The organism is Photorhabdus sp. CRCIA-P01 (assembly GCF_003545805.1).
GTDB classification, from domain to species: domain Bacteria; phylum Pseudomonadota; class Gammaproteobacteria; order Enterobacterales; family Enterobacteriaceae; genus Photorhabdus; species Photorhabdus antumapuensis.
Genome location: NZ_NMQR01000004.1, coordinates 1 through 115,343, shown reverse-complemented (window position 1 = coordinate 115,343; position 115,343 = coordinate 1). Strand labels below are relative to the sequence as shown.

The 115,343-nt window shown below is 42.9% G+C and carries 103 protein-coding genes and 1 riboswitch (1 of these 104 running past the window's edge); of the genes, 71 read left to right on the top strand and 32 right to left on the bottom strand.

All coding sequences use genetic code 11. The features are described from left to right. From sctW to D3222_RS04130, 19 genes are all read left to right on the top strand, one after another. A protein-coding gene (sctW, locus tag D3222_RS04220) for a type III secretion system gatekeeper subunit SctW (protein WP_118985020.1) crosses the window boundary here: on the top strand, positions 1 to 527 show its 3' portion. The gene continues 346 nt to the left of window position 1, outside the view; 527 of the gene's 873 nt are visible here — the last part of the coding sequence; its start codon lies beyond the left edge, outside the window; the stop codon is at positions 525 to 527. After that, complete coding sequence (locus tag D3222_RS04215) at positions 508 to 795, top strand: TyeA family type III secretion system gatekeeper subunit (protein WP_118985019.1); 288 nt, start codon at positions 508 to 510, stop codon at positions 793 to 795. Before sctW ends, D3222_RS04215 begins: the two co-directional genes overlap by 20 nt. Then, positions 792 to 1,163: a type III secretion chaperone SycN gene (gene sycN, locus D3222_RS04210; RefSeq protein WP_118985018.1), complete on the top strand. Its 372-nt coding sequence runs from the start codon at positions 792 to 794 to the stop codon at positions 1,161 to 1,163. Before D3222_RS04215 ends, sycN begins: the two co-directional genes overlap by 4 nt. After that, a complete protein-coding gene (gene sctX, locus D3222_RS04205; protein ID WP_112879040.1) occupies positions 1,160 to 1,525 on the top strand; it encodes a YscX family type III secretion system protein SctX in 366 nt (121 codons plus the stop codon). Before sycN ends, sctX begins: the two co-directional genes overlap by 4 nt. 2 nt (positions 1,526 to 1,527) lie before the next feature. Beyond that, complete coding sequence (gene sctY / locus D3222_RS04200) at positions 1,528 to 1,857, top strand: type III secretion system chaperone SctY (RefSeq protein WP_118985017.1); 330 nt, start codon at positions 1,528 to 1,530, stop codon at positions 1,855 to 1,857. Then, positions 1,854 to 3,971: a type III secretion system export apparatus subunit SctV gene (gene sctV / locus D3222_RS04195; protein WP_118985016.1), complete on the top strand. Its 2,118-nt coding sequence runs from the start codon at positions 1,854 to 1,856 to the stop codon at positions 3,969 to 3,971. Before sctY ends, sctV begins: the two co-directional genes overlap by 4 nt. After that, complete coding sequence (locus D3222_RS04190; protein WP_118985015.1) at positions 3,968 to 4,396, top strand: LcrR family type III secretion system chaperone; 429 nt, start codon at positions 3,968 to 3,970, stop codon at positions 4,394 to 4,396. Before sctV ends, D3222_RS04190 begins: the two co-directional genes overlap by 4 nt. A 46-nt stretch (positions 4,397 to 4,442) precedes the next feature. Further along, positions 4,443 to 4,721 carry an LcrG family type III secretion system chaperone gene (locus D3222_RS04185; RefSeq protein WP_118985014.1) on the top strand — a complete coding sequence of 93 codons (279 nt, stop codon included), beginning with the start codon at positions 4,443 to 4,445 and terminating at the stop codon, positions 4,719 to 4,721. A 10-nt stretch (positions 4,722 to 4,731) separates the two neighbouring features. After that, a complete protein-coding gene (locus D3222_RS04180; RefSeq protein ID WP_118985013.1) occupies positions 4,732 to 5,637 on the top strand; it encodes a virulence-associated V antigen in 906 nt (301 codons plus the stop codon). Between the two features lie 9 nt (positions 5,638 to 5,646). Beyond that, positions 5,647 to 6,153 carry a SycD/LcrH family type III secretion system chaperone gene (locus tag D3222_RS04175; protein WP_118985012.1) on the top strand — a complete coding sequence of 169 codons (507 nt, stop codon included), beginning with the start codon at positions 5,647 to 5,649 and terminating at the stop codon, positions 6,151 to 6,153. Further along, positions 6,137 to 7,342, top strand: a complete 1,206-nt coding sequence (gene sctE, locus D3222_RS04170) for a type III secretion system translocon subunit SctE (RefSeq protein ID WP_118985011.1) — start codon at positions 6,137 to 6,139, stop codon at positions 7,340 to 7,342. The genes D3222_RS04175 and sctE overlap by 17 nt, the downstream gene beginning before the upstream one ends. 11 nt (positions 7,343 to 7,353) lie before the next feature. After that, positions 7,354 to 8,244 (top strand): YopD family type III secretion system translocon subunit, encoded by an 891-nt coding sequence (locus D3222_RS04165; protein WP_118985010.1) that lies wholly within the window; start codon positions 7,354 to 7,356, stop codon positions 8,242 to 8,244. 385 nt (positions 8,245 to 8,629) lie between these two features. After that, the gene (locus D3222_RS04160; protein ID WP_118985009.1) at positions 8,630 to 9,073 is read left to right on the top strand and encodes a type III secretion system chaperone; all 444 of its coding nucleotides are present in this window, start codon (positions 8,630 to 8,632) and stop codon (positions 9,071 to 9,073) included. Then, positions 9,070 to 9,303: a T3SS regulon translocated regulator ExsE family protein gene (locus D3222_RS04155; RefSeq protein ID WP_118985008.1), complete on the top strand. Its 234-nt coding sequence runs from the start codon at positions 9,070 to 9,072 to the stop codon at positions 9,301 to 9,303. Before D3222_RS04160 ends, D3222_RS04155 begins: the two co-directional genes overlap by 4 nt. Then, positions 9,300 to 9,689 (top strand): YscW family type III secretion system pilotin, encoded by a 390-nt coding sequence (locus D3222_RS04150; RefSeq protein WP_118985007.1) that lies wholly within the window; start codon positions 9,300 to 9,302, stop codon positions 9,687 to 9,689. Before D3222_RS04155 ends, D3222_RS04150 begins: the two co-directional genes overlap by 4 nt. 519 nt (positions 9,690 to 10,208) lie before the next feature. Next, a complete protein-coding gene (locus D3222_RS04145; RefSeq protein ID WP_118985006.1) occupies positions 10,209 to 11,204 on the top strand; it encodes a glycosyltransferase in 996 nt (331 codons plus the stop codon). A gap of 927 nt (positions 11,205 to 12,131) precedes the next feature. Continuing rightward, positions 12,132 to 12,458, top strand: a complete 327-nt coding sequence (locus D3222_RS04140) for a phage holin, lambda family (RefSeq protein ID WP_118985005.1) — start codon at positions 12,132 to 12,134, stop codon at positions 12,456 to 12,458. A 9-nt stretch (positions 12,459 to 12,467) separates the two neighbouring features. Continuing rightward, positions 12,468 to 12,869, top strand: a complete 402-nt coding sequence (locus D3222_RS04135) for a structural protein (protein ID WP_118985004.1) — start codon at positions 12,468 to 12,470, stop codon at positions 12,867 to 12,869. Between the two features lie 9 nt (positions 12,870 to 12,878). After that, positions 12,879 to 13,328 carry a lysis protein gene (locus D3222_RS04130; RefSeq protein ID WP_118985003.1) on the top strand — a complete coding sequence of 150 codons (450 nt, stop codon included), beginning with the start codon at positions 12,879 to 12,881 and terminating at the stop codon, positions 13,326 to 13,328. A gap of 88 nt (positions 13,329 to 13,416) precedes the next feature. On the opposite strand, the gene D3222_RS04125 is transcribed toward D3222_RS04130, so the two are convergent. Continuing rightward, complete coding sequence (locus tag D3222_RS04125) at positions 13,417 to 13,812, bottom strand: VOC family protein (RefSeq protein ID WP_118985002.1); 396 nt, start codon at positions 13,810 to 13,812, stop codon at positions 13,417 to 13,419. Between the two features lie 672 nt (positions 13,813 to 14,484). On the opposite strand from D3222_RS04125, the gene D3222_RS04120 reads away from it, so the two are divergent. The 3 genes from D3222_RS04120 to D3222_RS04110 all read left to right on the top strand — a co-directional run bounded on the left by D3222_RS04120 (position 14,485) and on the right by D3222_RS04110 (position 18,277). After that, positions 14,485 to 15,630 carry a polysaccharide export protein gene (locus tag D3222_RS04120; RefSeq protein ID WP_118985001.1) on the top strand — a complete coding sequence of 382 codons (1,146 nt, stop codon included), beginning with the start codon at positions 14,485 to 14,487 and terminating at the stop codon, positions 15,628 to 15,630. Beyond that, a complete protein-coding gene (locus D3222_RS04115; RefSeq protein WP_118985131.1) occupies positions 15,630 to 16,058 on the top strand; it encodes an arsenate reductase/protein-tyrosine-phosphatase family protein in 429 nt (142 codons plus the stop codon). The genes D3222_RS04120 and D3222_RS04115 overlap by 1 nt, the downstream gene beginning before the upstream one ends. A 71-nt stretch (positions 16,059 to 16,129) precedes the next feature. Continuing rightward, a complete protein-coding gene (locus tag D3222_RS04110; RefSeq protein WP_118985000.1) occupies positions 16,130 to 18,277 on the top strand; it encodes a polysaccharide biosynthesis tyrosine autokinase in 2,148 nt (715 codons plus the stop codon). 376 nt (positions 18,278 to 18,653) lie between these two features. Here D3222_RS04110 and D3222_RS04105 read toward each other — a convergent pair whose 3' ends face one another. Next, entirely contained in the window at positions 18,654 to 20,243 is a 1,590-nt protein-coding gene (locus D3222_RS04105) for an FGGY-family carbohydrate kinase (protein ID WP_118985130.1), read from the bottom strand. A gap of 578 nt (positions 20,244 to 20,821) precedes the next feature. On the opposite strand from D3222_RS04105, the gene D3222_RS04100 reads away from it, so the two are divergent. Beyond that, the gene (locus D3222_RS04100) at positions 20,822 to 22,189 is read left to right on the top strand and encodes an alanine/glycine:cation symporter family protein (protein WP_118984999.1); all 1,368 of its coding nucleotides are present in this window, start codon (positions 20,822 to 20,824) and stop codon (positions 22,187 to 22,189) included. Between the two features lie 45 nt (positions 22,190 to 22,234). On the opposite strand, the gene D3222_RS04095 is transcribed toward D3222_RS04100, so the two are convergent. Next, positions 22,235 to 23,719: an aldehyde dehydrogenase family protein gene (locus D3222_RS04095; protein WP_118984998.1), complete on the bottom strand. Its 1,485-nt coding sequence runs from the start codon at positions 23,717 to 23,719 to the stop codon at positions 22,235 to 22,237. Between the two features lie 456 nt (positions 23,720 to 24,175). Beyond that, positions 24,176 to 25,312: an ABC transporter substrate-binding protein gene (locus D3222_RS04090; RefSeq protein WP_118984997.1), complete on the bottom strand. Its 1,137-nt coding sequence runs from the start codon at positions 25,310 to 25,312 to the stop codon at positions 24,176 to 24,178. Positions 25,313 to 25,699: 387 nt separating this feature from the next. Here D3222_RS04090 and D3222_RS04085 point away from each other — a divergent pair, with 387 nt between their 5' ends. Both D3222_RS04085 and D3222_RS04080 read left to right on the top strand, forming a co-directional pair. Further along, positions 25,700 to 26,164 (top strand): DUF6694 family lipoprotein, encoded by a 465-nt coding sequence (locus tag D3222_RS04085; RefSeq protein WP_232832392.1) that lies wholly within the window; start codon positions 25,700 to 25,702, stop codon positions 26,162 to 26,164. Positions 26,165 to 26,317: 153 nt separating this feature from the next. Continuing rightward, a riboswitch (M-box (ykoK) riboswitch) is annotated at positions 26,318 to 26,489 on the top strand. A gap of 74 nt (positions 26,490 to 26,563) precedes the next feature. Then, entirely contained in the window at positions 26,564 to 27,634 is a 1,071-nt protein-coding gene (locus D3222_RS04080) for a magnesium transporter (RefSeq protein ID WP_118984996.1), read from the top strand. Between the two features lie 245 nt (positions 27,635 to 27,879). Here the strand turns inward: D3222_RS04080 and D3222_RS04075 are convergent, their stop codons facing one another. Continuing rightward, positions 27,880 to 28,545 (bottom strand): PAS domain-containing protein, encoded by a 666-nt coding sequence (locus D3222_RS04075; protein WP_118984995.1) that lies wholly within the window; start codon positions 28,543 to 28,545, stop codon positions 27,880 to 27,882. Between the two features lie 591 nt (positions 28,546 to 29,136). Between D3222_RS04075 and D3222_RS04070 the strand changes: the two genes are divergently transcribed. From D3222_RS04070 to D3222_RS04055, 4 genes are all read left to right on the top strand, one after another. Next, the gene (locus D3222_RS04070) at positions 29,137 to 29,811 is read left to right on the top strand and encodes a helix-turn-helix transcriptional regulator (RefSeq protein ID WP_118984994.1); all 675 of its coding nucleotides are present in this window, start codon (positions 29,137 to 29,139) and stop codon (positions 29,809 to 29,811) included. A gap of 343 nt (positions 29,812 to 30,154) precedes the next feature. Next, positions 30,155 to 31,156: a LacI family DNA-binding transcriptional regulator gene (locus D3222_RS04065; RefSeq protein ID WP_118984993.1), complete on the top strand. Its 1,002-nt coding sequence runs from the start codon at positions 30,155 to 30,157 to the stop codon at positions 31,154 to 31,156. 145 nt (positions 31,157 to 31,301) lie between these two features. Beyond that, complete coding sequence (gene nhaC / locus D3222_RS04060) at positions 31,302 to 32,756, top strand: Na+/H+ antiporter NhaC (protein ID WP_118984992.1); 1,455 nt, start codon at positions 31,302 to 31,304, stop codon at positions 32,754 to 32,756. Then, positions 32,743 to 33,921, top strand: coding sequence for a MalY/PatB family protein (locus D3222_RS04055; RefSeq protein ID WP_118984991.1), 1,179 nt, complete (start codon positions 32,743 to 32,745; stop codon positions 33,919 to 33,921). The genes nhaC and D3222_RS04055 overlap by 14 nt, the downstream gene beginning before the upstream one ends. Positions 33,922 to 34,280: 359 nt before the next feature. Here the strand turns inward: D3222_RS04055 and D3222_RS04050 are convergent, their stop codons facing one another. Next, positions 34,281 to 34,493, bottom strand: a complete 213-nt coding sequence (locus D3222_RS04050) for a helix-turn-helix domain-containing protein (RefSeq protein ID WP_118984990.1) — start codon at positions 34,491 to 34,493, stop codon at positions 34,281 to 34,283. A 315-nt stretch (positions 34,494 to 34,808) separates the two neighbouring features. Here D3222_RS04050 and D3222_RS04045 point away from each other — a divergent pair, with 315 nt between their 5' ends. From D3222_RS04045 to D3222_RS04030, 4 genes are all read left to right on the top strand, one after another. Further along, on the top strand, positions 34,809 to 35,378 hold the full coding sequence (locus tag D3222_RS04045; protein WP_198672736.1) for a helix-turn-helix domain-containing protein: 570 nt from the start codon (positions 34,809 to 34,811) through the stop codon (positions 35,376 to 35,378). 485 nt (positions 35,379 to 35,863) lie between these two features. Further along, positions 35,864 to 36,556, top strand: a complete 693-nt coding sequence (locus D3222_RS04040; RefSeq protein ID WP_118984988.1) for a PAS domain-containing protein — start codon at positions 35,864 to 35,866, stop codon at positions 36,554 to 36,556. A 54-nt stretch (positions 36,557 to 36,610) separates the two neighbouring features. Beyond that, complete coding sequence (locus D3222_RS04035) at positions 36,611 to 37,291, top strand: helix-turn-helix transcriptional regulator (RefSeq protein WP_118984987.1); 681 nt, start codon at positions 36,611 to 36,613, stop codon at positions 37,289 to 37,291. 742 nt (positions 37,292 to 38,033) lie between these two features. After that, on the top strand, positions 38,034 to 38,873 hold the full coding sequence (locus D3222_RS04030) for a glycosyl hydrolase family 18 protein (RefSeq protein ID WP_118984986.1): 840 nt from the start codon (positions 38,034 to 38,036) through the stop codon (positions 38,871 to 38,873). 251 nt (positions 38,874 to 39,124) lie between these two features. On the opposite strand, the gene D3222_RS04025 is transcribed toward D3222_RS04030, so the two are convergent. Both D3222_RS04025 and metK read right to left on the bottom strand, forming a co-directional pair. Further along, positions 39,125 to 39,649 carry a SprT family zinc-dependent metalloprotease gene (locus D3222_RS04025; RefSeq protein ID WP_118984985.1) on the bottom strand — a complete coding sequence of 175 codons (525 nt, stop codon included), beginning with the start codon at positions 39,647 to 39,649 and terminating at the stop codon, positions 39,125 to 39,127. A 150-nt stretch (positions 39,650 to 39,799) separates the two neighbouring features. Continuing rightward, positions 39,800 to 40,972, bottom strand: coding sequence for a methionine adenosyltransferase (gene metK, locus D3222_RS04020; protein WP_118984984.1), 1,173 nt, complete (start codon positions 40,970 to 40,972; stop codon positions 39,800 to 39,802). A 631-nt stretch (positions 40,973 to 41,603) separates the two neighbouring features. On the opposite strand from metK, the gene speA reads away from it, so the two are divergent. Next, positions 41,604 to 43,508 (top strand): biosynthetic arginine decarboxylase, encoded by a 1,905-nt coding sequence (speA, locus tag D3222_RS04015; protein ID WP_118984983.1) that lies wholly within the window; start codon positions 41,604 to 41,606, stop codon positions 43,506 to 43,508. Positions 43,509 to 43,679: 171 nt separating this feature from the next. Then, the gene (gene speB / locus D3222_RS04010) at positions 43,680 to 44,603 is read left to right on the top strand and encodes an agmatinase (RefSeq protein ID WP_118984982.1); all 924 of its coding nucleotides are present in this window, start codon (positions 43,680 to 43,682) and stop codon (positions 44,601 to 44,603) included. A 13-nt stretch (positions 44,604 to 44,616) separates the two neighbouring features. On the opposite strand, the gene D3222_RS04005 is transcribed toward speB, so the two are convergent. The 8 genes from D3222_RS04005 to leuA all read right to left on the bottom strand — a co-directional run bounded on the left by D3222_RS04005 (position 44,617) and on the right by leuA (position 53,900). Beyond that, positions 44,617 to 44,859, bottom strand: a complete 243-nt coding sequence (locus D3222_RS04005; protein WP_118985128.1) for a type II toxin-antitoxin system Phd/YefM family antitoxin — start codon at positions 44,857 to 44,859, stop codon at positions 44,617 to 44,619. A gap of 164 nt (positions 44,860 to 45,023) precedes the next feature. Further along, complete coding sequence (locus D3222_RS04000) at positions 45,024 to 45,743, bottom strand: TerC family protein (protein ID WP_118984981.1); 720 nt, start codon at positions 45,741 to 45,743, stop codon at positions 45,024 to 45,026. A 92-nt stretch (positions 45,744 to 45,835) separates the two neighbouring features. After that, positions 45,836 to 46,522, bottom strand: coding sequence for a DNA mismatch repair endonuclease MutH (gene mutH, locus D3222_RS03995; protein ID WP_118984980.1), 687 nt, complete (start codon positions 46,520 to 46,522; stop codon positions 45,836 to 45,838). A gap of 585 nt (positions 46,523 to 47,107) precedes the next feature. Beyond that, positions 47,108 to 48,769: an HTH-type transcriptional regulator SgrR gene (gene sgrR, locus D3222_RS03990; protein WP_118984979.1), complete on the bottom strand. Its 1,662-nt coding sequence runs from the start codon at positions 48,767 to 48,769 to the stop codon at positions 47,108 to 47,110. 449 nt (positions 48,770 to 49,218) lie between these two features. Then, complete coding sequence (gene leuD / locus D3222_RS03985; RefSeq protein ID WP_118984978.1) at positions 49,219 to 49,824, bottom strand: 3-isopropylmalate dehydratase small subunit; 606 nt, start codon at positions 49,822 to 49,824, stop codon at positions 49,219 to 49,221. 8 nt (positions 49,825 to 49,832) lie between these two features. Then, positions 49,833 to 51,242, bottom strand: coding sequence for a 3-isopropylmalate dehydratase large subunit (gene leuC, locus D3222_RS03980; protein WP_118984977.1), 1,410 nt, complete (start codon positions 51,240 to 51,242; stop codon positions 49,833 to 49,835). A 1-nt stretch (position 51,243) separates the two neighbouring features. Beyond that, entirely contained in the window at positions 51,244 to 52,335 is a 1,092-nt protein-coding gene (gene leuB, locus D3222_RS03975; protein ID WP_118984976.1) for a 3-isopropylmalate dehydrogenase, read from the bottom strand. A 2-nt stretch (positions 52,336 to 52,337) separates the two neighbouring features. Then, a complete protein-coding gene (leuA, locus tag D3222_RS03970) occupies positions 52,338 to 53,900 on the bottom strand; it encodes a 2-isopropylmalate synthase (protein WP_118984975.1) in 1,563 nt (520 codons plus the stop codon). Positions 53,901 to 54,855: 955 nt separating this feature from the next. Here leuA and leuO point away from each other — a divergent pair. The 3 genes from leuO to D3222_RS03955 all read left to right on the top strand — a co-directional run bounded on the left by leuO (position 54,856) and on the right by D3222_RS03955 (position 58,772). Next, a complete protein-coding gene (gene leuO / locus D3222_RS03965; RefSeq protein WP_118984974.1) occupies positions 54,856 to 55,800 on the top strand; it encodes a transcriptional regulator LeuO in 945 nt (314 codons plus the stop codon). A 237-nt stretch (positions 55,801 to 56,037) separates the two neighbouring features. Further along, entirely contained in the window at positions 56,038 to 57,837 is a 1,800-nt protein-coding gene (locus D3222_RS03960; RefSeq protein ID WP_198672741.1) for an AMP-dependent synthetase/ligase, read from the top strand. Positions 57,838 to 58,205: 368 nt separating this feature from the next. Further along, positions 58,206 to 58,772 (top strand): RBBP9/YdeN family alpha/beta hydrolase, encoded by a 567-nt coding sequence (locus D3222_RS03955; RefSeq protein ID WP_118984972.1) that lies wholly within the window; start codon positions 58,206 to 58,208, stop codon positions 58,770 to 58,772. Positions 58,773 to 58,926: 154 nt separating this feature from the next. Here D3222_RS03955 and D3222_RS03950 read toward each other — a convergent pair whose 3' ends face one another. Then, a complete protein-coding gene (locus D3222_RS03950; protein WP_198672735.1) occupies positions 58,927 to 59,496 on the bottom strand; it encodes a tetratricopeptide repeat protein in 570 nt (189 codons plus the stop codon). 967 nt (positions 59,497 to 60,463) lie between these two features. On the opposite strand from D3222_RS03950, the gene ilvI reads away from it, so the two are divergent. The 19 genes from ilvI (at position 60,464) to lpxC (ending at position 82,368) form a co-directional block, all read left to right on the top strand. Beyond that, positions 60,464 to 62,191, top strand: a complete 1,728-nt coding sequence (gene ilvI / locus D3222_RS03945) for an acetolactate synthase 3 large subunit (RefSeq protein WP_118984970.1) — start codon at positions 60,464 to 60,466, stop codon at positions 62,189 to 62,191. A gap of 2 nt (positions 62,192 to 62,193) precedes the next feature. Further along, positions 62,194 to 62,685, top strand: coding sequence for an acetolactate synthase small subunit (ilvN, locus tag D3222_RS03940; protein ID WP_198672740.1), 492 nt, complete (start codon positions 62,194 to 62,196; stop codon positions 62,683 to 62,685). 211 nt (positions 62,686 to 62,896) lie between these two features. Then, a complete protein-coding gene (gene cra / locus D3222_RS03935; protein ID WP_118984969.1) occupies positions 62,897 to 63,904 on the top strand; it encodes a catabolite repressor/activator in 1,008 nt (335 codons plus the stop codon). A gap of 661 nt (positions 63,905 to 64,565) precedes the next feature. Beyond that, entirely contained in the window at positions 64,566 to 65,024 is a 459-nt protein-coding gene (mraZ, locus tag D3222_RS03930; protein ID WP_118984968.1) for a division/cell wall cluster transcriptional repressor MraZ, read from the top strand. A gap of 2 nt (positions 65,025 to 65,026) precedes the next feature. Then, entirely contained in the window at positions 65,027 to 65,971 is a 945-nt protein-coding gene (rsmH, locus tag D3222_RS03925) for a 16S rRNA (cytosine(1402)-N(4))-methyltransferase RsmH (protein WP_118984967.1), read from the top strand. Then, a complete protein-coding gene (gene ftsL, locus D3222_RS03920; RefSeq protein ID WP_118984966.1) occupies positions 65,968 to 66,288 on the top strand; it encodes a cell division protein FtsL in 321 nt (106 codons plus the stop codon). Before rsmH ends, ftsL begins: the two co-directional genes overlap by 4 nt. A gap of 28 nt (positions 66,289 to 66,316) precedes the next feature. After that, a complete protein-coding gene (locus D3222_RS03915; protein ID WP_118984965.1) occupies positions 66,317 to 68,083 on the top strand; it encodes a peptidoglycan glycosyltransferase FtsI in 1,767 nt (588 codons plus the stop codon). Next, entirely contained in the window at positions 68,070 to 69,557 is a 1,488-nt protein-coding gene (gene murE / locus D3222_RS03910; protein ID WP_118984964.1) for a UDP-N-acetylmuramoyl-L-alanyl-D-glutamate--2,6-diaminopimelate ligase, read from the top strand. The genes D3222_RS03915 and murE overlap by 14 nt, the downstream gene beginning before the upstream one ends. Then, complete coding sequence (murF, locus tag D3222_RS03905) at positions 69,554 to 70,933, top strand: UDP-N-acetylmuramoyl-tripeptide--D-alanyl-D-alanine ligase (RefSeq protein ID WP_118984963.1); 1,380 nt, start codon at positions 69,554 to 69,556, stop codon at positions 70,931 to 70,933. Before murE ends, murF begins: the two co-directional genes overlap by 4 nt. Next, the gene (gene mraY, locus D3222_RS03900) at positions 70,927 to 72,009 is read left to right on the top strand and encodes a phospho-N-acetylmuramoyl-pentapeptide-transferase (protein WP_118984962.1); all 1,083 of its coding nucleotides are present in this window, start codon (positions 70,927 to 70,929) and stop codon (positions 72,007 to 72,009) included. Before murF ends, mraY begins: the two co-directional genes overlap by 7 nt. 2 nt (positions 72,010 to 72,011) lie before the next feature. Further along, positions 72,012 to 73,322, top strand: a complete 1,311-nt coding sequence (gene murD / locus D3222_RS03895) for a UDP-N-acetylmuramoyl-L-alanine--D-glutamate ligase (protein WP_118984961.1) — start codon at positions 72,012 to 72,014, stop codon at positions 73,320 to 73,322. Beyond that, positions 73,322 to 74,515 carry a cell division protein FtsW gene (gene ftsW / locus D3222_RS03890; protein ID WP_118984960.1) on the top strand — a complete coding sequence of 398 codons (1,194 nt, stop codon included), beginning with the start codon at positions 73,322 to 73,324 and terminating at the stop codon, positions 74,513 to 74,515. The genes murD and ftsW overlap by 1 nt, the downstream gene beginning before the upstream one ends. Beyond that, positions 74,512 to 75,579 carry an undecaprenyldiphospho-muramoylpentapeptide beta-N-acetylglucosaminyltransferase gene (gene murG, locus D3222_RS03885; RefSeq protein WP_118984959.1) on the top strand — a complete coding sequence of 356 codons (1,068 nt, stop codon included), beginning with the start codon at positions 74,512 to 74,514 and terminating at the stop codon, positions 75,577 to 75,579. The genes ftsW and murG overlap by 4 nt, the downstream gene beginning before the upstream one ends. Positions 75,580 to 75,634: 55 nt before the next feature. Then, positions 75,635 to 77,110: a UDP-N-acetylmuramate--L-alanine ligase gene (gene murC, locus D3222_RS03880; RefSeq protein WP_118985126.1), complete on the top strand. Its 1,476-nt coding sequence runs from the start codon at positions 75,635 to 75,637 to the stop codon at positions 77,108 to 77,110. After that, on the top strand, positions 77,103 to 78,023 hold the full coding sequence (locus D3222_RS03875; RefSeq protein WP_118984958.1) for a D-alanine--D-alanine ligase: 921 nt from the start codon (positions 77,103 to 77,105) through the stop codon (positions 78,021 to 78,023). Before murC ends, D3222_RS03875 begins: the two co-directional genes overlap by 8 nt. 1 nt (position 78,024) lies before the next feature. After that, a complete protein-coding gene (gene ftsQ, locus D3222_RS03870; RefSeq protein WP_118984957.1) occupies positions 78,025 to 78,831 on the top strand; it encodes a cell division protein FtsQ in 807 nt (268 codons plus the stop codon). 41 nt (positions 78,832 to 78,872) lie between these two features. Next, positions 78,873 to 80,129 (top strand): cell division protein FtsA, encoded by a 1,257-nt coding sequence (gene ftsA / locus D3222_RS03865; RefSeq protein ID WP_118984956.1) that lies wholly within the window; start codon positions 78,873 to 78,875, stop codon positions 80,127 to 80,129. Between the two features lie 62 nt (positions 80,130 to 80,191). Beyond that, positions 80,192 to 81,352, top strand: coding sequence for a cell division protein FtsZ (gene ftsZ, locus D3222_RS03860; RefSeq protein ID WP_118984955.1), 1,161 nt, complete (start codon positions 80,192 to 80,194; stop codon positions 81,350 to 81,352). 98 nt (positions 81,353 to 81,450) lie between these two features. Beyond that, on the top strand, positions 81,451 to 82,368 hold the full coding sequence (lpxC, locus tag D3222_RS03855) for a UDP-3-O-acyl-N-acetylglucosamine deacetylase (RefSeq protein WP_118984954.1): 918 nt from the start codon (positions 81,451 to 81,453) through the stop codon (positions 82,366 to 82,368). Between the two features lie 91 nt (positions 82,369 to 82,459). Here the strand turns inward: lpxC and D3222_RS03850 are convergent, their stop codons facing one another. Beyond that, positions 82,460 to 82,984, bottom strand: coding sequence for a DUF721 domain-containing protein (locus tag D3222_RS03850; RefSeq protein ID WP_118984953.1), 525 nt, complete (start codon positions 82,982 to 82,984; stop codon positions 82,460 to 82,462). 32 nt (positions 82,985 to 83,016) lie between these two features. Here D3222_RS03850 and secM point away from each other — a divergent pair, with 32 nt between their 5' ends. The 3 genes from secM (at position 83,017) to mutT (ending at position 86,839) form a co-directional block, all read left to right on the top strand. Then, a complete protein-coding gene (secM, locus tag D3222_RS03845) occupies positions 83,017 to 83,541 on the top strand; it encodes a secA translation cis-regulator SecM (protein WP_118984952.1) in 525 nt (174 codons plus the stop codon). 81 nt (positions 83,542 to 83,622) lie between these two features. Further along, positions 83,623 to 86,334, top strand: a complete 2,712-nt coding sequence (gene secA / locus D3222_RS03840) for a preprotein translocase subunit SecA (RefSeq protein WP_118984951.1) — start codon at positions 83,623 to 83,625, stop codon at positions 86,332 to 86,334. A 112-nt stretch (positions 86,335 to 86,446) separates the two neighbouring features. Continuing rightward, complete coding sequence (mutT, locus tag D3222_RS03835; RefSeq protein WP_118984950.1) at positions 86,447 to 86,839, top strand: 8-oxo-dGTP diphosphatase MutT; 393 nt, start codon at positions 86,447 to 86,449, stop codon at positions 86,837 to 86,839. 38 nt (positions 86,840 to 86,877) lie between these two features. On the opposite strand, the gene yacG is transcribed toward mutT, so the two are convergent. From yacG to nadC, 7 genes are all read right to left on the bottom strand, one after another. Next, positions 86,878 to 87,075 (bottom strand): DNA gyrase inhibitor YacG, encoded by a 198-nt coding sequence (gene yacG / locus D3222_RS03830; protein WP_011147806.1) that lies wholly within the window; start codon positions 87,073 to 87,075, stop codon positions 86,878 to 86,880. Positions 87,076 to 87,105: 30 nt separating this feature from the next. Continuing rightward, the gene (zapD, locus tag D3222_RS03825; RefSeq protein ID WP_118984949.1) at positions 87,106 to 87,858 is read right to left on the bottom strand and encodes a cell division protein ZapD; all 753 of its coding nucleotides are present in this window, start codon (positions 87,856 to 87,858) and stop codon (positions 87,106 to 87,108) included. Then, a complete protein-coding gene (gene coaE / locus D3222_RS03820) occupies positions 87,851 to 88,474 on the bottom strand; it encodes a dephospho-CoA kinase (RefSeq protein WP_118984948.1) in 624 nt (207 codons plus the stop codon). The genes zapD and coaE overlap by 8 nt, the downstream gene beginning before the upstream one ends. Positions 88,475 to 88,565: 91 nt before the next feature. After that, positions 88,566 to 89,765, bottom strand: a complete 1,200-nt coding sequence (gene hofC, locus D3222_RS03815) for a protein transport protein HofC (RefSeq protein ID WP_118984947.1) — start codon at positions 89,763 to 89,765, stop codon at positions 88,566 to 88,568. A 2-nt stretch (positions 89,766 to 89,767) separates the two neighbouring features. Next, complete coding sequence (gene gspE, locus D3222_RS03810; protein WP_118984946.1) at positions 89,768 to 91,210, bottom strand: type II secretion system protein GspE; 1,443 nt, start codon at positions 91,208 to 91,210, stop codon at positions 89,768 to 89,770. 166 nt (positions 91,211 to 91,376) lie between these two features. Further along, positions 91,377 to 91,799 (bottom strand): prepilin peptidase-dependent pilin, encoded by a 423-nt coding sequence (gene ppdD, locus D3222_RS03805; protein WP_118984945.1) that lies wholly within the window; start codon positions 91,797 to 91,799, stop codon positions 91,377 to 91,379. Positions 91,800 to 92,000: 201 nt separating this feature from the next. After that, entirely contained in the window at positions 92,001 to 92,891 is an 891-nt protein-coding gene (gene nadC, locus D3222_RS03800) for a carboxylating nicotinate-nucleotide diphosphorylase (protein ID WP_118984944.1), read from the bottom strand. A 259-nt stretch (positions 92,892 to 93,150) separates the two neighbouring features. On the opposite strand from nadC, the gene ampE reads away from it, so the two are divergent. Continuing rightward, positions 93,151 to 94,005, top strand: coding sequence for a beta-lactamase regulator AmpE (ampE, locus tag D3222_RS03795; RefSeq protein WP_118984943.1), 855 nt, complete (start codon positions 93,151 to 93,153; stop codon positions 94,003 to 94,005). A gap of 178 nt (positions 94,006 to 94,183) precedes the next feature. Here the strand turns inward: ampE and D3222_RS03790 are convergent, their stop codons facing one another. The 7 genes from D3222_RS03790 to D3222_RS03760 form a co-directional block, all read right to left on the bottom strand. Continuing rightward, complete coding sequence (locus D3222_RS03790) at positions 94,184 to 95,341, bottom strand: hypothetical protein (protein WP_118984942.1); 1,158 nt, start codon at positions 95,339 to 95,341, stop codon at positions 94,184 to 94,186. A 147-nt stretch (positions 95,342 to 95,488) separates the two neighbouring features. Next, positions 95,489 to 98,131, bottom strand: a complete 2,643-nt coding sequence (locus tag D3222_RS03785) for a fimbria/pilus outer membrane usher protein (RefSeq protein ID WP_118984941.1) — start codon at positions 98,129 to 98,131, stop codon at positions 95,489 to 95,491. A gap of 82 nt (positions 98,132 to 98,213) precedes the next feature. Further along, the gene (locus tag D3222_RS03780) at positions 98,214 to 98,966 is read right to left on the bottom strand and encodes a fimbrial biogenesis chaperone (protein ID WP_232832391.1); all 753 of its coding nucleotides are present in this window, start codon (positions 98,964 to 98,966) and stop codon (positions 98,214 to 98,216) included. A 75-nt stretch (positions 98,967 to 99,041) separates the two neighbouring features. After that, the gene (locus tag D3222_RS03775; protein ID WP_118985125.1) at positions 99,042 to 99,707 is read right to left on the bottom strand and encodes a fimbrial biogenesis chaperone; all 666 of its coding nucleotides are present in this window, start codon (positions 99,705 to 99,707) and stop codon (positions 99,042 to 99,044) included. Positions 99,708 to 99,782: 75 nt separating this feature from the next. Beyond that, a complete protein-coding gene (locus D3222_RS03770) occupies positions 99,783 to 100,352 on the bottom strand; it encodes a fimbrial protein (protein WP_118984939.1) in 570 nt (189 codons plus the stop codon). Next, the gene (locus D3222_RS03765; RefSeq protein ID WP_118984938.1) at positions 100,352 to 101,077 is read right to left on the bottom strand and encodes a fimbrial biogenesis chaperone; all 726 of its coding nucleotides are present in this window, start codon (positions 101,075 to 101,077) and stop codon (positions 100,352 to 100,354) included. Before D3222_RS03765 ends, D3222_RS03770 begins: the two co-directional genes overlap by 1 nt. Positions 101,078 to 101,177: 100 nt before the next feature. Continuing rightward, positions 101,178 to 101,708: a fimbrial protein gene (locus D3222_RS03760; protein ID WP_157975287.1), complete on the bottom strand. Its 531-nt coding sequence runs from the start codon at positions 101,706 to 101,708 to the stop codon at positions 101,178 to 101,180. 847 nt (positions 101,709 to 102,555) lie between these two features. Here D3222_RS03760 and D3222_RS03750 point away from each other — a divergent pair. From D3222_RS03750 to D3222_RS03705, 10 genes are all read left to right on the top strand, one after another. Then, entirely contained in the window at positions 102,556 to 103,134 is a 579-nt protein-coding gene (locus tag D3222_RS03750; RefSeq protein WP_118984935.1) for a hypothetical protein, read from the top strand. Positions 103,135 to 103,142: 8 nt separating this feature from the next. Further along, a complete protein-coding gene (locus D3222_RS03745; RefSeq protein WP_049582365.1) occupies positions 103,143 to 103,364 on the top strand; it encodes a helix-turn-helix domain-containing protein in 222 nt (73 codons plus the stop codon). A gap of 345 nt (positions 103,365 to 103,709) precedes the next feature. Then, positions 103,710 to 103,982 (top strand): hypothetical protein, encoded by a 273-nt coding sequence (locus D3222_RS03740; RefSeq protein WP_118984934.1) that lies wholly within the window; start codon positions 103,710 to 103,712, stop codon positions 103,980 to 103,982. A 48-nt stretch (positions 103,983 to 104,030) separates the two neighbouring features. After that, entirely contained in the window at positions 104,031 to 104,399 is a 369-nt protein-coding gene (locus D3222_RS03735) for a hypothetical protein (protein ID WP_118984933.1), read from the top strand. Positions 104,400 to 105,013: 614 nt separating this feature from the next. Beyond that, entirely contained in the window at positions 105,014 to 105,778 is a 765-nt protein-coding gene (pdhR, locus tag D3222_RS03730; RefSeq protein WP_118984932.1) for a pyruvate dehydrogenase complex transcriptional repressor PdhR, read from the top strand. Between the two features lie 189 nt (positions 105,779 to 105,967). Continuing rightward, positions 105,968 to 108,631 (top strand): pyruvate dehydrogenase (acetyl-transferring), homodimeric type, encoded by a 2,664-nt coding sequence (aceE, locus tag D3222_RS03725; protein WP_118984931.1) that lies wholly within the window; start codon positions 105,968 to 105,970, stop codon positions 108,629 to 108,631. A gap of 13 nt (positions 108,632 to 108,644) precedes the next feature. After that, complete coding sequence (gene aceF, locus D3222_RS03720; RefSeq protein ID WP_118984930.1) at positions 108,645 to 110,240, top strand: pyruvate dehydrogenase complex dihydrolipoyllysine-residue acetyltransferase; 1,596 nt, start codon at positions 108,645 to 108,647, stop codon at positions 110,238 to 110,240. Between the two features lie 207 nt (positions 110,241 to 110,447). Next, the gene (gene lpdA / locus D3222_RS03715; protein WP_118984929.1) at positions 110,448 to 111,875 is read left to right on the top strand and encodes a dihydrolipoyl dehydrogenase; all 1,428 of its coding nucleotides are present in this window, start codon (positions 110,448 to 110,450) and stop codon (positions 111,873 to 111,875) included. A 445-nt stretch (positions 111,876 to 112,320) separates the two neighbouring features. After that, positions 112,321 to 114,918, top strand: a complete 2,598-nt coding sequence (gene acnB, locus D3222_RS03710; RefSeq protein ID WP_118984928.1) for a bifunctional aconitate hydratase 2/2-methylisocitrate dehydratase — start codon at positions 112,321 to 112,323, stop codon at positions 114,916 to 114,918. 190 nt (positions 114,919 to 115,108) lie between these two features. Further along, positions 115,109 to 115,343 (top strand): helix-turn-helix domain-containing protein (locus D3222_RS03705; protein ID WP_157975285.1); only part of this gene is annotated, 235 nt, incomplete at its 3' end.

Here is a 115,343-nt window from a genome sequence, read left to right as displayed (position 1 = left end):
CTCAACTACAGGCTTATCTGGAAAGTTTCTCTGGAGAGGTGAGTGAGCAATTCTATGCGCTAAGTCAGGCCCGCGATGCGCTGGCAGGCAGGCCAGAGGCACATGCCATATTGACATTGGTTGAACAGGAATTGTCTCGTTTAGCGCAAGAGCAGGGAATTGCTATCGAGTTGGGCGCTCGCATTACGCCTGATGCGACGGTAGCAGCTAGAAATGGGGTTGGTAATTTGCAAGCATTGCGCAACATCTATCGTGATGCGGTTATGGATTATCAAGGGTTGTCGGCTGCCTGGCGGGATATTCAATCCAATTTCAAGAGTAGTTCCCTGATGGAAGTAACAGGATTCATCATGAAAGCGTTGAGTGCTGATCTAGACAGCCAACAGCGGCAACTTGATCCTATTAAGTTGGAACGTGTGATGAGTGACATGCATAAACTCCGTTTGCTTAACAGTTTATCGGTTCAGGTCGAGCATTTATGGAAAAGCGTGGTAGAGGGGGAAAGTCATGGCATACGGGCCTTCTGACCTTATGGGGGATGTCGTTTCTCTGGTTGAGAAACGTTGGGCCAATGTGCGGGATGTTGAAATGCTCGGTCATGCTTTGGGATTGCAGGATAGCCAAGCTCAAATTCATTTCTACCGGGAGTTGAAACGATTGATTCGATTGATTCCGGTAGAAGTGTTCAGTGATGAAGAACAGCGCCAAAACCTGCTTAATGCTTGTCAACTGGCGCTAGATACAGCAATTGAGAGAGAAGAAGACGAATTGTGGTCGGGAGAGGGAGCATCATGAACTGGATAGAACCACAGTTACTCCAGTTTTGTCAGGATTTAGGTATGGAGATGTCTGATGCTTCTAGCCCCTTGATCCAAATCGATTTTGAATATTCTGGTACGTTACAAATTGAGCACTATGGTGGCGCGTTAACACTTTGGCTGGCTCGTGAGATTCCTTGGCATCAGGGAAAAGAGGTAATGGTTAAGGCGATGCTGCTCACTTTCAGTGGTCAGGGGCCTGAACTGCCCTTGCGCTGTGGCTGGCTGGGAGAAGATCGTCTGTTATTGTTCGTGACATTAGATGAACGACATATAACCTTGCCCTTGCTGCATCAGGCATTTCGCTCTTTGCTAAGAGTACAGCGTGAGGTGCTCGCTTCGTGAGCAAAATCGCTGCCGCCCATATAGGAATTGAGCAACTTACGGCGATCAGTCGGGAAGAGATAGAGGTTAGCTTACCTGATCGCTACGCATTGTTGCCCGATGGTCAATCCGTTGAGACTCACGCCGCACGTCTTTATCCGGCCAACAAGGCTGATCAGGCTTTGTTGGCTTTTGCTTGTCCGCAAGATGGGTTTCACTCTCTGTTGCGTCCACATGATTTTCGTCAGGCTGTTAGTGGTCTGCGTACAATTTTGCAACAAGGTAATGACATCAGGGTACAGCATGCTGTCTCCCTGTTGGAAAAGATGAATCAAGATGAACAGTTGTTGCAGATGGCTCTGCACCTGTTGCACAAGGTATGACCATGACTCTCAGTGCTAAACAGCAGAGCGCTCTGTTGCTACTCGGCTGGCTTCAACTTCAATACGGTCATCCTGACCGAGCTCGTATTTTATTGGATGCATTACTGGTTTTGCATCCTGAACATCAGGAAGGGCGTCGTGCCTTGGTGGTTTCATTACTTAAACTGCAAGAGGGGAGCATAGCAAAAGAACATTGCACTCTCTTACAAGAGCAGGGTGAACAAAGCGCCGCCCTCTGGCTTTGTGTTAGCCGTGCCTGTCAACAGGAAGGGAATCTGGAAGAAGCACGCAGTGCTTATCAGCGTTATCTCGCTCAAGAGGCTCTGTTATGAACCGTGGGTTTGAGTTATTGCGCCTGATTGGTGAGCGTAAAGACATCATGTTGGCAATGTTGTTGCTAGCTGTGGTCTTCATGATGGTGTTGCCGCTTCCGCCTATCCTACTTGACATTTTGATCGCCATTAATATGACCATCTCTGTTGTGCTCATGATGATGGCTGTCTATATAAATTCCCCTTTACAATTTTCCGCTTTTCCTGCGGTCTTGCTGGTGACAACGCTATTTCGTTTGGCGCTTTCCGTCAGTACCACCCGGATGATTCTCCTGCAAGCGGATGCCGGTAAGATAGTCTATACCTTCGGTAATTTCGTTGTCGGTGGTAACTTGATTGTCGGGATAGTAATCTTTTTGATCATCACAATTGTACAATTTATCGTCATAACCAAAGGTTCGGAGCGGGTGGCTGAGGTTAGTGCTCGCTTTTCTCTTGATGCTATGCCTGGCAAGCAGATGAGTATCGACGGAGATATGCGTGCTGGTGTTATTGACGTCCATGAAGCTAGGGAGAGGCGTAGCATTATCGAAAAAGAGAGCCAGATGTTTGGTTCGATGGATGGTGCGATGAAATTTGTTAAGGGTGATGCGATTGCGAGTCTCCTCATCATCTTTGTCAACATTTTGGGCGGGATAACCATAGGTGTCACCCAGAAAGGGATGTCAGCGTCCGATGCATTGCAGCTCTACGCCATTTTGACCGTTGGTGATGGTATGGTCTCTCAGGTTCCTGCCCTGTTGATTGCGATTACGGCAGGCATCATTGTTACCCGAGTTTCGTCGGAAGACTCCTCTGATCTGGGTAGTGAGATTGGTGATCAGGTCGTTGCTCAACCAAAGGCACTATTGATTGGCGGTGTTTTATTGGTGCTATTTGGCCTTATTCCTGGATTCCCTACATTAACTTTCTTAATACTTGCACTGGTGGTGGCGGGTGGCGGTTATTTTCTGTTTCAGCGCCAGCGACAAGCCAATGCCAGTCAGCAAGCTGATCTTCCTAGCCTGTTAGCTCAGGGGGCAGGTGCACCAGCGGCCAAACCTAAACCTAAGAGCGGCAGTAAGGCCAAAACTGGAAAACTGGGTGAGAAAGAGGAATTTGCTATGACGGTTCCTTTACTTATTGATGTGGATGCGGGATTACAGGCTGAGCTGGAAGCTATTTCACTGAATGATGAATTAATACGAGTACGACGTGCACTCTATTTAGATTTGGGCGTACCCTTTCCAGGTATTCACTTACGTTTTAATGAGGGAATGAAGGAGGGAGAATACCTGATCCAACTACAAGAGGTGCCTGTTGCCCGTGGTCGGCTGCGTTCAGCACATTTGCTGGTACAGGAACCGACTAATCAGTTGGAGTTACTGGCTATCCCTTATGAAGAAGGGGAACCGCTATTACCTAATCAGCCTACCCTGTGGGTAGCCGAAGCACATCAGGAACGTTTGGCTAAATCAAGGCTGGCGTTTTTATCCATGTCTCAAGTGATCACTTGGCATTTGTCACATGTGTTGCGGGAGTACGCTGAAGATTTTATTGGCGTGCAGGAAACCCGTTATCTTCTGGAACAGATGGAAGGTAGTTATGGGGAGTTGGTCAAGGAGGCTATGCGCATAATCCCATTGCAGCGGATGACGGAGATACTGCAACGATTGGTTGGAGAGGACATCTCTATTCGTAATACACGTACGATTCTCGAAGCTATGGTGGTGTGGGGTCAGAAGGAAAAAGATGTAGTGCAGTTGACGGAATATATTCGCAGTAGCCTTAAGCGTTACATTTGTTACAAGTATGCTAATGGCAACAACATTTTGCCCGCCTATCTGTTGGATCAGCAGGTAGAGGAGCAGATTCGGGGAGGTATTCGTCAAACGAGCGCGGGTAGTTATCTGGCACTAGATCCGGCGGTAACGCAAAGTTTCCTTGAACAGATGAAAAAAACGGTGGGCGATTTAACGCAAATGCAAAATAAGCCGGTGTTGATCGTATCAATGGATATTCGCCGTTATGTACGTAAGTTAATTGAAGGTGATCACCACGGCTTGCCAGTGCTCTCGTATCAAGAGTTGACTCAACAGATCAATATTCAACCGCTTGGTAGGGTGTGTTTATGAACCGTGATCCCCTTATACCTTGGTTTGAGGAGCAAGGTTATTCAGTGCAGCCTCATTGTATGGGGAGTAGCCCAATTCCTCTTGGCTGGCGTGTGTGGTGTGAAGGTTGTGAAATTGCCTGGCGTTGTGATGCACCGCGAGTTTGGATCGTGATGTTACGCCGTACCCGGCAGCGCCGAGGGCTTGCTAATCCGTTTGCGCCTCTTTATCTGTTGGCAACAGCAACGATGGCAGTGCTTGGGCCGGGCAGCCGTCTTTATGGTCAAGTTAATACTTTGGTTGATTCTCCCCTTAATGATGAACGTTTAGCCCGGTTTTATCACCGCTGGACAGGCGCGAGTGAGATTGCGCCTGGCTGGTTCGAGTTAGAAGCCAGTTGCGTTATATCGTTACATCAAATGAGAAAACAACAAAAAAAAGTCTAACTTTGACAGGAAGAATCAATATCTCTCTTTATTATAGGAGTCACTGATGCAAGAGGAACCCAACGCCAAAGTACTGCAAGCTGCCGAGGCAGCTATTAAGGACAGTGATCACAGACTGCAACTGTTGCAGGAGATGTGGCAGTCTCTTGGCATCAATCCAAATGTGGGTGCAGAACTGTTTGGTCACACTGACGTTACTTTGGTTCAGAGTGCTGAGCAAGAGTTGCTGACAGAAGTTAATCGCTTACGAAGCAACCATCCTCACTCTTTAGAAGAGGGAAAGCGTCTCCGTCGCCCACCTCGTATGCGCGGCATTATTGTATAAGGATTTGAAGGTGGAAATTAGGCCATATCAAAGTGACCCACAGCTTTTCTTGAAAGATTTGGAAGCAGTTCCGCTAGAGCAACTACAAGGCTCTAAATCTTCGAAGCTTGATGAACTGGTTAAACTTATTCTTGATAAGAATATTAAGATTGAAAACGATTCCAAGGATATTACTAAAGATGAAAAACTCCTGAAAAAACTTATTGCCTATTTTCTGCCAGCGGGTGCTGTTGCTGAGTGGGAGAGTGTAGGTAGGATCGAGAATCTTAAATCTTTCTTGAATAGCCCGACATTAAATACTGACTGGACATTAAAAGATTTTCTGGCTGCGGTTCATTTTAATTTAACGCCGGATCGTCTTGATAATGATGTAATCAATATATTTGTTTCTGTTATGTCAGGTCATGATAAAAAACGACGTGAGTTGCGTGATGAATTAGCAGCATTGACCGCGGAGCTAAAGATTTACAGTGTTATCCAGTCGGAGATTAATGCGAAGTTAGCAGCTAATGGGACACTTAATATTACCGATTCCGGTTCCTTCAATTTGTTGGACCATAAGAAATATGGTTTTAGTGATCAGGCCGCTTTTGAGAAAAGTGCTGAATATACACTGTTAAAGAAGATATCTTCTGACTCTAAAATTTCTATTAAGGCATTTTTAGAGAGTCCTAATAAGCAAAGTGGCGCTATGACAGGTTTGGCGAATTCTTACGAATATGATAAAGAAAATAATCGTTTAGCCAACTTTTCTACTTCGGTTAATGATCGTGTAAATCCACTAAACAATATTGTCCAGGAAAAAACAACGCGCTTAAATGAGGCTAGTTCCCGTTATAACGCGGCTATCGAGGCATTAAACCGTTTTATTCAAAAGTATGACAGCATTATGCGCAATATTCTCGGCGCAATTTAAGGAATGATTATGGAGCATCAAGAAACACCTACGACTTCTGACCAGTATACACAAGAATTGGAAGCCTTTTTTAATGATGGTGGCACCCTTTCCATGTTGAGGGATATTTCTAGTGATACGTTGGAGCAACTTTACTCATTAGCGTTCAACCAATACAAGTCAGGCAAATGGCAGGATGCGCATAAGATATTCCAGGCTTTGTGTATGTTGGATCACTACGACTCCCGGTTCTTCCTTGGATTAGGGGCATGCCGTCAGGCTATGGGGCAACTGGAGCAGGCAGTTCAAAGCTATAGCTACGGAGCGATGCTTGATATTAATGAGCCTCGTTTTCCATTTCATGCTGCCGAATGTCTCCTGCAATTAGGAGAACTTGATGGGGCTGAGAGTGGCTTCTACTCGGCCCAACAGCTTGCGGCGGCTTCGCTGGAACAGGCCGCTTTAGCTGCCAGTTCTAGTGCAATGTTAGAAGCCATCACAATAAAAAGGACTCAGGAAAATGGTTCAAGTAAGTGAATCTAAAGTTCCTCAACCGAGGGTCAATAGTTTTCAGGTTGATGGGATCCCTGCAAATACACCCCTTAAAAGCGAGGAGCTCGTTACGCCTAGTCAGGCCAGTAACTTACAGTCTTCTGATGCCGCTAAGTCACGAGGAGTATCATTGTCACAGCCATTGGCAGTGATGAATGCTCACCTTAAACCAGAAGACATGGCTAGGCTCGAATCAGTTATGCAAGAGGTGAAGCAAGAGGTTAAGCAGGCAAAAGAGCTGACAAAGGCGGTGATAATAAAGCTGACAGTAGGAGCTTCGTTGTTGGCCTCAGTGGGTAAGAGAGGAGATTTGCTCTCATCTGAAGCAATAGAGATTGAACTGGGCAAACTGACCAGTGAGATTGAGCGTAATCAGACGAATCTTAAAATTCAAGATATCCAGCGTGCACGTCAGCAAAGCTTGCAGAAAATGGATGAGAACCAGCAGAAGATCAAGGAAGCTGAAAACTCAGCCAAAGAGGCGCAGAAATCTGGATTGTTTTCCAAGATTTTTGGCTGGATCAGTGCAATTGCCTCAATTGTGGTTGGGGCGATCATGGTTGCTACCGGTGTTGGTGCGGTAGCAGGCGCTTTGCTGATTGCCGGTGGGGTAATGGGCGTGGTTTCTCAGGGACTACAACAAGCGGCTCAAGATGGTTTAATCAGCAAGGAAACCATGAAATGGCTAGGGCCAGTCATAACCGCGATTGAGGTTACGATGGCTGTGGCAGCGGCGGCGGTCAGTTTCGGTGGTTCAGCCGCTGGCTTGATAGCCAAAATGGGCGCTAAGATGGGCGTTAAAGTGGCTGAAATGACAGCTAAGATGGCAGTAAAGGCGGCAGAACTTTCTGCAAAAGTCGCTGGTACAGCAGCTAATACCGTGGCCAGAAGTGTGAAAGTAGCTGCACAGGTCGGTGACACGGCAGTTGATATTGCTAATGGTGCTGCTCAAACTGCCAATGCGGCTTTCCAGAGTAAAGCGGCTAACCGGCAAGCTGATGTGCAACTTTCTCGTAGTGAATTGACCACATTTCAGGCTGTTATGGACAGGCTTAAAGAGGAGTTGTCCCAACTGCTAGAGTCTTTCCAGCATGTGATGGAAATGATTTTCCAGATGCTTAATGCCAGGGGCGAAATGATAAATAACCTTACCAGCCGACCACAGGGAATTTAAGGAGTAAGAAGATGGAAATGATTAATAATGTCAGCAGTTCTCAGGTGAGCAATGTCAATAACAGCATTGATATTGTGACTGACAAAATCTCCATACCGACACCGACAGAACATGAAGCCGCTATTCAACAGCAGGGAAAAGTTAGGTTCACAAATGAGGTTCAATTGATTGCACCGAAACAGGGTCTTGATCTCAATCGTTTAGGAAATGTCGAACAAGAATTAAATAATACGCTGGATATGATGTCGCTGCTTTTTGAGATCGCTAAAAGGATGCGTGAACTAGGTATTTTACAGCGTGACATTGAGAATAAAGCGTCCATTGATGCTCAGAAATCACAAGTGGATGAGATGCGACATGGTGCTAAGCTGATGATTGCCATGGCTGTGGTTTCAGGTTTGATGACTATCGGTTCAGGGTTTGTCGGTGTCTCTTCTTCTGTTAAAAATAGTCAGGCGGTTAAGCAGCAGAAGACATTGGAAAGTAATATTGTTGGCCGTAACGAATTAATCGAGATCAAGATGCAACAGTTGGGTAAGAGTAGCGATGCGGATCGGGCAGCGATTGGTAAAGTATGGGATATAGCACAAGATGTTGACAAGAGTGCTCTGAAATCTCTTACTTTGGTTTTCGAAAATCGTAACAGCAAGCAGCAGTTCTTAACTTCAGTGATGAAATCTTTAGAGAGTATGTCCAATAATTCAGTGCAGGTAGAACAGGGGCTTTCTCAGGCTAAAGCTAAGGAACATGAAGTGGATTCATCTATTGCTCAACATGAAAAACAGAAGAGTGAAGATCAGATCTCATTGAATAACAATTTTATGAGAGAGGTTTTGCAATTGATACAGCAAATTTATCAGAGCCATGTCCAGGCATTTCGTGCGGCAACTGGCGTGGTGTAATGCTGGCAGAGTAGATCTGTGTTGGATAATAAATTTGAGCGTACCGAGAGGTGCGCTCTTATTGATGGATGCTGCTATTTGAGCTCGTTTTTAACATCCACTAATACCACCAAAGGTAAAAGTATAGAAAAGCGAAAATATCAAACCAAGATTTCAGCCCTTAACCGGCAAAATATATTAAGGAAAAAAGCACTCTCTTATGTTCCGGTGTTTGGTTTTTGATAACCACTGGAGTGACCTTTTTATTAAAAGAATTGCCTTTGAGTGACAGAGGCACAAAAGGCGAAGGTAGTAAACTGAGCCCCTTTTCTGCGGGAGTAACCCGTTTGTTTGATTACTCGGTAATTCAAGTTGGTCTGATTGCCTTCTCTAGCAGGAGTAACCCATGGATGTGATAGTCATCGTCAACCAAGTTTTGTCTGAATTTGCTGCTAAATTCGGCTTGCCGCACCTAGCTTTAAATCATGAAGGTGTGGCTGCTCTCTGTTTTGATGAGCACCTTCACCTCTCTTTGATCTTAATTCCTGAACGTGACCAGCTCGTTTTACAGATAGATGTCGCTGATATCACTGCGGTCGGAGAGGGGATTTTCCGTCAATTAGCCAGCTTTAATCGCCATTGGTATCAGTTTGATCTTCACTTTGGTTTTGATGAGTCAACGCTGATGGTACAGCTTTATCGGCAAATGTCAGCAAGTCGGCTGAACCAGGCTGTTTTTGAAGAGAGCCTTTCAAGTATGTTAGATCATGCTGAGTTTTGGCAGGAATTATTGCAAGCTCAGCTTCCAGTTGGCTCTCAACAGAACGAATCTTTGGGAATGCGAGTATGAAAATTGAGAATTCGTTACCCATTCATTTAACAAATGTGCCCCATGAAAATGATAGCCTTTGTTGTGGTCGTCAGGTTACATCAGGGTATATACCACAAAACGTTCATGAGCCGCTTTCTGCGGTGCTGAGTAGAGGTCTTGTCATGGGGCTTGAACATGAGACAACATTACAGCGTTTATTGGATGGGCAGCATACTCCGTTGTCACAACGCAAGATCAGCCTAACATGACCAAAATAGGGTTGGTCTTGTTGTGTTTGCTGATTACGGGTTGTGTTAGTGAGGCTATTGAGCATGAAGAATCACATCTGATTGAGGGCGATGTGACCATGCGGGCCTCTCTACCCAGAACGGCAAACGTTGAGGTGTCATTGTTGACTGTGGTTGAAGGAAAAGTGTTGACAGTAGGTGAGATGCATTATCGTTTGGACATGCTACCCGTCACTTTTTCTATGCGCTTAAGTCCGCAGTTTTCTCATAGTGAGCTATTCTTAAGAACTCGTCTACGTTGGGATGAGAAGCGGGCAGTGCAGGCGAAAAGCCAACAACGAATCGTTACAGGAAAAAGAATTGTAGTGCAATTGTCTCCCTTACCGTGTTATCCAGAATGTCTGTGAATTTTGAATATCTCTGTATTAATAAGGGAATAATATTGTTTTGTGAATTTTCAAATATTATTTAACTTACGTGGCCTTATATCTAATAATTTTATGGAATATTTTATCTCCCCCTCCTCTGTTATTTTCTTTTGTTTCTCATGTTTGATTATATCCGATTTTTATCCTCAAAGTATTTAACTATATTTTTAATATAGATTACATAAACTATTTTAAATTAATATCACTTTTAATTGTTTTAATTTTATCTGCTATATTTACCGATTTATTTTAACTTCTCCAATAGATTTTTATTACTGTTTCCATCTTTACAGGAGATAGTAATACCTAAATTCCTAATGTATTCTTCTATCATTATCACACTTAATGGTTTGCTGTTTTGGTGTAAGTTGTCAATTCCATCTATAACTGATACTGAAAATATTGTATGGTATGTGAATAGCAATGGGAAAAAGGCGCCTTTTTATTATGAAAATGGTATTTTTATCAAAAACAACTAACTCATTAAAAGGACGATAGATGTTTCAGTTTGATATTACTATCATTATCCCTGTTTTTAATGATAAAAATAATATAATCCATTTATTGGATTCAATTTTTGCGCAAGAAAATATTAATTTTGAGGTCATCATTATTAATGATGGTTCAACGGATAATAGCTTGGAAGTAATTAATGAATATAAAGAAAGAGATAATAGAATACGGATATTTAATCAAGAAAATAGTGGTGTTTCAATAGCTAGGAATTATGGAATAAAATATGCCAGAGGAGAGTGGATTTTATTTGTTGATAGTGACGATTGGCTAAAACCACAAATATTAAGAAAGTGGTTTGATCAGGCTATTGAACAGGGATTAGATGTGTTAATTGGTAATGGAGTTAGTTTTACAGAAGATCCATTCTCACAAGAGAATAGGAGAATAACACGCAGACAGCCTTATGGCAGGGTGTTAACGGGTAAAGAGTGGATAAAATATTGCGTTGAATGTAGAGAGTGGCCACATTTTGTTTGGTTACAACTCATTAAAAAAGAATTAATTATAAATAACCAACTGAGTTTTATGGAAAATACCCTTCATGAAGATATCTTATGGACAATTAAGTTGTCACTCATCGCGAATCGAATTGGTTTTTGTGAGGAATTATTGTATTGTTATCGACATAATTTGCAATCAATAACTCGATCAAGAGAAAGTAAAAAATTATATCATCGAGCTGATAGCTATATTACTGTAGTTGATTCAATTATTAAGATCTCAAAAGAGATTAAAGGTGAAAAGCCATTAAGAAGAGCACTTAGTCGTCATGCAATAAGAGAGGTTGGCAGTTTTTTTATTTTGTATAGAAAAAGAATACAAGATCCTTCCTTAAAAACATTACTTGCGAAACGTTTTGTTGATCAAATTGCTTTGAGAGATTTATTACCCGGAGTGCATAATTATCATGAGCTGTGGTTTATTATACGTTGTAATCTAATCTTAGTATTGAGGAGATTTATGGGCAAGCAGCTATGATACGTTATCCCCTTCATCTTTCAAGCTGCTGCTTTGTTGGCTGCTTTCACTCATCCCAGTCACATAGTTATCTATGCTCCCGGGGATTCGTTCACTTACCGCCGCGCTGCAACTCGAAATTTATCAGGTATATATGATTTTTTCTTAATTGTTTTCACCTGACTACTTTGTCCTTTTATAATCTATTGGGACAGGTAATCCAACATTTAATTTTGACGGTGAGGATTGAAATATTTCCGATATGATTATTTGCTTGTGTAGAAAAAATCTTCCTGCAAACATTTACTTTTTCAGATTAAATGATTGAAAATATCAGTATACATTTAGGGATGTTTGAGCAATTTGATAGGAAATAAAGATATTTATATTAGAAGGGTGGGAAAGTGATTTGGCCTTTATCTGGTGCTTATCTTTTTAAATGAATCAACATAAATAAGAGGTACTATGACAAGGCAACAATACATTTCAGAGTTTAAGGCGATTATGTTGCTACTCAAAATAAGTAATTACAAGGTAATAGCGACTTGTTTTTTAATTTAGGGATAGGGCGTTGGAATAGTTAATGCCTTAATAAATTATCTATCTATACCCAATGGATTTCAAGATGCATCGCGACGGCAAGGGAGCGAATCCCCGGGAGCATAGATAACTATGTGACCGGGGTGAGTGAGTGCAGCCAACAAAGAGGCAACTTGAAAGATAACAGGTATATTAATTCTTATCATTCCCTTACACATAATGATACACCAGCAGAGTTTGTTGGTGAGCTCGGTATTATATTAAATGTAAGTAATCACCTTATAAAATTTAAGGCTGCACTATGTGTGGCCTTTTCTTATTCTACTGATTTCGCAGTATTCCTATTAACTCAAATTTAAGGCTACACGGCAGCCTATGGATTCCCATTAATGTGAATGGGAGTAAAGGATAAAATACATGGATAAACAGCCTGACATCTGGATGCAGCTATGGTTATGGCTGCTGTCAGTCAAAGAACAAGGTATAGGTGCGGCGTTGGCTGCCGCAATGGCTTATCTCAGAGGTCGATATAACGGCGGTAAATTTTGGACGACAATTATGGATTCTATTATGTGTGCCATGATTGCCTGGTTTATCCGTGATGTGTTGAATTTTTTTGGTATGAGCACGGATTTGGCTTACATCGGCAGTGTCATTATTGGTTATTTGGGAACTGACTATTTTGGTCGGATCTTAAGAAAAGTTGTTAATAACAGAACAGGTAATAAACAATAGGAGTGAATTATGAGCAGAGGTATTCGAAATAATAACCCAGGTAATATTCGTTGGGGTGATGACTGGCAAGGATTGGTCCCTCAATCACAGCGTACTGACAAATCTTTCTGTCAGTTTGTCAGCCCTGAGTATGGTATTCGGGCAATAGTGAAGGTTATCAGAAATTATAACAGGAAGTACGGTATTAATACTGTCAACGGTATTATTTCACGATGGGCGCCCTCTAATGAAAATAATACTGATGCCTATATTAACCGGGTATGTAAAGACACGGGAACGACTGGCGCTCAGGTTGTTGATGTATTTAATCAGATATTCATGACAAAGCTCATCAAAGCCATTATTACCGTAGAAAATGGTGGTCAGCCCTATAACGATGAGGTCATTGATAAAGCCTTTTCACTTTTGTAGGGCGATATGATGAAGTTTAACTCTCATGGTTATACTGTTATTGCACTAGCGCTTGTCTCGCTTCTGGCTTATCACTATTACGGTAAGTATACCAAACAGCTCGATACGACAGTTAAGCTACAGAGTGAGTTGTTGGAGCAGCAGAATGAAATCGTTAATCAGCAGGAGCGGATAAAGCTCCTGTCTGAACTGGATAATCAGCATACAAAGGAACTTGCTCATGCCAAATCTGAAATTGATGTTCTTCGCAATGATGTTGCCGCTGGTCATCGCCGGTTGCGCATCGCGGCCACCTGTCATCAAGGCGAAACCGGCTCCTCCGGCAGCGTGGGCCATGCAGCCACCCCACGACTTAACCCGGCAACTGAACAAGATTATTTCGATCTCCGAAGAATGATTGTTGAGAACGAACAGCAAACGAAATACTTGCAAGAATATATCAAAACTCAGTGTCAATAGCTGAGTTTTGATAATGTTATTGCGTAATGTAAAACAACGTAGGTATGGATTGGTTATTAGGGTAAGTATGCTTAAGGTCGATTAATAATCAAACAGGGAATACTGTGTTTTGTAACACAACCCGATAACCATCAATATCTTCAAATGTTTTACCATCAATATCCCAATATGGGTTGTAAGAGGGGGCTGCAATAAAGCCAGCGTTTTTCATTAGTGATATCTGATCTAACCATTCTGGATGGTCTGGTATATAGAAGGCCAATAAATTGTCCTGTGTGGGAGATCTTCCTACTGTAGTGCCACGATGATGCGTAAATTCGAGATGCCAGAGATGATTTGGATGCCCTAGAATGATTCCATCAAAATTTTCATGATTTTCGAATTTCTCTAGGATAATAAATCCTAAACCTCGGCAATACATTTCAGCAATTTGAGTTAAATTGTCAGTTGGCCTGGCGATTCTTAGTATAGTTGATTTTTTCATGGTAATCCCAGTTGATAACGTTTTTGTGGAATATGTCCAATTCTTAGATCTTCTATTGCTATATAAAACAACCGGTAATGGTAGTTGATAAACGTGAAAAATACAAAGTGGTGATCTTCAAAATTAAAACAATCTAAAAATATCTGATACTACCGAGCTATTATTTATAATATGACTAAATTTAGGGTTTTATAATTGGAGTTGTTTGATAAATTGATTGTCTGTTTTTTTATTTTTTATCACCATTTTAAGCACCAAAGTTGATTATATGAACACTGATTTGATATAAGTATGTGTTTTTTTCACAATACCATTGAGAGTATGTATTCGGTTTCGATAAATTCTGATAAATATCCTCGCTATCTTTTATTTGAGGGGTAGCTCTTACTTTCTGTTTGTAATAATATCTTATAAGATATATTAAATGATAAAATAATTAATAAATTTATTACCTATTATTTAGTAGTTTGAATTTTTCAAAGCTATTAAGTTGATTTCTATTGTTTTTACCAAGTGATATGACCCGTAACCCAGTGGCTTTTAGCCCTTAAGCAAAATTTTTATATTATATTATATTTTATTATATTATAATCTGGTTTTGTTAGGGAGATTATAATTAATACTATTTTCTGTATTCTTTTTTGTTTATTATTTTTTAAGGATAAATTTCTGATGAATATTAAGGAATTAATTATAGTACTGGCATTGTCCTGTTCTATGCTATTAGGTGGTTGTACGGTTATACCTGGGAGTGGCCTTACTATTTATAATAAAGAAATAATCAATGATGATGATAGTAACTATGATATTAATAATTTGGTAAATGTTTATCTGGTAACACCACAGTTAATTGAAAAGTTACGAGTGAATTCTGCTATTGCACGTTCTAATCCTGAATTAGATAAAGAATTACAACAGTATGAATACCGTATTGGCGTGGGTGATGTCATTATGGTCACTGTTTGGGATCATCCTGAATTGACAATACCGGCAGGACAATATCGTAGTGCTAGTGATACGGGTAACTGGGTGCATTCTGATGGGACGATTTTTTATCCCTATGTTGGTAAACTTCATGTGAAAGGGAAAACGGTCACTCAGGTGCGTACGATGATTACTGACAAGTTATCGAAGTACATCGAGTCACCTCAAGTCGATGTCAATATTGCTGCTTTCCGTTCACAAAAAGCCTATGTAACAGGTGAAGTTGCCAGGTCTGCTCAACAACCTATCACTAACGTTCCTTTAACCATTATTGATGCGATTAACCATGCTGGCGGTTTAACTGAAAATGCTGACTGGAGGAGGATCATTTTGACTCATAAGGGAAAAGAAACGGTTATTTCTCTTCATGATTTGATGCAAAATGGTGATCTGAAGCAAAATCGTCTGCTTTATTCTGGCGATATCTTATACATTCCTCGTAATGATGATTTGAAAGTGTTTGTTATGGGGGAAGTTAAAAAACAAACCACCTTACGTATGGACCGCAGTGGGATGACTTTAACCGAAGCATTGGGTAATGCTGAGGGTATAGATCAATTATCAAGTGATGCTAATGGCATCTTTGTCATCCGCTCACTGCGCAATGTACCTGATAATAAGGGGAAAATAGCCAATATCTATCAGCTTAACGCGAAGGATGCGACGGCGTTAGTCCTAGGAACAGAGTTTAACTTGCAACCTTACGATATTGTCTATGTTACCAGTGCACCAGTCGTTCGCTGGAATCGAGTTATCAATCAGTTGGTGCCAACGATATCAAGCATTAATAGCCTGACTGAAACAACTAAGTGGATTCGTAAGTGGCCGAATTAATGTTCAATTCTATTCTGATTGTTTGTGTGGGTAATATCTGTCGATCGCCAACAGGAGAGCGTTTATTGCGACAACTATTTCCTCGGAAAGAGATTTATTCTGCGGGAATATCGGCTTTAATTGGTAAACCTGCAAATGAGTTCTCAAGTAGGATTGCGGCTAGACATGGATTATCTTTGGAAGGGCATATAGCTCGCCAACTAACCAGTGAATTATGCCAGCAGTCAAGTTTGATCTTGGTTATGGAAAAAAAACATATTGAGGCTGTAAATAGGATAAATCTAGGGGCAAGGGGGAAAACAATGCTTTTAGGTCATTGGTTAAATGAAATGGCAATCCCCGATCCTTATAAGTCTGATATCGAGGTTTATGAATATGTATATCAATTGTTATTTAAGAGTGCTAATAGTTGGTTAGGGAAATTATAACTTATAAGTATTTTTATATTCTGGGTTTGCTGTTCTTCATTACTTATCAATAAAGTAATTATAGGCTTTTTATGACTACATCAGATAAATCAAGTCACACTCATACGGATGGTGATGAAATTGATTTAGGCCGTCTTCTTAGTGCCTTATTCGATTATCGTTGGGTGATTGGTGGAATTACCCTATTGTTCACAGTTATTGGCCTTGGTTATTCCTTGATTGCGACTCCGATATACAAGGCAAATGCTTTATTGCAGGTTGAAAAGAGAAGTAGTGCATTACCTTTAATCGGCGATATGTCGGATATGCTTTCTGGAAGACTATCAGATACATCGGCAGAATTAGAGTTATTGACTTCCAGAATGATATTAAGAAAGACAGTAAAGGATCTAAATTTAGATGTTCAGGTTACAGCAGATTATTTTCCCGTGATAGGTAGGGGAATTGCCCGTCTTCGTGGTATGCCAAAGCCTGATATTGTTATTAAACATTTTACGGTATCACCTGAATATATTAATAGAGGGATAAAAATATATGTTGACGATGCAGAAAATTATCGGTTGTTGTTTGACGATCAGGTTTTCCACGGGCAAGTGAACAAAGTATTTGATATTGATGGCATAAATTTGCTTATCTCAAATATTTCAGCTTCTTCAGGGCAAAGTTTCACGTTGGTTAAACGGGAACAATTGGGTGTTATTCGCGGGCTGCAACAAGCTTTGCGGGTAAAAGAAAAAGGTAATAATACCGGTATTATCTTGCTTGAAATAGAAGGTGATGATCGTGCAAGAATAAAATCGACACTTGATAGTGTCGGTAAAAATTACTTGCAACAAAATGTGACAAGAAAGATGGAAGAAGCTGAAAGTAGTCTTAATTTCTTAAAAAATCATTTACCTAAAGTTAAAATTGAGCTCAATCGTTCTGAAGAATTACTTAACCAATATCGTCAAGCGAATGAATCTATTGATTTATCACTTGAAGCAAAATCGGCTCTGGAGACATTGGTCCAAATTGAGAAACAGATTAATGAATTGACTTTCAAAGAAGCTGAATTACAGCAATTGTATACCAAACAACATCCCGCTTATGTTGCGTTGCTTGATAAACGTAAAACTTTGGTTGATACCAAAAAGGAGCTGAATCAGTCAATCAAACGGTTACCTAAAACGCAGCAGGAAATTTTACGTTTGACCAGAGATGTTCAAGTTGACCAAGAAATTTATGTGCAGTTACTCAATAAACAGCAAGAGTTGAACATCGTGAAAGCGGGGACAGTTGGTAATGTGCGTATTATTGATGAGGCCATTGTAGAAAGTTCAGTGGTAAAACCGAAGAAGTCACTGATTATTGCATCGATGATGGCATTGGGATTTGTATTGTCTGCTGGGTTGATTTGTATACGAGTCATGTTTCGTAAAGGAATCGAAAGTCCTGAACAATTGGAAGAAATAGGTGTTTCTGTTTATGCCACTATTCCACTATCTGGGACCCAGATTAAACTTGAGCAACAACAGAAAAAGCGAACTCATCGTCAGAAATGTCGGTTATTAGCTATTCAAGATCCCACTGATTTAGCTGTTGAAGCATTACGCAGCCTTAGAACAACCTTGCATTTTTCAATGATGGAATCTGCAAACAAAATCATTCTTCTTTCAGGTTCTGCTCCTGAACTAGGAAAATCTTTTATTTCAGTAAATCTTGCCGCTGTATTGGCATTAAGTAATAAACGCGTGCTTTTAATCGATGCGGATATGAGAAGAGGTCGTTTACATAAAGTGTTGGAAAGTCCTCAATCTCTGGGGCTTTCTGAATATTTGGCTGGTCAGCATCAGCTAAAAGATATTATTACTAGAACTTATCTTACTGAGCTTGATTTTGTCAATCGAGGTGTTATTCCGCCTAATCCATCGGAATTGCTTATGCATAACAAGCTTAAAGAATTATTATCTTGGGCAGAAGAGCATTATGATTATGTCTTGGTAGATACTCCTCCTATTTTGGCTGTAACTGATGCTGCGATTATTGGGAGATATGCGGGAACTTCATTGTTAATTGCACGTTATCATAAAACAAGGGTTAAAGAAGTTAATGTTGCTATTCGCCGGTTTAGGCAAAATGGCATTCATATTAAAGGTGTGTTGCTAAACGCGGTAGAGAAGAAATCTGGTCTCTATTATGATTCTGGCGGATATTATCAATACAGTTATAAGGATTGATCGCCTTTTCTCCGGCTTATGAGGCCGGAGAAATTGTATTAATGAGCTCTTATTTTCTTTCATATATTTCTTACTTTCATATATTTCCTAATAGCGAGTCAGTTTGTTCAATTTAAGAGAAAATGGATCATTTTTCCTTTCATCTTTCTTCTATGAGCGAGCTCATTTGTTATATACCCTTCATCTTTCAAGCTATTGCTTTGTTGGCTGCTTTCACTCACCCCAGTCACATAGTGATCTATGCTCCTGGGGATTCGTTCACATTAACGTTAGGTTGATAGTAACAGCCGGTTCAACCGGCTATTGATTCATTTTTTGAGTTGCCACCTACAATGCGTATTTTATCTTGTCATATTCCAGTTTTGATTATTAAAGGCTAATTATCGGTTTGCATGATTTCGTTATATCGCTGTTGGTCTCGGTACATTTGTAGATAAACCTGATATTTGGCTTGATGAAATAAAAATGTCTCTTTTTCCGGTTTAATAATGTTGCCGTCACGTACCATCGATTTTGTTGCTTGAGCGAAGTTTGCAAAGGAACCGCAAGCAACGGCACCAAGCAAAGCAGAGCCAAGATTGACAGCATCCTTTTCCTGAGTGAGATGGATTTCGCGCCCAGTGGCATTGGCATATTCACGTAACCATAGTGGGTTTTTAGTTGCGCCACCACACATAACTAGCCTGTTTATCTGGTGTCCTGCTTCTACTAATGCATCAATAATATGGCGGGTACCATAAGCGATAGATTGCAGTGTCGCTAAGTAATGGCGGGCCAGATCATCACGACCATTTGCCAGCGTCAGCCCGCTTACCATTCCCTTGGCATTAGGGTTTGCCCTTGGTGAACGGTTGCCATGATGGTCACCTAAAATATGAAGCTGTGCGGTCGGATATATTTCTTGTTTTTCTAACTGTGCAACAGCTTCATTTAGTCGCTGATAGTAATGATGACCAGATTCCTCGGCTTCGGCTTCCAGCTCTAGCCAGCTATTGTGTTGACGAATTGACCACTCAACTAATGCACCGGCGGCGCTTTGTCCACCTTCGTTGAGCCAGTAACCGGGTAGCATTGCACCGAAATAGGGCCCCCAAACCCCTGGAACCATGACAGGATGAGGACTGACAATCATGTGGCAGTTTGAGGTGCCGCTAATAATGACCAGGCTGCCCCTTGGATAGGCGCCAGCCAGTGCCAATCCGCCGGCATGTGCGTCAATAATACCACCGGCGACGATGATTCCTGTGTGCAGCCCAAAATCTTTAGCCACTTTAGTCGTCAGGTAACCCGCTTTTTCGCCAAGTTCGAGGATAGTAGACGGAACTTTATGGGTTAAATCTTCTAACCCCACATCATAAAGTAGCTTTTCACTGAATTGTTTTTGATGAGCCAGATAGTTCCATTTGCAAGTGAGCGTGCAGATACTGGCTACATCAGCGGCAGTTGCTTTCCACACCAGAAAATCAGCTAAATCAAAGAAACGCCATATATCCTGATAACGTTGGGGAAAGTGGTTTTTTAGCCATAAGATTTTTGGTAGTTCCATTTCAGGGCTGATTTCACCACCTACATAGCAGAGTGCAGGGTCATTGGTTTGATTTATCGTGATGGCTTCCTTGATTGCACGATGATCCATCCACATGATGATATCGTGTTCAGGATTGCCATTTTCGGCCACAGAAAGGGGACGTCCTTCTGCTGCTACCGCGACTAGTGAACAGGTGGCATCGAAGCCGATTGATTTAACATCAATAGGATTAATATTTGCCAGTGCAACAGCTTCTCTTACTGTTGCACATACTTGTGCCCAGATATCAGTAGAAGATTGTTCAACAAAATCCGCTTTTGGATGAAATTGCTGGATAGGGCGAGCGGAGAATGCATGCCGTTTGCCGTGTTGGTCAAAAACCGCAGTACGGACACTGGCGGAGCCAACATCAACACCAATGAAATATTGTTGTTCCACCATAAAGTTCTCCCCTTATTCATTAACCCAGGCGGATAAAATGAGTTGGGTGGAACAATAACACAATGAGGTTCTTCAATTATTGTGAAGCGGCTCGAAAAAGATTCGGTGGTTTTATGATGATAGAAAAATATCACAGATATTTTCTATTGTTCTTTTGACTGATGTAATAAATATATTCCGGATAGTGGTTTGTTTAAAAGAAAAATATGATAGGTAGAGCGAACAAGATATTCTCATAAAAATCGCTGATAATTTCTACTCAATGATTTGTTTCTTAAAAAATCGATTTTAAAAATAATATTTTGTTGTTTTACTTTAATTAGTTGAAAAGGTTAAATATTCAAGTAAATTATTTTGATTAAGAGAGTGGTTTATACCTAAATATTTTTTAATGTATTGGGCGTGATAAACTTTTGAACATTCTAATTTTAAAATTCTATCGAGTGATATCACTCACAAGTATTAAATCTTTTTCCATTTTTACGAAATTTTTTCTCGCATATTTTCTATAAATATTCTTTATTAAGTTGCTGCGCATATGTTGTTATTTTGTTATGAAATGTCCGAGGGAATATATGGGATTAATCACAGAATGGCTGAGTGCTATTAACGGGGTAGTATTGGGAGTACCGATGATGGTCGGTCTTCTAGGAGTTGGGTTGTTCATGCAGTTCCGTCTCTCTTTTCTGCCTATACGTAAATTGGGAACGGGTTTTAAATTACTGTTTGAGCGTAATCATCAGCGGGGAGAAGGGCAGATATCGCCGTTTAACGCACTGATGACTGCGCTTTCCGCCACCATAGGAACAGGTAATATAGCTGGCGTGGCTACCGCGGTTGTATTGGGTGGGCCAGGTGCACTGTTTTGGATGTGGATAACGGCATTAGTGGGCATGGCAACCAAATATTCAGAAGCGGTACTGGCAGTCCGTTTCCGTGAGGTTGACAAAAACGGTCACTATGTTGGTGGCCCCATGTATTACATAAAAAACGGTTTAGGAAAAAAGTGGGCCTGGTTGGGGACGTTGTTTGCGGTATTTGGCAGTATTGCTTGTTTCGGTATCGGTAATACCGTACAGGCGAATTCTGTCGCTGATGTGCTGCAAAGTAACTTCGGCGTTTCTACCACGGTAACGGCCATCGTATTGGCAATTCTAGTTGGTGCAGTGCTTATCGGGGGTATTAAACGTATTGCTGATGTAGCAGGTAAATTAGTGCCATTTATGACGGTTGCCTATCTTGTTGCCGGGATTATTGTTCTGGGGATGAATGTCAGTGAAATTCCCGCTGCATTTGTTCTGATTGTTAAATCTGCATTTACACCTGTTGCGGCACAAGGTGGTTTTGCGGGCGCAGCAGTGTGGGCGGCAATTCGTTTTGGTGTAGCTCGTGGTATTTTCTCTAATGAAGCGGGATTGGGAAGCGCGCCGATTGCTCATGCAACAGCTAAAACCCAAAACCCGATTCGCCAGGGGTTAATCGCTATGCTAGGTACTTTCATCGATACCATTATTGTTTGTTCTATCACTGGCTTAACTATCGTCATCACGGGTGGTTGGTTGAACGGTCAGACAGGTGCGACACTGACAGCGACTTCTTTCGCTATGGCGATTCCTGGTGGCAACTATATTGTCGTGGGTGCTTTGGTAATATTTGCCTTTACCACAATTCTTGGCTGGAGTTTTTACGGTGAAAAATGTACTCAGTATCTATTTGGGCAAAAAGCCATTACACCTTTCCGTGTAGTATGGATTATTGCTTTGATGGTTGGTGCTACTCAGTCATTGGATTTTGTCTGGTTATTGGCGGATACATTGAATGCGATGATGGCAATACCGAACCTGATTGCATTAGCATTGTTAAGCCCAGTTGTTTATCGGTTGACGAAAGAACATATTAAAGATGTGAATGCGGATAGTATTGATATTAAAGCAAAAAATTGAATAAAAGCCTTCCATTTGGAAGGCTTTTCTCATCACTGATTGAGATTATTCTTCACTGGTTTTGATATAGATGTTTTTGACTTGGGTATAAGCATCCAACATCATTTTGTGTGTTTCTCTGCCAAGTCCTGATTTTTTGTAACCGCCAAATGGTGCGTGAGCTGGCAGTTCATGGTAAGTATTAATCCACATACGACCAGTTCTGACAGCTTTAGCTACGCGTAGTGCACGGTCAATATCCTGTGTCCAGACAGCACCGGCCAGGCCATAATCAGAATCATTTGCCATTCTGATCACGTCTTCTTCTTCGCTGAATGGAATCACGGCCAATACAGGGCCAAAAATCTCTTCACGCGCGACTCGCATGTCATTAGTAACATCGGTAATGATAGTTGGTTGGATAAAGAAACCATCATCATAACCTTCTCCAGTAATGCGTTTACCGCCGGTTAGAATGGTTGCACCCTCTTTTTTCGCAATCTCGACATATCCGAGAATTTTTTCCATTTGTTCCTGGCTGACCTGGCTCCCCATCTGAGTTTCTTTTTCCAGCGGATCACCAACCTGGACAGATTCGAATTCTGCTTTCAGGGATTTGAGGAATTCATCATGAATATCTTTATGCAGGAACAACCGGGAACCTGATTCACACGCTTGACCCTGATTCAGCAAAATAGCTCTGGCCGCATATTTTACTGCTTTTTTCATATTGGCGTCAGGGAAGATAATATTGGCTGATTTACCACCAAGCTCCAGTGTTGCAGGGATCAACTTTTTGGCAGCGGCTTCGGCTACGGTATAACCTACTCTGGTGGAACCAGTGAATGCCACTTTTTCGATATCCTTATGATCCAAAATGGCTTGACCAACGACTGAACCACGACCTGTAACAATGTTAACCACCCCGGCTGGCAGGACTTTATCCAATATTCTACCCAGTTCAAGCAGCGTGATTGGTGTCAGTGTTGCTGGGTTAATAACAATGGTATTGCCCGCTGCAAGAGCAGGAGCCAGTTTCCATGCCGCCATCAGTAGTGGGAAATTCCAGGGAATTACCTGTCCGACAACACCAATGGGTTCACGGATCACCAAGCTGAGTGTCTTGGTATCCAGAACTGAAGCTTCATCGGTATGGGAACGGATCACACCCGCAAAATAGCGGAACTGGTCAATGCAGGCGGGTAGATCCATATACCGGGATTCATTTAATGGTTTTCCGGTATCCAGTGATTCGAGGATAGCAAAACGTTCTTGTTCCGCTTCTAATAGGTCAGCAATTTTCAGCAAAACTGATTGTCTTTCGATTGGCGAGGTTTGGCTCCATGCGGAGAAGGCATTTTTTGCGGCGCTGACGGCAAGATCGACATCTTCAGCATTACCGGATGCATATTCAGTCAGTAGTTCTCCTGTCGCTGGGTTATAACTTTTGGTTGTTTCTTTGGATACACTATCTACCCATCGTCCACCAATAAGCATTTTGTAGGATTCAACGGGCAACATCTCTTTCTCAATATCATGTAATCGTTTCATTAACATACTCCGAGTACTTTGGTTTAAGAATAGTTACATCGAGAATCTATCTCATTAGGCTATTTTATTTTCCATTCTTGTTAGTAAAGAGCAAAAGATTCCTCGCATATCATGTGTATAGCCTGATTTTTGTACCTTGCCTGTGCACATGGTTTATTGATAATAATGGCTCTGAATTAATCGTTCCTGTTTGGGATAAATTCTTAATTAGCAAGTTTTATATAGTTTCATTATGTGAATATATTTGTACTTTATATTTATTACTTAACCGAATTTATCTTGTCATGTTTTATATTTTTTTAGCATCAACTATAGTAGATGACAAAATAATAGATGTCTATTAGCATGTTATATAAAATATTAGGTATATTAACGAACGGAAATTATAAATAAAAGGTGAGATTGAGTATCCGTTGGAATATGTCTTGGAATATGCCAATGGATTGAAAAGCAATATTATTTTGCTGTAACCCAGAATACCCCGTTACCATCAAGGGCGGTAAAGGTTTTATGCAGATATAGGCTGTCAGCTTGTGGATCGATATCTTCAAACAACTTCGGATGCAGGAATTTAGCAATGATTTCAACAGCAATGATGTTAAATGGCGTATCGTAATACTGGTGGTACAGTGCTATTACTTGTTTTTCGCGGAAGGCTCTTAATACGCTTAATTTGGGGCGTGTCAGTAATTTTTTCAGCCGTTCTTGTGATTGTTTCAAATTGCCGGTGTAACCTAATGGCACAGAGAAGCTTCCAGAGCGAACTTTATCCCAATCTGCGGCGGTCATCAGATAAAACTCAGGATTACTGACGATTAATTGTTCTTCGTTTACCTCACCATCTATACCTGAGAACCAGCGAGCACCGAGGTTATCACCTCCTGCGGCAGTAACAAATTCACCAAAATTGCCATTTCCGAAAGTCTTACAGCAATGTTCCGCACCTAACATGCCTGCATGGCGTTCGATAAACACCGGAGGGCGCTGCTCTTTACCTAGCGTGCCAACGCGTTGATTAATGATTTTCATCTTCTCTTGGTAAAACTCAATAAATTTTTGTGCATTTTCTTCTTCATTGAATATCTTTCCAAGTAGAATCATACTTGGAATCGTATTTATTAGCGGATATTGACGGAAGTCGATAAAGATAACCGGGATACCCGCTTTTTCCAGTAAAATGATGGTTCCACTATCATTGAGCTTGGTTTGAAGAGCGATATCAAAAATAACCAGATCGGGTTTATAAGTCAGCGCTTTTTCGACGTTAAAATCGCTTTGATAAGGGTTAGGGAATACCGGAATATCCCGCAATCGCGGGAAGTCTTTTTCATAAGCAGTTGCCAAATCTGGAGATTTAATTTCCAGTGCATTATCCCAGGCGACAATACCTTTAAGCGGATTATCAGGGTGAAGAATATTCAGTGCAATCAATACTCGGCTGTCAGCCAGCATAACCCGATTGACCGGTGCGTCAACTTTAACCTCCCGGCCAGCAACGTCTTTGACTGTAATTTCTTTTGCTTGCGCAAAGACAGGCAGTAATATCAATATGGCAGTCAGAATATATTTTGCAGTGCAGTGGATGATTGCCATTATTTCTCCTTTGTTTTCGGTGCTGGTTTTTCAATGGCTAAGCGAGGCGATAAACGCAAGTATGATCTCATCTAATTGTGATGGTTCCAACTACATATTGATCTGAATATCGGTAGTGACTGTGGTCGTATCTGGACCTGTCATGTTGTTGGTTAGTCGGGTGTTTTAATCATCTGGTCGATTTGGCTGAAAGTCGTTTTTATGCTGTTGAAGAAATAACAAATGATTGTATTTTGGCATCGTAGTTGCTAATCACAAGGATAATTATTCTGGAATAGCATGATGAGAAATTTCATCTTATTTGCTATTCTTTATCAATTTGGCTAATTATATACCTAATAGATTTCGAGTTGCGGCGCGGCGGCAAGTGAACGAATCCCCAGGAGCATGGATAACGATGTGATTGGGGTGAGTGAAAGTAGCCAACAAAGTAGCGGCTTGAAAGATGAAGGGTATAAACGGTTTATTGTTTCTGCTTCTGTTATTATTCCCTTGTTTAATATTCTGTGGGGGATGAATATGAAAAAATTGTTAGTAATTTGTTTGTCAGGATGTGTATTAGCGGGCTGTGATAGCCAACCTAAAATTGATGCTTCTAATGAAATCGCGTTGAAAGCATCCATTGAAAAAGTAAGAGATAGGCTACCTGATGATAAAAAAGTGAAGTTTGATGAGTCAATTCAATCGGCTATGTTTAATAGTATCGATTTTAATGATTTGGTTAAATCAGGTTCTAATGGTGACATGAAGGAATCGAAACAAAAGTTTTATAAATTGCTGGATGGTAAAACTGCTGACCACTTGATTGCTGAAGTTGAAAAAATTGAGTCTAAGAGATCAGAAAATGAATAATTCCTTCATAGGATTATTCTCATTAAACGGCAACAGGTGGAAATCTAAGCCGTTTTTTTATTATTATCAGAAACTTAAATGAAAATTAAACAGGTTAACTTTCAATTTTGAATTATTACGATTTTTGTTTACAATATGCGCCGCATTCTAAGTGCAGTATCTCGTTAGGCGAGGCTCCTATACAAACACAGGTTGCTGATCTGACGACGTCGAGAGACGCCCAAGATTAGGACAGGATATATCGAACCAAGGTATATCCCCATGTAACTTTCTGAGCATTCAGGATACGTTGTATAGTGCTAAAACCGAGACGTAGAGATAGTCGTTGCATTCTCTCATCTGGTTTCGCCCCTATGTGAGTGCTGTTTGAAGTTCACAACAGTAATAGGGTCCAACATCATGAAAATCACATCCCATGAAAACATGGATGCATTAGCGATTGCTAATCATTCTATTAATGAAATAAATGCTGATCAGCAGCGGAAACATCGATTGAAAAATGAAGAGGCAACTGTCAGCGCATATATGAGCCAATGTTTCATTTCTGTATCTGTTGCTGATTCTGTTTTGTCGGTAAAAAGTCATTTGATTGATCAGCTTGAAGGTGAGCAGATCCCAACCTACTTATATGTTATTGATGCTGAGGGCTATCTTAATGGCATATTACCGGTGAAAGTGTTATTAACTGTAGCCGATGATTTATTTGTGTCAGATATTATGAGGCAAAGTTATTTTTCCGTATCACCGGAACAGTCGCGTCATGATGTTTATAATTTGATAAATCACAGTGGCATGGATAGTGTCCCGGTTACTCATTTTGGCAAATTGGTTGGGGTGCTACGACCGCGGGATATTGCTGAATTGATTGAAGATGAAAATACGTTGGATGCTCATTTGCAGGGGGCAACTTTACCTCTGGACCAGCCTTATCTGAGTACTAGCCCAATAACATTATGGCGTAAGCGTGTCGGGTGGTTATTATTGCTATTTGTTGCGGAAGCTTATACTGGTGCTGTGCTTAAAGCATTTGAAGATCAATTGGAAGCGGCAATTTCTCTCGCATTTTTCATTCCGTTATTAATCGGGACGGGGGGCAACAGTGGGACGCAAATTACCTCGACCTTGGTCAGAGCAATGGCATTGGGGGAAGTGAGTTTGCGTAATCTATGGGCGGTGTTACGTAAAGAGGTTTCCACTTCATTTTTAGTTGCAATAACGATAGGTTTTACCGCGCTTATCCGTGCCTGGATATTAGGTGTCGGTATTCAAGTGACGATTGTTGTTAGTTTGACCATCATTGCAATCACCGTCTGGAGTGCCATTGTTTCTTCCATTATTCCGATGGTATTGAAAAGGCTATCTGTTGATCCGGCTGTTGTATCCGCTCCTTTTATTGCCACGTTTATTGATGGTACAGGTCTGATTATCTATTTCGAAATCGCTAAATTAGTGATGACAGAGCTCGTTTAAATTTATCAATAAGATACCCATATTCATTGGGTATCTTATTGAGTGAATAAGAGTTTATTCTATAATTTTATATTAATCAGATTAGCAGTCTTGTGAGGTGCCTGGGATTCTTATTCCACTACAGTCAATGAGAGGTGCACTAATTGCCTGAGGTTTTAACAAAAGAAAATTCTGTTCGTACCTCAGGCATGTCAGTGATGCGCGTTATAATGAAGTAAGGCCACTGCGTCAGTAGGAGAAAACCTTTAAGTTAATAAAAACTTATCAGGTATATAGTGATAAAGATTATTGACTCGACAATATTCTTCTAATTGAAGATCGGAGTTAATGTTTATTTTATGATATATCCTGGTCATATGGTTTTCAATTGCACTAGAATCAAGATTCAATATTATTCCAATCTGCTTTCTTGAGTATTTCTGTAAGAAAAGGAAAATAATATCCCATTCATGCTCAGTAAAAATATCTGTCGGTGGTTGGAGTAAAATGGATGAGGGAAGTTTATTATGATATTGATACAGACAGGTTAATGAATAATCTTTCGCCTTCCAACAATGATATATAATGCCTATACAACTTCCATCTTCATGATAAAAAGGCATCTTTTCACAGAAATAAGATGATGGAATTTGCTCTTTACCAAATAAATGTGTTTCAAGTGAACATATTCTTTGCTCTTTTTTCATTACTTTTTGATCATGATAAATATATTCCTTTGCAAATTCAGCGCCGTCCCAAGGGAGTTCATGATCATAAAGCCCATTGTAATCAAATGATGGTGAGAAATTTTTGATAGAACTTAACGCTTTATTACCATAAATAAAACATGAAGAACTATCTTTTACTGCCCAAGGTTCATTACTTATTTCCATTGTATTGATAATCTGAGGTGATATCGTGTAGTTCTTCATAAAAACTCCTTGATAATTTGAAAATTAAATAAACTTTCTATTTTTGGATTCCCTAGTGTTTTCTGGGATATAGCAATAAAATTTACTTTTTTCCCATATGTTAGTGAATTGTGGCGTGATATTTGACATAAAGTGCATTTTACGTTCTCAATGATGTTTGATATAATTAACAAAATAGCTCCGCTAAATAATCTTCTATATTGAATATCTAACTGTTTTAATATAATTTTTTATTATAGGAAAATTAAATATAATGTTTAAATAGGACTAGTTACTTAATCATGACCTTAAATTTCCGCTGTTTTAGATAAACCGGAATATTCCATACGAGTTTCACTTAATTGATCGTCAAAAATTTTTTGACACTTGGCAATGGATTATAAGCAAGATCAGAAATCGATACACAAATCACATTTTCACACTTCATGAAACCGGTTACATGAACAGCAAACTCATCTCACATTCCATTTGAAATAAATGCGTTACTCTATACTTCTGACTATGAGGGGATTCCCTATAGAACGAATAGCTGTTCTTGCTGATTGTTAAAATATTTTTCTATTTATATTCAATAATTATTGAAGGTCATATATGTGTCAAATCACCCCTCAGTTAATAAATATGTGGGATAAAAGCCATGAATCATGGTTTGTAAAAGATAAGAATCTTCGTTTTATATATGCAAATAAAGTATTTATCAAATTAAGTAAGTTACCTGAAGACTTTGATGTAATGGGATATACTGCTAAAGAATTACCCACACCGTTTAATTATCTTGCTCACCTTTTTGAAAAACATGACTGTAAAGTCTTACAGTCTATGCAACGAGTATCATCTATTGGAGCTCATCTTCAAAGTAATAACCAACAACTCAAGCCCTATTTTTGCGAAAAATACCCGTTAATGAATGAAAATGATCAATGTATTGGAATAATTTGTCGCATTAAAGAAATAAATCATTTTTCGGTACATAATTACATTAAAGAGGATGCAACTATGTCTGTTAAGCTTAGGCCCCCTAATAATATATTGACAGAAAAAGAATGGATAGTAATCTTTTTATTCTGCCGTGGCATCAGTAATCGAGGTATTGCTAATGAAATGAAAATTTCATGCCGTACTGTGGAAGGGTATTTTCAAAGTATCCATGAGAAATTATCAATCGGATCAATTATTGAATTGAAATTATTTTGCGAAAAAAATAATTATGATCTCTATATTCCACCAAAATACTTTAAATCTATGAACCACTTTTTGCTCTATTGAGGGCGATACTTGTGCTCTAGCTCTTCTATCACTTAATCAAGGGAGTTGATTTAAGTGATAGAGAGACATGGCTTTCAATAGATCAATGACATGAATCAGCTTCGTAGCTTATTTTCGGAGCCAGATCAAGGATTTCATTGTCGGCATATTGAAAGTCCAATCATGTTCATACTCCTAACCGTTCTTATTCTATTGTTAAACCGTTCATTCAATATTATTAAGACAAGCCCAATTCGCATTATTCACTTGAAATTAAGGTATGCAAATCCTTTCATGATAATCTGAATAAATTGAGATATGATTCTTTTTCACATTTATCTTACATAACTGCTGAGGAAAGATTATGGCCACAATGAAAGACGTAGCCCATCAAGCTGGAGTATCCGTGGCCACTGTAAGCCGCGTCATTAATAATACCGCTTATGTCGAACCGGTCACTCGTGAGCGTGTGGAGAAAGCCATGCGTGAATTCAACTACCATCGTAATTCTGCCGCGCTTGCATTAGCGAAACGATGCGGGAATATGTTGGGTTTACTCACTGGCAATCTGGCTGATCCTTTTTTTTCCCTTTTAGCTCGCGGGGTTGAAAAAATTGCCAGGCAGGAAGAGGTAAAGTTGATGGTTTGTAGTGGAGGGTATCAAGCTGAACTTGAGAAATCCGCCTTGGATTTTTTAATTAATCAGGGATGCGAAGCAATAGTAGCGCATGTTAGTAGGATGAGTGATATAGATGTATTACGCTATGCAGCTCATACACCAGGATTAGTGATTATCAATCGATATTTCCCTGCTATCGCCAACCGGTGCATTTGGTTAGATAATGTCAGTGCTTCTCAGATTGCTACTAACTATCTTATTCAAAACGGTCATCGAAAAATTGCTTGTGTAACAGCAGATCTACCGATTGATAATAGAAGGCTCCGCCTGGAGGGGTATCAGGCTGCAATGGCTAATGCGGGCATCACCGTACCTGGAAATTGGGTTATTAGTGTTCCATTTAACGAAAAAGGTGGGGAATTGGCAGCAGAAAAGCTGTTAAAGAGCGGTATCGACTTTACCGCGGTAGTAACATTTAATGATGTTATGGCTGCCGGGATGATGCGATCCCTACATCAATGGAAAATCAAATTACCGGAACAACTGTCGATTGTTGGGTTTGATGATATTGTCCCGGCCCGATATCTTTATCCCCCTTTAACTACCGTACATAATCCAATAGAACGAATGGCTCAGCGGGCGGCTAATTTGGCATTGCAGCTCAGTGCCAAAAAAGAAGTAGCTCCGCAAATGAATATGTTCTCAGCCGAACTGGTCATCAGAGATTCCGTTTTTTTAATCGAGTAATAAAAAGCGTCGCGTATAAGCGATATGTAGATCACATTTCATATCTCATGAAACCAATTACATGAACAAGTAATATCTGTCACATCTCATTCGAAATAAATTCATTATTCTGTTTTAACAACTCACCTGAAATTGGAATTTTAATATGGATGATAAGAAAAAGCTTAATTTGGGACTCGCTATACTGCCAATTGCAGCAATGCTTTTACTGTTGGTTATTGGGTATGGTCAATTGAATTTACGCATCGAATCCCTATTACTGATATCAGCAGGAATAGCAGCGACCTTGGCGTATTGGCAAGGCTATCGCTGGAATGACATTATCGATGCTATTGTGGCAAAGCTGGCTAAAGCGATGCCGGTGATCATGATCCTGATTTGCGTAGGCGGGTTAATTGGGACCTGGATGTTCAGCGGAACCATACCTTACATGATGTATTGGGGGTTAAAACTGATTAGCCCTCAATACATACTTATTGCTGCTTTCTTTATCACGAGCGTTATCTCAGTTTGTACCGGTACGTCATGGGGATCAGCAGGAACAGTGGGGGTTGCCCTTATGGGAGTCGCCGCTGGCCTTGATGTGTCTTTGGCTGCGGCAGCCGGGGCGGTTGTTTCAGGCGCGTATTTCGGCGATAAAATTTCACCGCTATCTGACTCAACTAACTTCGCCGCCATCGTTGCCGATACTGATCTTTACAGTCATGTTCAACATTTGATGTATACCACTATTCCCGGCTTTGTTTTAGCCGCTACTGTTTATTTTATTGCGGGCCATACAAGCTTAACCGGTAACGTGGCGACACCGGAAAAGGTCACAGAAATCGTGCAATCCCTTGAAAGCCTGTATCACTTCAATTTATTGCTGATTTTGCCACCGATACTGGTTTTGTGGGGAGCAATAACCAAACGTCCGGTGATACCCGTCATGCTTGCTGCATGTGCATTAGCTATTGTACTTGGCATAGGTTTCCAGGGGCTCACCCTTAAACAGGGCCTTAATGCGTTGATAGATGGTTTCAATCTCTCGATGTTCTCTGACCAGGGACACAACATCACCGGCGTCGTTAGTGATGTCTCCCGCCTGCTCAATCGTGGGGGCATGTTCTCAATGATGAGTACTATCCTGCTTGCATTTTGTGCATTTGCGTTCGCCGGCGCTTTAGCACTCACTGGCGCCTTGACCATCATCATTAACCGGCTTCTACAAGTTGTTCACACAACCGGGCAACTTATCGCTGCAACCTTGGTAACAACTATTCTGGTAACGGGCGCAACCTGCAACGGAAAACTGGCTCTCCTCATCCCGGCGGAGCTGTTCAAAGACGCTTATCGCCGCATGGGACTGGATAATAAAAATCTGTCACGGACCATAGAAGATGGCTGTACCGTCATAGAACCGTTGATCCCCTGGACTGCTGCCGGCATTTATATGGCGACGACATTGGGTGTCAGTACGCTTGAACTACTGCCCTGGGCGATCCAGTGCTATGCTGCCATTTTCTTTGCTCTTATTTATGGCTTTACTGGTTTTGGTATCGCAAAAATCACTGCGGAAAACGCCTTGAATAAAAAGGAAACCCAACGTGAAATTGCCTGATTTCAACCAGATAATCGATCGCCACAATACAAGCTCTATTAAATGGGATTTTTTAAATCGTTACTTGCACTTAAATAAGACTGATCTGCTGCCAATGTGGGTATCTGATGTCGATTTTCAATGCCCGGAAGAAGTCTTGCAAACACTCTACTCCCGCATTGATCACGGTATTTTCGGTTATAGCGAACGCGACGATCACTATTACCAGACGGCAATAGACTGGTTTTCACGGCGCCATAAATTGACCTTGTATCGCGACTGGTTTACGTCGATAGAAGGCGTCATACCCGGATTGGCTTTACTGATACAGATGCTCAGTAAACCGGGGGAAGGTGTCGTTGTGCAAGGGCCCTATTATGCTTCATTCGCCAAAATTATTACTATGAACAGCAGGATGGTGATTGAAAACCCGCTTCTTGAAAGTCTGGAAGGTTATAAAATTGATTATGGTCATCTGGAACAGATGTTGGAGCAACACAGACCGCCTCTACTATTGTTATGTAACCCACATAACCCTACTGGTAGATGTTGGAATAGTGACGAACTACGCCAAATATTGATACTCTGTAAAAGATACGGTACGACGGTAATTTCCGATGAAATTTGGGCTGATTTAATTTTGCCTTGGGGAAAATTCACCTCAATACTGCATCTGGGGAGTGAATGGCATAGCAATGTCATTGCCGCCACCTCAACAAGTAAGGCGTTTGGGCTTGCATCACTCCGTATATCAAATTTTCTCATTCCCAATCCTGAACTTCGACGTTCCTTTAAAGATCGGTTGGATGCGCATGGACTCGATGTATTCAATGCGCTATCCATGACTGCGGCTACCGCAGCATATCAATATGGGGATGTATGGCTTGATGAACTACAGCATTACCTGGCGGAAAACCGTCGTTGGTTCGAGCAGGCTTTAACGTCTGCCGTTCCTTGGTGCCGAATGACTAAAGCGGAAGGTACATATCTGGCTTGGCTGGATTGTCGCGATTTAGGCTTGGATGATGACACTTTGCAACGGGCCTTATTACAAAAAGCCAAACTAGTCGTTTCAATGGGATGGAGTTTTGGCGCTAAGGGGAAAGGGTTTATCAGAATAAATTTAGGTTGTCCTCGTGAATACCTTGAAAAGGCAATCGGCGGTTTAATTCAGTTGACATCATAAAATAAAAAGATATCTACGAAATTAGTAGAAATATGGGAAGAAATGTTAACACAATCCAAAAAATTAACGGTGACAAACATCCTAAATTGGCCTGATTATATATTTTAACTAAATAAGGTTTCATAATTCCGCTACACGCGGTTTTCTTCAACTCATTGTTATACATAGGGTTGTTGGTAGATAAGATGTAGCACCATTTTGGAAAGTTATTTAGAGCACGATAACAAAGCAGGGTGTTAATAGCCCTGTTTTCACTCTATTATCATACCTGAAACTTTCCACAAGAAAAGTTTCAGGTCATGAGTTTCATCTCATTGATTTTTATATGAGAAGTTCATGTTAATTTTGAAAATAGCAATTCATTTAAAATATCTGCTCGGCCATATTTCACATGGCTCACAATTTAAAGCGGCAGCAATAAGCCGTTCACCTTTGGGCCACGGACGGTGCAGCGCATTACTTAACGTGGATGATGCAAGCCCCGCTTCTCTTGAAATAGCAGATAACGACGTTCCCCGTTTTCTAAGTCCCGCGATAATATCAGCCGGGTGCCAGTCGATTTTTACAATCATTCCTTTCCTCTCTCCTCAGTTTGGTTATTCAAGGTGCTATATTCATACTCTCTTTAGATGGATATTTTTATGTTGTTACAGCTTTTTCCCTGAGTCCGCGCTGGGGCGGAATGCTAAAAAATAGCTGTACTAAGACATTAAACCCCGCTAAGTACAGCCAAATATTCTCCAAATGGAAAATGTTATGTCTAACGACAAAAAGGTCATAAATGAACTTCAATTGTTCAAAAATAAACATTAAATGTTCAGAAATGTTCTTTTATGAATACTAGAATGTTCAAAAATTTTAGTTACTTTTGGGGATTCTGGAACCGTATGAAATACTTTAACGAACGTCTTAAAGAAGCTCTTCAGTTACGAGGAATAACATCAACACAGTTGGCTCATCAAATCGGCGTGCAAGGGGGTTATATTTCGAAACTGCTTTCAGGACAAATCAATAAAACTAAGTACATAGACGCAATCAGTGAATCTCTCAATGTCAATGTTACGTGGCTTAAAAGTGGAGATGGGCTACCTGTCGTAGGAACTGAGACACATTATGTCGATATCCCACTTTACACGTCAGTTAATGAATATAGTAAAAACAGTTATATGAAAATGGCTCGCATTCCGTATTTACGTTCAGATAAAGATGATGATCTATTTGCAATATCAATATCTCAAAATGACTTATTCGAGGAAGGAGCAACTCTGGTTGTTAACAAGCATGGAAAAGGAAACGGTTTTTTTCTTATTGAAGAGAATAAAGAATTATTCATCTCATCTCGATTTGACAATATGAATAGCCTCCATTGGGTACATAACACAAATAAAAAAATTATATACCCTTCATCTTTCAAGCTGCTGCTTTGTTGGCTGCTTTCACTCACCCCAGTCACATAGTTATCTATGCTCCTGGGGATTCGTTCATTTGCCGCCGCGCTGCAACTCGAAATCTATTAGGTATAGCAATCAATACAGCCAAAATTTTAGGAAAAATTGTGGCATTTTACGAACAACCTTATTCAATTCATGTGTAGAAGAGAAGCGTATAAATGAACACGCCAGGTTCCGATTTGATGCCAAATTTAAATTTTTTTATGTAACCTATAGCAACATAATATCTTTATAAGGCAATCAGTTTTAATGGATTGCGATGTTATATGTGTGCAATTTTTAATGGGTAAAATAAACTACTTAAATTATTTTCAATAAAAATAATATTTTTTCTTATATTATTTTGTATTTATAATGCCATTATAAAATTAATAAACATACAGTCTTTGGCTGGATAATTGTTATACTATATTATATAGTTAAATTATTTTGTGTATCACCAAAAAACAGTTCATTCAGATAATGACTTAAATATAAATTTAGGAGTTGCTATGTCAAATATAAGAAACAAACCCGGTCATATTACGCCACAATTAACGCTGATGTGGGATAAAAGTAATGAACCCTGGGGAGCCAGAGATCGCGAGTCAAGGTTTATTTATGCTAACCCTGCTTTTTATCAGCTGCTCAACCTTCCTGAAGATTTCGATATTATAGGGCTATCTATGGGTGAATTACCCTCACCTATTGCCGAATATGCAGAAGAATTTCATCGTCAGGATCAAAAAGCCATTCAAACTATGCAACGCGTCACTTCACTGGAAACACATCAGTTTGGGAAACATAACGTTAAACAAACTTATATTTGTGATAAATTTCCCCTTTATGATGAGAATAATGATTGCATTGGGATCTTCTTTCATATGTATAAAACTCAGGACTTTTCTATTTCGTACTACTATGAAAAAACCCCTCCAGCAACACTGGAATTTACCCCCCCTAATGACACACTGACGCAACCTGAATGGGAGGTTCTTTTTTTAACTCTGCGCTCATTAGATGAAGAGAAGATCAGTGAAGAATTAATGATAAGTCCCGAAGATGTGGCTAATCACATTCAATCAATTTACCAAAAATTCAATTTGCCCTTACATGCAGAATTAAAAGATTTCTGTAAAGAAAATAAACTTGATCTTTATATTCCAGAAAGATTTGTCACTATCGGTAGTAGAGAGTTAAGTTGATTGTAAAATATCAAGCATCTAACTTTAAGACTAGAGAAAAAAAAGGGTAATAACATGGATAATAAACTAATTATCTCACCTCAAATCATTAACACAATAAAGCAGAGTAATGAGCCTTGGGGGATAAAAGATAAAAATTCATGCTTTATTTATGGTAATAAGGCATTGAACTCGATTAAAGGATTTTCTGATTCATTTAATTTTGATGGGCTTTATGATGATGAACTTCCTTGGGATGGCGCTGAGTTTGCTAAGGAATATATTCAGCATGACCAAAAGGTAATGAAAGAAGAAAAATCATATGTTTCACTCGAAACACATATTTGGGGAGAGATAAAGACATTATCATCTTATTTCTGTGAGAAATCACCCATTTATCATGAAAATGGCGATTGTATGGGGATTATCTATCACTTATGGAAAGCTCAAGATTATTCATTAACACGTTTGTATCATGGAAAACTCCCCGCTTCTATTATATTCCAACCACCGACTGATTTATTTACTCCACGTGAATGGGATGTCATTTTCCTCTCTTTACATAAATATACCAGTAAACAAATTGGTCGAATGTTAAATATTTCCTACCGTACTGTTGAACACTATATGGCACAAATATACAGAAAGGTTAGTGTTAGGTCTGCTCAGCAATTGGAAGAATACTGTCGCTTCAATGATTATGATCTTTATGTACCAGAAAGATTTTTACATCCTGAAAGCAGCATTTTGGTTTGAATCTCAAATCTTGGTGATGTTCACGACCGGAAGTGGCCGAACAGCGTTATCGTTATATGCTCCATTTATCGGGAAAAGCGGGTATGACTTATTACACGATGATCCCTTTACTGCCCGTTTTAAGGAAGAAACGGGGGTAAGTATCCTTAACGTCATTTTATGACATCAGGCGACAGCTACCTTGAAAAACACCGGCGCTGGTATTGCCGTTGTTGTCGCAAGCAGCGGTAACAACCAGTTTAATTAGTGAGGGAGACAACACCGGTATTTAATATTTTGCTAATAGCAGTGTTGATCTCAATGATGCCATTTTTGTGCACTGGACTGGAGCATTAACGGCCAATTCCGGTATGTGGACACAATATTCTGGAATGCAGCCAGTGGGACTGGCTCAAACTCTGTAAAATGTGAGGTTCAAAGAATGATCGAGTAAAGTTTTTCTTTATTAAAAACATCATATGGATATTAGTTATATTTTTATGAATCTAATTATTTCTTTATTATCAGATGGTTGCCTTAATTTTTTATAGATGGAATATTTATTTTTTCACTTGAAGAATTTCACGTTGAGTCAGATAAATGCAGTCAGATAAATGCAGTCTGATAATAAGTCAAGCTTATCCGACTTACGGATCATTTAATCCTTTTTGATATTTACTATCCTGGATAAAAATGGGTAAATATTCGCGATTTTTAAGGTTAGGAATAAATAATATTAAATTTTAATCGGAGGAATATTCGTATGTTAAGTGAAAATCAGTCGTATATTGCATTTCTTAATAACCCATCCATTCAGGATTTAATTGATATTGGCAATTTTATCGTTGAGTCATCCGGGAAGCCTTTCTTTACTAGCGTTGTTTTGTTTGCAGCAAATATTAATGGTCATTCCCCGGATAATCCTGAATTGTTTTACAATAGTTCAATAAGTACAATACTTAATGAGAATATTGATCTTGTACAAAGTCTGCAAAAGAAAGGGATGAAAATTCAATTATCATACTTGGGAAATCATCAAAATTCAGGATGGTCATGTAACATGAGCGAATCAACGGCAAAAGCTCTTGCTAATAATATGGTTGAAGATATTGTTAAGTATGGCCTTGATGGTATCAACATCGATGATGAATATTCAGCATGTTCTGGTAATAATCAATCTTTTTATTGGGTAACCGGTGCGCTAAAAAATCACCCCAAATTTCAACAGAAAGTACTGATAAAGGCTCTTTGGAGCGATTTAATTTACTTCCAGAATCCATTAAGTGTGGCAGATTTCTTGGATGAAGGTTATGAGATGACTTATGCTGGTAATGTCAATAATTTGGATCAATATGTTCGTTATGGCATGAAAAAAGAAAATTTGTTTCTGGGCATCTCTCCAGAATTCACTCCTTTATCTAAAGTAAAGGGAATTTGTAGTTCAGTTATTAATAGTGGCTATAATGGTGTAATGATTTGGGCGCCTAATTCTTTCTTTACAACCGAACAAGCATCTCAATATTATACCGAGATTATCAAGGCCGGGGAAGGGGATAATTCAAAGGTTGTATATACTCCGGGAGATAATTTCATCATTAAATAAATGTTAATATATTGTAAGGTGTAAAAGTGGTTAATTGATTCCTTATCAGATAGATATTTACTCAATAGAATAATGATACAGGAGAGCAAGGGAAACTGATTTTTATTTTACTGAAGAAGATCCCTTGCTTTGTTTAAAAATAGGAGCTTTGGAAGAGTTTGTTGGTAAAATAGGATGCTTGTTCATATACTATCGTTATTATAATTCATATTTAGATAGTGGAATCCGCCAATTTTTATTATTATAAATCTTTATAAATTAGGATTGAAAGAATCAATTGATTTAGCAATAAGCTTTTCTCCGCATTTTTGACAGATATAATGACTTTCTCCTCGCAGAGTTTTATTATGACGTCGTAGGGTTAGTTCATGTTGCTGGCAGCGACAGTAATAAGTAAAAGTTTCACTACGTACTGAATCGATTTTAAATTTGTGTGTACGGTTAGCCGGAACGTTCAGTACTTCTTCCATCATCCAACGCCATTGTTTCCCATGTGGAGGCACTTTCCCAAAATAGCGATAAACCAATAGATGAGCTAATTCGTGAGGTACAACTTCATCAATAAAAGCTTGTTGGTTTTCAATCAATAACACTGGATTAAGGCGGATTTCCCAATTTTTTATATAGGCACTGCCTGCGGTAGTTCCCCGCTGGTAGTAATTTATTGTCGGTTCAGGAAAGTCACGGTTGAGATATAAGTTTGCCTGTTGCAGTTTTTGCTGCAAAGTATTCATAACGGCGTGTTGTAGGGAAATTGGAACGTTAGCTGATTTCATGTGTTGAAAATAAATAGGTAAGGATGAGTGAATTTTATTATAAATCCTGAAAAAAGCTGATAATAATATTTTTAGGGATTCTTCAATCGTCAGCTAATGTTAAAAAAGCTGGGTTCAGTTATCCAAACTCAGCTTTTTGCTTTTATATTTTTACATATTCATCGCTGATAGCTTTAGACCCGCAGTATCACGCAGCGCTTCTGCTTTATCAGTGGCTTCCCACGGGAACTGTGGTCGACCAAAATGACCATAAGCGGCAGTATCACGATAGATTGGGTGCAATAGATCCAGCATCTGAATCAAACCGTGAGGACGTAGGTCAAAGAATTCACGTACCAGCAGAGTTAGGGTTGCTGTTGACACTTTTTCAGTACCGAATGTTTCCACCATGATGGAAGTGGGTTCTGCAACACCGATAGCATAAGAAACTTGGATTTCACAACGATCAGCCAGACCAGCAGCAACAATATTTTTTGCCACATAACGTGCGGCATAAGCCGCTGAACGGTCGACTTTAGAGGGATCTTTACCGGAGAATGCTCCGCCACCATGACGAGCCATGCCACCGTAAGTATCTACGATAATTTTACGGCCAGTCAGACCACAGTCTCCCATTGGGCCACCAATAACAAAACGACCAGTTGGGTTAATGAAATATTTGGTTGTTGGATTTAACCATTCAACGGGCAGAACCGGTTTGATGATCTCTTCCATAACCGCTTCTTGCAGATCTTTCTGACTAATATTTTCAGCATGCTGTGTGGAAAGTACAACTGCGTCAACGCCGACAATTTTGTTGTTATTGTATTGGAAAGTGATTTGGCTTTTAGCATCAGGACGCAGCCACGGCAGTACACCATTTTTGCGAACTTCAGCTTGACGTTGAACCAGGCGGTGCGCATAGGTGATTGGCGCAGGCATGAGTACGTCAGTTTCGTTGGTTGCATAACCGAACATTAGCCCTTGGTCACCAGCACCTTGTTGCAGGGGATCTTCGCGGTCAACACCTTGATTAATATCCGGTGACTGTTTACCAATCGCACTTAATACTGCGCATGAGTTTGCATCAAAACCCATCTCAGAATTAACATAACCAATCTCTCGAACTGTTTGCCGCGTAATTTCTTCAATATCAACCCAAGCGCTGGTAGTAATTTCACCACCAACCATAACCATGCCGGTTTTAACATAGGTTTCGCATGCAACGCGGGCTTTTGGATCTTGTTCCAAAATAGCGTCAAGAACAGCATCAGAAATTTGGTCTGCGATTTTATCAGGATGCCCTTCGGAAACAGATTCAGAAGTGAAAAGGTATGTGGTCATTATATAACGTCACCTTAAAATATAATTTCAGTTGGGAAATGGACGGATTAACATCTAGATGGCTATTTTAGGGTAATTCTTATCCATGTGCTAGATTTTTTTAGTTCAGCGAGTAATTTTCATCGGGGGAATGAATAATTTCTTGGTTTATATGTCAGTTTTGTTCAATTTCATTTTGCAATTTTATGTGATTGCGAGTATAAACAGCGGCCGTAGTTAAACTATTTGTGCTACAGACTCGCAGAAGCTAAACAGCTTCTGTTTCTCAATCGAGAAAATGGCTCCTTGAATATGAGTCATGTGTGGGGGTGAATGGGGTAATGAACCATTATCTGCTGATTGCTAATGGCCAACAGCCACACTTGTCGTCGGATGTATCCGCGTCTTTTTCCTTTCTTTTCAATATGTCTTTAATTCGATGTTATCTGTTGTCAGCAAACAGGCCGGATATGTCGGACAGGCGTATTGTCACTTGGTAATTTTGTCGTTGTTTAGTAGTAACTAAACGCTTTTTACAACCTGAGAGCATGCTGTTCCCTGATATTTCTCAACTCGCGAAATTATAGCGTTTTGGGTTATTTATTAATTACAGGCGAAGGCGAAAAACTCTAACTCCCTTAAGGAGACTGCCATGAATGATAATATCGCTCGTAAAATGCAACAGACTTACAATATTGCATATTGGGGAGGGAGTTACTACTACGTCAATGATCTTGGCAATGTTAGTGTGTGTCCAAATCCTGATTTGCCGGGGGCAAAAATTGATCTTGCGGAATTGGTGAAAAGAGTTCAACAGGAGCAGAAACATTTGCGCTTACCGGCGCTATTTTGTTTTCCTCAGATCCTGCAACATCGTTTGCGTTCAATCAATGCCGCATTTAAACGTGCTAGAGAGTCATATGGTTATAAAGGCGATTACTTTTTAGTTTATCCCATTAAAGTTAACCAACAACGCCGCGTTATTGAATCACTGGCCAGTTCCGGTGAACCTTTAGGGCTTGAGGCTGGCTCCAAAGCGGAATTAATGGCAGTGCTAGCCCATGCGGGTATGACTCGTACCGTCATCGTCTGTAATGGATATAAAGATCGTGAATATATTCGTCTGGCGCTAATAGGTGAGAAGTTAGGTCACAAGGTTTATTTGGTGATCGAAAAAATGTCTGAGATTGCCCAGGTATTGGAAGAGGCTGAACGATTGAATGTGATCCCTCGCTTGGGAGTCCGTGCACGTTTGGCATCTCAGGGGTCAGGTAAATGGCAGGCCAGTGGCGGTGAAAAATCGAAGTTTGGGTTGGCTGCGACTCAGGTATTGCAATTGGTTGAGACCCTGCGTGAAGTAGGCCGGCTTGATAGCTTGCAATTACTGCATTTTCATCTTGGTTCACAATTGGCGAATATTCGTGATATCGCAACAGGTGTTCGTGAATCAGCGCGTTTTTATGTCGAGTTACATAAACTCGGGGTAAATATTCAATGTTTTGATGTTGGTGGTGGACTGGGTGTCGATTATGAAGGGACCCGTTCTCAATCTGATTGTTCTGTGAACTATGGGTTGAATGAATATGCCAACAATGTCATCTGGGGTATTGGTGATGCTTGTGATGAACATGGTTTACCCCATCCGACTGTTATCACAGAATCCGGTCGTGCCCTGACGGCTCACCATACTGTGTTGGTCTCCAATGTTATCGGGGTTGAACGTAATGAATTTACCCAGACGACGCCACCGGCAGAGGATGCTTCCCGCCCGATCGCTAGCCTGTGGGAAACCTGGCAGGAGATGCATTCTGAAGGGAATAGACGTTCTTTACGTGAATCGTTGCATGACAGCCAGCTTGATCTGCATGATGTTCACACACAATATGCGCATGGCATGCTGGATCTGACTGAGCGGGCTTGGGCGGAAGAGCTGTATCTGAATATCTGTCGTCGTATTCAGCAGGATCTTGATCCAAGCAACCGTGCTCACCGGCCGATTATTGATGAGCTGCAAGAGCGTATGGCAGATAAATTCTATGTGAATTTCTCTCTGTTCCAGTCTCTGCCTGATGCATGGGGTATCGACCAGTTGTTCCCGGTTTTACCGATTGAGGGGTTGGATAAGCCGTTGGAACGCCGTGCTGTGTTGTTAGATATCACCTGTGACTCCGATGGCATCATTGATCATTATGTGGATGGTGATGGTGTAGCAACGACTATGCCTATGCCCGATTATGATCCTGATTACCCGCCAATGATTGGTTTCTTTATGGTGGGAGCGTATCAGGAAATTCTTGGCAATATGCATAATCTATTTGGCGATACCGCGGCTATTGATGTTTATGTATTTGATAATGGCGAAGTGACTTATAACCAAAGTGAAGAAGGGGATTCAGTTGCTGATATGCTGCAATATGTGAAACTGGACCCTAATGTACTGATGGCTCGTTTCCGTGATCAAGTAAAAGGCACGGATTTGGATGCGGGTTTGCAAGAGCAATTCTTGCTGGAATTTGAAAGTGGTCTTTATGGCTACACATATCTGGAAGATGAATAATCTTCTGGTGTTAATTAAGCCTCCTGTATACAGATGACGTTATTTATATAAACCAGACTGCGGAGATGCAGAGAAATGGGGTTATCTCAGAAATACCCCATTTCGTCACGGCATGGGTATTCTGGAATTAAATAGCCTTGTTCTGTCGGGAAACTTTTGAGGATATATCTCATGACAATAAGTACCTTGGGCAACCAACAAGATGACTCTCTGGTTTCTAATGCCTTCGGTTTCCTGCGCTTTCCGCTGAATTTCCAGCCATATTCCAGCGATGCAGAGTGGGTAATTACCGGGGTGCCATTTGATATGGCAACATCAGGCCGTGCAGGTAGTCGCCACGGGCCTGCGGCTATTCGTCAGGTTTCTACTAACCTGGCATGGGAAAGCCGCCGTTGGCCGTGGGATTTTAAATTACGTAATTGTCTTAACGTTGTGGATTGTGGTGATGTGGTCTTCAACTTTGGTGATGCTCAGGATATGAGTGATAAGTTGCAAGCTCATGCTGAAAAAGTGCTGGCTTCCGGTAAGCGTATGCTCTCTTTTGGTGGAGACCACTTTATTACTTTGCCTTTGTTGCGCGCTCATGCCAAACATTTCGGCAAAATGGCTCTGGTTCATTTTGATGCTCATGCTGACACCTATCCAAACGGTAGCCAATTTGATCACGGTACCATGTTCTATCATGCGCCAAATGAGGGGTTGATCGACCCTCATCATTCAGTACAAATTGGTATCCGTACTGAACATGGACGGGACGATGGTTTTACGGTGCTGGATGCTGATCAGGTTAATGACCGAGGTGTGGATGATTTGGTTGCTCAGATAAAAGAGACGGTTGGTGATATGCCGGTTTATCTGACTTTCGATATCGATTGTCTTGATCCTGCTTTTGCGCCAGGTACGGGTACCCCCGTTATTGGTGGTTTGACAACCGATCGGGCACTGAAATTACTGCGTGGTTTGCAACCGCTAAATATTGTCGGTATGGATGTGGTTGAAGTGGCTCCAGCTTATGATCAGTCTGAAATTACCGCTCTGGCAGGTGCGACTATTGCACTAGAGATGCTTTATTTACAGGCATCTAAGAAGCGCTAAATAGCACGTAGTCTTAATATAGTCTTAGGGGATAGTGAAATAAGCTCGTATTGCGTTGTGGAGCTATCCCCTTGAAATTTGGCTTGTAACTAAAATCTTCGAATCCTCCGGGAACTCTATCTTGTTGGTTTATTGGTACAAGTTGGACATAAGGTTTGCCAGCTTTGGCTATGATGATAATTTCACCACTGACAGCTTTGTCAGCTAATTGGCTTAGGTTACTTTTAGCTTCATGCATATTTGCTTGGATAGTCATAATAAAGCTCTCATACTTGGCTAGGTTAGCTAAGTATAATAAAAATTGCCGGAATAACCGGCAATTTTTTTGCTGCATGGAATTGCGATGCCGCAGTGTTGAACTGGGCATCCATGGCAGACTTTTTAAATCAAAGAATGGTATTTTTTAGCGTTATTGTAGCACTACTTCTCATTTCTTTTCTTTTTCCCACGCATCAGATTCAGTGTTTCTACTGCCATTGAGAAGAACATAGCAAAATAGATGTAACCTTTAGGTATATGCACTTGTACGCTTTCCAGAATAAGGGTAAAGCCTACAAGGATTAAGAACGACAGTGCTAGCATTTTGACGGAAGGGTGACGGTCAACGAATTCGCCGATAGGGCGAGCGGCGAGCATCATAACCCCGACGGCTATGATAACGGCTGCCATCATAATGAATAGATGATCGGATAGACCAACTGCGGTAATGACTGAATCCAGGCTGAAAATAATATCCAGCAACATAATCTGAGTGATAGCCCCCAGGAAGGAGTGAACAGGACGTTTTAGCTCTCCTTCATTGTCACCTTCGATCGCTTCGTGGATTTCTTTGCTGGCTTTCCATATCAGAAACAGGCCACCGAAGAATAGGATTAAATCACGGGCAGAAATGTCATGTTCAAAAACTGTCAATATCGGGTAGGTTAGCTGAATAACCCAGGCAATAGATGCTAACAGCGCCAGGCGCATTAGCATTGCTCCCATTAGTCCGATCTTGCGTGCTTTATTTTGTTGATGGTTAGGGAGTTTTGCCACAACAAGTGACAAAAAGATAATGTTATCAATCCCTAAAACGATTTCTAGAATTGTCAGGGTGGCAAGTGCCATCCAAGCGTGGGGATCAACAATCCATTCTAACATTGCTTATTAAAACCTTAAGGTAAAAATCTAATTATACGCGTGATTGGATGTAAGGTAAGTATGTCGATGTAAAAATCAGTCAGAGCTCAACGTTAAATCAAAAAATGACGGGCTAGTAGAGGAGCAGTGAAATTTTTCCTCAGATAGAACCCGCGAGGCAGAGTCATAATAGGTTGGCCGTGTACTCCGATTGCTTCGGTTAATGCTTTGCTGTTAGCCGCTTTTGGGCGCAACTGTAATACTTCGCCATGACGGGCGGTAATGTTCTCTACTTTGCCAAGCACGATGAAATCCATCAATTCTTCCCAGTCGCGACGCAGTAACTCTTCTTCTTCTTGATTGGGACTCCACAATAAAGGAGAGCCAACCCGGCGTTTGGCTAAAGGAATTTCCCGTTCACCTTCAACAGGTATCCACAGCACCCGCGATAATTTGTGTCTAACATGACAGCTTCCCCAGGTAATACCACTGTTCCCTGTTAATGGCGCAACGCAGACAAATGTTGTTTCCAGTGGACAACCTCTTCTGTCTACGGGGATGGTTTTAAGCTCAATACCGATATGTTCGAAATCTTGCTCTGCCTTACTGCCGGCACTCGCACCGAGATAATATTCCAGCAACATGCCTACCCAACCTTTATCTCGTTTCAGATTGGGTGGGATAGGCAAATTTGCTTTTGCTGCGAGTTCTCCCATTGATAGGCCAGCCAGAAGTCGGGCACGTTCAAGCAATTGTTGCTCGTTGTCTGGTGGTAGTGGAGGGGAAAAAAGTGTGTTCATTTGGGATATCCGTTTTTTAGGTCAAAAAACAGCCTTGGTTTCTGTGAATAATAAATCTGAGGTTCACGCAATAGCTAACAGGGTGATAATAGCATGATATACAACCATTTTTTATTGCTGTTTCAAATACTGTAAAATTGACTGCTGTTCTTGTTCACCTATTGCCGGTAATAATGAACAGGATCTTACACCATGTTATCCACAGTTTTATGGGATAAGTAGACAAAAATGAGATCACTGGTTTGATTTACAGGTTTGACTAACACTTTTTTCTACAAAAACCCCTGTTTTTTGCTTAACTAAAAAGCATAACCTGTGGATAACATCATATTCGGTTGTTTTTTATTCTCTTCAACTAACGCAGTCTATTGTAGCCGTGATTGACGCTAGAAATAGCGAGGTAAATAGCTGCTATTTCAATGAAAAATAAATACTATTTCATTTTTTGTCTATAGACTGATAATTCATAATATAAAGCTATACCTGAATTACCCCTGCCTTTTTCACATAGATATCCACAGAAAAAGTGAATAAAAGCGAGTTTGCACACCTGTGTGTGTTCATAACTCTGGCTTTTTCTGTGAATTATCCTTCATGTGGGTTAAACCAGGCGGATTTGAAATCAAACCAACCAAAGGTGTTCATTTTGACTCCCCGCATACTTCTCTGCCCCTGTAACTCAAGCCAGTGGTGGAACAGTGGATGCAGCCAATGCTCATCAACTATTTTTTCGCACCACTCTTCAAGCGATAGTTCTTGTCGCCGCCATTGTGATGCTTCTTTATTCAAGTTATTACCAAGACACTTTTTCAATAATGGCATCTCGTACAGCGTAGCGAACAGCGAAAACTCCAGAGGATTATAAAAGTTGGCGGTAGCAAGCCAGAGGTCACTTTCAGTGTTACCGTTGAACCATGTGTCATAATCCACGATGTTGATTTTCAATTCGACGCCGCACTTGGTCAGTATGGCTTGGAGGATCTGGCTGATTGTGTGGTATTCGTGATGTTGATGACAAAGCGTGACAGTCAGATGGGTAATATCCTCTGGTTTGTTCAATTCTGGCGTGAGCTTACTATGATGCCAGCGTAGTAATAAACCATAAGCGGGTGACCAGTGGCGTTGATAAAAGGTGTCACAGTGAGCTAGCAGATTTATCGGTGTTAGCAGGCTGCATAGCCATTGGCGAACGTCTTCTCTCTTACATTTAGTTGAACGGTGGTCGTGTAGTAGGAAATAACAGCCCTCTTCTATCCTGCTATCTAACGAGTTATTACCTGTGCTGTCACTTTCCAGATGCAGAGTTGTACAAACCAGTTTCTCGGCTAATTCTGGTAGAAACCATATATTCACCTGATCAATCAGCGCCCGAAAGCCAAAGTAATTATCAAAAGCACGAATTTGTAGTTTCTGTGCGCTGTTTTTTATTACCTGGTAAGGGCCGGTTCCCACAGGCATACGAGAGAAGTTCGGTAACTTTGACCACTCTTGAGGCAAGATCATGGCGTGTGGGCTGCCGATTAAGAAAGGCAGCCAGAGATCGGGCTCTGAAAGAAAAATATCAATCACATATGGGGTGGGCGTTGTGACTTTTTCAATATGAGAAAAAAGGGGCAGGTTGCGTAATCTTTGTAGTGAAGCAATGACATCCGCCATCTGTAATTCTCTGCCGTGGTGAAAATGGATAGCCGGCCGTAGATAAAAGCGCCAATGATTTGAGGATAATTGTTGCCAATGATGAGCTAAGTCAGCTTCTGGTTCCCCATTTTCCTCATTTATGCGGGTTAGGCTATTAAATATCTGCCTGACCAGATGAATTTCAGAACGGCGTAAAGGTGAGCCGGGCAGAAGATTAGGGAAGGGGCGATAATAGAGTATCCGCAGTAGGTTTTTTCCCTGACGGAAACGGCGTTCAATCTGGGATAGTACCATATGGCGGACTGTATCTTTATCACCAACCAGTTGGACCAACTTCTCAACGTTATGTTGCTCAAGCAACTCTTCAGCCCGTTGTTGTTGAAGTTCCCATCCATCACGTAAGAAATTCAGTTGAGAACGTTTCCCTCGACCGGACTCAGCCTGCCACTGTAACCAGCCAGCTTTCTGCATATTGTTGAGCAGTGAACGGATATGGCGTTTTGAGCAATGCAGTACATTTGCCAGCTCTTGTAACGTTGTTTCAGCCTCTTTTCCTTGATGGTGTTGCCATAATCGAATGAATTGTTGTTGTAAACGTGAACTGGGCATAAAAGAGGAACTCCAGAGTATTATTCATCAATTTTTATTTCCTTATATTGCGACGATAATTATCCATATTGAAAGTAGCTCAATAGGCCAGACGAAATCTGGCTTCTCCCCCAATTTTCTTGAGTAATGGTGATTTGCCAGCCAGTAAGAAAGCTTACTGGCTTTTTTTATTGTTGTACATTGTGTATTCTCCATTTCTTTTTACATATCAGCTTAAAGCGAGTCATAATCTGGTATTGGAGGCGTTTTGTCCAGCTACTATCGCTATTTCTATCTGTTAATTTATTTTAAATGTGATGGAGAATGGTAGGGTATTAGTTAAAGCTCTTTATGTAGCTGAAAATGTGACTGTCCGCATGAGTATAGACGTGGTGGTATTGTTCTTGCCTTTGACACCGATAGAAAGATCCCGTAGTAGAAAACTACGGGATAAATCAATAAAGGCAAAATTAACGTAGGAAAACCGGTTGTTCTTGCTCGTAGGTTATGATGGCATCCAGATGTTGTAATGTTAGGCCAATACTATCCAGACCATTCATCATACAGTGGCGCCGGAAACTATCGATTTCAAAATCATAATTTTTATCGCCAGCATGGACTTTCTGTTGTTCTAGATCGACAGTAAAACGACAAACTTTGTTTTGCTGAACCAACTCAAATAGCTCATTGACATCTTTATCGTTCAGTTTTACTGGCAGTAACTGGTTGTTGAACGCGTTACCGTAGAAAATATCCGCAAAACTTGGGGCGATAACAACTTTAAAACCATAATCCGTTAGTGCCCACGGTGCATGTTCACGGGAGGAACCGCAACCAAAGTTTTCACGAGCCAGAAGGATACTGGCATCCTGATAACAAGGCTGATTTAATACGAATTCAGGATTAGGTTTTTGTCCTGCATCATCAAGAAAACGCCAGTCATGAAACAGATGCTGACCAAATCCAGTACGGGTGACTTTCTGCAAGAATTGTTTGGGAATAATGGCATCAGTATCAACGTTTGCCGCATCTAAAGGAGCAACCAAACCGGTATGTTGAATAAGCTTTTCCATCATTTTCTCCTTTATGATTTCCGTGCTGGATGGCGTATATCGATAAAATGACCATTAATCGCCGCTGCCGCCGCCATCGCTGGACTAACCAAATGGGTGCGTCCACCACGTCCCTGGCGCCCTTCAAAGTTGCGGTTACTGGTAGAAGCGCAGCGTTCACCGGGTTGCAGGCGGTCATTATTCATTGCCAGACACATGGAACATCCGGGTAAGCGCCATTCAAAACCAGCCGCTATGAAAATTTTATCTAAACCTTCTGCTTCTGCTTGTGCTTGAACGGGGCCTGAGCCGGGAACAACGATTGCCTGAACACCAGGAGCAACTTTATGGCCTTGTGCGATAGCTGCGGCAGCCCTTAAATCTTCAATCCGGGAGTTGGTGCAAGAGCCGATAAAGACTTTATCGATCTTTACATCTGTTAGCTTAATACCGGGTTTCAAATCCATATAAGCCAGTGCTTTTTCAGCAGATGCTCGTTCAACAGGATCACTAAAAGATTCCGGTGCTGGAATGGTTTGATCAATAGCAATGACTTGTCCAGGGTTTGTTCCCCATGTAACTTGCGGGGAGATCTCTTCCGCGTTAATAGTAACAACCGTGTCATATTGTGCGGCAGGATCGGATTTCAGTGTCTTCCAGTAAGCAACAGCTTGTTCCCACAGCTCTCCTTTGGGTGAGAATTGGCGACCTTTCATATAAGTAAAAGTAGTTTCATCCGGTGCGACTAAACCCGCTTTAGCGCCCATTTCAATTGCCATGTTACATAAGGTCATACGGCCTTCCATGCTAAGTGCTTCAATCGCCTTACCACAGAATTCCACCACATATCCTGTACCACCCGCGCTGCCTGTTTTGCCAATGATTGCCAGAACGATATCTTTGGCGGTAATCGCATCACCGACATCACCCATCACTTCGATTTTCATCGTTTTGGCACGGGCTTGCTTCAGGGTTTGGGTGGCGAGTACATGTTCAACTTCAGAAGTACCAATACCGAAAGCCAGTGAGCCGAATGCGCCATGCGTGGCAGTGTGGGAATCACCACAAACGATCGTCATTCCTGGCAGGGTCATGCCTTGTTCCGGTCCGATAACATGAACGATTCCCTGATAGGGATGGTTGAGGTCATATAATGTGATACCGAATTCGGCACAGTTTTTCATCAGCTCCTGCATTTGAATACGTGCCATGTCACCACAGGCGTTAATATCTTTTGTCTGCGTGGATACGTTATGATCCATTGTTGCGAACGTTTTACCTGGCTGGTGCACTGGGCGGCCTTTAGTACGCAAACCATCAAAAGCTTGCGGGGAGGTTACTTCATGAACCAGATGACGATCAATATAGAGTAACGGGGTTTCATTCGGGACTTCCCGGACAATATGAGCGTCATATAATTTTTGATATAAAGTCTTAGCCATGTTAAACACCCTCGGCTATATAACGGGCGATAGCGCTGCCCATTTCATCAGTGCTAATTGCTTTACCGTTTCCGGCTAAATCTGTTGTGCGATAGCCTTGTTCCAGCGCGTAGTTAACCGCTTGTTCAATCTCATTAGCGGCGTCATTGTGACCTAAGCTATAGCGCAGCAGTAAAGCGGCGGACAGGATCTGGGCTATCGGGTTAGCAATGCCTTTTCCGGCAATATCTGGTGCGGAACCCCCAGCAGGTTCATACAAGCCAAAACCTTTTTCATTCAAGCTGGCAGAAGGTAACATGCCCATTGAACCGGTAATCATGGCGCACTCATCAGATAAGATATCGCCGAAAATATTGGAGCACAGCATTACATCAAACTGAGACGGATCTTTAATCAACTGCATGGTGGCGTTATCAATATACATGTGATTGATTTCTACATCTGGATACGCTTTTGCAATCTCAGTAACAACTTCTCGCCACAATACGGAACTCTGCAACACATTTGCTTTATCAATAGATGTAACTTTATGACTGCGTTTGCGAGCGGATTCGAAGGCGATACGGGCAATGCGCTCGATTTCAAAACGGTGATAAACCTCAGTATCAAAGGCACGTTCATATTTACCTTGGCCTTCACGTCCTTTGGGTTGACCAAAATAGATACCGCCGGTTAATTCTCGGACACATAAAATATCAAAGCCTTTGGCGGCAATATCACTGCGTAAAGGACAAAATACCTCTAATCCGGCATATAAGCGGGCAGGACGTAAGTTGCTGAATAGTTTGAAATGCTTGCGTAATGGCAACAGTGCGCCACGTTCAGGTTGTTCTGCTGGTGGCAAATGTTCCCACTTAGGCCCTCCCACTGAGCCGAACAATATGGCATCAGCCTGTTCACAACCTGCTACGGTTTTTGCCGGTAGTGAACAGCCGTGGCGATCGATAGCAATCCCACCCACATCATATTCGCTGGTGGTGATACGGACATTGAAACGCTTACGGATCGCGTCCAATATCTTATAGGCTTGTGCCATAACTTCGGGGCCAATACCATCACCGGGTAAAACTGCAATATGATAATTGTTCGACATGTTTACACCATTTCCTTTGTATTTTGCTGTATGCGTTGTTTCTCTTTCTTAACTTGCTCTGTACGCCAAATGCAGTTCAGAGCATGAATCATTGCTTTGGCAGAAGATTCAACAATATCTGTTTCCAATCCCACGCCGTGGAAGCGACGCCCAAAGCATTCAACAACGATATTTACCTGACCCAGTGCATTTTTTCCTTGGCCTTTACCTGATAACTGATAAGAAACCAGTTCAATTGGGTATTCAGTTATTCGACTGATTGCCTGATAGACAGCATCTACCGGGCCATTACCGGTGGCAGCTTCTGATTTCACCTCTTTACCACACACTAAACGTACAGCGGCTGTTGCCATCACGTTGGAGCCAGATTGGATATTAAAGTTGTCCAGATGGAAAAATTCTGGTTCTTGTTGTTGCAAATTGATGAAAGCCAAGGCTTCCAAATCATAGTCAAACACTTGGCCTTTTTTATCTGCCAGACGTAAAAAGGCTTCGTATAAGCTATCCAGATCGTAATCTTTATCCTGATATCCCATCTCTTCCATACGGTGTTTCACTGCGGAGCGACCGGAACGGGAAGTCAGGTTCAATTGAATTTCTTTCAGGCCGATGGACTCTGGTGTCATAATTTCGTAAGTTTCACGATTTTTCAGTACCCCGTCCTGATGAATCCCGGATGAGTGGGAAAATGCATTGCTACCAACAATGGCTTTATTCGCGGGGATCGGCATATTGCATAATTGACTGACCAACTGGCTGGTGCGGTAAATTTCCTGATGGTTGATACTAGTATAAACACCTAACATTTGCTGACGGACTTTAATCGCCATAATGACTTCTTCCAGTGAACAGTTACCGGCACGTTCACCCAGACCGTTTATCGTCCCTTCTATCTGACGGGCTCCGGATTGTACTGCTGTGATCGAGTTGGCGACAGACATCCCCAAATCGTCGTGGCAATGGACGGATATTATCGCTTTATCGATATTAGGAACACGTTCGATCAAGTTAGTGATGATGCCGCCAAATTGATATGGCGTGGTGTAACCGACAGTATCTGGGATATTGATAGTCGTTGCGCCTGCTTTGATAGCGTTTTCAACGATCCGACACAGATTATCAATAGGTGTACGGCCCGCGTCTTCACAGGAAAATTCGACATCATCAGTGTAACGACGTGCTCGTTTGATTGATTGAGCTGCCATTTCCATGACATTTTCGAATGTTTTTTTCAGTTTGGATTCAATATGTAAATTGGAAGTGGCTAAAAAAACGTGGATTCGAAAAGCTTCCGCGACTTTTAACGCTTCTGCGGCCACGTCAATGTCTTTTTCCACACAACGGGCTAAGGCGCAAACACGGCTGTTTTTTATCTGCTTGGCGATCGTCTGTACAGATTCAAAATCACCAGGAGAGGAAACTGGAAAACCGACTTCCATGATATCAACACCCATTCTCTCCAAGGCCAGGGCAATCTGGAGTTTTTCGTTCACACATAAGCTGGCCTGTAATGCTTGTTCTCCATCACGTAACGTGGTGTCGAAGATAATAACTTGCTGGTTCATAGTACGTTCCTCTCATGGTTATTTTTTGCGCCCAGCAGGTAAAAAAAACCCGCGCATGGCGCGGGTTCTTGTTAATGTCTGGTTTGGACCAACTCTGTTTTGAATCAACTCTGTTTTCTGTCCACCAGCATACCGCGCATATCAGATACGATGAGTAGTAGGCTTAGTAGACAAGTTGAGTGAATCATATCGATCCAACCTTTCAGTAGTATTAATGAGTGTTTGTGATTCGTATGCTTTTATTGATACGTTATCTTAAAAGTGATGTCAAGAATTCATTTAGGCATATGATTCTTGGTTTTACTTTTATCATGGTAGTAAATTGAAGTGTTGATCTGTTTATATTTAAAAAGATTTTATTTTATCCTTTTTTGTTCGGGTTTGACTTTAGTGATAAGCTCAGATTTATATAAAAATAGCGCATTATACTGATTAATTAAAATTAAGTATTTTTCGTGTGATGAGCTGGAAGTCGATTTGTATTTTTCCGAAAAACATCGTTTGTCATTGGAAAAATAGATACAAATAGGAAGTTATGTTATATATCTTTGAAAAAATAATCCTATAATATAATAACTCTGATAAAATTGTTTAATAATAATAAGTCAATAATTTTATTGTGAATTGTGTCATTCTTTGATTTATCATCATATACAGAATATCAGGGTGAATAAATTGTTAACGTAATTGTACTTTTTTGTGAATGAATAATGAGTGCTACATTGTCGACTAATTGAAATGATCTATTTTTAACATTAATAAGGGGATGCGCTGGTTAGCTATGCGTATTCAGATTTGTACAAGGACGAGTCTTAATTATTTGTTATCGAAATGATTAAGACAATTGATCTCGTTAATAGTTAGAGTCATCGAAATATCTGAGTAATAAATGAAGGTATTTCCGATGTTTTGTTATTAGCCGGGATCATCTGCATGAGTTTAGTGGAGTTAAACAATGGCTGAATACACCTCAGTAACTGCAACCAAAAAAGATCCAAATGAAATTCATTTACGTAATGTGGATCTCAATCTGCTGACTGTTTTTGATGCAGTTATGCAAATGCAGAATGTAACACGTGCGGCACAGATATTAGGAATGTCACAACCGGCTGTCAGTAATGCGGTTTCTCGTTTGAAGCTCATGTTCAATGATGAATTATTTGTGCGTTATGGGCGAGGAATACAACCGACGGCAAGAGCTCATCAATTATTTGGTCCAGTCCGCCAGGCATTACAATTGGTATATAATGAGTTACCTGGGGTTGGTTTTGAACCTGATAATAGTGATAGGGTTTTTAGTCTTTCAATTTGTAGCCCTTTAGATATTAGACTGGCTGCAAAAATAGTTGAACAGGTAAAACAAAATACACCCAATCTGGGTGTGACGATTAGATCATATTTGCATGATAATATTGAACATCAGCTCAGATATCAGGAAACTGAGTTTGTCATTAGCTATACCCAGCTAGAACGTATGGATTTTCATCATTACCCGTTATTCAATGATGAGTTGGTTTTGGCTGTTTCTAATCATCATTCAAGAATTGAAAATAGTATTAGTGAGCAGCAATTGTATCAGGAGCATCATGCAGTTGTATCATTGGATAATATATGTTCATTTAGCGTTCCTTATTATGATGGTGGGGAACGTCTGCGCTCGGTTGTTTATCAGGGTACCGACTTGAATAGTGTGTTGCATATTGTCTCTCAAACCTATTTGGTTGCGATTGCGCCAAAATGGTTGGTTGAGCACTATAGTGAACAATTAGCAATAAAAGCTGTTTCATTACCATGGGATAAGGTAAGCCGTCCGTGCTATTTGATTTGGCACGAATCCACAACGAAAGATAAGGGGCATCAGTGGATGAAATCGCTGTTGAGCCAACTTAGCGGAAGTTAATTAACTTGAAACTCACTATTGGATAAACAGGTAGTGAGTTTTTCATTTTATCACAAATTTATCAACTTTTGATAAATATTCTTTTCCTGTTGTGCAGGAATAGGTAGACTGCAAGGAAAATAGCTAACATCTGTAAGCTGAAAAGCGAATTATTGATGCAAAAAAGCATTATTAGAGAACAAAGTCACTGTTTTTCTCTAATGAGAAGAAAATTTTTCTAACAGGAAAAGAATTGTGATAACTGAAAATTTACATCCTTATCACTTGATAAACCGGTTGCAGCAACAAATTAAACAAAACCCAGAGAGAATTGCTTTTCGCCAATGGTCTTCAGATGAACAACTCGAATTAAGCTGGAATAATATTGACAAAAAGACAAAAGCCATTAGCCGGGCATTGCTGGAGATTGGGGTTGATGTACAGGAAAAAATTGGCCTTTTTGCACATAACAGCATGGCGTGGTCACTGACGGATATCGCGGTATTACAACTCAAGGCAGTGACTGTTCCTTTGTATGCAACCAGTAGTCAGGAACAGGCTGGTTTCATTCTTAATGATGCCGGTGTGCGTATTCTGTTTGTTGGTGGGCAGGTGCAGTATGATGTCGCTGTCACTTTGCCAGAACGATGTCCTCGGCTAAGTCACATTATAGTATTAGATGAATCAGTCGATTTACGCGATTGTTCATTAGCACAGCATTTATCCGACTTTATGACTGATAATAAATTACAACATCAGTCTGAGTTGGAAACCCGTATTGCTAACCATAATTTGGACGATCTTTTTACGGTTATATATACATCCGGTACAACCGGTGAGCCTAAAGGTGTCATGCTTGATTACCGTAATTTAGCTTATCAGTTGTATTCACATGATCATCGCCTGACATTAACTGATCAGGATGTTTCTTTGAGTTTCCTGCCGTTATCCCATGTTTTCGAACGTGCATGGAGCTTTTATGTGATGCATACAGGCGCACAAAATGTTTATCTGACTGATACTAATTTTGTTCGTCAGGCTATGGCGGATATTCGCCCGACAGTGATGTGTGCAGTGCCGAGATTTTACGAAAAAATTTACAGTGTGATTTTTGAAAAGGTTTCTCAGGCACCTTGGCATCGGAGAAAATTATTTAACTGGGCGATTAAATGTGGTGAGCGTCAGTTTTTACGTCAGTTGCAAGGTAAAAAAAGCTGTCCCTGGTCAACGGCAATGCATCGACTGGCGGATAAATTGGTGTTGAGTAAATTGAGGAATGTGTTGGGGGGCAGAGTTCGGTTTTTACCTGCTGCTGGCGCACGTTTGGACGAAACGATTATCTTGTTCTTTCTCGCTGTTGGGATAAATATCAAATATGGCTATGGTATGACCGAGACTTGTGCCACGGTTTCCTGTTGGGAAAAGCAAGGTTATGTGCTTGGTTCTATTGGTAAATCATTGCCTGGTATTGACGTCCGTATCGGTGAGGAAGATGAGATACAGGTGCGTGGCCCAATTGTGATGAAAGGCTATTTCAATAATCAGCAAGAAACCACCAAGGCATTTACTCAAGACGGTTGGTTGCGTACAGGTGATGCCGGTAAGTTGGATGAAAATGGTAATTTGTTTATTACTGAACGTCTGAAAGATTTGATGAAAACATCGAATGGTAAATATATTGCTCCTCAAATGATTGAAAGTACGCTAGGGCAAGATCGTTTTATTGAGCATGTTGCTGTTATTGCTGATGCCCGTAAATTTGTATCCGCTCTTATCGTGCCTTGTTATGAAGCATTGGAAGAATATGCAAGATCAATTAATCTCAAATATCATGATCGGGTTGAATTACTGAGCCATAGTCAGATTATCGATATGTTTGGGCAACGCTTGAAAGAGATGCAGAAAAACTTTGCTCATTTCGATCAAGTAAAGCGTTTCATATTACTGCCAAAACCATTTTCAATGGAAACGGGTGAATTAACTCCAACACTGAAATTGCGGAGAAAAATTATTATGCAGCGTTACCATAAAGAAATTGAATCTATGTATCAGGATTGATTTTTAGAATTTAATACAAAGAGTTAGTGTTACCGGTTATTCAGGGGAAATCTAGGGGATATTGTAGTGATATCCCACTTTTGGTTTATTCCATGAATACCCAATTTTAAAGAATTCAATATTGGACTAATAAACTTTTTTCCGCCTTAAAATCACAGATAAATTATATTATCTAAGATTATTCTGTAATTATTAAATATTGCAGATTGAATGAATATAATTTTATTAAATTAACATTGTTTTCTTGGTTAATTATAGAGAATATATTGGTTGACAATATTATGCTATTCCTGTAATAAATATATTAGTAAGATAATGGTAAAGTTTGTATGATAAATAAAATATAATTTGTATAATTAGGTGAATTGATGAATTTTGATAATGTAGTTATTGTTCATGGTCTTATGGCGACTCCTGATCATCATTGGTTTCCTTGGCTTAAAGGTCAATATGAACGGTTAAATGCCCATGTGATTGTGCCGGAGATGCCTGAATCTCATGCTCCTTCACCTCATTTATGGCAAGAAAAGTTGCAGGAAAGTGTGTCTAATCCTGATGAAAAAACGCTTTTTATCGGGCATAGTCTGGGTTGTATTGCCACACTCCGTTATATCTCATCTTTACCTGATAATGTAAATATTGGGGGGATTGTATTGATTTCAGGATTTTATGAAAAGCTATCAACTTTACCTGAATTAAGTATATTTACTCAGGAGAACTTGGATTTTTGTCCCCTCATGCAAAAAATAAATCAGCGAATAGTGATATTATCGCTTAATGATGAGATTGTATCGCCACAGTTTACATTAAATTTAAGTCAGCAGCTCCGGGCTGAATTATATGGTTTCCCTGATGGCGGCCATTTCTTAGATCGCGACGGTTTTACTGTTTTTCCTAAGCTAGAAAAGGTATTAAAAGATAATTCAATGTTGTGAATCAGAATTTCTTTATATAAATTAATGTGATAGGTTTTTTCATGTTTTATGTAATTATGATGGACTTTGTGTGTTTTAAATAAGTTGTCAAAATATTATTTACCTACTGTAAAATAACCCGCTCTGAATACAGAGCGGGATTATAAGTATATTTTTAGTTACTTTTTTCTACTAATGGTATGGATTGATATCCCATGAGAATTAAGAATTCATCCCAATGATTTATTATTTCTTGAGATATTCCTTTTTCCACAGTGCCCTTTTCAGCATTTATTTTAATATAATGATATGCCTTTTCTAAATCTTGCGGGCTATTCCCTGAACCATGTAAATAATTTACCCCTATTATCTGATATCCATTGATTATTCCAGAATCTCCAGCTCTCTTAAGTAGATCATTGGCTTTTATTTGATCTTCTTGTACTCCATAACCAAAACTATAAATTATACCGAGATTATATAAAGATTCCGCATGGTGTTTATCTAATTCTAATGCCTTACCATAATACGCTATGGCTTTTTGGTAATCCTTTTCTGATTCCTTTAATGAATTGTCAGTATAAAGTTTTCCTAATAAAAAATAGGCATCCGTGCTACCATTCTGAGCTTGTTTTTCCAGTTCCTGAAACTCTTCAACTGTTCTCGGTACTTTCAGTGGAAGTTCCTTAACCATACCTATATATTTAATTCCACCAAATACAGTTCTAGGAACATTTGTTTCCATCGGTTCTGCGCATGCATTGGTAAATAATACGATTATCAGTAAAAGTATATATTTCATTCTACTAGTCTATCCTATCAGGTTGACGGTAAGAAGCTGAATCGGTGTTATTAGAAGTTAAAATTGAACTATCTATATCATAACTCATTATTGCCTTTGATAAATAATTTTAATGATATGGTTTGGTTGTATTGTAACCAAATGGTCTGGTTAATTTAAATTACCATTTGATTGTCAGCCTTAAATCATCTCCTGGGGAGATGATGATTTTTTACTTATTATTTAATTTGTGTATCTGAGTATAAAAATCACACATTAAAATCTTTGGGTAAATATTGAATAGTTGAGACTGAGATGGCAGGAAAAATAATAGCTTCTATACCCGTTATCTTTCAAACTGCCTCTTTGTTGGCTGCGCTCACTCACCTCGGTCACATAGTTCGCTATGCTCCCGAGGATTCGCTCCCTTGCCGTCGCGATGCAACTTGAAATCCATAGGGTATATCATATTATATAATTAAAATGAGGTAGATAGATTTTACCTAAATTAATTATTCGTAACGATCATCCAAAAACGAGGAAATGATGGTCGAATTATCTGAGGCATTTGTCTGTATTCCCTTTATCAAATTCATACTTCGATGACTTAAATGATTTTGAAAACTGTTTTTTAGTTTTTTATCGTATATATACTGGATAATACCTATACGTTGTCATTCTTTTTAGGCATCGCCACTCATATTCCACTTACCTTTAGCTTCTTGATAGTAAGATAACGCTTGCAAGAGACATCTTGAATTGTCAGAAAGTGGTTATTCTGCCTTGTACTCACATTGCTAACACCCGTTTCTAGCGTTATGTTAATTGGTCTAGCAGCAGCAATAGCTGAGAAGCTGTCAGGTCTTACCAAAATAAAAGTGGAAGTCACTTCCGATTTATCAACTTGCAAACAGAGCCTGGAGGAAAACCTATGGAGATGTTATCAGGAGCTGAAATGGTCGTCCGATCGTTAATTGATCAGGGCGTTGAGCATATATTCGGTTATCCGGGAGGGGCAGTACTGGATATTTACGATGCCCTGCATACGGTTGGGGGCATTGAGCATATCCTGGTACGTCATGAGCAGGGGGCGGTTCATATGGCCGATGGTTATGCTCGTTCTACCGGGAAGGTTGGTGTGGTATTGATCACCTCCGGTCCAGGAGCAACTAATGCTATTACAGGTATTGCCACCGCTTATATGGATTCAATTCCGATGGTTGTATTGTCCGGTCAAGTCGCCAGTTCCCTGATTGGTAATGATGCATTCCAGGAATGTGACATGGTAGGGATATCCCGCCCGATCGTGAAACACAGTTTTTTAGTGAAAAAAACAGAGGATATTCCGAAGGTACTGAAAAAAGCCTTCTATCTAGCTTCCAGTGGTCGTCCGGGACCCGTAGTTATTGATTTACCGAAAGACACGGTAAATCCGGCAGTAAAATTACCCTATATTTATCCTGATCAGATAAGTATGCGTTCTTATAATCCAACAATTCAAGGACATAAAGGGCAGATTAAACGGGCATTAAGAAAACTATTGAGTGCGAAAAAACCGGTCATATATGTAGGCGGGGGGGTGATTAACGCAGATTGTTCAGCAGAATTACTGACATTGGCGGAAAAATTCAATATCCCTGTTGTGAGCTCCCTGATGGGATTAGGCAGTTTCCCTGCAACTCATCCGCAAAGCCTGGGAATGCTCGGTATGCATGGTACATTCGAAGCTAACAAAGCAATCCATAATTCAGATGTCATTTTTGCTGTCGGTGTACGTTTTGATGATCGTACAACCAATAATCTGGAAAAATATTGCCCGGAAGCAACGGTATTACATATTGATATTGATCCAACATCAATTTCGAAAACGGTTTCCGCAGATGTACCTATTGTTGGTGATGCTAAACAGGTGCTTAGGCAAATGCTGGCGTTGTTGGAGACGGTGGAAGACACACAGGATCCCGATGCGCTAAAAGATTGGTGGTTATCTATTCAGCAATGGCGTAGCCGTAAATGTCTCAATTTTGATCGCAGCGGTGAAAAAATTAAGCCACAAGCTGCTATCGAGGTTCTCTATCGTCTGACGAAAGGGGAAGCTTATGTCACTTCAGATGTTGGACAGCATCAGATGTTTGTTGCATTGCATTACCCATTTGATAAGCCAAGGCGTTGGATCAGTTCCGGTGGTTTGGGAACGATGGGATTTGGCTTACCGGCTGCTTTGGGCGTTAAATTGGTGAACCCGGAAGCGACGGTAGTCTGTGTTACGGGGGACGGCAGTATTCAGATGAATATTCAGGAATTGTCTACAGCATTGCAATATAGGTTGCCGGTACTGGTTCTAAACTTGAATAACCGTTTCCTAGGGATGATAAAACAGTGGCAAGACATGATTTATGCTGGCCGTCACTCTCAGTCTTATATGGAGTCCCTACCTGATTTTGTCAAACTGGCCGAGGCTTATGGTCATGTTGGCATTTCTATCCAACGTTATGATGAATTGGAAAGTAAATTGGCGGAAGCCTTGAAAGAGGTGACTGAAAATCAGCGGCTGGTGTTTGTTGATGTCACAGTGGATGAAACTGAACATGTATATCCTATGCAAATCCGTGGAGGAGCAATGGATGAGATGTGGTTAAGCAAAACGGAGAGAACCTGATTATGCGCCGGATTTTATCTGTATTACTTGAAAACGAATCAGGGGCTTTGTCCCGTGTTGTTGGTCTGTTTTCCCAACGTGGCTACAATATTGAAAGTTTAACTGTCGCCCCAACTGATGATCCGACATTATCGCGGATGACAATTCAGACTAAAGGCGATGCAAGGGTACTTGAACAGATTGAAAAACAGTTGCACAAGCTGGTGGATGTGTTACGAGTCAGCGAGTTGGAATCAGGTTCTCATGTAGCGCGTGAGATTATGCTAGTTAAATTGCAGGCCAGTGGCTATGGACGTGAAGAGATCAAGCGTAGTACTGACATCTTCCGTGGGCAGATCGTTGATGTGACTTCGACCTTATATACTGTGCAATTGGTAGGAGCCAGCGATAAATTGGATGCCTTTCTCGATGCTGTTCGAGATGTTGCTGAAATTGTTGAAGTTGCTCGTTCGGGTATTGTCGGCGTCTCTCGCGGGGATAAAATCATGCGATGAAAAATCGCAAACTGCGGGGCTATATACCCTATGGATTTTAAGATGCATCGCGACGGCAAAGGAGCGAATCCCCGGGAGCATAGATAACTATGTGACCGGGGTGAGTGAGTGCAGCCAACAAAGAGGCAACTTAAAAGATGACGGGTATATGCATACATTTATCAGGCTCTGCGATAAAGTAGGGCCTTTTCGGGGTCTATAAGGAGTTAATGTGAAACTGGATGAAATCGCCCGCCTTGCAGGTGTTTCACGCACAACGGCCAGTTATGTAATTAATGGTAAAGCCAAGCAATACCGTGTCAGTGATAAAACGGTAGAAAAAGTGATGGCGGTAGTCAGAGAGCATAATTACCATCCTAATGCTGTGGCAGCCGGTCTCCGTGCAGGACGTACCCGTTCTATTGGCTTGGTTATCCCAGATTTAGAAAATACCAGCTATACCCGTATTGCTAATTATTTGGAACGTCAGGCTCGTCAGCGTGGCTATCAGTTATTGATAGCTTGCTCGGAAGACCAACCTGATAATGAAATACGCTGTGTTGAACATCTGTTGCAACGTCAGGTGGATGCAATGATTGTTTCTACCGCATTACCGCCGGAGCATCCTTTTTATCAACGCTGGGCAAATCGTTCTTTGCCTATTATTGCTCTCGATCGGGCACTCGAAAATGAACACTTTATCAGCGTCGTGGGTGATGATTTTGAAGATGCAAAGATGTTGGCACAAGAATTTCGTCAATTCCCGGCTGAATCTGTGCTTTATCTCGGTGCATTACCTGAATTATCAGTCAGTTTTCTGCGTGAACAGGGGTTCCGTGAAGCATGGAAAGATGACCCTCGTAAAGTGATGTATCTTTACTCAAACAGTTATGAGCGTGATGCGGCTGCTGAAGTGTTCACTAAATGGTTAGAAATTCATCCAATGCCACAAGCGTTGTTCACCACCTCTTTTGCCCTGTTACAGGGAGTCATGGATGTTACGCTAAAACACAGCGGCCGTTTACCAAATAAATTGGTTATTGCAACTTTTGGTGATCATGAATTATTGGATTTCCTTGAATGTCCAGTGCTTTCTGTAGCGCAGCGTCATCGGGAAATTGCTGAACGGGTATTGGAACTGGTGTTAGCAAGTCTAGATGAAAAGCAGAAGCCAGGGCCAGGTATCACACGGATACATCGTGACTTATGTCGGCGAGGAAGCTTGAGCCGAAAAATATGATAAAAACCCCTCATTAATTTTCTGATGAGGGGTTTTGGTTGTCGGATTTGTCTTAAAAGAAGTGTGTAAGGGCAACTTTAAAGCAGCTCTTACGTTGCGTGTTTTAGCAAAAACCACCGTAAACCCTTGCCCAGTGCGATCAAATAGCAATTTCATTCATACATAAATTATTCAGTAGAAAGAAGAGCATGGAACAGCGTTTATTTGAGTTTGAGATTTGTCTATTTACTTTTGTATTTTACTGTTTTTTATATATTAAATTGATTTTAATAATATTTATCTTGAGGTTTTTTTGTTGCTAGCTTAGTTTTAATGTTGAATGCATCAAATGAAATGATAAATATTGCTATATAATGGTTAAATAGTAATGAAATGTAAATTATGTAAATAAATTAATCACACAACTATTTTTTCATTATTTTGCCGTAAACATTTATTCTCCCTGTGCTTGTTAAATTATTCAGAATTATCATGGTGTTAATTATTTTTGATATTGCTAAATTTAATCATTATGCCTCCCAACAGCTAAAATCCTGCCGTCAAATATAGCTAAAGCGCATCGGCTCTGGCTTGACAAGGTTTTCGTCCCATCCGTAAACTCCTTATTGTGGGGATTAGTGGGATAAAGTGGTAATTTTTGATCACCAGGGGTGGCCTGAGGATGTTTCGTGGAGCAACGCAGATTAATCTCGATAGCAAGGGGCGGCTCACCGTACCTACCCGATACCGGGCTATGCTAAATGAGGAATCACAAGGGCAAATGGTTTGTACCATTGACCTTCATCAACCGTGCTTGTTGCTTTATACATTATCTGAATGGGAAATTATTGAAGAAAAACTTTCTCGCTTATCCAGCATGAATCCGGCGGAGCGTCGGGTGCAACGTTTGCTTTTAGGTCATGCCAGTGAATGCCAGATGGATAGTGCAGGACGTCTCTTATTAGCTAATACATTGCGTCAGCATGCAGGGCTAGTCAAAGAGGTTATGCTGGTTGGTCAGTTCAACAAATTTGAACTGTGGGATGAACAGACTTGGTATCAACAGGTTAAAGATGATATTGCGGCTGAGCAATCCACACAGGAACCTTTATCAGTACGGCTACAGGAATTATCTCTATAAATATGGCAAATAGTCATTTTAAACATACCAGCGTATTGTTGGATGAAGCAGTCAACGGACTGAATATTCGTGAAAATGGAATCTATATTGATGGCACATTTGGCCGTGGTGGGCATTCACGTCTGATTTTGTCGCAATTGGGGACGGTAGGTCGTTTAATTGCCATTGATCGCGATCCTCAGGCGATTGAAGTGGCTAAAGCGATCACGGATCCCCGTTTTTCAATAGTACATGGGCCATTTTCTAAATTGGCTCACTATGCAGAAAAAGCTGGGCTAATCGGCAAAATTGATGGTGTATTACTGGATTTAGGTGTTTCTTCGCCTCAGTTGGATGATCCGGAACGCGGTTTTTCTTTTATGCGTGATGGGCCGCTAGATATGCGGATGGACCCGACTCGCGGACAGTCAGCAGCAGAATGGCTGATGAACGCAACAGCAGATGATATTGCCTGGGTATTGAAAACATTTGGTGAAGAGCGTTTCGCCAAACGCATTGCCAGAGCAATTGTGGCACGCAATCAGGAAGAGCCAATTACCCGCACAAAAGCGCTAGCCGATTTGATTGCTCAGGCCAGCCCGGTAAAAGAAAAACACAAGCATCCAGCAACCAGGAGCTTCCAGGCTATTAGGATTTATATCAACAGTGAGTTGGAAGAGATTGAGCAGGCGCTGGATGGCGCGTTGCAAGTGCTTGCACCGCAGGGGAGACTTTCAGTGATTAGTTTCCATTCGCTGGAAGATCGTATTGTTAAACGGTTTATTCGTCAGAATAGTCGAGGGCCACAAGTACCGGCAGGATTGCCACTAACAGAAGAGCAACTGAAAGCACGAGGTGGGCGTAGCTTGAAATCGATTGGCAAGATGAAACCTTCAGAGGAAGAAGTGGCGGATAACCCACGGGCTCGTAGTTCTGTTTTGCGTTTTGCTGAAAAAGTTAGTGAATAATGGCAGGTGAACGTCACGGATTAACCGGTATTATCGGCAGCGATTTGTTCAAGAATGCCAAAATACCGTTAATTCTTCTAGTCGCTGTACTGGTTTCGGCCATGGTTGTTGTAACCACTGCACATGAAACCCGCTTGTTGACGGCTGAAAGAGAGCATCTGGTGGTGGAACGTGATGCACTAGATATCGAGTGGCGCAATTTGATCCTCGAAGAAAATGCCTTGGGTGATCACAGCCGGGTTGAGCGGATAGCCGTTGAAAAAATGCATATGCAGCATGTTAACCCTGCTCAGGAAAATATTGTTGTTTCACAGTGAGTTAATTTAATTATTAAAAAGGTAAGCGATGAAAGCAACACGCCCCGTGAAGTTAAAAAGGCAAGAAGATAAAGCCAGTTTTGTTAGCTGGCGTTTTGCTTTGTTGTGCGGGGGGATTGCCGTGGCTTTAATTGGCTTATTGCTGAGAGTGACTTATTTGCAAGTCATTAATCCGGATCAACTGGTTAAAGAAGGTGATTTACGTTCCCTGCGCGTGCAATCAATCCCTACAGCTCGCGGTATGATTAGTGACCGTATGGGGCGGCCTTTGGCTGTCAGCGTTCCAGTCAACGCTGTTTGGGCAGATCCGAAAGAGGTGTTTGAAAAAGGAGGGATTACAGATGATACCCGCTGGAAAGCTTTATCTGAGGCCATTAATTTGCCTGTTGAGCAACTTACCGACAAAATTAGTGCTAATCCGAAAGGTCGTTTTGTTTATTTAGCACGTCAGGTTAACCCATCGGTTGGCGATTACATTCATAAATTGAAATTGCCGGGAATTTATCTGCGTCAAGAATCTCGGCGTTATTACCCGTCAGGACAGGTAACTGCACATATTATTGGCGTGACCAACGTTGATGGTCAGGGTATTGAAGGCGTAGAAAAAAGTTTTGATCGTTGGCTGACGGGTCAACCAGGTGAGCGGACTGTACGTAAAGACCGCTTTGGGCGTGTCATCGAAGATATTTCATCTGTTGATAGTCTGGCGGCCCACAATCTGGTTTTGAGCATTGATGAACGTTTGCAGGCGCTGGTTTACCGCGAATTGACCAACGCGGTGGCCTTTAACAAAGCGGAATCCGGTACAGCGGTATTGGTGGATGTTAATACCGGAGAAGTGTTGGCAATGGCAAATAGCCCATCTTATAACCCAAATAATCGTATCAATACGCCAAAAGAAGTGATGCGTAACCGTGCTATCACTGATATTTTCGAGCCAGGTTCCACTGTTAAGCCGATGGTGGTCATGGCTGCGCTTAATGAAGGTATCATCAAAGAAAATACTGTTATTAACACAATACCTTATAGGGTAAGCGGTAAGGAAATTAAAGATGTATCCCGTTATCCAGAATTATCCATCACCGGTATTTTACAAAAATCGAGTAACGTCGGTGTTTCCAGGCTAGCGTTAGCGATGCCCGCGACAGAATTAGTGGATGTTTATTCACGCTTTGGACTAGGAAAAGCGACCAATCTGGGGTTGGTCGGAGAAAGTAGTGGCTTATATCCAATAAGAAAACAGCGGTGGTCAGATCTTGATAGGGCTACCTTTTCTTATGGTTATGGGCTGATGGTAACGCCGTTACAGCTAGCGCGGGTCTATGCAACGATTGGTAGTTTGGGTATTTATCGTCCTCTGTCAATTACTAAAGTTGATCCACCTGTGCCTGGCACAAGAGTATTTCCCGAGCCAATCATGCGAACGGTGGTTCATATGATGGAAAGTGTGGCTTTGCCTGGCGGCGGTGGAGTACGGGCCGCGATAAAAGGTTATCGGATTGCAATCAAAACCGGTACTGCGAAGAAAGTCGGGCCGGATGGCAAATATGTTAATCGATATATCTCTTATGCCGCAGGTATCGCTCCGGCAAGTAACCCAAGATTTGCACTGGTTGTGATCATTAACGATCCACAGACAGGTAAGTATTACGGTGGTGCGGTTTCTGCGCCGATATTTGGTGCCATTATGGGCGGTGTTCTGCGCATCATGAATGTGGAGCCGGATGCTTTGGCGGCAGATGATAAAAATGAATTTGTGATTAATAAGAAAGAGGATACAGGTGGCAGATCGTAATCTACGCGGTTTACTTGCGCCATTGGGTATTGATGCCCCAGAGTGTGCATTACGCGAAATGACATTGGATAGCCGTAAATCGGCTGCCGGAGATCTGTTTGTTGCCGTTAAAGGGCATCAAGCAGATGGTCGACACTACATTCCTCAGGCCATCGCACAAGGGGTTGCGGCGGTTATTGCAGAAGCCCAGGGCGAGGTTGATAACGGAACTATACAGATTATGCATGGTGTTCCGGTTGTTTATATGAACGATTTGTATAATAAGTTGTCACAGTTAGCTGGTGGGTTTTACTGTCACCCTGGTGATAAATTGCACTTGATTGGTGTAACCGGAACCAATGGTAAAACAACCACTACTCAATTACTTGCTCAGTGGAGTCACGGATTGGGGGAAACCAGTGCCGTGATGGGAACTGTCGGTAATGGTTTACTGGGGCGTGTGACGCCAAGTGAAAATACCACTGGCTCTGCTGTTGATATCCAACTGGATTTGCAACAACTTGTTCGGCAAGGGGCGACTTTTGCAGCAATGGAAGTCTCTTCTCATGGACTGGTTCAAGGGCGTGTAGCTGCGTTGCCGTTTGAGGCGGCAGTGTTTACCAATTTGAGCCGTGATCATCTTGATTATCACGGTGATATGGAACACTACGAAGCAGCTAAATGGCTGCTATTCTCCACTCATAATGTGAAACAACAAATCATTAATGTTGATGATGAGATTGGATTGAAATGGTTATCTCGTTTACCGCAAGCGGTTGCTGTAACAATGGAAAACCGTCTGCCAGAAAACTGGCAGGGGCGTTGGTTGGCGGCGCGTGAAATAAAATATCACGATAAAGGTGTCTCTATTACCTTCGAGTCCAGTTGGGGTGGCGGTACGATTGATAGTGCCCTGATGGGGGCATTTAATGTCAGCAACCTATTGCTGGCACTTTCCACCCTATTAGCTCTGGGTTATTCGCTGGAAAAACTGCTTGAAACAGCTTCCTGCCTAGAACCTGTCTGTGGGCGAATGGAAGTATTCACTGCACCGGGCAAACCAGCTGTCGTTGTTGATTATGCTCACACACCTGATGCACTGGAGAAAGCTTTGGTGGCTGCACGTTTGCATTGTCGAGGTAAGCTCTGGTGTGTTTTTGGTTGTGGTGGTGATCGTGATAAAGGTAAACGTCCATTGATGGGAGGTATTGCAGAGCAGTGGGCCGATTATGTGATTGTTACTGATGATAATCCGCGCAATGAAGAACCACAGGCAATTGCTGCTGATATTCTGATGGGTTTTCTTGATCCGGGGAGTGCGATAGTGATTCATGGCCGTGTTGAAGCGGTAACCAGCGCTATTATGCAGGCAAAAGTAGATGATGTTGTATTAATAGCAGGTAAAGGCCATGAAGATTATCAATTGGTAGGCCATCGTCGCCTGGATTACTCAGACCGGTTGACTGTTGCTCGGTTACTGGGGGTAATTGCATGATTTCCCTCAATTTGCAACAACTGGCACAAGTAACGGACGGCGTATTGAATCAGGTGACTGAACAGCAGGCGGCAGATATTTGTATCAGTGATGTGACTACTGACAGCCGTCAGGTTGGCAATGGCAATCTGTTTATTGCCTTGAAAGGCGAGCGCTTTGATGCTCATGATTTTTTTGCTGACGCAGTAAACGCGGGTGCCGGTGCTTTGCTTGTCAGCCGCGTATTGGACGTTAATTTTCCACAGGTCGTGGTTAAAGATACTCGTTTAGCAATGGGTAAATTAGCGAGTTGGGTCCGCCAGCAAAGTAATGCTCGTGTTGTTGCGTTGACGGGTTCGTCCGGCAAAACATCGGTAAAAGAGATGACCGCGGCGATTTTGCGCCAATGTGGTAACACGCTCTATACCGCGGGTAACCTGAATAATGATATCGGTGTGCCGCTGACATTATTCAGACTAACAGAACAACATGAGTTTGCTGTGGTTGAACTAGGTGCCAGCCATATTGGTGAAATTGCCTATACCGTAGAAATGACCCAGCCAGAAACAGCATTAGTCAATAACCTGTTTGCTGCGCACTTAGCGGATTTTGGTTCTCTCGCGAGTATTGCAAAAGCTAAAGGCGAGATTTTTACCGGTCTTCCAGAAAGAGGGACGGCCATTATCAATATGGAAAGCAATGATTGGGCTCACTGGCGGCAGGTTATTGGCGATAACACAGTACAGTGTTTTTCCATGCAACAAGCATCAGGTGCTGATTTTTACGCTACAGATATTCAGGTTAAACAACTGACTACGGATTTTTGTTTGCACACGCCTATTGGTAGCACAGAAATCAACTTGCCGTTGCCTGGGAAACACAATGTCGCTAATGCGTTAGCGGCCAGTGCGTTGGCAATTTCTGTTGGTGCAACCCTACGAGATATTCGTCTGGGCTTGTCTGAGTTGAAAGCGGTACCAGGGCGGTTGTTTCCAATCAATCTGGCAGAAGGAAAATTGCTGCTTGATGACACGTATAACGCCAATGTTGGCTCAATGACCGTCGCGGTCGAGGTGTTATCACAGATGCCGGGTTACCGAGTGTTGGTTGTTGGCGATATAGGGGCATTGGGTGAGCAGTCAGCAGATTACCATCGTCAGATTGGGGAAACCGCAGCTTTTAACGGTATCGATAGCGTGTTCAGTGTGGGTAAATTAAGTATTCATGTTAGTGAAGCGAGCGGTTGTGGTCAGCATTTTGCGGATAAAGCCGCATTGATCGCAACATTGGTTCCACTATTACAACAACACAAAGTCTTTTCAGTGTTAGTTAAAGGTTCGCGTAATACCACAATGGAAGATGTCGTCCACGCATTACAGGAGAGCTTCACATGTTAGTTTGGCTGGCCGAATATTTGGTCAAATATCACTCCGGCTTTAACGTCTTTTCTTACTTGACGTTTAGGGCTATCGTCAGCCTGCTGACTGCTTTGGCTATCGCATTGTGGATGGGGCCGCGTATGATCGCCTTTCTGCAAAAATTACAAATTGGGCAGGTTGTTCGCAACGATGGGCCGGAATCTCACTTTAGCAAACGTGGTACGCCGACGATGGGTGGTTTGCTGATCTTACTTTCAATTACGATTTCTACACTGTTATGGGTACGCTTGAATAACCCCTATGTTTGGTGCGTGCTGATTGTGCTGATTGGTTACGGTATTGTTGGTTTCGTGGATGATTACCGCAAAGTTGTGCGCAAAGATACTAAGGGGTTGATTGCCCGTTGGAAGTATTTCTGGCAGTCCATCCTGGCATTGGGTGTGGCATTCGCCATGTACAGTGTCGGTAAAGATACTCCGGCAACACAATTGGTCGTGCCATTCTTTAAAGATGTGATGCCGCAACTGGGTGTGCTTTATATTCTGTTGACCTACTTTGTGATTGTCGGAACCAGTAATGCAGTGAATTTGACTGACGGATTGGATGGTTTGGCAATTATGCCAACCGTTTTTGTAGCGGCTGGTTTTGCTTTGGTGGCATGGGCGACAGGTAATGTCAATTTTGCTAACTATCTGCATATCCCTTACCTGAGCCATGCTGGTGAGCTGGTTATCGTCTGTACTGCGATTGTTGGCGCGGGGTTAGGTTTCTTGTGGTTCAACACTTACCCGGCTCAGGTTTTCATGGGTGATGTGGGCTCTTTGGCATTAGGTGGTGCACTGGGGACGATTGCTGTGTTGCTACGCCAAGAGTTTCTACTGGTGATTATGGGCGGTGTATTTGTGGTGGAAACCCTGTCAGTTATTTTACAGGTGGGTTCTTTTAAACTGCGCGGGCAGCGTATTTTCCGTATGGCACCTATTCACCATCATTATGAATTGAAAGGCTGGCCAGAACCGCGTGTTATTGTGCGTTTTTGGATTATTTCTCTGATGCTAGTGCTGATTGGCCTGGCAACATTGAAGGTACGTTAATCATGGCGGATTATTTAGGTAAAAAAGTCGTCATTATCGGGTTGGGGCTGACAGGTCTCTCCTGTGTTGACTTTTTTATGACACGAGGTGTGATCCCTCGTGTGATGGATACTCGTGCGGCACCACCCGGCAAGGATAAACTGCCCGATGGGGTTGAGTGTCACAGTGGAAGCCTGAATGCTGGCTGGTTGATGGATGCTGACTTGATTGTTGTAAGCCCAGGCGTTGCCTTGGCAACGGCGGAATTGCAGGCGGCGGCTAATGTGGGTATTGAAATTGTTGGTGATATCGAGTTGTTTTGCCGTGAAGCAACAGCCCCGATAGTCGCTATTACGGGCTCTAATGGTAAAAGTACCGTTACCAGTCTTGTTGGTGAAATGGCGAAAGCAGCTAATTGGCAGGTGGGTGTTGGCGGTAATATTGGCCTACCGGCATTAGAATTGTTGAAGAAATCTTGTCGGCTTTATGTCTTGGAGCTCTCCAGTTTCCAGTTGGAAACCACATATAGCCTGAATGCAACAGCCGCCGCTGTGCTTAATGTGACTGAGGACCATATGGATCGTTATCCTCAGGGGGTATCTCAGTACCGGGCGGCTAAACTGAGGATTTATCGTCAGGCGAAAAGATGCATTGTGAATGCTCAAGATCGCTTGACACTGCCTGAAACGGGTATGGATAGCCGCTGTGTCAGCTTTGGTGTTGATTGTGGTGACTACCGGCTTGATAGTGAAAATGCCTTTTTGAAAGTTCACAACCAATCACTATTGGCGACAAATGAAATTAAGCTGACGGGACGCCATAACTACGTCAATGGGTTGGTTGCATTGGCCTTAGCTGATGTGGTTGGCATTCCTCGTGAGGCCAGTTTGGCGACATTGACGGTTTATCCGGGGCTTGACCATCGTTTCCAGCTTGTTCGTCTAAACAACGGGGTGCGTTGGATTAACGATTCTAAGGCGACCAATGTTGGCAGTACGGTGGCGGCGCTTAATGGTCTGAACCTGGAGGGCACGCTTTATTTGCTGTTAGGTGGTGATGGCAAGTCGGCAGACTTTTCTCCGCTTAAACCTTTCCTGAGTGGGAATAAAGTTCGGCTTTACTGCTTTGGCCGGGATGGAAAACAACTGGCGCAACTGCGCCCGGAAATAGCGACATTGACTGAAACTATGGAACAGGCGATACGTGATATCGCACCGCGGCTGGTGGCTGGTGACATGGTGCTGTTATCTCCTGCTTGTGCAAGCCTTGATCAGTTCCGTAATTTTGAACAGCGTGGTCATGAGTTTGCCCGTTTGGCAGAGGAGTTGGGCTGATGTCTATTCCGGGATTCAGTAGATTAAAAGACTGGGTTATTGGTGGCCGTGAAACTGATGCTACCAATATGGTGTTGTATGATCGCACACTGGTTTGGCTGACACTCGGATTGGGAATTATCGGCTTTGTTATGGTGACATCAGCATCAATGCCGGTTGGGCAGCGTCTTGCAGAAGATCCATTTCTGTTTGCGAAGCGTGATGCGATTTATCTCTTGCTGGCTTTCGGGGTGTCATTGATCACATTGCGTATCTCGATGGATTTCTGGCAACGCTATAGCAATCTGATGCTGCTTATTTCCGTTATTTTGTTGCTGGTTGTCCTGGTGGTGGGAAATTCAGTAAATGGTGCATCGCGTTGGATTGCCATTGGGCCTTTGAGAATTCAACCTGCTGAGTTATCGAAACTTTCTCTATTTTGCTATCTCGCCAGTTATTTGGTGCGCAAAGTAGAAGAAGTGCGGAATAACTTTTGGGGATTCTGTAAGCCAATGGGCGTGATGGTCGTGTTAGCGGTGTTACTTCTGGCTCAACCTGACTTGGGAACAGTGGTTGTACTGTTTGTAACAACGTTGGCAATGTTATTTCTGGCCGGGGCAAAGTTATGGCAGTTTCTAGCAATTATTGGTTCAGGGGTATTCGCGGTGGTTTTGTTAATCATTGCTGAACCTTACCGTATACGCCGTGTAACGTCCTTTCTGGATCCTTGGGAAGATCCATATGGCAAAGGTTATCAATTAACGCAATCTTTGATGGCTTTTGGTCGTGGGGAATTTTTAGGGCAAGGACTAGGAAATTCAGTCCAGAAACTGGAATACCTGCCGGAAGCACATACTGACTTTATTTTCTCTGTTTTGGCGGAAGAATTAGGTTACGTAGGTGTGGTTTTTGTGTTGTTAATGATATTCTTCGTCGCTTTTCGCGCAATGACGATAGGTCGTCGCGCATTGCAGATGGATCAGCGTTTTTCGGGTTTTCTGGCTTGTTCGGTGGGTATCTGGTTCAGTTTCCAGACTCTGGTTAACGTTGGGGCCGCCGCAGGTATGTTACCAACTAAAGGTTTGACTTTACCTTTGATTAGTTACGGTGGTTCAAGTTTGCTGATGATGTCGACAGCTATCGTATTGCTATTAAGAATTGATTTTGAAACACGCTTGGCAAAAGCCCAAGCGTTTGTAAGGAGCCCCCGATGAGTGGCAAAACCCGGCGTTTGATGGTGATGGCAGGTGGGACTGGAGGACATGTCTTCCCTGGACTGGCTGTGGCTCATCATTTAAAAGACCAGGGCTGGGACGTTCTCTGGCTGGGAACAGCGGATCGTATGGAAGCTGATCTAGTGCCAAAACATGGCATTGATATTGAATTTATTCAGATTTCTGGTCTGCGAGGTAAAGGGATCAAAGCACTGTTAGCTGCCCCGGCCCGAATATTCAAAGCAATTCGTCAGGCAAAGGCGATTATGCGTCGCTATCGGCCAGATGTCGTGCTTGGCATGGGGGGATATGTTTCTGGTCCCGGCGGCATTGCTGCGTGGATGTGTGGTATTCCGGTTGTGCTGCATGAACAGAATGGTATTGCCGGGCTGACAAACCGGTGGCTGGCTAAAATTGCTACGACTGTTTTACAAGCATTTCCCGGCGCATTTCCCAAAGCGCCCGTTGTTGGCAACCCTGTCCGCGAAGATGTGTTGGCACTACCCATACCTAAACAACGTTTGATAGGGCGTGAAGGTCCGATTCGGGTTTTGGTTGTTGGTGGCAGTCAGGGGGCGAGAATTCTTAACCAGACAATACCGGAAGTGGTAGCCCGTATGGGTAATAAAATTACTGTTTGGCATCAGACAGGTAAAGGGGTTAAAGAAAGTGTCCGGAGTGCCTATAACAATTCAGTTAAATGCGAACATAAGATTACTGAATTTATTGATGATATGGCACAAGCTTATGCCTGGGCTGATGTGGTGATTTGTCGTTCTGGCGCGTTGACGGTTAGTGAAGTGTCAGCGGCGGGATTACCTGGGATTTTTGTGCCATTTCAGCATAAAGATCGTCAGCAATACTGGAATGCGTTACCTCTAGAAAAAGTTGGCGCAGCAAAAATACTGGAGCAACCACAATTTACGGTTGATGCAGTCATCGAATTATTAACTCAGTGGCAACGGCCACAATTGCTGGAAATGGCGGAAAAAGCCCGTTCAGCAGCCATTGTTGATGCAACTGAGCGAGTATCGGCGGCATTAATCGATGCGGCAAAAAAATGATTTAGACCGCCTTAAAAGGGGCGGTGAAGCAAACATATATAGTGAAGAAGAAAACGTGAATACACAACAATTGGCGAAATTAAGAGCTTTCGTGCCTGAGATGAGAAAAGTCAGGCACATCCACTTTGTTGGCATTGGTGGTGCTGGCATGGGGGGGATCGCCGAAGTGTTGGCTAATGAAGGTTATCAGATTAGTGGATCTGATTTGGCGCCAAACCCGGTAACTCGGCAACTGACTAAGTTGGGCGCTCAGATTTATTTTAATCATCGTCCCGAAAATATACTGGATGCCAGCGTTGTTGTGGCTTCAACCGCAATCTTGGCGGATAACCCGGAAATTGTTGCTGCTCGTGAGGCCCGAATTCCAGTTATTCGCAGAGCAGAGATGTTGGCAGAACTGATGCGCTACCGTCATGGTATTGCTATTGCCGGGACTCACGGTAAAACGACAACAACAGCGATGATTTCTAGCATCTATGCACAGGCTGGTTTAGATCCCACTTTTGTTAATGGTGGTTTAGTTAAAGCAGCAGGAACACATGCTCGTCTTGGCAGTAGCCGTTATTTAATTGCAGAAGCTGACGAAAGTGATGCTTCTTTCTTGCATTTGCAGCCAATGGTGGCGGTCATTACGAATATCGAAGCAGACCATATGGATACCTATCATGGTGACTTCGAAAACCTGAAACAGACATTTATCAACTTTTTGCACAATTTACCTTTCTACGGGCGTGCAGTCATGTGCATTGATGATCCGGTTGTCAAAGAGTTAATTCCTCGTGTTGGGCGCTATATCACGACGTATGGTTTTAGTGAAGAGGCAGATGTCCGTATTACCCATTATCAGCAAAAGGGTGCTCAGGGATATTTTACTGTCAGTCGTCAAGATATGGCGGATTTGAAAGTCGTATTGAATGCACCAGGTCGCCATAATGCGCTGAATGCGGCGGCAGCAGTGGCCGTTGCGACTGAGGAGGGGATTTCTGGCAGTGATATTTTGGCAGCGCTGGCAGGGTTTCAGGGAACCGGACGCCGTTTTGATTTTCTAGGGAATTTTTCTCTGGAGCATGTTAACGGCAAAGAAGGCAGTGCAATGTTGGTTGATGATTATGGTCATCATCCAACGGAAGTGGATGCAACCATTAAGGCCGCCCGTGCTGGCTGGCCGGATAAACGTATTGTGATGATATTTCAACCTCATCGTTATACCCGAACCCGTGATTTGTATGATGATTTTGCCAATGTATTGAATCAGGTAGATGTATTGCTGATGTTGGATGTTTACTCTGCGGGTGAAGCGGTTATTCCGGGGGCGGATAGTCGTTCGTTGTGCCGTACTATCCGCAGCCGCGGTAAGTTAGATCCGATTTTGGTTTCTGATCCGGCAAAGGTGACCGCTGTATTGGCACAAGTGCTGGATAGTAATGATTTAATTCTGGTTCAAGGGGCCGGCAATATAGGCAAAATAGCGCGTAATCTGGCTGAAACAAAATTACAGCCATCTTTGAATGAGGAAAAACACAATGGCTGAAAAAGTCGCGGTATTGTTGGGGGGAACTTCCGCTGAACGTGAAGTTTCGCTGTTATCGGGACAAGCCGTGTTGGCTGGATTGAGAGAAGCAGGTATTGATGCACATCCAGTTGATACAACAGATTTTCCTGTGACCCAATTGAAAGAGGCCGGATTTGAGAAAGTCTTCATCGCGCTTCATGGGCGTGGTGGGGAAGACGGTACTTTGCAAGGGGTATTAGAATTTTTGCAGTTGCCTTATACCGGTAGTGGCGTGATGGCCTCTGCATTGTCAATGGACAAATTGCGTACAAAACAGTTATGGCAGGGGATTGGATTGACTGTTTCGCCATATGTTTCAATTAATTCTCAACAATTTGAACGATTGACGGATTCACAACTCCAAGAATATGTAGCAGATTTAGGTCTGCCATTAATTGTTAAGCCAAGCTTGGAGGGCTCCAGTGTTGGTATGACTAAGGTTAATGAGATTTCGGAGTTGCGTGGCGCATTAGAGGCAGCGTTTCGTTATGACGTTGACTTGCTGGTGGAAAAATGGCTATACGGCCCGGAATACACAGTAGCCATCCTTGGTGATACGGCTTTACCTTCTATTCGTATTCAACCCGCTGCTGTTTTTTATGACTATGATGCAAAATATTGGTCTGAAGAAACACAATATTTTTGTCCAAGTGGCTTAAGTGATGAAAAAGAGCAGCAATTGACAGAACTGGCGTTGAAAGCTTATCAGTCAGTTGGATGCCGTGGTTGGGGGCGAGTCGATGTCATGATGGATACTGATGGTGATTTCTACCTGTTGGAAGTGAATACCTCTCCGGGGATGACCAGCCACAGCTTAGTGCCGATGGCTGCGCGTCAGGCTGGGTTAAGTTTTTCACAGTTGGTGGTAAAGATTCTGGAGTTGGCTGATTGATATGTCTCAAGCGGCCCTGAAAGTAAGGGGACGGGATAATGAAAATAACAGTTCCCGTCCTAGTAACGGCTCTTACCTGGCAGGGCTTATCTTCTTCCTGATGGTGCTTGGGACCATTATTTGGGGAGGTTGGGCCGTCCTTAATTGGATGAAAGACGCTAACAGATTGCCCATTTCAAAATTGGTGGTAACGGGGGAGCGTCACTACACTACCAACGATGATATCCGGCAGGCAATTTTGTCATTAGGGCAACCGGGAACTTTCATGACGCAGGATGTGAATATCATTCAGCAACAAATTGAACGGATGCCGTGGATAAGGCAAGTCACTGTTCGTAAACAGTGGCCTGATGAACTGAGAATTCATCTGGTAGAATATATCCCTTATGTACGCTGGAATGACACACAGATGCTGGACGTCGAAGGTCAGGTATTTAGCACCCCGGTTGAATGGGAAGTTAAAGGGTATTTCCCGATGCTTTATGGCCCACAAGGCAGTGAAAAAGAAGTACTTGATGGTTATCTAACCATGGCTAAACTTCTCGCTGCCAATAAACTGAAATTAAAAGCGGTGGCAATGACTGCGCGTCGTTCTTGGCAACTGACGCTGGATAATGGTATCCAGCTAAAGTTGGGAAGAATGGATACAACAGGCCGTATTAAACGTTTTATCGAGCTTTATCCGCTGTTACAGCAGAACACGGAGAAAAGGGCAGATTATGTGGATTTGCGTTATGACAGTGGTGCCGCAGTAGGTTGGGCATCTTTACCCATTGGTGATCCTAATGCTCCGGTCAAAGGGCAATAAACAGTTACTGGCAATAATTATATGAGGCAGGCAGAACAATAATGATCAAATCGACGGACAGAAAATTAGTAGTTGGCCTAGAGATTGGCACAGCAAAGGTATCTGCCCTTGTTGGTGAAATTCTGCCCGATGGTATGGTTAATATTATCGGGGTGGGAAGCTGTCCATCCCGCGGTATGGATAAAGGCGGTGTAAACGACCTGGAATCGGTTGTTAAATGTGTCCAGCGGGCTATCGATCAGGCTGAATTGATGGCAGATTGTCAAATTTCCTCTGTTTATCTGGCGTTATCTGGAAAACATATCAGTTGTCAGAATGAAATTGGGATGGTTCCTATTTCCGAAGAGGAAGTGACTCAGGAAGATGTAGACAATGTTGTTCATACTGCCAAATCAGTTCGTGTACGTGATGAATACCGAATACTGCATGTTATTCCGCAAGAATATGCTATCGATTATCAGGAAGGCATTAAAAATCCGGTGGGGCTTTCCGGTGTGCGTATGCAGGCGAAAGTTCACTTGATTACTTGTCATAATGATATGGCGAAAAATATTGCAAAAGCCGTTGAACGCTGTGGTTTGAAAGTCGACCAGCTTATCTTTTCCGGGTTGGCTGCCAGCTATGCTGTTTTGACCGAAGACGAGCGTGAATTGGGCGTTTGCGTGGTAGATATTGGCGGCGGGACGATGGATATTGCGGTGTATACCGGCGGAGCGCTGCGTCATACCAAAGTTATCCCTTATGCCGGTAACGTTGTCACCAGTGATATTGCTTATGCCTTTGGTACGCCACCAAGTGATGCGGAAACGATAAAAGTACGCCACGGTTGTGCACTAGGTTCGTTGGTCAGCAAAGATGAAAGTGTGGAGGTGCCTAGTGTCGGTGGACGTCCACCACGTAGCTTACAGCGTCAGACGTTGGCTGAGGTCATTGAGCCGCGTTACATCGAATTACTGAATTTAGTGAATGATGAAATCCTGCGATTGCAGGAACAGTTACGCCAGCAGGGGGTTAAACACCATCTGGCGGCGGGTATTGTCTTGACTGGTGGTGGTGCTCAGATTGATGGTTTAGCTGAATGTGCTCAGCGAGTGTTCCATGCTCAGGTGCGTATCGGCCAACCTCTTAATATTACTGGTCTGACGGACTATGCACAGCAACCCTATTATTCAACAGCCGTAGGGTTACTGCATTACGGAAAAGCCTCTCATCTTAATGGTGATGCGGATATTGAAAAACATGCTTCAGTGAGTCGCTGGTTTAAGAAAGTCAGTAGCTGGCTGAAAAAAGAGTTTTAATTTTATACAGAGACGACATCTTTTTAGTCTCGATATAAAGGTACAAAGCGGAGAGAAACTATATGTTTGAACCAATAGAATTAACCAATGACGCGGTGATTAAGGTCATCGGCGTCGGCGGTGGCGGCGGTAATGCTGTTGAGCACATGGTGCGTGAACGCATCGAAGGTGTTGAATTCTTTGCAGTAAACACGGATGCTCAGGCATTGCGTAAAACTGCTGTCGGCCAGACTATCCAGATTGGTAATGGTATTACTAAAGGTTTGGGGGCGGGTGCAAACCCAGAAGTTGGTCGTACTGCTGCTCAAGAAGATCGGGAGGCATTGCGTACCGCGCTTGATGGTGCGGATATGGTATTTATCGCTGCCGGTATGGGCGGTGGTACCGGTACTGGCGCAGCACCTGTGGTAGCTGAAATTGCAAAAGAGCTTGGGATTCTGACAGTTGCCGTGGTGACTAAGCCTTTCAATTTCGAAGGTAAGAAGCGCATGGCGTTTGCTGAACAAGGGATCACTGAATTGTCTAAGCATGTAGATTCATTGATTACTATCCCTAACGACAAACTGTTGAAAGTGCTTGGTCGCGGCATTTCACTACTGGATGCTTTCGGCGCGGCTAATGACGTTTTGAAAGGCGCGGTTCAGGGTATCGCTGAATTGATCACTCGTCCAGGTCTGATGAATGTTGACTTTGCTGACGTGCGTACCGTGATGTCCGAAATGGGCTACGCTATGATGGGCTCCGGTATTGCGCAGGGTGAAGATCGTGCGGAAGAAGCTGCTGAGATGGCGATTTCCAGTCCACTGCTGGAAGATATCGATTTGTCAGGTGCTCGTGGTGTTCTGGTTAACATTACTGCTGGCTTTGATCTGCGTTTGGATGAGTTCGAAACAGTGGGTAACACGATCCGTGCATTTGCCTCTGATAATGCAACCGTCGTGATCGGTACCTCTCTGGACCCAGACATGAACGATGAGTTGCGTGTGACTGTGGTTGCCACGGGTATTGGTATGGATAAACGTCCTGAAATTACGTTGGTTACCAATAAGTCTTCTCAGTCAAGTGTAATGGAACACCGTCATCAGCAAATATCTGGTGGTATGTCCTCATTGTCTGAAGAAAATAAACCAGCAGCAAAAGTGGTGAATGACCAAAGCGTACAAACTAGCAAGGAGCCTGATTATTTGGATATTCCTGCATTTTTGCGTAAACAGGCCGATTAATAGCACAAAAATTGGATTCTCCGCTTTTTGTGCTAAACTTGCCCGCCAACCATAGTGTATAGTGGTTGGCAGGATGGATAACATTGCGAGATAAAACGATGATCAAACAAAGGACACTTAAACGTATTGTTCAGGCGACTGGCGTCGGTTTACACACCGGTAAAAAAGTCACGCTAACAATGCGCCCAGCACCGGCTAACACCGGGGTCATCTATCGCCGCACTGACTTGAATCCACCGGTTGATTTTCCGGCAGATGCAAAATCCGTGCGTGATACTATGCTCTGTACTTGCCTGGTAAATGAGCATGACGTGCGAATCTCAACGGTTGAGCACCTGAATGCAGCGCTTGCGGGGTTAGGTATCGATAATATTATTATCGAAGTTGATGCGCCAGAAATTCCTATTATGGATGGTAGTGCCAGCCCGTTTGTTTTCCTGCTGTTGGATGCGGGTATTGAAGAGCTGAACACATCTAAAAAATTCCTGCGCATTAAGGAAGCTGTGCGTGTGGTGGAGGGTGATAAGTGGGCAGAGATGACACCTTATAATGGTTTCAGTCTGGATTTCACTATTGATTTCAATCACCCTGCGATTGATTCAAGCTCTCAACGTTACTGTCTGGATTTCTCGGCAGAAGCGTTTGTTCGTCAAATCAGTCGTGCACGTACATTTGGCTTTATGCGTGATATTGAATACTTACAATCTAAAGGGTTGTGTTTAGGCGGCAGCTTTGATTGTGCGATTGTTGTTGATGATTATCGCGTACTTAATGAAGATGGCTTGCGTTTTGAAGACGAATTTGTCCGTCATAAAATGCTAGATGCAATCGGTGATCTGTTTATGTGTGGCTATAACATCATTGGCGCATTTACTGCGTTCAAATCTGGTCACGCGCTGAACAATAAATTGCTGCAAGCAGTTCTGGTTCAAGAAAGTGCATGGGAACTTATCACTTTCGAAGATGAAGCTGAAATGCCGCTGGCTTTTCGTGCTCCATCGACTGTAATGGCATAACGCTTTAGTGTGCCAGAGAATAACTCAATGATGCATCTCAGTGGGTTATGCTATCAGTGATTTGGTTCTCGCTGATATTCTTTACTCAGCGTTAGCATTTCTTCTTAGCTGTGCTGGCACTCTCTCCGGCCAGTGCAGCTAATCGTTCTAATCTTTCCTTCAGCTTCTTAGGACTACGATTCGCTAATATAATTAGTTCCTTGGCACTTTCCTGACTTAACTGACGTATCGGTAAGGTTTTGTGATTGTCACTCGTTGTTTTTGCGAAGCTCTGCGCACTATTGTTATGCTTAATCATTAGTGATGGATTAATCCTGATGTCGATGGAAGACAATGATGGTAGAATTTCGCTTCTTAACGCAGAGAGTAACGTTGGCAGCTCGTAACGTAATCTGGTCATCCAACTGGCGTTTCCTGCTTCCAGTACTAGAATTTGTTTGCGATAATTGGCGACCCGGCACCACGGATGTAACTGTGCGGGAAGTAGGCTGGTAACGGCACGGTTAAGTTTTAACAAAGCGACGGCACGTTGCTGGATAACATGTAGCGGGTTTTTCTCAACGGCAGCGGCGTCTTCAAAAAGAACATCTAATGATTGTGGGCGGCTATCGCGCATAGTAAAAATAGCTCCGATATGATGAAGGATTAATGGGTATTCTAAATCTTTGGCGACAATTTGGCAGACGTTATTTCTGGTCACATCTGTTATTAGGGGTGGTTGCGGCAAGTATTGGCGTTCCTACCGTTTTTGCTGGTGTTACGGATAATATTCCACAAGCTAATACGTCATCCAGCCAGAGTTGGCAAAATCAGGCTTTATCGGTTTTTGATAACTTATTTTCATTGCAAAATGTTCAACGTCAGCCTGCCAATGGTGTTAATTACTGGCAACAACATGCTGTGCGCAATGTTATCCGGCAGCTTTCTTTTGCTTTTTCTGTTTCCCAGCCTACGAGTAATGAAACAGCAAAACAAAGTACCCGGTTAAGCTCTTCCAGTATTCAGCAGCTTGTGTTGGAAACACTGAATGCATTGTTAATTAGAGAGCCTGAGCCACCTGAGCCGGTTTCAGATATACAGTTTCTGACTGTTGCACCACAATCTTCTCATTCCCAAGTGTTTTGGATTGCCAAAGCTCAAGGTATTCGTGCAGGCCCTGCCGCTTACCTCTGAATCTTCTTTTTTTACAAATTCCGAAATAAATAACTATTTGCTGGCTGCGAGATAACGGCCTTATCTGAGATGTAATTAACTATGCTGATTAAATTATTAACTAAGGTTTTTGGTAGTCGTAATGATCGTACACTGCGTCGCATGCGTAAAGTTGTTGATGTCATCAACCGCATGGAACCCGAATTTGAAAAATTGTCTGATGAAGAATTGAAGGGTAAAACAGTCGAATTCCGTGCTCGTTTGGAAAAAGGTGAATCGCTGGAGAATTTGTTGCCAGAAGCATTTGCAACAGTACGTGAAGCGAGTAAGCGTGTGTTTGCTATGCGTCATTTTGACGTTCAGTTACTGGGTGGTATGGTTCTGAATGAGCGTTGTATTGCTGAGATGCGTACCGGTGAAGGTAAAACGCTCACAGCGACTTTGCCTGCTTATTTGAATGCGCTAACTGGGCGCGGTGTTCACGTAGTCACAGTGAATGATTATCTGGCACAGCGTGACGCTGAAAATAACCGTCCATTATTTGAATTTCTGGGGTTGAGTGTGGGCATCAACCTGCCAGGTATGCCTGCACCCGCTAAACGCGAAGCATATGCGGCGGATATTACCTACGGCACTAACAACGAATATGGCTTTGACTATCTTCGTGACAACATGGCATTTAGCCCGGAAGAGCGTGTTCAGCGTAAACTGCATTATGCGCTGGTGGATGAGGTTGACTCCATTCTGATTGACGAAGCGCGGACGCCATTGATTATTTCTGGCCCCGCTGAAGATAGCTCTGAACTTTATATCAAAGTCAATAAGTTGATCCCTAAATTGATTCGTCAGGAAAAAGAGGATTCAGAGACTTTCCAGGGAGAAGGCCACTTTTCTGTCGATGAAAAGTCCCGCCAGGTTAACTTGACGGAACGCGGTTTGGTTTTGATTGAACAATTACTGGCGGAAACCAAATTGATGGAAGAAGGTGAATCCCTATATTCACCAACCAATATCATGTTAATGCACCATGTTACTGCTGCCCTGCGTGCCCATGCGCTGTTTACCCGTGATGTTGACTATATCGTGAAAGAGGGTGAAGTCATTATTGTCGACGAACATACTGGCCGTACTATGCAGGGGCGTCGCTGGTCTGATGGGTTGCATCAGGCTGTCGAAGCTAAAGAAGGTGTGGAAATTCAGAATGAAAACCAAACTCTGGCTTCGATTACTTTCCAAAACTACTTCCGGTTGTATGAAAAACTGGCTGGTATGACCGGTACGGCTGATACAGAAGCATTTGAGTTCAGCTCCATTTATAAACTCGATACCATTGTGGTGCCGACAAACCGCCCAATGATCCGCAGTGATTTGCCGGATCTGGTTTATATGACCGAAGCTGAAAAAATTGAAGCTATCATTGAGGATATCCGCGAACGTACCAGTAAGGGACAGCCAGTATTGGTGGGAACGATTTCTATTGAAAAATCTGAACTGATTTCCCGTGAGCTGACTAAAGCAAGTATTGAGCACAGCGTGCTTAACGCTAAATTCCATGCAATGGAAGCGGATATCATTGCTCAGGCGGGTCAGGCGAGTGCGGTAACTATTGCGACTAACATGGCTGGTCGTGGTACAGATATTGTGCTGGGTGGTAGCTGGCAGGCTGAAATTGCTAAATTGCCGGAACCAACAGATGCTCAGATTGAAGAGATTAAAATTGCATGGCAGGAGCGCCATGATATCGTTCTAGCGGCGGGTGGTTTGCACATCATTGGTACCGAGCGTCATGAGTCCCGTCGTATCGATAATCAGTTACGTGGGCGTTCTGGTCGTCAGGGGGATGCCGGCTCATCTCGTTTCTATTTGTCAATGGAAGATTCACTGATGCGTATTTTTGCCTCTGATCGTGTCACGGGCATGATGCGTAAACTGGGTATGAAACCGGGTGAGGCGATTGAACATCCGTGGGTAACCAAAGCCATTGCCAATGCTCAACGTAAAGTAGAAAGCCGTAACTTCGATATACGTAAGCAATTGCTGGAATACGATGATGTTGCTAACGATCAGCGCCGTGCTATTTATGCTCAGCGTAACGACTTGCTGGATGTCAGTGATGTTAGTGAAACTATTAGCAGTATTCGTGAAGATGTATTTAAAGCAACTATTGATGCTTATATTCCGCCTCAATCTTTGGAAGAGATGTGGGATGTAGAAGGCTTGCAGCAGCGTTTAATGGCTGATTTTGATTTGGAGCTACCGATCAAAGAGTGGTTGGACAAAGAGCCTGAACTACATGAAGAGACGTTGCGTGAGCGTATCCTTGAACAGGCTGTTGAAGTCTATAAACGTAAAGAAGAGATTGTTGGCATTGAAATGATGCGTAATTTCGAAAAAGGTATCATGTTGCAGACTCTGGATATGTTGTGGAAAGAGCATCTGGCAGCAATGGATTACTTACGTCAGGGTATCCATCTACGTGGTTATGCTCAGAAAGATCCGAAACAGGAATATAAACGTGAATCTTTTGCTATGTTTGCAACCATGCTGGAATCGCTGAAATATGAAGTGATTAGTACATTGAGCAAAGTTCAAGTGAGATTGCCGGAAGAAGTAGAGGCATTGGAGCAACAGCGCCGGGCGGAAGCTGAACGTTTGGCAAGGCAGCAGCAATTAAGCCATGAGGTTGAAAAGGGCGCATTGATGTCTACAACAGAAGCTCAGATTGCCAGTGGAGCTCGTAAAGTAGGCCGTAATGATCCTTGTCCTTGTGGATCGGGTAAAAAATATAAACATTGCCACGGGCGTTTGCAGTAACGATGAAAAGGCGGGAAACCGCCTTTTTACTGTTAGTTTTAAGTGAGCAACGTTGGGTATAACATTTGGTTGTTGAGCAATCAAAAAGAATAGATGAAGAAGTAAGAGTAATATGGAAAAGAAACACCTGCATATAGCCGCTGGGATTATCAGAAATACGCAACATGAAATTTTTATTACTCAGCGTCATGCTGATGCCCATATGGGTGGTTTCTGGGAATTCCCTGGCGGGAAAGTTGAGAAAGAAGAAACGCCTGAACAGGCTTTAATACGTGAGTTACAGGAAGAAATTGGTATTACAGTTACTCATTATGAGCTGGTAAAAACGGTTGAACATGATTTTCCTGACAGGTTGATTACCCTGTATTTCTTCTTGGTGGATGAATGGGAAAATGAACCTTTCGGTAAAGAAGGGCAACTTTCTCGGTGGGTATTACAGAAAGATTTAATTGCTGATGAATTCCCTCCTGCTAATCACAGCATTGTTGCATTACTTACCGTTTGAATTGTCAATAGCCGCATTATTAATAACGCGGCTATTTATTATTGCTCAGGTTGTCCACTCCAGTCATCACTATCGGAGTTTTCACTTTGGCTTGGTATCCGTTTCTCTTCATTTGCCCATTGGCCTAAATCAATTAATTGACAGCGTTTACTGCAAAATGGGCGATATGGGCTTATTTCTCCCCAAACCACAGTCTTACCACATGTTGGACATTCAATCGTGAGTAATTCAGACATAATAATTTTCCTGATAATTAGTTCGTAATATTAGCAGCATGCCAATTCAAAGGGTAAATGAGCAGGCACGGAGCCTTTTTCACTATCCAATGGTAAAAAACGGATAGCAAAGCGGGTCTTATGACCGGAAATTTGAGGAAACAATAAAGGTGTTAATGGCAAACGTAATCTCAGTAAATCTGCGCCTTCTGCTGTATTCTGATGGAAACCGTTTTTACTGATTTCTGAACGAAAAATAGCAGATTGGCGGATGAGTTCTAAAATACTTTCCAGGGCTTGTTGGAGAGGTAGCAAACTATCAATCCAGAATGCGACCATTTTATCTCTTTCTGATTGTGGTAAGTGAAGCCATAGGTGTAGGGTGGGTAGATCAAAACCACAACAACCACTGGGAATACTAAGACGCTGGCGTACCAGGCTGATAATTTTATCTTCTTTAAGGGATTGCCCCAGTCGTGGTGCTTTACTTAATGCAATAGTTCGCTCTTTTAATTTTAATCTGAAACTATTGACGATATTAATATCAACATCGGGTATTTTAGCCCATTGTTTTAATTTTGCCTGTTGACGTTCTAATTCTTTTAGCAATTCTGAACGTACTTCCCCTCGTTCTAGCACCTCAAGTAGCTCAGTAATTGTGCGGAAGAAGGCGAGGCTGCTTGCCAGTGAGTCTAAATGGCGTTGACTGGTGAGTTGTTGCAGAGAAGATTCAATTCTCAACCATGCTCGCATTTTTTCATTCAGTGGGTGTTCAAAAATGATTGTAGAAGTTGTTTCACTCATCATGATTATCCTGTCTGGCTGATCCAGCTAATCTTAAATATTGTTGATGTAGTTCGGCAACACGAGGAGCAATTGCCTGTACGTTATCATGATTTGAGATAATGTCATCGGCATAAGCCAGCTTCTCGCTACGGGATGCCTGTGCAGTCAAAATATTTTCAACCTGTTGGTAGCTAATACCATCACGAGCGGCGACCCGGCTGATTTGTAATTCAGGTGAAACGTCAACAACTAGAATCCGATCTGCCAGATGCCTTAAATTATTTTCGACTAATAATGGAATAACCCAAATAACATAAGGTGCGGTTATCTGTTTCAATTGCCGTTGGGTTTCTTGATGTATTAGAGGGTGAAGAAGTTGGTTAATCCACTGTTTTTCTTGTTTATTTGTGAATATTTTCTGGCGTAACAGTGCTCGGTTAAGGCTGCCATCGGGTATCAATATGTCATGACCAAAGTGTTCTATGATGGCTTGTAGAGCAGGCGTTCCAGGAGCAACGACTTCTCTGGCAATAATATCTGCATCAACAAGAGGAACACCAAGCGCTGTAAAAGCATTAGCGATAGTGGTTTTACCGCTGCCAATCCCACCTGTGAGTGCAATAATATAAGTCATCCTATCCCTTAATATTACTTGAGAATATTTCGGGATTGTAACCGAAAGGAGGCAGATGACCTAGAGACAAAGCTATGGAATCATTTTTACTTTAGGTGAGTATCGTACCTAGCTGAAAAATGGGTAAATACATTGCGAGCAATAGCGTACCGACAATAATCGCTATTATGACTATAAGTATTGGTTCTAGTAACTGGGTCATATTATCAGAAATCTCCAATGCTTGTTGTTGGTACCAATTAGCGAGATTTCCTAATAACAGTTCCAGATTGCCAGATTCTTCACCAACACTGACAAACTGTTGACACAGAGCAGGAAAACAAGATTGTTGTTTCAGTGTTTCGCTCATTGGCACCCCTTGATTAATTTGAGCTCGTAAGAATTTAGTTGCTTGCAGAAATACCGGATGATTTATTGATGCAATAGCACTGTCTAACCCGGCGGTGAGTGTCAGGCCGGCTTTTTGTGTCATAAACAGAATATGGAAAAGTTGCCCTAATTGCTGACAACTAATTAATTTTGCAATAACGGGTAAACGTAACATTAGATTTTTTTCACGAGTAATCCATATTGTATGGCGCTGACGTAATTGTAGATAAAATAGAAACAGTATAATTAATCCAATAACACCATAGCTACCATATTGAATCAGCCAATTGGAAGTGATTAATAAACTGCGGGTGAGCAGAGGAAGTTGTGCGTCAAATGAATGATAAATATGTTCAAATTCAGGTAAAACAAAAATAAGCATCAATAAAATAATGATGCTGGCAACAACGATAATAATCAGAGGATAACGCAGTGCTTTTGCTATTTTCTTCTGTAGTTTATCTTGTTGCTCCTGTTGTTTAACCAATAATTGACAGCAGACTTCTAATTGCCCGGTTAATTCACCAACAGCAATAAGTTGACAAAATAAAGGTGGGAATAGAAATGGATAATTTTTTAATGAGGAGGAAAATGATTCTCCACGGGTAATTTTCTTGCTAATATCTAATAATACACAGTGCCATAATGGATGACTACATTCGCGAATAAGAATGTTGAGGCAATTTAGTAATGGCATTCCTGATGATAATAGTGTTGCCAATTGACGAATGAAATTCAGACGGTAGGCAATTTGTTGTTGGTGATAAAATATCAATTTTTCACATTTTATATTATAAGGTTGCAATCCAGAATGAATAAGCTGCTGATATAGAACTTTCCGGTTATCACATAGTGATTTCCCTTTTGATATTTCGCCTTTATTGTTCACTGCTTGCCAATTATAAAGATAATGAATTTTCATTACTATTCCTGACCTGTGACTTGATAAATTTCTTCTAATGTAGTGATGCCTTGTTCTACTAATAAAATACCGGATGAAAGTAAAGTATCTTTTCTTTGAGTCATAATGATTTTTTGCACATTTTTAGGATTCTGTTCTGATAATATTTGTTGAATATCATAAGTTATTTCTAAAAATTCATAAATAGCTGTTCGGCCATAATAACCGGAGAAACAATACTCACAACCAACTGCCAGCCATTGCTTAATAAATAGAGAATTATTTTCAATATTAATAATGGTTTCTTCTGTTTGTTGCTTACGGCAATGAAGACATAATTTTCTGACAAGTCGTTGGGCGATAATTAATTTGATACAAGAAGCAGCCATATAACCTGAAATACCCAGATTTTGTAGGCGGGATAATGTATCTATGGTTGAATTAGTATGCAATGTAGAAAGAACCAGATGACCTGTTTGTGCTGCTTTTACTGAAATCTCGGCTGTTTCGCTATCACGTATTTCTCCCACCATAATGACATCAGGATCTTGTCGTAACAGTGCCCGTAATACTTTGGCAAAATTGAGCTCGATTTTGCTATTAGTTTGTGTCTGATTAATGCCATTCAGTGGGATCTCGACGGGATCTTCTACACTGCAAATATTCTTTTTATTCTGATTCAGATATTGTAAGCAGCTATATAAAGTTACGGTTTTCCCACTACCTGTTGGACCCGTCACTAAAATCATTCCTTGTGGTAATGCGAGTTTTTGTCGGAGCTGATTTAACAATGGGTCAGGAATACCTAATTGATCTAGCGACAGTTGCTGCATTGTATTTAATATTCTAAGCACAACTTTTTCTCCGTGTATGATTGGCAAAGTCGCCATACGGATAGCATAGTTGTGTCGGGTGTCAGACCAATCAAATTGCCCATCTTGAGGTAACCGTTTTTCAGCAATATTCAATTTCGCCATTATTTTAAGGCGTGCGGCAATGCTTGCATTCATTTGATGAGATGGCGAAGACAAGAGGTGTAATGCGCCATCAACCCGGATACGGATACGATAACCCTGTTGGAATGGTTCAAAATGAATATCGGATGCACGCCGTTGAATTGCAGTTAATAAAGTTTGATTAATAAGTTGAATGACAGGGGCATCATTTTCATCTGTATTGATATCAGCTGTAAGTGGTAATAGAGAGGATTCTTCCTCTGGTATATGACTCAGTGAAATATTTTGATGTAATACTGATTCGATCCTTGCCAGTGGCCAAATTTCTACATTAACAATACGTCCGGAAATAAAGCGTAATGCTGATAATAAATCATCATTAGGTAATTCGCTGCTGGCAATTGTTATCGTATTATCATCTTCTTTTATTACAACAGATTGGTGGCGTTGACAAATATCATAAATTTCTCTTTCCATCAATGTGTTTTCTTCTGTTGAAAGTGAGTTCATTGTTACTTCCTGTATAAATATATATTGATATACCCGTTATCTTTCAAGTTGCTTCTTTGTTGGCTGCACTCTTTCACCCCGATCACATAGTTATCTATGCTCCCGGGGATTCGTTCCCTTGCCGTCGCGATGCATCTTGAAATCCATAGGGTATAAGAGTAATGAATTAAAATTCAAATATTTCCTGACAACGGCTCTTTAATGAACTGTTTGTTGATTCACATTTAATATTCCATTTAATTACACCTGTTTGTGTATTTAGTGTCGGCTTTAATATAACACTGAGATTTTTAAGACTCTGTTTCCCGTTAATGGTAACTTCCCCATTTTTAACTGAAATGTTTTCGATATATCTGCTGTTATGTTCTTTGGGAATTGACATTGCTCCTGCATTGCAACCATTGAAATCTTCAATTTCAAAACTGCAAAGTTCTATACCTGATTTATAAGGTACAATATTTTGTAGTATATCTGTTAAAGCGGCTTTCTGGATATATCCTTGATAACTAGGAATACCAATAGCACTTAAGATGGAAATGATAGCAATGGCAACCATAATCTCCATTAAAGTAAATCCTTGTTGTCGCATATTTTTTCTCCGTGTTGTGGTATTGCGATATAGATAATGAAGGAAAAAGAAAAAAATGAAACAGGATGTATGAAGGTTATGGAATTGACTCGAAAAAAGATTTATTAGTTGCAAGGTTTGCAAAAATATTTACGGTGGTGTTCGCAAATTTGCTAGCTATCAATTGCTGATTTACACCACCATCAATATCATTATTGCTAATTACTGAAAGCGCATGGAGAGATCTAATGCTCTAATATGTTTAGTGAGTGCTCCAACAGAAATAAAGTCGATGCCTGTTTCAGCATAGCTGCGCAGAGTATCCAGAGTGATATTACCAGATACTTCTAAAGTGACTTTACCTGATGCGATAGCGACGGCTTCTTTCATCATTGGAATAGTAAAATTATCTAGCATAATAATATCAACATTAGCTTTTAGTGCCAGGATGAGTTCATCTAGAGTTTCTACTTCGATTTCAACAAGGACATCAGGGTGAGAATAACGAGCTTTATCTACTACCTGTTTAATAGAGCCATTGGCAATAATATGGTTTTCTTTGATAAGGAAAGCGTCGAATAATCCAAGGCGGTGATTATTACCTCCGCCGCAAAGTACGGCATATTTTAGGGCTGTGCGTAATCCGGGTAGCGTTTTGCGCGTGTCAAGTAATTGGGTTTTTAGACCGGCAAGATGGTGGACATAACGACTGACTTCCGTTGCAACGCCAGAGAGAGTTTGAATAAAGTTAAGGGCGGTGCGTTCACCGGTCAGTAATATCTGAGCTGGGCCTCGTAATATGCAAAGTTTTTGGTTGGCTGTAATCGCATCACTATCTTTGACTAACCATTCAATGGAGATTTGGTTGCCTAATTGAGTAAAAACTTCATTCAGCCATTGCTGTCCACAGAAAATGCCATCTTCCCGAGTGATAATTACTGCGGTGGCTTGTTTATCTGCTGGAATTAATTGGCCGGTAATATCAGAGGTGAAACTTGTGTTTCCGCCCAAATCTTCTTTTAGTGCGAGGGTTACATTGGCAGGAATATCGTTCTGTAAGTGCGCCATCAGAACAGTACAGCGCTGCTCTGGATTATAATTTTGTTTTGTCATTAAAAAGCTCCAGGGGTGATAACAATATTGATGGTCTGAACATGCTACTCTGTTGTGTAGTGAACAACTACTATCTTGGTTTTGTCGTCTAGATTTAATATGAAGGCTTTGTTGTACTACACATTGTCTTTTTATAGGCAGACTCAGATATAAAAGAGCATATCACTGGCTATAATGATGTTGTTCCGGGAAGAAAAATTGATCTGGGACTTTATTTCGATTGGACACATTATCAGCAATTGTTGCAGGAGCAGAAAGAATGACTCTCTTTATACTGTTGTTAGTGTTAGCGTGGGAACGAGTTTTTAAAATGGGTGACTATTGGCAATTGGAGCACCGTCTTGGGCCACTGTTTGCCGATATAAAATCCTTTTCGTTATGGAAAAGTCTTTTAATGACGTTAGCCGTCATGGTGATTACATGGCTAATGATTAAAATATTAAATGATTTTATGTTCGGGATTCTTGAGCTGATTTTATGGGTGCTGATTTGTTTGTTGTGCATTGGAGCAGGGCACTTGCGGAATGATTATCGTGAATATTTTTGTACTGTTCATCAGGATGACAGGGAACAACAGAGAAAATATCTTACGCGTCTCGCAATTATTCATGGCTTACCTTCTGATGCCAACAAAGAGAATATGTTGCGAGAGATGCAAAATGCGCTGCTATGGATAAATTTTCGCTATTATCTGGCGCCGATTTTTTGGTTGATTGTAGCGGGTAAATTAGGTCCGGTTGCTTTGATGGGATATGGTTTTTTGAGGGCTTATCAGGGATGGTTAGCGCAGTATGGTACACCGGTTCAGCGAGCGCAATCTGGCGTTGATAGCTTGTTGCATTGGTTGGATTGGATTCCTGCTCGTCTGGCTGGCGTTGCCTATGCTTTATTAGGGCATGGCGAACGGGCTTTACCGGCGTGGGTTGCTTCTCTTAGTGATTTAAGAACTTCACAATATAAAGTGCTTTGTCAGCTTGCTCAGTTTTCATTAAGTCGCGAACCTCATCTTGATTCAATTCAAACGCCTGTTGCAGCGGTGATATTGGCGAAAAAGGTGACTTTTTCTATCATTGTCGTCGTTGCTTTACTGACGATTTATGGGGCATTGGTTTGATTCGTTGGCTTAATGACTCTAACTAGTTCGGGTTTTATGAACTTAATCATCCTATTTACATGGAATTGTTTGATTTTCCCTTCGCGATCAGGGCGGGTTTGTGCAGCGCCTATTGGCGCTGCAACAATAGCAATAACACAATATCAATAACACAATATCAACAACACATTAGCAACAATTAAGCCGACGGTGCGACGAAATTAACATCCGACCACACGGAAATAACCGCGACGGCTCTGGCTTGCCCGCCGGCACCGTCAGTCTTCAACAGAATCGGTACCACAGACAGTTGCGTTGAGGCGGTATAGCTATCGTCCCCGAACTTAACGTATCTCGCGTTCTCCCCTGACCCTCGGTGCCCGGTACTGAGTGATAAGGGGTTATTGGCAGAATCGAAGAACGCGAAGGCGACCTGATCTATTGACGAGGCCAGCGCATTCGGTTTGCCCGCCACGAAGGGTCCATCGATTCGGTAGAGCAGACGTGAATTTTGGAATACTCCGTCATCACCGGAACAGGTGCTGTTTATCCCGATCTGTCTGGCCGGTGCCAGTGGGTCTCCCGCCTGTTTACCGGCTCTTTTCACCGTTCCCCAGTCCACCGATGAAGGCGTCAGGACAACCGCACAGGTGGATGGCTTGCTGACCGATGAGAGGGTAACCGTGGTCCACAGGGGTTTCAGCAGGCCGTTAAAACCTGATGTGGCTGCGGGAGTCCAGCCGATGGCGCCCACGGACAGGGAACTGCTTCCCTTCGCATTGAAATTGCCGTCACTGTCCGGGTAAATCGCCCCGGTCACCGTACGAACACTGATATCAACCAGGCCGTTAGCATCCGGGACGCAAGGAATGTTAACGCCCGCATTCCCCTCTGCCAGATTGACTGAGCGATAGGTACCGGATGAGCCGTGTGTCTGGCAAGAGAAGGCAGATTGCCTGATATCAACCATAAAGTCGCCAACCCGTCCTACCCGGACGCTACCCGGTGACGACGAAGAGATTAATGGGCTCGTTCCCGATGCTACTGTGTAGGCCATAAACTGTGTTCCAGTCGGAACACGACAGGTTGTCGACCAGTCAAGGGGACCACTGGTGGTATAGCCCACTATCTCATCCCGTGAATAATTACGCTTATTTTTGTTGTTCGGCATCATGGCATAGCCAGTGACGGTGACATTGCTCACCCGACTCACCAGTTCAGCTTCGCAGTCCTGATAAGTCTCTGCCGCCTGGAGCGGCAACGCGGTCAGTAAAAAAAACAGTGATACCCCCAGACCCATGAGGGCTGGAACGGGGTTTTCTATATGACCATTCCACAAACGTTCAGTGTTTAACATTCTTCTTCTCTCCAAATGACTCATCTGTTCAAATCGCGTGTTTAACTTCCGGGGATAACCTCACGTTAGCGGTCCCCCGGAGGCAAAAGTGCTACCGGTGATGTCTCATCGGGCCCTCGTATCATGGCGCTCATATGACGGTAACGCTTACAGACACGCGGCATCGGCCTGCACCAATTGTCCGGGGGTCTCGGACGGCACCTGATAACGGGTGGTGCATTGCTGTGTGGCCCCGTTTCCCCATTTGACTTTCACGCGACCGGCAGAAGGCATGCCGCTCAGATAAACCCGGCCGTTATCGCCGACAATGCCGCCGCCGGCCTGAGGGGCATTCCCTGCCAGCGTTGCGGTGGCGCCAAAGGGCACGGGTTTGCCATGATGTGTCAGCGTCAGCAGCAACTGGCTGCCTAAGCGAACCTGATAATTGGCCAGTGTCACGGCCCCTTTGGTCGGATAAACGTTCTTGCTGGTCTGGTCAATATCAACCCCGTCCGGCAGGGTGGACGGATCCAGATTGATGGTGTTTTTGTGGTAGACCGATCCGCCCGGTAGTACGGCGTAGCCACGCCAGTCGGTCTGCACATTGCCGTTACTGACCGTCACCCCTTTTGCGCCGGGCGCGCGGACCAACACCGCTTCATCACCCAGTGAGCGTGATAGCGTCATGCCGTAAGGATGGATCAGCAGGGCGCCGGAAGTTCCGTAGGTGAAATGATGGCTATTGGCGCTGTCGTTGTAGCCCAGATTAACGCTGCCCTGGCTGCCCTGATAACCCAGAGACAAAGACCGGCTGTTTTGCTGGCCGCTGTGTCCCCAGCCTTGCTGGAGGTTATAATTCAGGCGGTTATCCCATAACATACCGCTGATCCCGGTCTGTTGAGTGGTGTGACCCTGTGAGTCGCGCGAGGCCGTATAGCGGGTGTAAACGCCCTGTAACGCCGACGATGACCCAAAAAGACTGAGCGGGATCTGCATATTAAATGACAGCTGGCGGTTCTCCGGCCAGTGGCCCTCGCCTTTTATACGAGAAACGTTATAACTCAGGTTATAGCTGATCCCCATCAGCATGGCGTTGTAACCCAGACTCAGGTTGTTGTCGGTACGGCCATTCCAGTAATCGTTGCGCGTCCCGGAGGCATAAAGACTGCCCCAGCGTCCGAGTGTCTGACGCAGGTTCACCTGCCAGGTGCTTTGACGTCGGTCAAGCGCCCACGGCACCTGATATTCATTCAGGCTGTATCCCATGCTGTTAACATCACTGAAACTGTAGTAATGCTGAGTGGAATAGCGGTAGGCGGCCAGATCAATGCTGGTGCCGGTACTGATCAGGTTCTTGGAGTATTTCACCCGATAAGATTGGCCCTGTTGCGGGTTATCTGCCTGACCCTTAACCCCTTGTAACCGGGCGCGGGCAAACGTCACATCGGCAGACAGGGCACCAAAGACTCCCAGTGACACGCCCGAGCCTAATACCCCCGACTGGTAGTTGCCTGCGGCCAGCCCGCCGCCGTACAGGGTGATATTATGCGGCAAACCATAAACCAGCGTGCCCAGCGCAAATACCGGAGAACGGCTGCCGTCGGTGAGGTTGCCGCCGTGATATTGACCGGTCGTCAACTCATATTTAATGCCGCCGGGCCGCTGCATCACCGGGACGGATGAAGAAGCGAGGGTGGAGACTCGGGTACTGCCATCCGCCTCTTTGATGGTGACCGTCAGGTCGCCCGCGCCCCCGGTGGTGTACAGATCGTTGAGACGAAACGGCCCCGGCGCTACCGTGGTTTGATAGACGGTATAGCCATTCTGGGAGACCGTCACCTGTGCATTGGAGTTCGCCACCCCGGTTATTTCCGGGGCAAAGCCGCGCTGACTGTCAGGCAACATGGCCTCCTCGGAAGCCAGTTTCATGCCCCGCAACGGGATACTGTCAAAAATATCCCCGCCGGTATAGGTTTCACCGGCGGTGAGCTCACCACGCAGTGACTGGATATCCCGTTGCAGGTAGGTATTACTCACCTGCCATTGGGTCTGCGCGGCGGGGGACAAACCGGCGGACCCCTCGTTGCGCTGGCGATTGTAACTGTAAGTTTGCGTACTGCGCAGACGCCACGGCCCCAGATTCAACCCATTACGAAAAGAGGCGAACAGGTTGCGGGAGCGTGATCCGCCGCCGCTTCCCTGACCGTCATAACGCCCTTCCGAACCGTTGACGGTGTAGTTCATCAAAAAGGCCGGAATGCCGTTATCCCACAGGGACGGATCGACCCTCCCGGAATGATGAGGCTGCATGGCAATCTGAGGGACACTCAGATCCAGACGCAAACGGGCGAAATCCAGGGTTGAACGGGCATGCGGGATCTGTTTCGTCAGATCCGTGATGGCGCTGTCGTTCGCTTTTCCCTGAAAAGCCGGTAATCCGCGGACATTGACGCCATACTCTTCGAGCTGCGCGACCGTTAATATCGGTTGCAGATGGCCGTTGACCAGCCTAAATTCAATCTCGCGGTTATCCACTTTATGCTGATTTAGGTAGATATCCACCAGATAGCGTCCCGGCGCGACATACCCGGCGTTTTCATACGCCGAGAGATCGACATGACTGCGTTCACCGTCAGCCCCCATTAGGAACGCCGGATTAAAGTATTCCCGCGCAGAGGCAGGCAGGGCCGTCGCTGTCAGTGAACACAACAGACAGACATATACCGGACGGGGCCGGAAACGGCCCGGCTGACCGGACGCGCGTTGGTTACCCGCCCGCAGCGCAGACGGAAATAAAATGTTTATTGCCATAGCTCATCTCTGCTTCTAATTAAGCTTATGCTGTTAATCTTGAGGTCACTTTGCCGGTATACCGTCCGCAGATGCGGCGGGTTTATAACGGGACGTGGCGATCCTGACTGTCGCCGGGAAAACGCCAGACCAGTGGGCCCGGAGTCCCGGCGGTAAACGAATGGGTTTGAAACAAATAGGTTTGTCGGCCTTTCGGGGGCACTATCGCCTGACGGGTGGGGTCATCCGCATGCTGTGTTCCCACTTTCAGGACCGAAAAGGTCAGAAAATAGGGCGTGGGATTGTCTACCCGCAACTGCGTTCCCTGAAGGGAAAATTTCACCTGTTTAGCCACTGTGGCGTTATCCCGAGCGGGGACGCCCCGAGGGCGATAAAACAGCCGGATGTTCATCTGTAAGGCGACCTGCACCTGCGAATTCTTGCCGGTTTGGCGCTCAGGCGCTCCTGTGTCCGGTATAGCGACACCCGGGATAGCCCGCAGCGAGACCACAAAGGCTGATTCCCGATCCGGCGGTAATTTCTCCCCCAGCTGGCGAATACGGAATGAAAATTTCCCGCCGGCTTCGACTCGCTTTAACGGCGGCAGGACGACAAAAGGGGGAACTTGCCCGGTTTTGGTGTCAAAGCGACCGGTATCGGGGTCCATCGGGCTGACAAATCCCTGGACCAGATAGCCTTGTTCGGTGTGATTCGTCATGCTGAGCGTCACGCCGCCTGGGCTATCTTTAGCCACATACGATAACTGCATCGGGGAGAACGACAGCCCCTGATTCTCCGCCGCCTGCGCCTTTAACAGGCCCCCTAGCAGCAGGGCGAAACAGAAGGGGTAAATCATTGACCCACCGCAGGCTCGCACCTTCCCGTTACTGACTCTCTTCACTTTCCACCTCTGGATAAAACACGGGCGAATTTAACGCGCCACTTTGGCGGTAAATAGGTTTGAAGCCCCGCCGTAATCATTAATCATCGACCAGCTCACTGATTTTTTTCCCCCTTGTCCGACATAGGTCACACAGTCCTGCGGCGCTATCATGGAGGGATAGCGGTTCAGATCGAGCGCCTGTCCGTCCAGCGTGAGGCTGTCCAGCGACAGGAAATAAGGGGTGGGATTGCACGCCTTAATGCCATCGGGTTGCGACTGGAAGCGGAGCTGTCCATACGCCTCTTCCGGCAGCATCGGCAGGTCACGCGGTCGCCAGAAAAACTTGATCCGCATCCCGACACTCATCGACGCCTGATCCCGAACAGGCTCATCCGTCACTGACTGAGTCGCGGGGATGGCATTCATCCGCACATACCCGAGCGATTCCCGATCCATCGGAAAGGGGGGACGGTTAAACGCGGGCAAAATACGCAGGCTGTTCTGACTGTTAGCCTCCAGCCTGAACAGCGGTGGTGTCACCACAAACGCCGGTGCGGTTTTCTCCTGATTTTCCGTTATCCTGACCTGCACCAGCCACGCCTGCGGGGTGGTATTGACCACCGTCAGTGTCTGCGCCCGTTCCCCCTGGGTAAAAATCACCCGGGTTTTATTCAGACTGAGACCGGCTGCCTGACAGGGTTCTGTGCCGGTCATGCCTAACCCCAGCCAGAATAGTAGTGCCCGACCTGTTTCCACAATGCCTCCTGAAACCGGTTACCTGAGCGGTACTCAGTGATAGTCAAATTGAAATTGAATGTACGCGGTCAGTTTACCGGGGGTCGCTGTGCCGGATTCATGTCGCATGTCCATCTGGAAGGTGATTTGACGGTCTTTGGCCGCGTTACCCGGTGAGGCCAAATCCACATAATCGCCATTTTTCAGGTAGTCCCCCAATTTGCCTGCCGGTGGTTGATAACGCAGACCAAAACCCACATTGCCCGACACTGTGGAGGCTTTATCCCGAAATAACGTCGGGTCGCCTTCTGACGTGGAACCGGCTATTTTAATGGCCGGGGTACGGCCCGCGCGGGCTGACCCGGCACAGCCTGACAACGCCAGCGTAATGGGTTTGCTGCTCACAGAATCAATATGTCCCGCACTGTTCTGCACCTCGGTGAGCGGTACGGACGAAAACTTCACAGTGGAGGATGTCTGTACATTAAGCTCACAGGTTGGCTGCTCCAGCGTTAGTGCTAACGTCAGTTCTGCCGTGTTGGGATTCGCTCCCCCGGACAGGGGGGCGGTGCAGAGCAGGCTGGCCAGGGTGGTCCGTCTGATAAGGGTCCACGGTTTTAACATTACGGTATCTCCCCCTGATAGGATGATGCTCCGCCGAGGTCATTAATCACCGTCCAGCTGACTTTGGTCGGGTAATGCGTCCCCTTGAGCGGTAAAGCCAGAGCAGAGAACGGCGAGACCATGTTCTCTTTCTGTTGCTTCGTCATCAGCTCCTGTCCGCCCACTTTCAGGGAGATGAAGGTGATGTAATAGGGTGACGGATTCGTGACCGTTATCCCTGCGGCTGTCGGTTTGAAGCGCAGTGAACCAAATCCTTGCTCCGGCAAAACCGGCAATCCTGACGGGCGATACATCAATTTAATCGTGTGGGCCAGAGCAAACTGGATCCCGCCGGAGACACTCTGCCGGGAATGTTTATCGGATTCGGTGCTTAACGGGATGGCCTTCGCGGTAAACCAGAACAGGGATTCCCGGTCGGCAGGTAGCGCCTGACCGGTTTTGATAATGCGCACCTGATTCTGGCTGCCGGGCGCCATACGAAACAGGGGCGGCGTCACCAGAAACGGCGCGGACTTCTTCTGCTTCTGCGCAGGGTCGGCACTGACTGCCACCTGCATCAGATAGACGGCCTCCTGACTGCTGTTGCGCAGTGAAGCAGTGGCGGCGTGGCGGTCCGCCGGGTAGATAATGCGGGTGGCATCAATACTCACCCCTCCCGCTTTCGCGGCAGTGACCGCGCTGCTTAACAGACCGGCCACCATCATTGCTGTCATCAATCTTTTCACTGAGTCACCTGAATGTGTCTGATTTGGTGTTGAGTCAGTAAGAATTGGACCTCCCTGTCCAATTCCACGGCTATGTGTTCCTGATGCCTAACGGCGTTGATTAGTTATAAGTTAGCTTGAAGGTCAGATCTGCTTTGGATTGTGCTGCGGCTACCACACCTGTACCAAGATTAACCAGCCCTGCCTTAAGCATGATGGCATTATCATCGCCTACTGCGGCTTTGTATTTGGCATCGCTTAGGTCAATTGCTGTTCCTGATTTCACTTGCTCACCATTAATCGTCAGACTAACCGCATGGTCTGCGATTATAGGGGTACCAGAAGCGGTGCTTTTAAGCTGAAAGTAATTAGTGCCTGCTGGGGCACCTGTAACCTCCAACTTAGCTTTGGCCTGGTCATTGCTCCACTGGGGGCAGTTTTGTGTTTCAATCTTGACCTCTTCTAGTCCACCTGCCAGTCCGCCTACTGCCTTAGGAAAGGCTGATGTCGAAGCGACGAGATCAACAGTAGGTATTGCTTTAAACGTACAAGTCCCTGCGGTCACTGTTGAGTTCACTGTCAGAGTACCAGCACCATTAACCGTATCAGCCATAGCCTGCGACATTCCTCCCAAGCACAGTGCAGCTGCCACACAAGTCTTCAAAATTTGCTTTTTCATTTCATCTATTCCTTTTATCTATTCGATACATTTTGCCTAAAACAACATCACGACAGATTAAACAGTCGGCCGCTAAAGCGGTGCGTTTACTAGTCATTTAGAGTTATTTTGTTCGGTTATTAACTTGATGAAATATTTACAAAAAAATATTCACGTCATGAAATGACTTCTGGCTTATATCGTTTAGTTTGAGGATCTCAGCCTTTAGCATGAGAAAACGAATATCACATCGTTCAAAAAACAACCTTTCGACGGCCCGCAATATTCATAATGTAAGAAATAATTTCCTTTTGAAATCAAAAAAATAAGTAATTTTTTACAAAAAGATACAAAAAATAGCTTTTAAATTATGAAATTTTCCATATACTGCGGCGGCGGTTGAAGATAACCGAACAAAATAACTCTAAATGTTCGGTTTTTTGTCCCGTGTCAGAAACTGGCTTCCACTGAAAGCGCCATCACAACCTTAAGCAACTTTTTCTTCGCGTTCCGTCCGTTCCTATCGTTGCCCAAAAACCAAGACCTCCAGATTCGCAAAAGAGATACATTAGCTATTTTTATGAATTTTTTGGTATTGAGCTTTAAAAAGGCTTTCTGTGTAAACGGCACTGTTAACCTTCATGACAAAATATCGCTGTGGCGGATAAATTGCTTTGGGAGGGATAATTACTTTTTTCTTTTTCTATCAATAAATTAATGACAGTTTTCAAATTACCCTGAATCATATTCTGTCTATTTAGTGATAAAAAATTATTGTCATACGATAACTTTTAAAGTACTTTAACGACAGTTTAGTTGAACATGTATATGGAATGACACAATGTGTGGTAAACAGGAGTTTGTAACGAATCCCAGAATCAAGCTACTCAGCTTTCTGGCTATTATTATTGCTGCTGTTATGGCAATTGGTGATATGGGGTTCCATATTGCGTCTTGGTCGTTATGGCATGATACCACTCGTCAAGCTGTTCTTCAGGCATATAGCGATCTAATGCCTGCATTAATTGCAAAAGGATTTAAGCAATCTTTATTAAGTGAGGTGCTTTATATCTCGCTGGATACGATACCTCTAATCATATCAACTGTTTCTTATGTGTTAATCGGAATTTTATTTTTCCGGCTTGCTAAAGGTGAAATATGGAGTAACCGTAATATTTCCGCTTCATGTATTATTGGTTTCCTGATGATTTTGGAGCAACTGCTTTACCCTGTGATTAATACATTACAAGGAATGGCGTTATCTGTGGATTTAGTAAAAGGACAACGGGTATTTAGTTTCTCGTTTGGCGTTAATTCAGAATCTCTGTTTATTATTATGTTTGGTGTATTCCTTTTGATATTTAGCTTAATTATGCGTGAATCTAAGAGGATCAGCGATGAGCAACGTTATTTTATCTGAGAATCATCATGAGTATTATAATAAGATTGGATGTGATCTTAGCGAAAAGGAAAGTAAAGTCTAAAGAATTGGCTGCAATTATTGGTATCACCGAGCAAAATCTATCATTGCTGAAAAATGGCAAAATAAAAGGTATTCGTATCGAGACGCTGGAAAAAATTTGTAAACATTTGCAGTGTCAACCTGGAGATATATTGGAATATGTGGAAGATGGAGAGGATAGCCGTTAATACAACAAATAAAATCACTGTATGTCTTTTGGTATCTTATAAGATGGAACTTTGTATTTATTAGCCAGTTTTAAATGCATGAAAATATTAATTATTTCATGTTTTTTATCTAGCCTGTTACTCTTTGGTGTTAATGGATCACCAATAAAGCAGGTTTTTCTTGGCGATAAGAATATATATTTCTCTCTGAGGGGATATTGTTCTGATATTCCGTGGAATGCCAGAAAGATAAAATGCATATGTAGATATTACTTACTCGAACGTAAGAAATGATCTCTCTTTTTATATGGTTTTTCATTTAAGTTAAATTTTTATAATATATACAGCAATTTAAGGATATTAGAAATGAATAAATTTCTCATTGCTTTGTTATCAATATTTATGATTACAGGATGTTCCATGCCACGGTTAAGTGATGCTTATGTTTCAACCTGTGGTTATCTTGAATGTAATGTCAAAGATATAATTTCGGGTGAAGAAGTCAAAGTCAGTACCACGCATCCTATGCCTGATTTTGATAAAAACACATCAATCCAAGACAGACAAATTATACAATCTGGTGGAAGTCCATCTTTTGAAAAAGAGAGTTACCGTATTAGAGGGACTTTTAAATTCTAATTTAATTTCCCTGATTATTTTCTTTAGTGTTATTTGAGGCATTTTTTTATGAATTCCATAAAAAAAATCACCATTATTCCTTTAATTATATTATTTACTTTATTAACCGGTTGTACATCGTGGGAAAAACCAGGAGCAACTCAGTATGAAAGAGACAGGGATTATTCTGAATGTAAAGCCCTTGGTTATTCTCAATTACCATCAGACTGGACCAGAGAAGTTGTTCATTCTTTCGAGACAAAACGTTTTTCCTGTAAAGATAAAGACGAGGACGATGATAAATCCTGTAATCATTACATTACTTTGCCAAAAACAGAGGTTAAGCGTTGGGATAAAAATGAATCGTCAAGGCGTTGGATAATTTCATCCTGTATGTATAAAAAAGGGTGGCATGAAGAGACTCGCTATTGGTTTTAATATATACCCGTTATCTTTCAAGTTGCTTCTTTGTTGGCTGCACTCGCTCACCCCGGTCACATAGTTCGCTATGCTCCCGGGGATTCACTCCCTTGCCGTCGCGATGCATCTTGAAATCCATAGGGTATAGTCCATTTTTCCCACCAGCAGGAGTTACGTAGAGCTGTTGCTGGTGGTTCCTCACATATTTGTTATTATTCCTTTCTGATAGCCAGTTTTAGCCCCTCGGTTTTATTGATTTGAGCTACATTTATAATCTAATGGAATCGTCGTTGTGTTTAAAGTCAATAAGTGATGATTTGGTATCTATACTTTTTAAATAAATACTTAACTATTTCCTTGCGGTAATGATTCATTATATCTATTTATACGTTTCAAAAGGTTAGGTGAAAATATCCTTCTAGAGGATTTATTAGCCTATTAGTTATCAATTTTTGCTAATTTTTAAAAAAAATTGTTAAAATTTGCAGGTTTTTATGATTTAGCTCAAGGTCTTTATGGACAGCTGGTGAATACTTTGTTACTTTTATGGCCCTGTAATTTAAATTGGTATTACCAATTGACTCCGGCAGGGACCGAAGCAATGTTTATCCATTAACTGGCTTACAGTAAATATGGCTTATAGCAAAATCCGCCAACCAAAATTATCAGATGTTATTGAGCAGCGTCTCGAGCATCTCATCCTTGAAGGATCTTTACGTCCAGGGGAGAAATTGCCGCCTGAACGTGAGTTGGCGAAACAGTTTGATGTGTCACGCCCTTCACTGCGCGAAGCTATTCAACGGTTAGAATCCAAAGGTTTTCTCTTTCGCCGTCAGGGTGGGGGAACATTTGTCCAGAGTAACTTATGGCAAAGTTTCAGTGATCCATTGGCGCAACTGCTGGCTGGTCATCCAGAATCTCAGTTTGATCTCCTTGAAACCCGCCATGCTTTGGAAGGTGTTGCTGCCTATTACGCGGCACTGCGTGGAACTGACGAAGATTTTGAACGCATTCGGCAATATCACCTTGTTATTCAACAAGCTCAGGAAAGTGGTGATGTCAATGCTGAATCCGAGGCGGTTTTGCAATATCAGCTCGTCGTTACCGAAGCAGCACATAATGTGGTTCTCCTTCATTTATTACGCTGTATGGCACCCATGCTGGAACAAAATATCCGGCAGAATTTTGAGTTTTTGTATACCCGCCGGGAAATGCTGACGGCTGTCAGCGATCATCGGGCGAAGATTTTTGAAGCGATAATGGCGAGGCAACCAGAGAAAGCCCGCGAGGCATCCCATCGCCATTTAGCTTTTATTGAAGATGTCTTATTGGATCTCAGCCGCGAGCATACTCGCCGCGAGCGATCACTACGACGTCTTCAACAGCATCAGGAATAGAATTAGCTGTGTGGATCTTGAAGTTTGCTGCGTCCGCACAGCTAAGTTGAGTCCCTTTACTGAGGGCGCTAGCGGCAACAACAGTGAGGGCCTATCTTCCAGTCATGACCGGCTGAACGTCAAAGGGTATGACGGGAAGGTAGGCTCCAAAACAATCATTAGAAACAGATAACAGATAAGGAATACACCATGTCAGACATTTTGAAAAATGACGTGGATCCGATCGAAACTCGCGACTGGTTACAGGCGATCGAATCGGTCATCCGTGAAGAGGGTGTTGATCGTGCCCAGTTCTTGATTGATCAGGTACTGAACGAAGCACGTAAAGGTGGCGTGAATGTTGCGGCCGGTGCTGCTAATCGCGATTATATCAATACCATTGCTGTTGAGGATGAACCTGCTTACCCTGGCAATCTGGATTTGGAGCGCCGTATTCGCTCTGCTATTCGCTGGAATGCTGTGATGGCTGTTTTGCGGGCATCCAAAAAAGATCTGGAATTAGGGGGTCATATGGCTTCATTCCAGTCTTCGGCAACCATGTATGAAGTTTGTTTCAACCACTTCTTCCGTGCCCGTAATGAAAATGACGGCGGTGATTTGGTTTATTTCCAAGGCCACATCTCTCCGGGCGTCTACGCGCGTGCTTTCCTTGAGGGCCGTCTGACTGAAGAGCAGATGAATAATTTCCGTCAGGAAATTCATGGTAACGGTCTCTCTTCTTATCCGCATCCAAAATTGATGCCTGAATTCTGGCAATTCCCGACGGTTTCAATGGGATTGGGGCCAATTGGTGCTATCTACCAGGCTAAGTTCCTGAAATATCTGGAACACCGTGGTTTGAAAGACACCTCCAAGCAAACCGTTTACGCATTCCTGGGTGACGGTGAAATGGATGAGCCGGAATCCAAAGGTGCGATTACTATCGCAACCCGTGAGAAGCTGGATAATCTAGTATTTGTTATCAACTGTAACCTGCAACGCCTGGATGGCCCGGTGACGGGTAATGGCAAAATCGTTAACGAGCTGGAAGGTATCTTCAACGGTGCGGGTTGGCAGGTTCTTAAAGTTCTTTGGGGTGAGCGTTGGGATGAGTTGCTGCGTAAAGATACCAGCGGCAAATTGATCCAACTGATGAACGAAACTCTGGACGGCGATTACCAGACGTTCAAATCCAAAAATGGTGCTTATGTCCGTGAGCATTTCTTCGGCCGTTACCCAGAAACGACAGAATTAGTCAAAGATATGACTGATGATCAGATTTGGGCGCTGAACCGTGGTGGTCATGATCCTAAGAAAGTCTTTGCTGCTTTGAAAAAAGCGCAGGAAACCACCGGAAAACCAACCGTTATCCTGTCTCAGACCATCAAAGGTTACGGTATGGGTGATACGGCTGAAGGCAAAAACATTGCTCATCAGGTTAAGAAGATGAATATGGAAGGCGTTCGCCATTTCCGTGATCGTTTCAATGTCCCTGTTGCTGATGAGCAAATCGAAAACTTGCCATATGTGACTTTCGATAAAGACTCTGAAGAGTATAAATACCTGCATGAACGTCGTGCAGCACTTGGTGGTTATTTGCCAAGCCGTCGTACTCATTTTGAAGAAAAGCTGGAACTACCAACGCTGGAAGATTTTGGTGCATTGCTGGAAGCACAAAATAAAGAGATTTCCACCACTATCGCTTTTGTTCGTGCACTGAATGTGATGTTGAAGAACAAGTCAATCAAAGATCGTCTGGTTCCAATCATTGCCGACGAAGCGCGTACCTTCGGTATGGAAGGTCTGTTCCGTCAGATTGGTATCTACAGCGCGAATGGTCAGCAGTATACTCCGCAGGACCGTGAGCAGGTGGCTTACTATAAAGAAGACGCGAAAGGCCAGATCCTGCAAGAAGGTATTAATGAGCTGGGTGCAGGTTCATCATGGCTGGCGGCGGCGACTTCTTACAGCACCAACAATCTGCCAATGATTCCGTTCTACATTTACTACTCTATGTTCGGGTTCCAGCGTATTGGCGACCTGTGCTGGGCAGCCGGTGACCAACAGGCTCGTGGCTTCCTGATCGGCGGTACTTCAGGCCGTACAACCCTGAACGGTGAAGGTCTGCAACACGAAGATGGTCATAGTCACATTCAATCTCTGACTATTCCTAACTGCATCTCTTACGATCCGGCGTTTGCTTATGAAGTGGCTGTGATTATGCATGACGGTTTGGAGCGTATGTATGGTGAGAAACAAGAGAACATTTACTACTACATCACCACGCTGAACGAAAACTACCACATGCCGGCGATGCCACAAGGTGCAGAAGAAGGTATCCGTAAAGGTATCTACAAACTGGAAAGCCTGGAAGGTAGCAAAGGTAAAGTTCAGTTGTTAGGTTCTGGTTCTATCCTGCGTCATGTTCGTGAAGCAGCGCAGATTCTGGCTAACGATTATGGTGTGGGTTCTGACGTGTACAGCGTCACTTCATTCACTGAACTGGCTCGTGATGGTCAGGATTGTGAACGTTGGAATATGTTGCACCCAACAGAAACGCCACGCGTACCTTATGTTGCTCAGATCATGAATGAAGCACCGGCAGTGGCTTCTACTGACTATATGAAGCTGTTCGCGGAACAGATTCGTAACTTCATCCCTGCAAGCGAATTCCGCGTATTGGGTACTGACGGTTTCGGTCGTTCTGACAGCCGTGAAAACCTGCGTCATCATTTTGAAGTTGATGCTTCCTACGTAGTAATTGCTGCTTTGGGTGAATTAGCTAAGCGCGGCGAAATCAACGTGAATGTTGTGGAAGAAGCGATTAAAAAATACAACATTAACCCAGAAAAAGTTAACCCGCGTTTGGCATAAGAGGTAAAGATCAATGACTATCAAAATCAACGTACCGGATATCGGTGCAGATGAAGTTGAAGTCACCGAAATCATGGTGAAAGTTGGCGATACAGTGGAAGCTGAACAATCGCTGATCATGGTAGAAGGTGATAAGGCTTCGATGGAAGTTCCATCCCCTCAGGCGGGTGTTGTTAAAGACATCATCGTTGCGGTTGGCGATAAAGTTGAAACCGGCAAGCTGATGATGATTTTTGCTTCCGCAGAGGGCGCTGTAGAAGCTGCACCTGCTGAAGAATCAGCGGCGATACCATTATCCTCTCGTATGGCAGAACCAGAACCTGTGGTTTCCGTGACCATGGATGTTCATGTACCGGATATTGGTGGTGATGAAGTTGAAGTGATCAAAGTGATGGTCGAAGAAGGTGATGCGGTTACAGCGGAACAGTCACTGATCACCGTGGAAGGTGATAAAGCCTCTATGGAAATACCGGCACCATTCGCCGGTACGGTTAAAGAAATTAAAATCAAGGCCCGTGATAAAGTAAAAACCGGTTCTATGATCATGGTATTCGAAGTGGTGGGTGCAGCACCTGCACCTGTGGCTTCTGCTCCGGCTCCAGTGGCTGAACCTGAGAAAGCTATTCCTGTTCTGGAGAGCAGAAGCAGCTTTGCAGAAGAAGATAAAAACGATTTCATTGAAAATAGTGCTTATGTTCACGCAACGCCGGTGATCCGTCGTCTGGCGCGTGAATTCGGCGTTAACCTGGCTAAAGTGAAAGGTTCAGGTCGTAAAAACCGTATTCTGCGTGAAGACGTTCAGTCTTACGTGAAAGACGCGATTAAACGTGCTGAATCTGCGCCTGCATCAGCCGGTGGCGGTCTGCCGGGTATGTTGCCTTGGCCGAAAGTGGATTTCAGCAAATTTGGTGAAATTGAAGAAGTTGAACTGGGTCGTATCCAGAAAATTTCGGGTGCTAACCTGAGCCGTAACTGGATGATGATCCCACATGTTACACAGTTCGACGAAACGGATATCACAGAAGTTGAAAACTTCCGTAAACAGCAGAATCAGGAAGCTGATAAGAAACAGCTTGGCGTGAAGATCACCCCACTGGTGTTCATTATGAAAGCGGTGGCAAAAGCGCTGGAAGAGATGCCGCGTTTTAACAGCTCTATCTCGGCAGATGGTCAGAAACTGACGCTGAAAAAATACATCAACATTGGTGTGGCGGTTGACACGCCTAATGGTTTGGTGGTTCCGGTGTTCCGTGACGTCAATAAGAAAGGCATCATCGACTTATCTCGCGAGTTGACAGAGATGTCTAAGAAAGCCCGCGCAGGTAAACTGACTGCATCTGATATGCAGGGTGGATGCTTTACTATTTCAAGCTTGGGCGGTATCGGTGGCACAGCATTTACGCCAATCGTTAACGCACCGGAAGTGGCTATCCTTGGCGTATCCCGTTCATCCATGAAGCCGGTTTGGAATGGTAAAGAGTTTGTACCACGCCTGATGTTGCCTATGTCACTCTCTTTCGATCACCGTGTGATCGATGGTGCTGATGGTGCGCGTTTCATTACATTTATTAATCATGCAATGAGCGATATCCGCCGTCTGGTGATGTAATCTCAAAGGCCGGCCATGTGCCGGCCTGATTGTTATTGTTGTGGCAGGGAAACCGCTTGCATCTGGTTGGTTTGTTGCGAGTTCTGTCACGTTAACGCGCTTTTCAGGTTATTAACAATTCTGTAAACTGCTCGCGGTGTGTAGGTCCCGGTGGAATATATCGTTTTTTGGCGTCTGACCCGCCGGACAAACAATTAAGAGGTCATGATGAGTACTGAAATTAAAACCCAGGTTGTGGTGCTTGGGGCAGGTCCAGCAGGGTATTCTGCTGCTTTTCGTTGCGCGGATTTAGGTTTGGAAACCGTCCTGGTGGAACGTTACTCTACCTTGGGTGGTGTTTGTCTTAACGTGGGTTGTATCCCTTCCAAGGCATTGCTTCACGTAGCAAAAGTTATTGAAGAGGCTAAAGCGCTGGCAAATCACGGTATCGTTTTCGGTGAGCCAAAAACTGACATCGAAAAAGTCCGTGTCTGGAAAGAAAAAGTTATTAATCAGCTGACCGGTGGTCTGGCTGGTATGGCTAAAGGCCGCAAAGTTAAAGTAGTTAATGGTGTTGGTAAATTTACCGGTGCTAACACGCTGGTTGTTGAAGGTGAAGGTGGCGCAACAACGATTAATTTTGATAATGCCATTATTGCCGCGGGTTCCCGTCCTATCCAATTACCATTTATTCCTCATGATGACCCTCGCGTATGGGATTCTACCGATGCACTGGCGCTGACAACGGTTCCTGGCCGCTTATTGGTCATGGGCGGTGGTATCATTGGTCTGGAAATGGGAACTGTTTACCACGCTCTGGGTTCTCAGATTGATGTCGTTGAAATGTTGGATCAGGTTATTCCTGCGGCTGACAAAGATGTGGTGAAAGTATTCACCAAGCGCATTAGCAAACAATTCAATCTGATGCTGGAAACCAAAGTTACCGTGGTAGAAGCCAAAGAAGAGGGTATCTATGTCACGATGGAAGGCAAAAATGCACCGGCAGAACCACAACGTTATGACGCGGTTCTGGTTGCTATCGGTCGTGTACCTAACGGTAAAATGATGGATGCGGGTAAAGCCGGTGTTGACGTTGATGACCGTGGCTTTATCCATGTTGATAAGCAAATGCGTACCAATGTACCGCACATTTTTGCTATCGGTGACATCGTTGGTCAGCCAATGCTGGCGCATAAAGGTGTTCACGAAGGCCACGTTGCGGCTGAAGTTATTTCCGGTAAGAAACACTACTTCGATCCAAAAGTTATTCCATCCATTGCTTACACTGAACCAGAAGTTGCTTGGGTTGGTTTGACTGAGAAAGATGCGAAAGAGAAAGGTATCAGCTATGAAACGGCAACTTTCCCGTGGGCCGCTTCTGGCCGTGCGATCGCTTCTGATTGTGCTGACGGTATGACCAAACTGATTTTCGATAAAGAAAGTAACCGTATTATCGGTGGCGCCATTGTAGGTACTAACGGTGGTGAACTGCTGGGTGAAATCGGTCTGGCAATTGAAATGGGTTGCGATGCGGAAGATATCGCGTTGACTATCCATGCTCACCCAACGTTGCATGAATCTGTCGGTCTGGCGGCTGAAATCTTTGAAGGCAGTATTACTGACTTGCCAAATGCTAAGGCAAAGAAAAAGAAATAATTTCTTAAATCGATTAATGTAATTTACCGAAGCGGCTTTCATTTATTGAAAGCCGTTTTTTTATCTGGTATGACCTGTTTGAAGAAACACGGTATAAAAAGTATGGTTTTTGTGGGTGCTACTGGCAAAAATCAGCGGAATAATCTGTTTTAATAGCTTTGTCTACTGTTAATTCAGAATATTACTATCAGTTAATGTTACTTTTATGTGAACGAATTAACATCGCATTCAAATTTTGGTATGCTGGGTGCCCGAAGCTGGGCATAACTTGATTTGCACTTGCTAAGTTATGCCGGCAATCCTCTGACCTGGCACCCGGAACCATAACTAACAACCTGTCCCTGGAGGGGCTATTGTTGCGCAAAGACGATAGTCTGATGAGGCAGGTTCTAAGGCGGGTGCAGAGCCGGGTAGATAAAATGACAATGAGAGCGAGGAGAAAGTCGTGCTAGAAGAATACCGCAAGCACGTGGCCGAGCGTGCAGCCCAAGGTGTCGTCCCTAAACCATTGGACGCGACACAAGCGGCGGCGCTGGTTGAGTTACTGAAGAGCCCACCAAAAGGTGAAGAAGATTTCCTGTTAGATCTACTGATTAACCGTATTCCCCCTGGCGTTGATGAAGCGGCCTATGTAAAAGCCGGTTTTCTTGCCGCTATTGCGAAAGATGAAACCATTTCACCGCTAATCACGTCAGAAAAGGCGGTTGAACTGCTTGGAACGATGCAAGGTGGTTATAATATTCATCCTTTGATTGATGCTCTGGATAATGAAAAACTGGCGCCAATTGCAGCTAAAGCGCTCTCTCATACTTTGTTGATGTTTGACAACTTCTATGATGTAGAAGAAAAAGCAAAAGCAGGTAATCCACAAGCCAAACAAATTATGCAATTTTGGGCTGATGCACAGTGGTATCTGGAACGCCCTGAATTGGCAGAAAAGATCACTGTCACGGTATTTAAAGTGACGGGTGAAACAAACACTGACGACTTATCTCCCGCGCAGGATGCATGGTCGCGTCCTGATATTCCGCTGCACGCTCTGGCTATGTTGAAAAATGCCCGCGAAGGAATTGCCCCCGATCAAGCTGGTGTTGTTGGTCCAATCAAACAGATTGAAGAGCTGAATAAGAAAGGCTATCCGCTGGCTTATGTCGGCGATGTAGTTGGTACCGGTTCTTCCCGTAAATCAGCCACTAACTCCGTGCTGTGGTTTATGGGCGAAGATATCCCATTTGTGCCAAACAAGCGCGGTGGTGGCGTTGTTTTGGGCGGTAAAATTGCGCCAATCTTCTTCAATACCATGGAAGATGCTGGTGCATTGCCCATTGAAATAGATGTTAATAAGCTGAATATGGGTGATGTGATTGATATCTATCCCTATAAAGGCGAAGTACGCAATCACCAAACCAATGAATTATTGGCTGAATTTGAACTGAAAACCGATGTGTTACTGGATGAAGTTCGCGCGGGTGGTCGTATTCCACTGATTATTGGTCGTGGTTTAACCAGTAAGGCTCGTGAGTCTCTTGGTTTACCACCCAGCGATGTCTTCCGTCAGGCGAAAGCGGTTGAGGAAAGTAGTCGCGGTTTCTCCTTGGCTCAGAAAATGGTTGGTCGGGCATGTGGCACTGTAGGTACTCGTCCTGGTGAATATTGTGAACCTAAAATGGCCTCTGTTGGTTCTCAGGATACTACCGGTCCAATGACCCGTGATGAGCTGAAAGACCTGGCATGTTTGGGCTTCTCTGCGGATTTAGTGATGCAGTCATTCTGCCATACGGCTGCTTATCCTAAGCCGGTTGACGTCACCACTCACCATACTCTGCCGGATTTCATCATGAACCGTGGTGGTGTTTCCCTGCGTCCGGGTGACGGTATTATTCACTCATGGCTGAACCGTATGTTGTTGCCTGATACCGTAGGTACGGGAGGGGATTCTCATACCCGTTTCCCGATAGGTATTTCCTTCCCGGCAGGTTCTGGCTTGGTGGCGTTTGCTGCTGCAACGGGGGTAATGCCTTTGGATATGCCAGAATCTGTGTTGGTTCGTTTTAAAGGGCAGATGCAGCCCGGCATTACTTTGCGTGATTTGGTTCATGCGATTCCTTACTATGCGATTCAGCAAGGTCTTCTGACGGTTGAAAAGAAAGGTAAGAAAAACATCTTCTCTGGCCGTATCCTCGAAATCGAAGGTTTGCCAGATCTGAAAGTTGAGCAGGCATTTGAGCTGGCGGATGCTTCGGCAGAACGCTCTGCGGCAGGTTGTACGATTAAACTGGATAAAGCGCCGATTATCGAATATCTGCAATCTAATATTGTATTGCTGAAATGGATGATTGCTGAAGGTTATGGTGATCGCCGTACTTTAGAGCGTCGTGTAACGGGTATGGAGAATTGGCTGAAAGATCCTCAATTGTTGGAAGCTGATGCTGATGCAGAGTACGCAGCAGTTATTGAGATCGATTTGGCTGAAATCAAAGAACCTATTTTGTGCGCACCGAATGATCCAGATGATGCCCGTTTACTGTCTGATGTGGCTAACAGTAAAATCGATGAGGTTTTTATCGGTTCTTGTATGACTAACATTGGTCATTTCCGTGCAGCCGGTAAATTATTGGATCAACATAAAGGTCAATTACCAACTCGCTTGTGGGTTGCTCCGCCAACGAAAATGGATGCGGCTCAACTCACTGAAGAGGGTTATTACAGCATCTTTGGTAAGAGTGGGGCGCGGGTTGAAATACCTGGCTGTTCCTTGTGTATGGGTAACCAAGCACGTGTTGCTGACGGTGTAACCGTAGTTTCTACTTCGACTCGTAACTTCCCGAATCGTTTGGGGACGGGGGCGAATGTTTACCTGGCATCGGCTGAGCTTGCGGCTGTGGCTTCTTTGTTGGGACGCCTACCTACACCGGAAGAGTACCAGCAATTCATGGATAAAGTTGATGAGACTGCGGAAGATACTTATCGTTATCTCAATTTTGATCAACTGAACCAATATACTGAAAAAGCGGATGATGTGATTTTCCAAACTGCGGTGTAATTCCGATATATTGCAATACGAACGAATGGGAGGTGAAAACCTCCCATTTTACTATCTCATTATCTTTTATAAATGATGCTTATTTTACAGCAGGTTATAATTAAATAAGCAAGGTTAAAAGTTTTATATATATACCCGTAATCATTGAAGATGCTTGATTTTATCCGAAATGGAGATCATTATCCTCGCTATGAAAATATTTATTACATCAGAACAAAAAATCAAACTTGAGCGTCTTCACGACACCACTCGCGATGGTCAAGTACGAGACAGAATAAAAGCTATCCTTCTGGCTTCTGAAGGGTGGAGTTCTGTGATGATAGCTCAGGCATTGCGACTCCATCAGACCACGGTTGACCGCCATATCAGTGATTACCTTAATCACGGTAAACTTAAATCGGGTAATGGGGGGTCTGACAGTTTAC

Excerpts from the sequence above, each read along its gene's own strand:
- D3222_RS04070 (WP_118984994.1), top strand. The coding sequence starts at position 29,137 with ATGTGTCAAATCACCCCTCAGTTAATAAATATGTGGGATAAAAGCCAT.
- ftsQ (WP_118984957.1), top strand. The coding sequence starts at position 78,025 with ATGTCTCAAGCGGCCCTGAAAGTAAGGGGACGGGATAATGAAAATAAC.
- gspE (WP_118984946.1), bottom strand. The coding sequence starts at position 91,210 with ATGAACTCACTTTCAACAGAAGAAAACACATTGATGGAAAGAGAAATT.
- leuO (WP_118984974.1), top strand. The coding sequence starts at position 54,856 with ATGGCTGAATACACCTCAGTAACTGCAACCAAAAAAGATCCAAATGAA.
- ilvN (WP_198672740.1), top strand. The coding sequence starts at position 62,194 with ATGCGCCGGATTTTATCTGTATTACTTGAAAACGAATCAGGGGCTTTG.
- D3222_RS04160 (WP_118985009.1), top strand. The coding sequence starts at position 8,630 with ATGGATGTGATAGTCATCGTCAACCAAGTTTTGTCTGAATTTGCTGCT.
- D3222_RS04215 (WP_118985019.1), top strand. The coding sequence starts at position 508 with ATGGCATACGGGCCTTCTGACCTTATGGGGGATGTCGTTTCTCTGGTT.
- D3222_RS03950 (WP_198672735.1), bottom strand. The coding sequence starts at position 59,496 with ATGGAAACAAATGTTCCTAGAACTGTATTTGGTGGAATTAAATATATA.
- D3222_RS04155 (WP_118985008.1), top strand. The coding sequence starts at position 9,070 with ATGAAAATTGAGAATTCGTTACCCATTCATTTAACAAATGTGCCCCAT.
- yacG (WP_011147806.1), bottom strand. The coding sequence starts at position 87,075 with ATGTCTGAATTACTCACGATTGAATGTCCAACATGTGGTAAGACTGTG.
- hofC (WP_118984947.1), bottom strand. The coding sequence starts at position 89,765 with ATGAAAATTCATTATCTTTATAATTGGCAAGCAGTGAACAATAAAGGC.
- D3222_RS04080 (WP_118984996.1), top strand. The coding sequence starts at position 26,564 with ATGAAAATCACATCCCATGAAAACATGGATGCATTAGCGATTGCTAAT.
- D3222_RS04030 (WP_118984986.1), top strand. The coding sequence starts at position 38,034 with ATGTTAAGTGAAAATCAGTCGTATATTGCATTTCTTAATAACCCATCC.
- D3222_RS03775 (WP_118985125.1), bottom strand. The coding sequence starts at position 99,707 with ATGACCGGCACAGAACCCTGTCAGGCAGCCGGTCTCAGTCTGAATAAA.
- D3222_RS03750 (WP_118984935.1), top strand. The coding sequence starts at position 102,556 with ATGTGTGGTAAACAGGAGTTTGTAACGAATCCCAGAATCAAGCTACTC.
- sycN (WP_118985018.1), top strand. The coding sequence starts at position 792 with ATGAACTGGATAGAACCACAGTTACTCCAGTTTTGTCAGGATTTAGGT.
- pdhR (WP_118984932.1), top strand. The coding sequence starts at position 105,014 with ATGGCTTATAGCAAAATCCGCCAACCAAAATTATCAGATGTTATTGAG.
- leuD (WP_118984978.1), bottom strand. The coding sequence starts at position 49,824 with ATGATGGAAAAGCTTATTCAACATACCGGTTTGGTTGCTCCTTTAGAT.
- D3222_RS04000 (WP_118984981.1), bottom strand. The coding sequence starts at position 45,743 with ATGTTAGAATGGATTGTTGATCCCCACGCTTGGATGGCACTTGCCACC.
- D3222_RS04185 (WP_118985014.1), top strand. The coding sequence starts at position 4,443 with ATGCAAGAGGAACCCAACGCCAAAGTACTGCAAGCTGCCGAGGCAGCT.
- D3222_RS04100 (WP_118984999.1), top strand. The coding sequence starts at position 20,822 with ATGGGATTAATCACAGAATGGCTGAGTGCTATTAACGGGGTAGTATTG.
- D3222_RS03740 (WP_118984934.1), top strand. The coding sequence starts at position 103,710 with ATGAATAAATTTCTCATTGCTTTGTTATCAATATTTATGATTACAGGA.
- D3222_RS04130 (WP_118985003.1), top strand. The coding sequence starts at position 12,879 with ATGAAGTTTAACTCTCATGGTTATACTGTTATTGCACTAGCGCTTGTC.
- ilvI (WP_118984970.1), top strand. The coding sequence starts at position 60,464 with ATGGAGATGTTATCAGGAGCTGAAATGGTCGTCCGATCGTTAATTGAT.
- D3222_RS04085 (WP_232832392.1), top strand. The coding sequence starts at position 25,700 with ATGGATAACGATGTGATTGGGGTGAGTGAAAGTAGCCAACAAAGTAGC.
- leuC (WP_118984977.1), bottom strand. The coding sequence starts at position 51,242 with ATGGCTAAGACTTTATATCAAAAATTATATGACGCTCATATTGTCCGG.
- D3222_RS03735 (WP_118984933.1), top strand. The coding sequence starts at position 104,031 with ATGAATTCCATAAAAAAAATCACCATTATTCCTTTAATTATATTATTT.
- D3222_RS04110 (WP_118985000.1), top strand. The coding sequence starts at position 16,130 with ATGACTACATCAGATAAATCAAGTCACACTCATACGGATGGTGATGAA.
- lpxC (WP_118984954.1), top strand. The coding sequence starts at position 81,451 with ATGATCAAACAAAGGACACTTAAACGTATTGTTCAGGCGACTGGCGTC.
- sgrR (WP_118984979.1), bottom strand. The coding sequence starts at position 48,769 with ATGCCCAGTTCACGTTTACAACAACAATTCATTCGATTATGGCAACAC.
- ampE (WP_118984943.1), top strand. The coding sequence starts at position 93,151 with ATGACTCTCTTTATACTGTTGTTAGTGTTAGCGTGGGAACGAGTTTTT.
- aceF (WP_118984930.1), top strand. The coding sequence starts at position 108,645 with ATGACTATCAAAATCAACGTACCGGATATCGGTGCAGATGAAGTTGAA.
- sctV (WP_118985016.1), top strand. The coding sequence starts at position 1,854 with ATGAACCGTGGGTTTGAGTTATTGCGCCTGATTGGTGAGCGTAAAGAC.
- D3222_RS04075 (WP_118984995.1), bottom strand. The coding sequence starts at position 28,545 with ATGAAGAACTACACGATATCACCTCAGATTATCAATACAATGGAAATA.
- D3222_RS03770 (WP_118984939.1), bottom strand. The coding sequence starts at position 100,352 with ATGTTAAAACCGTGGACCCTTATCAGACGGACCACCCTGGCCAGCCTG.
- ppdD (WP_118984945.1), bottom strand. The coding sequence starts at position 91,799 with ATGCGACAACAAGGATTTACTTTAATGGAGATTATGGTTGCCATTGCT.
- leuA (WP_118984975.1), bottom strand. The coding sequence starts at position 53,900 with ATGAACCAGCAAGTTATTATCTTCGACACCACGTTACGTGATGGAGAA.
- speA (WP_118984983.1), top strand. The coding sequence starts at position 41,604 with ATGAATGATAATATCGCTCGTAAAATGCAACAGACTTACAATATTGCA.
- D3222_RS04090 (WP_118984997.1), bottom strand. The coding sequence starts at position 25,312 with ATGGCAATCATCCACTGCACTGCAAAATATATTCTGACTGCCATATTG.
- lpdA (WP_118984929.1), top strand. The coding sequence starts at position 110,448 with ATGAGTACTGAAATTAAAACCCAGGTTGTGGTGCTTGGGGCAGGTCCA.
- D3222_RS04125 (WP_118985002.1), bottom strand. The coding sequence starts at position 13,812 with ATGAAAAAATCAACTATACTAAGAATCGCCAGGCCAACTGACAATTTA.
- mutH (WP_118984980.1), bottom strand. The coding sequence starts at position 46,522 with ATGAACACACTTTTTTCCCCTCCACTACCACCAGACAACGAGCAACAA.
- D3222_RS03955 (WP_118984972.1), top strand. The coding sequence starts at position 58,206 with ATGAATTTTGATAATGTAGTTATTGTTCATGGTCTTATGGCGACTCCT.
- mraZ (WP_118984968.1), top strand. The coding sequence starts at position 64,566 with ATGTTTCGTGGAGCAACGCAGATTAATCTCGATAGCAAGGGGCGGCTC.
- sctE (WP_118985011.1), top strand. The coding sequence starts at position 6,137 with ATGGTTCAAGTAAGTGAATCTAAAGTTCCTCAACCGAGGGTCAATAGT.
- D3222_RS04190 (WP_118985015.1), top strand. The coding sequence starts at position 3,968 with ATGAACCGTGATCCCCTTATACCTTGGTTTGAGGAGCAAGGTTATTCA.
- D3222_RS04050 (WP_118984990.1), bottom strand. The coding sequence starts at position 34,493 with ATGATTGTAAAAATCGACTGGCACCCGGCTGATATTATCGCGGGACTT.
- metK (WP_118984984.1), bottom strand. The coding sequence starts at position 40,972 with ATGACCACATACCTTTTCACTTCTGAATCTGTTTCCGAAGGGCATCCT.
- secA (WP_118984951.1), top strand. The coding sequence starts at position 83,623 with ATGCTGATTAAATTATTAACTAAGGTTTTTGGTAGTCGTAATGATCGT.
- D3222_RS04005 (WP_118985128.1), bottom strand. The coding sequence starts at position 44,859 with ATGACTATCCAAGCAAATATGCATGAAGCTAAAAGTAACCTAAGCCAA.
- ftsZ (WP_118984955.1), top strand. The coding sequence starts at position 80,192 with ATGTTTGAACCAATAGAATTAACCAATGACGCGGTGATTAAGGTCATC.
- D3222_RS04145 (WP_118985006.1), top strand. The coding sequence starts at position 10,209 with ATGTTTCAGTTTGATATTACTATCATTATCCCTGTTTTTAATGATAAA.
- D3222_RS03875 (WP_118984958.1), top strand. The coding sequence starts at position 77,103 with ATGGCTGAAAAAGTCGCGGTATTGTTGGGGGGAACTTCCGCTGAACGT.
- D3222_RS03915 (WP_118984965.1), top strand. The coding sequence starts at position 66,317 with ATGAAAGCAACACGCCCCGTGAAGTTAAAAAGGCAAGAAGATAAAGCC.
- D3222_RS04135 (WP_118985004.1), top strand. The coding sequence starts at position 12,468 with ATGAGCAGAGGTATTCGAAATAATAACCCAGGTAATATTCGTTGGGGT.
- D3222_RS04150 (WP_118985007.1), top strand. The coding sequence starts at position 9,300 with ATGACCAAAATAGGGTTGGTCTTGTTGTGTTTGCTGATTACGGGTTGT.
- secM (WP_118984952.1), top strand. The coding sequence starts at position 83,017 with ATGGGTATTCTAAATCTTTGGCGACAATTTGGCAGACGTTATTTCTGG.
- murF (WP_118984963.1), top strand. The coding sequence starts at position 69,554 with ATGATTTCCCTCAATTTGCAACAACTGGCACAAGTAACGGACGGCGTA.
- D3222_RS03780 (WP_232832391.1), bottom strand. The coding sequence starts at position 98,966 with ATGATTTACCCCTTCTGTTTCGCCCTGCTGCTAGGGGGCCTGTTAAAG.
- D3222_RS04095 (WP_118984998.1), bottom strand. The coding sequence starts at position 23,719 with ATGAAACGATTACATGATATTGAGAAAGAGATGTTGCCCGTTGAATCC.
- zapD (WP_118984949.1), bottom strand. The coding sequence starts at position 87,858 with ATGAGTGAAACAACTTCTACAATCATTTTTGAACACCCACTGAATGAA.
- mutT (WP_118984950.1), top strand. The coding sequence starts at position 86,447 with ATGGAAAAGAAACACCTGCATATAGCCGCTGGGATTATCAGAAATACG.
- sctY (WP_118985017.1), top strand. The coding sequence starts at position 1,528 with ATGACTCTCAGTGCTAAACAGCAGAGCGCTCTGTTGCTACTCGGCTGG.
- D3222_RS04165 (WP_118985010.1), top strand. The coding sequence starts at position 7,354 with ATGGAAATGATTAATAATGTCAGCAGTTCTCAGGTGAGCAATGTCAAT.
- aceE (WP_118984931.1), top strand. The coding sequence starts at position 105,968 with ATGTCAGACATTTTGAAAAATGACGTGGATCCGATCGAAACTCGCGAC.
- speB (WP_118984982.1), top strand. The coding sequence starts at position 43,680 with ATGACAATAAGTACCTTGGGCAACCAACAAGATGACTCTCTGGTTTCT.
- nadC (WP_118984944.1), bottom strand. The coding sequence starts at position 92,891 with ATGACAAAACAAAATTATAATCCAGAGCAGCGCTGTACTGTTCTGATG.
- D3222_RS04045 (WP_198672736.1), top strand. The coding sequence starts at position 34,809 with ATGAAATACTTTAACGAACGTCTTAAAGAAGCTCTTCAGTTACGAGGA.
- D3222_RS03850 (WP_118984953.1), bottom strand. The coding sequence starts at position 82,984 with ATGCGCGATAGCCGCCCACAATCATTAGATGTTCTTTTTGAAGACGCC.
- D3222_RS03785 (WP_118984941.1), bottom strand. The coding sequence starts at position 98,131 with ATGGCAATAAACATTTTATTTCCGTCTGCGCTGCGGGCGGGTAACCAA.
- D3222_RS03745 (WP_049582365.1), top strand. The coding sequence starts at position 103,143 with ATGAGTATTATAATAAGATTGGATGTGATCTTAGCGAAAAGGAAAGTA.
- D3222_RS04040 (WP_118984988.1), top strand. The coding sequence starts at position 35,864 with ATGTCAAATATAAGAAACAAACCCGGTCATATTACGCCACAATTAACG.
- leuB (WP_118984976.1), bottom strand. The coding sequence starts at position 52,335 with ATGTCGAACAATTATCATATTGCAGTTTTACCCGGTGATGGTATTGGC.
- rsmH (WP_118984967.1), top strand. The coding sequence starts at position 65,027 with ATGGCAAATAGTCATTTTAAACATACCAGCGTATTGTTGGATGAAGCA.
- D3222_RS04025 (WP_118984985.1), bottom strand. The coding sequence starts at position 39,649 with ATGAAATCAGCTAACGTTCCAATTTCCCTACAACACGCCGTTATGAAT.
- mraY (WP_118984962.1), top strand. The coding sequence starts at position 70,927 with ATGTTAGTTTGGCTGGCCGAATATTTGGTCAAATATCACTCCGGCTTT.
- ftsA (WP_118984956.1), top strand. The coding sequence starts at position 78,873 with ATGATCAAATCGACGGACAGAAAATTAGTAGTTGGCCTAGAGATTGGC.
- murG (WP_118984959.1), top strand. The coding sequence starts at position 74,512 with ATGAGTGGCAAAACCCGGCGTTTGATGGTGATGGCAGGTGGGACTGGA.
- ftsW (WP_118984960.1), top strand. The coding sequence starts at position 73,322 with ATGTCTATTCCGGGATTCAGTAGATTAAAAGACTGGGTTATTGGTGGC.
- D3222_RS04120 (WP_118985001.1), top strand. The coding sequence starts at position 14,485 with ATGAATATTAAGGAATTAATTATAGTACTGGCATTGTCCTGTTCTATG.
- coaE (WP_118984948.1), bottom strand. The coding sequence starts at position 88,474 with ATGACTTATATTATTGCACTCACAGGTGGGATTGGCAGCGGTAAAACC.
- D3222_RS04175 (WP_118985012.1), top strand. The coding sequence starts at position 5,647 with ATGGAGCATCAAGAAACACCTACGACTTCTGACCAGTATACACAAGAA.
- nhaC (WP_118984992.1), top strand. The coding sequence starts at position 31,302 with ATGGATGATAAGAAAAAGCTTAATTTGGGACTCGCTATACTGCCAATT.
- D3222_RS04115 (WP_118985131.1), top strand. The coding sequence starts at position 15,630 with ATGTTCAATTCTATTCTGATTGTTTGTGTGGGTAATATCTGTCGATCG.
- D3222_RS04035 (WP_118984987.1), top strand. The coding sequence starts at position 36,611 with ATGGATAATAAACTAATTATCTCACCTCAAATCATTAACACAATAAAG.
- D3222_RS03790 (WP_118984942.1), bottom strand. The coding sequence starts at position 95,341 with ATGTTAAACACTGAACGTTTGTGGAATGGTCATATAGAAAACCCCGTT.
- D3222_RS04065 (WP_118984993.1), top strand. The coding sequence starts at position 30,155 with ATGGCCACAATGAAAGACGTAGCCCATCAAGCTGGAGTATCCGTGGCC.
- murD (WP_118984961.1), top strand. The coding sequence starts at position 72,012 with ATGGCGGATTATTTAGGTAAAAAAGTCGTCATTATCGGGTTGGGGCTG.